108 protein-coding genes and 1 pseudogene (2 of these 109 only partly in view) are annotated in these 113,282 nt (G+C 61.5%); 50 read left to right on the forward strand and 59 right to left on the reverse strand.

The genetic code is table 11. The features are described 5' to 3' along the window. The 4 genes and pseudogenes from coaBC to argB all read left to right on the forward strand — a co-directional run. Positions 1 to 1,078 carry the 3' portion of a bifunctional phosphopantothenoylcysteine decarboxylase/phosphopantothenate--cysteine ligase CoaBC gene (coaBC, locus tag SB756_RS21520; protein ID WP_016489816.1) on the forward strand. 134 nt of this gene lie to the left of the window's left edge, so 1,078 of the gene's 1,212 nt are visible here — the last part of the coding sequence; its start codon lies beyond the left edge, outside the window; it ends in the stop codon at positions 1,076 to 1,078. Between the two features lie 5 nt (positions 1,079 to 1,083). After that, positions 1,084 to 1,539, forward strand: a complete 456-nt coding sequence (dut, locus tag SB756_RS21525; protein WP_341797135.1) for a dUTP diphosphatase — start codon at positions 1,084 to 1,086, stop codon at positions 1,537 to 1,539. 144 nt (positions 1,540 to 1,683) lie between these two features. Further along, positions 1,684 to 3,051 (forward strand): annotated as a pseudogene (locus tag SB756_RS21530) (phosphomannomutase/phosphoglucomutase); the annotation flags it as partial. 30 nt (positions 3,052 to 3,081) lie between these two features. Further along, positions 3,082 to 3,987, forward strand: coding sequence for an acetylglutamate kinase (gene argB / locus SB756_RS21535; protein WP_004575216.1), 906 nt, complete (start codon positions 3,082 to 3,084; stop codon positions 3,985 to 3,987). A gap of 91 nt (positions 3,988 to 4,078) precedes the next feature. On the opposite strand, the gene pyrE is transcribed toward argB, so the two are convergent. Continuing rightward, a complete protein-coding gene (gene pyrE / locus SB756_RS21540; RefSeq protein ID WP_410911809.1) occupies positions 4,079 to 4,720 on the reverse strand; it encodes an orotate phosphoribosyltransferase in 642 nt (213 codons plus the stop codon). Between the two features lie 80 nt (positions 4,721 to 4,800). On the opposite strand from pyrE, the gene SB756_RS21545 reads away from it, so the two are divergent. Next, complete coding sequence (locus tag SB756_RS21545; RefSeq protein ID WP_003253401.1) at positions 4,801 to 5,580, forward strand: exodeoxyribonuclease III; 780 nt, start codon at positions 4,801 to 4,803, stop codon at positions 5,578 to 5,580. A gap of 61 nt (positions 5,581 to 5,641) precedes the next feature. Here SB756_RS21545 and rph read toward each other — a convergent pair whose 3' ends face one another. Continuing rightward, positions 5,642 to 6,364, reverse strand: a complete 723-nt coding sequence (rph, locus tag SB756_RS21550; protein WP_016489819.1) for a ribonuclease PH — start codon at positions 6,362 to 6,364, stop codon at positions 5,642 to 5,644. Between the two features lie 228 nt (positions 6,365 to 6,592). Between rph and SB756_RS21555 the strand changes: the two genes are divergently transcribed. Together SB756_RS21555 and gmk are read left to right on the forward strand one after the other, a co-directional pair. Continuing rightward, positions 6,593 to 7,456 (forward strand): YicC/YloC family endoribonuclease, encoded by an 864-nt coding sequence (locus SB756_RS21555; RefSeq protein WP_410911811.1) that lies wholly within the window; start codon positions 6,593 to 6,595, stop codon positions 7,454 to 7,456. Between the two features lie 13 nt (positions 7,457 to 7,469). Further along, the gene (gene gmk, locus SB756_RS21560) at positions 7,470 to 8,090 is read left to right on the forward strand and encodes a guanylate kinase (RefSeq protein WP_243055119.1); all 621 of its coding nucleotides are present in this window, start codon (positions 7,470 to 7,472) and stop codon (positions 8,088 to 8,090) included. Between the two features lie 126 nt (positions 8,091 to 8,216). Here the strand turns inward: gmk and SB756_RS21565 are convergent, their stop codons facing one another. The 3 genes from SB756_RS21565 to SB756_RS21575 form a co-directional block, all read right to left on the reverse strand. Continuing rightward, on the reverse strand, positions 8,217 to 9,758 hold the full coding sequence (locus tag SB756_RS21565) for an APC family permease (protein ID WP_019471048.1): 1,542 nt from the start codon (positions 9,756 to 9,758) through the stop codon (positions 8,217 to 8,219). Between the two features lie 113 nt (positions 9,759 to 9,871). Then, positions 9,872 to 10,645, reverse strand: a complete 774-nt coding sequence (locus tag SB756_RS21570) for a gamma-glutamyl-gamma-aminobutyrate hydrolase family protein (RefSeq protein WP_341797137.1) — start codon at positions 10,643 to 10,645, stop codon at positions 9,872 to 9,874. A gap of 4 nt (positions 10,646 to 10,649) precedes the next feature. Beyond that, the gene (locus SB756_RS21575) at positions 10,650 to 12,032 is read right to left on the reverse strand and encodes a glutamine synthetase family protein (RefSeq protein ID WP_341797138.1); all 1,383 of its coding nucleotides are present in this window, start codon (positions 12,030 to 12,032) and stop codon (positions 10,650 to 10,652) included. A 205-nt stretch (positions 12,033 to 12,237) separates the two neighbouring features. On the opposite strand from SB756_RS21575, the gene SB756_RS21580 reads away from it, so the two are divergent. From SB756_RS21580 to SB756_RS21600, 5 genes are all read left to right on the forward strand, one after another. After that, positions 12,238 to 13,110: a LysR family transcriptional regulator gene (locus SB756_RS21580; RefSeq protein ID WP_341797139.1), complete on the forward strand. Its 873-nt coding sequence runs from the start codon at positions 12,238 to 12,240 to the stop codon at positions 13,108 to 13,110. Positions 13,111 to 13,350: 240 nt separating this feature from the next. Beyond that, a complete protein-coding gene (gene rpoZ, locus SB756_RS21585; RefSeq protein WP_003253383.1) occupies positions 13,351 to 13,614 on the forward strand; it encodes a DNA-directed RNA polymerase subunit omega in 264 nt (87 codons plus the stop codon). 59 nt (positions 13,615 to 13,673) lie between these two features. Beyond that, positions 13,674 to 15,782 carry a bifunctional GTP diphosphokinase/guanosine-3',5'-bis pyrophosphate 3'-pyrophosphohydrolase gene (gene spoT, locus SB756_RS21590; RefSeq protein WP_016502233.1) on the forward strand — a complete coding sequence of 703 codons (2,109 nt, stop codon included), beginning with the start codon at positions 13,674 to 13,676 and terminating at the stop codon, positions 15,780 to 15,782. Positions 15,783 to 15,805: 23 nt separating this feature from the next. Further along, positions 15,806 to 16,186: a RidA family protein gene (locus SB756_RS21595; RefSeq protein WP_016489827.1), complete on the forward strand. Its 381-nt coding sequence runs from the start codon at positions 15,806 to 15,808 to the stop codon at positions 16,184 to 16,186. 56 nt (positions 16,187 to 16,242) lie between these two features. After that, on the forward strand, positions 16,243 to 16,974 hold the full coding sequence (locus SB756_RS21600; RefSeq protein ID WP_341797140.1) for a hypothetical protein: 732 nt from the start codon (positions 16,243 to 16,245) through the stop codon (positions 16,972 to 16,974). A gap of 128 nt (positions 16,975 to 17,102) precedes the next feature. On the opposite strand, the gene SB756_RS21605 is transcribed toward SB756_RS21600, so the two are convergent. Continuing rightward, complete coding sequence (locus SB756_RS21605) at positions 17,103 to 17,960, reverse strand: SDR family oxidoreductase (protein WP_410911813.1); 858 nt, start codon at positions 17,958 to 17,960, stop codon at positions 17,103 to 17,105. A 191-nt stretch (positions 17,961 to 18,151) separates the two neighbouring features. On the opposite strand from SB756_RS21605, the gene exbB reads away from it, so the two are divergent. From exbB to SB756_RS21635, 6 genes are all read left to right on the forward strand, one after another. Beyond that, on the forward strand, positions 18,152 to 19,135 hold the full coding sequence (exbB, locus tag SB756_RS21610) for a tonB-system energizer ExbB (RefSeq protein WP_341797142.1): 984 nt from the start codon (positions 18,152 to 18,154) through the stop codon (positions 19,133 to 19,135). Between the two features lie 3 nt (positions 19,136 to 19,138). Then, positions 19,139 to 19,567: a TonB system transport protein ExbD gene (gene exbD, locus SB756_RS21615; protein WP_003253367.1), complete on the forward strand. Its 429-nt coding sequence runs from the start codon at positions 19,139 to 19,141 to the stop codon at positions 19,565 to 19,567. Next, the gene (locus SB756_RS21620; protein ID WP_016489831.1) at positions 19,564 to 20,295 is read left to right on the forward strand and encodes an energy transducer TonB; all 732 of its coding nucleotides are present in this window, start codon (positions 19,564 to 19,566) and stop codon (positions 20,293 to 20,295) included. Before exbD ends, SB756_RS21620 begins: the two co-directional genes overlap by 4 nt. A 94-nt stretch (positions 20,296 to 20,389) precedes the next feature. After that, entirely contained in the window at positions 20,390 to 21,316 is a 927-nt protein-coding gene (locus tag SB756_RS21625; RefSeq protein ID WP_016502238.1) for a hydrogen peroxide-inducible genes activator, read from the forward strand. 3 nt (positions 21,317 to 21,319) lie between these two features. Then, the gene (recG, locus tag SB756_RS21630) at positions 21,320 to 23,398 is read left to right on the forward strand and encodes an ATP-dependent DNA helicase RecG (RefSeq protein ID WP_410911816.1); all 2,079 of its coding nucleotides are present in this window, start codon (positions 21,320 to 21,322) and stop codon (positions 23,396 to 23,398) included. A gap of 78 nt (positions 23,399 to 23,476) precedes the next feature. Further along, positions 23,477 to 24,880, forward strand: a complete 1,404-nt coding sequence (locus tag SB756_RS21635; RefSeq protein ID WP_410911818.1) for an HDOD domain-containing protein — start codon at positions 23,477 to 23,479, stop codon at positions 24,878 to 24,880. A gap of 33 nt (positions 24,881 to 24,913) precedes the next feature. On the opposite strand, the gene SB756_RS21640 is transcribed toward SB756_RS21635, so the two are convergent. From SB756_RS21640 to SB756_RS21655, 4 genes are all read right to left on the reverse strand, one after another. Then, the gene (locus SB756_RS21640) at positions 24,914 to 25,288 is read right to left on the reverse strand and encodes an SCP2 sterol-binding domain-containing protein (protein WP_410911820.1); all 375 of its coding nucleotides are present in this window, start codon (positions 25,286 to 25,288) and stop codon (positions 24,914 to 24,916) included. A 147-nt stretch (positions 25,289 to 25,435) separates the two neighbouring features. Next, the gene (locus SB756_RS21645; RefSeq protein ID WP_016502242.1) at positions 25,436 to 25,741 is read right to left on the reverse strand and encodes an HU family DNA-binding protein; all 306 of its coding nucleotides are present in this window, start codon (positions 25,739 to 25,741) and stop codon (positions 25,436 to 25,438) included. Positions 25,742 to 25,928: 187 nt separating this feature from the next. Continuing rightward, positions 25,929 to 27,077, reverse strand: coding sequence for an NAD(P)/FAD-dependent oxidoreductase (locus tag SB756_RS21650; protein WP_341797145.1), 1,149 nt, complete (start codon positions 27,075 to 27,077; stop codon positions 25,929 to 25,931). 16 nt (positions 27,078 to 27,093) lie between these two features. Continuing rightward, complete coding sequence (locus SB756_RS21655) at positions 27,094 to 27,261, reverse strand: rubredoxin (protein ID WP_410911822.1); 168 nt, start codon at positions 27,259 to 27,261, stop codon at positions 27,094 to 27,096. 130 nt (positions 27,262 to 27,391) lie between these two features. Between SB756_RS21655 and SB756_RS21660 the strand changes: the two genes are divergently transcribed. Both SB756_RS21660 and ubiA read left to right on the forward strand, forming a co-directional pair. Continuing rightward, positions 27,392 to 27,949 carry a chorismate--pyruvate lyase family protein gene (locus tag SB756_RS21660; RefSeq protein WP_016502245.1) on the forward strand — a complete coding sequence of 186 codons (558 nt, stop codon included), beginning with the start codon at positions 27,392 to 27,394 and terminating at the stop codon, positions 27,947 to 27,949. Beyond that, positions 27,949 to 28,839: a 4-hydroxybenzoate octaprenyltransferase gene (ubiA, locus tag SB756_RS21665; RefSeq protein WP_341797146.1), complete on the forward strand. Its 891-nt coding sequence runs from the start codon at positions 27,949 to 27,951 to the stop codon at positions 28,837 to 28,839. The genes SB756_RS21660 and ubiA overlap by 1 nt, the downstream gene beginning before the upstream one ends. A 124-nt stretch (positions 28,840 to 28,963) precedes the next feature. On the opposite strand, the gene SB756_RS21670 is transcribed toward ubiA, so the two are convergent. Further along, positions 28,964 to 29,341 (reverse strand): hypothetical protein, encoded by a 378-nt coding sequence (locus tag SB756_RS21670; protein ID WP_341798938.1) that lies wholly within the window; start codon positions 29,339 to 29,341, stop codon positions 28,964 to 28,966. Positions 29,342 to 29,513: 172 nt separating this feature from the next. Between SB756_RS21670 and phoB the strand changes: the two genes are divergently transcribed. The 3 genes from phoB to SB756_RS21685 all read left to right on the forward strand — a co-directional run bounded on the left by phoB (position 29,514) and on the right by SB756_RS21685 (position 33,073). Beyond that, positions 29,514 to 30,203 carry a phosphate regulon transcriptional regulator PhoB gene (gene phoB / locus SB756_RS21675; RefSeq protein WP_003253341.1) on the forward strand — a complete coding sequence of 230 codons (690 nt, stop codon included), beginning with the start codon at positions 29,514 to 29,516 and terminating at the stop codon, positions 30,201 to 30,203. Between the two features lie 48 nt (positions 30,204 to 30,251). Then, positions 30,252 to 31,559 (forward strand): phosphate regulon sensor histidine kinase PhoR, encoded by a 1,308-nt coding sequence (gene phoR / locus SB756_RS21680; RefSeq protein WP_341797147.1) that lies wholly within the window; start codon positions 30,252 to 30,254, stop codon positions 31,557 to 31,559. 173 nt (positions 31,560 to 31,732) lie between these two features. Beyond that, on the forward strand, positions 31,733 to 33,073 hold the full coding sequence (locus tag SB756_RS21685) for a hemolysin family protein (protein ID WP_059394542.1): 1,341 nt from the start codon (positions 31,733 to 31,735) through the stop codon (positions 33,071 to 33,073). Between the two features lie 33 nt (positions 33,074 to 33,106). Here the strand turns inward: SB756_RS21685 and SB756_RS21690 are convergent, their stop codons facing one another. From SB756_RS21690 to SB756_RS21725, 8 genes are all read right to left on the reverse strand, one after another. Then, positions 33,107 to 34,003, reverse strand: coding sequence for a peptidoglycan DD-metalloendopeptidase family protein (locus SB756_RS21690; RefSeq protein WP_341797148.1), 897 nt, complete (start codon positions 34,001 to 34,003; stop codon positions 33,107 to 33,109). 143 nt (positions 34,004 to 34,146) lie between these two features. After that, a complete protein-coding gene (locus tag SB756_RS21695) occupies positions 34,147 to 35,043 on the reverse strand; it encodes a response regulator (protein WP_059394544.1) in 897 nt (298 codons plus the stop codon). A gap of 164 nt (positions 35,044 to 35,207) precedes the next feature. Then, positions 35,208 to 35,978: a phosphate signaling complex protein PhoU gene (gene phoU / locus SB756_RS21700; protein WP_016489846.1), complete on the reverse strand. Its 771-nt coding sequence runs from the start codon at positions 35,976 to 35,978 to the stop codon at positions 35,208 to 35,210. Between the two features lie 73 nt (positions 35,979 to 36,051). Beyond that, the gene (pstB, locus tag SB756_RS21705) at positions 36,052 to 36,885 is read right to left on the reverse strand and encodes a phosphate ABC transporter ATP-binding protein PstB (RefSeq protein ID WP_341797149.1); all 834 of its coding nucleotides are present in this window, start codon (positions 36,883 to 36,885) and stop codon (positions 36,052 to 36,054) included. Between the two features lie 102 nt (positions 36,886 to 36,987). Next, positions 36,988 to 38,604, reverse strand: coding sequence for a phosphate ABC transporter permease PstA (gene pstA / locus SB756_RS21710; RefSeq protein ID WP_410911929.1), 1,617 nt, complete (start codon positions 38,602 to 38,604; stop codon positions 36,988 to 36,990). Positions 38,605 to 38,675: 71 nt separating this feature from the next. Continuing rightward, a complete protein-coding gene (locus tag SB756_RS21715; RefSeq protein ID WP_410911825.1) occupies positions 38,676 to 40,964 on the reverse strand; it encodes an ABC transporter permease subunit in 2,289 nt (762 codons plus the stop codon). 139 nt (positions 40,965 to 41,103) lie between these two features. After that, positions 41,104 to 42,102: a phosphate ABC transporter substrate-binding protein PstS gene (locus tag SB756_RS21720; RefSeq protein WP_016502256.1), complete on the reverse strand. Its 999-nt coding sequence runs from the start codon at positions 42,100 to 42,102 to the stop codon at positions 41,104 to 41,106. Positions 42,103 to 42,321: 219 nt separating this feature from the next. Then, on the reverse strand, positions 42,322 to 43,611 hold the full coding sequence (locus tag SB756_RS21725; RefSeq protein WP_049277693.1) for an MFS transporter: 1,290 nt from the start codon (positions 43,609 to 43,611) through the stop codon (positions 42,322 to 42,324). A gap of 360 nt (positions 43,612 to 43,971) precedes the next feature. Between SB756_RS21725 and SB756_RS21730 the strand changes: the two genes are divergently transcribed. Together SB756_RS21730 and SB756_RS21735 are read left to right on the forward strand one after the other, a co-directional pair. Continuing rightward, on the forward strand, positions 43,972 to 44,370 hold the full coding sequence (locus SB756_RS21730; protein ID WP_016489852.1) for an acyl-CoA thioesterase: 399 nt from the start codon (positions 43,972 to 43,974) through the stop codon (positions 44,368 to 44,370). 71 nt (positions 44,371 to 44,441) lie between these two features. Next, positions 44,442 to 45,338 (forward strand): D-hexose-6-phosphate mutarotase, encoded by an 897-nt coding sequence (locus tag SB756_RS21735; protein WP_341797152.1) that lies wholly within the window; start codon positions 44,442 to 44,444, stop codon positions 45,336 to 45,338. Between the two features lie 132 nt (positions 45,339 to 45,470). Here the strand turns inward: SB756_RS21735 and SB756_RS21740 are convergent, their stop codons facing one another. From SB756_RS21740 to SB756_RS21760, 5 genes are all read right to left on the reverse strand, one after another. Next, entirely contained in the window at positions 45,471 to 46,004 is a 534-nt protein-coding gene (locus tag SB756_RS21740) for a DUF3299 domain-containing protein (protein WP_177313737.1), read from the reverse strand. A 48-nt stretch (positions 46,005 to 46,052) separates the two neighbouring features. After that, positions 46,053 to 46,298 (reverse strand): GlsB/YeaQ/YmgE family stress response membrane protein, encoded by a 246-nt coding sequence (locus SB756_RS21745; protein ID WP_012054121.1) that lies wholly within the window; start codon positions 46,296 to 46,298, stop codon positions 46,053 to 46,055. A 108-nt stretch (positions 46,299 to 46,406) separates the two neighbouring features. Beyond that, entirely contained in the window at positions 46,407 to 47,489 is a 1,083-nt protein-coding gene (locus tag SB756_RS21750) for a 5-(carboxyamino)imidazole ribonucleotide synthase (protein WP_016502259.1), read from the reverse strand. A gap of 10 nt (positions 47,490 to 47,499) precedes the next feature. Next, positions 47,500 to 47,991, reverse strand: coding sequence for a 5-(carboxyamino)imidazole ribonucleotide mutase (gene purE, locus SB756_RS21755; protein WP_016489856.1), 492 nt, complete (start codon positions 47,989 to 47,991; stop codon positions 47,500 to 47,502). Positions 47,992 to 48,163: 172 nt separating this feature from the next. Further along, on the reverse strand, positions 48,164 to 49,096 hold the full coding sequence (locus SB756_RS21760) for a LysR substrate-binding domain-containing protein (protein ID WP_341797154.1): 933 nt from the start codon (positions 49,094 to 49,096) through the stop codon (positions 48,164 to 48,166). A 182-nt stretch (positions 49,097 to 49,278) separates the two neighbouring features. Here SB756_RS21760 and aspA point away from each other — a divergent pair, with 182 nt between their 5' ends. The 4 genes from aspA to SB756_RS21780 all read left to right on the forward strand — a co-directional run bounded on the left by aspA (position 49,279) and on the right by SB756_RS21780 (position 54,233). Continuing rightward, on the forward strand, positions 49,279 to 50,703 hold the full coding sequence (gene aspA / locus SB756_RS21765) for an aspartate ammonia-lyase (RefSeq protein WP_041168153.1): 1,425 nt from the start codon (positions 49,279 to 49,281) through the stop codon (positions 50,701 to 50,703). 172 nt (positions 50,704 to 50,875) lie between these two features. Further along, the gene (locus SB756_RS21770; protein ID WP_341797155.1) at positions 50,876 to 51,868 is read left to right on the forward strand and encodes an AraC family transcriptional regulator; all 993 of its coding nucleotides are present in this window, start codon (positions 50,876 to 50,878) and stop codon (positions 51,866 to 51,868) included. A gap of 218 nt (positions 51,869 to 52,086) precedes the next feature. Next, positions 52,087 to 53,130, forward strand: a complete 1,044-nt coding sequence (locus tag SB756_RS21775; RefSeq protein ID WP_341797156.1) for a histone deacetylase family protein — start codon at positions 52,087 to 52,089, stop codon at positions 53,128 to 53,130. Then, positions 53,130 to 54,233, forward strand: a complete 1,104-nt coding sequence (locus SB756_RS21780) for a polyamine ABC transporter substrate-binding protein (RefSeq protein ID WP_016502264.1) — start codon at positions 53,130 to 53,132, stop codon at positions 54,231 to 54,233. Before SB756_RS21775 ends, SB756_RS21780 begins: the two co-directional genes overlap by 1 nt. Before the next feature lie 101 nt (positions 54,234 to 54,334). On the opposite strand, the gene SB756_RS21785 is transcribed toward SB756_RS21780, so the two are convergent. Further along, positions 54,335 to 55,864, reverse strand: coding sequence for a PLP-dependent aminotransferase family protein (locus tag SB756_RS21785; protein ID WP_410911829.1), 1,530 nt, complete (start codon positions 55,862 to 55,864; stop codon positions 54,335 to 54,337). Between the two features lie 90 nt (positions 55,865 to 55,954). On the opposite strand from SB756_RS21785, the gene SB756_RS21790 reads away from it, so the two are divergent. Genes SB756_RS21790 through SB756_RS21800 form a run of 3 tightly spaced genes read left to right on the forward strand, consistent with a single transcriptional unit; the run spans position 55,955 to position 57,722 of the window. Beyond that, the gene (locus SB756_RS21790) at positions 55,955 to 56,584 is read left to right on the forward strand and encodes an FMN-binding negative transcriptional regulator (RefSeq protein ID WP_341797158.1); all 630 of its coding nucleotides are present in this window, start codon (positions 55,955 to 55,957) and stop codon (positions 56,582 to 56,584) included. A gap of 12 nt (positions 56,585 to 56,596) precedes the next feature. After that, positions 56,597 to 57,043 carry a GNAT family N-acetyltransferase gene (locus SB756_RS21795; RefSeq protein WP_341797159.1) on the forward strand — a complete coding sequence of 149 codons (447 nt, stop codon included), beginning with the start codon at positions 56,597 to 56,599 and terminating at the stop codon, positions 57,041 to 57,043. A gap of 7 nt (positions 57,044 to 57,050) precedes the next feature. Further along, positions 57,051 to 57,722: a GNAT family N-acetyltransferase gene (locus SB756_RS21800; RefSeq protein WP_341797160.1), complete on the forward strand. Its 672-nt coding sequence runs from the start codon at positions 57,051 to 57,053 to the stop codon at positions 57,720 to 57,722. A gap of 186 nt (positions 57,723 to 57,908) precedes the next feature. Here the strand turns inward: SB756_RS21800 and oadA are convergent, their stop codons facing one another. Together oadA and SB756_RS21810 are read right to left on the reverse strand one after the other, a co-directional pair. After that, complete coding sequence (gene oadA, locus SB756_RS21805) at positions 57,909 to 59,714, reverse strand: sodium-extruding oxaloacetate decarboxylase subunit alpha (protein WP_341797161.1); 1,806 nt, start codon at positions 59,712 to 59,714, stop codon at positions 57,909 to 57,911. An 11-nt stretch (positions 59,715 to 59,725) separates the two neighbouring features. Then, the gene (locus SB756_RS21810) at positions 59,726 to 61,141 is read right to left on the reverse strand and encodes an acetyl-CoA carboxylase biotin carboxylase subunit (protein ID WP_016502270.1); all 1,416 of its coding nucleotides are present in this window, start codon (positions 61,139 to 61,141) and stop codon (positions 59,726 to 59,728) included. A 189-nt stretch (positions 61,142 to 61,330) separates the two neighbouring features. Here SB756_RS21810 and SB756_RS21815 point away from each other — a divergent pair, with 189 nt between their 5' ends. Further along, the gene (locus SB756_RS21815) at positions 61,331 to 62,293 is read left to right on the forward strand and encodes a LysR family transcriptional regulator (protein WP_063422551.1); all 963 of its coding nucleotides are present in this window, start codon (positions 61,331 to 61,333) and stop codon (positions 62,291 to 62,293) included. Here SB756_RS21815 and SB756_RS21820 read toward each other — a convergent pair. Both SB756_RS21820 and hexR read right to left on the reverse strand, forming a co-directional pair. Then, on the reverse strand, positions 62,235 to 62,453 hold the full coding sequence (locus SB756_RS21820) for a PA3496 family putative envelope integrity protein (protein WP_080889157.1): 219 nt from the start codon (positions 62,451 to 62,453) through the stop codon (positions 62,235 to 62,237). The two genes, SB756_RS21815 and SB756_RS21820, sit on opposite strands and share 59 nt — an antisense overlap. Positions 62,454 to 62,664: 211 nt before the next feature. After that, entirely contained in the window at positions 62,665 to 63,531 is an 867-nt protein-coding gene (gene hexR, locus SB756_RS21825) for a transcriptional regulator HexR (protein ID WP_016489869.1), read from the reverse strand. Positions 63,532 to 63,634: 103 nt separating this feature from the next. On the opposite strand from hexR, the gene zwf reads away from it, so the two are divergent. The 5 genes from zwf (at position 63,635) to SB756_RS21850 (ending at position 69,296) form a co-directional block, all read left to right on the forward strand. Continuing rightward, a complete protein-coding gene (zwf, locus tag SB756_RS21830) occupies positions 63,635 to 65,077 on the forward strand; it encodes a glucose-6-phosphate dehydrogenase (protein WP_234226221.1) in 1,443 nt (480 codons plus the stop codon). Between the two features lie 87 nt (positions 65,078 to 65,164). Next, a complete protein-coding gene (locus SB756_RS21835) occupies positions 65,165 to 65,482 on the forward strand; it encodes a hypothetical protein (protein ID WP_341797162.1) in 318 nt (105 codons plus the stop codon). Between the two features lie 118 nt (positions 65,483 to 65,600). Next, positions 65,601 to 67,787, forward strand: coding sequence for a DNA helicase II (gene uvrD / locus SB756_RS21840; RefSeq protein ID WP_410911833.1), 2,187 nt, complete (start codon positions 65,601 to 65,603; stop codon positions 67,785 to 67,787). A gap of 132 nt (positions 67,788 to 67,919) precedes the next feature. Continuing rightward, entirely contained in the window at positions 67,920 to 68,774 is an 855-nt protein-coding gene (locus tag SB756_RS21845) for a Tim44 domain-containing protein (protein ID WP_016502276.1), read from the forward strand. A gap of 114 nt (positions 68,775 to 68,888) precedes the next feature. Next, entirely contained in the window at positions 68,889 to 69,296 is a 408-nt protein-coding gene (locus SB756_RS21850; RefSeq protein ID WP_016502277.1) for an SMI1/KNR4 family protein, read from the forward strand. Between the two features lie 197 nt (positions 69,297 to 69,493). On the opposite strand, the gene SB756_RS21855 is transcribed toward SB756_RS21850, so the two are convergent. Beyond that, complete coding sequence (locus SB756_RS21855) at positions 69,494 to 71,254, reverse strand: cation:proton antiporter (protein ID WP_341797164.1); 1,761 nt, start codon at positions 71,252 to 71,254, stop codon at positions 69,494 to 69,496. A 343-nt stretch (positions 71,255 to 71,597) separates the two neighbouring features. Here SB756_RS21855 and SB756_RS21860 point away from each other — a divergent pair, with 343 nt between their 5' ends. Further along, positions 71,598 to 72,083: an acyl-CoA thioesterase gene (locus tag SB756_RS21860; protein WP_003253263.1), complete on the forward strand. Its 486-nt coding sequence runs from the start codon at positions 71,598 to 71,600 to the stop codon at positions 72,081 to 72,083. Here SB756_RS21860 and pdxY read toward each other — a convergent pair. Further along, entirely contained in the window at positions 72,080 to 72,952 is an 873-nt protein-coding gene (gene pdxY / locus SB756_RS21865; RefSeq protein ID WP_341797165.1) for a pyridoxal kinase PdxY, read from the reverse strand. The genes SB756_RS21860 and pdxY overlap by 4 nt on opposite strands. Positions 72,953 to 73,071: 119 nt before the next feature. On the opposite strand from pdxY, the gene SB756_RS21870 reads away from it, so the two are divergent. Further along, the gene (locus SB756_RS21870) at positions 73,072 to 73,464 is read left to right on the forward strand and encodes a DUF3301 domain-containing protein (protein ID WP_016489878.1); all 393 of its coding nucleotides are present in this window, start codon (positions 73,072 to 73,074) and stop codon (positions 73,462 to 73,464) included. Here the strand turns inward: SB756_RS21870 and SB756_RS21875 are convergent, their stop codons facing one another. From SB756_RS21875 to zigA, 3 genes are read right to left on the reverse strand one after another with little or no spacing between them, the layout of a single operon-like run. Further along, positions 73,465 to 74,436 (reverse strand): CobW family GTP-binding protein, encoded by a 972-nt coding sequence (locus tag SB756_RS21875; RefSeq protein ID WP_341797166.1) that lies wholly within the window; start codon positions 74,434 to 74,436, stop codon positions 73,465 to 73,467. 39 nt (positions 74,437 to 74,475) lie between these two features. After that, entirely contained in the window at positions 74,476 to 75,102 is a 627-nt protein-coding gene (locus SB756_RS21880; RefSeq protein ID WP_410911836.1) for a DUF1826 domain-containing protein, read from the reverse strand. After that, positions 75,099 to 76,304, reverse strand: a complete 1,206-nt coding sequence (gene zigA / locus SB756_RS21885; RefSeq protein ID WP_341797168.1) for a zinc metallochaperone GTPase ZigA — start codon at positions 76,302 to 76,304, stop codon at positions 75,099 to 75,101. The genes SB756_RS21880 and zigA overlap by 4 nt, the downstream gene beginning before the upstream one ends. Positions 76,305 to 76,418: 114 nt before the next feature. On the opposite strand from zigA, the gene SB756_RS21890 reads away from it, so the two are divergent. Continuing rightward, positions 76,419 to 76,799 (forward strand): glutamine synthetase, encoded by a 381-nt coding sequence (locus SB756_RS21890; RefSeq protein WP_341798940.1) that lies wholly within the window; start codon positions 76,419 to 76,421, stop codon positions 76,797 to 76,799. A 25-nt stretch (positions 76,800 to 76,824) separates the two neighbouring features. Beyond that, positions 76,825 to 77,730, forward strand: a complete 906-nt coding sequence (folE2, locus tag SB756_RS21895; RefSeq protein ID WP_410911838.1) for a GTP cyclohydrolase FolE2 — start codon at positions 76,825 to 76,827, stop codon at positions 77,728 to 77,730. Here folE2 and SB756_RS21900 read toward each other — a convergent pair. Next, positions 77,714 to 78,241 (reverse strand): DUF3617 domain-containing protein, encoded by a 528-nt coding sequence (locus SB756_RS21900; RefSeq protein ID WP_016502287.1) that lies wholly within the window; start codon positions 78,239 to 78,241, stop codon positions 77,714 to 77,716. The genes folE2 and SB756_RS21900 overlap by 17 nt on opposite strands. A 131-nt stretch (positions 78,242 to 78,372) precedes the next feature. Here SB756_RS21900 and cls point away from each other — a divergent pair, with 131 nt between their 5' ends. Continuing rightward, positions 78,373 to 79,812, forward strand: a complete 1,440-nt coding sequence (cls, locus tag SB756_RS21905; protein WP_016502288.1) for a cardiolipin synthase — start codon at positions 78,373 to 78,375, stop codon at positions 79,810 to 79,812. Positions 79,813 to 79,885: 73 nt separating this feature from the next. On the opposite strand, the gene cfaB is transcribed toward cls, so the two are convergent. Then, on the reverse strand, positions 79,886 to 81,070 hold the full coding sequence (gene cfaB / locus SB756_RS21910; protein ID WP_410911840.1) for a C17 cyclopropane fatty acid synthase CfaB: 1,185 nt from the start codon (positions 81,068 to 81,070) through the stop codon (positions 79,886 to 79,888). A 207-nt stretch (positions 81,071 to 81,277) separates the two neighbouring features. On the opposite strand from cfaB, the gene lpdA reads away from it, so the two are divergent. Beyond that, positions 81,278 to 82,678, forward strand: coding sequence for a dihydrolipoyl dehydrogenase (lpdA, locus tag SB756_RS21915; RefSeq protein ID WP_410911842.1), 1,401 nt, complete (start codon positions 81,278 to 81,280; stop codon positions 82,676 to 82,678). Between the two features lie 116 nt (positions 82,679 to 82,794). Here lpdA and glmS read toward each other — a convergent pair whose 3' ends face one another. From glmS to rpmH, 21 genes are all read right to left on the reverse strand, one after another. Continuing rightward, entirely contained in the window at positions 82,795 to 84,630 is a 1,836-nt protein-coding gene (gene glmS, locus SB756_RS21920; RefSeq protein WP_341797172.1) for a glutamine--fructose-6-phosphate transaminase (isomerizing), read from the reverse strand. A 3-nt stretch (positions 84,631 to 84,633) separates the two neighbouring features. Continuing rightward, the gene (locus SB756_RS21925; protein WP_410911844.1) at positions 84,634 to 85,410 is read right to left on the reverse strand and encodes a DeoR/GlpR family DNA-binding transcription regulator; all 777 of its coding nucleotides are present in this window, start codon (positions 85,408 to 85,410) and stop codon (positions 84,634 to 84,636) included. A 190-nt stretch (positions 85,411 to 85,600) separates the two neighbouring features. Then, a complete protein-coding gene (glmU, locus tag SB756_RS21930; RefSeq protein WP_043199910.1) occupies positions 85,601 to 86,968 on the reverse strand; it encodes a bifunctional UDP-N-acetylglucosamine diphosphorylase/glucosamine-1-phosphate N-acetyltransferase GlmU in 1,368 nt (455 codons plus the stop codon). Positions 86,969 to 87,089: 121 nt separating this feature from the next. Continuing rightward, positions 87,090 to 87,509 carry a F0F1 ATP synthase subunit epsilon gene (locus tag SB756_RS21935; protein WP_041167946.1) on the reverse strand — a complete coding sequence of 140 codons (420 nt, stop codon included), beginning with the start codon at positions 87,507 to 87,509 and terminating at the stop codon, positions 87,090 to 87,092. A 43-nt stretch (positions 87,510 to 87,552) separates the two neighbouring features. Beyond that, positions 87,553 to 88,929, reverse strand: coding sequence for a F0F1 ATP synthase subunit beta (gene atpD, locus SB756_RS21940; RefSeq protein WP_016502294.1), 1,377 nt, complete (start codon positions 88,927 to 88,929; stop codon positions 87,553 to 87,555). Between the two features lie 27 nt (positions 88,930 to 88,956). After that, positions 88,957 to 89,817: a F0F1 ATP synthase subunit gamma gene (gene atpG / locus SB756_RS21945; RefSeq protein WP_016502295.1), complete on the reverse strand. Its 861-nt coding sequence runs from the start codon at positions 89,815 to 89,817 to the stop codon at positions 88,957 to 88,959. Positions 89,818 to 89,865: 48 nt separating this feature from the next. Next, positions 89,866 to 91,410: a F0F1 ATP synthase subunit alpha gene (atpA, locus tag SB756_RS21950; RefSeq protein ID WP_012274911.1), complete on the reverse strand. Its 1,545-nt coding sequence runs from the start codon at positions 91,408 to 91,410 to the stop codon at positions 89,866 to 89,868. A 21-nt stretch (positions 91,411 to 91,431) separates the two neighbouring features. Further along, complete coding sequence (locus SB756_RS21955; protein ID WP_003253191.1) at positions 91,432 to 91,968, reverse strand: F0F1 ATP synthase subunit delta; 537 nt, start codon at positions 91,966 to 91,968, stop codon at positions 91,432 to 91,434. A 12-nt stretch (positions 91,969 to 91,980) separates the two neighbouring features. Beyond that, positions 91,981 to 92,451, reverse strand: coding sequence for a F0F1 ATP synthase subunit B (locus SB756_RS21960; protein ID WP_003253189.1), 471 nt, complete (start codon positions 92,449 to 92,451; stop codon positions 91,981 to 91,983). Between the two features lie 56 nt (positions 92,452 to 92,507). Next, the gene (gene atpE / locus SB756_RS21965; RefSeq protein WP_003097235.1) at positions 92,508 to 92,765 is read right to left on the reverse strand and encodes a F0F1 ATP synthase subunit C; all 258 of its coding nucleotides are present in this window, start codon (positions 92,763 to 92,765) and stop codon (positions 92,508 to 92,510) included. A 142-nt stretch (positions 92,766 to 92,907) separates the two neighbouring features. Then, a complete protein-coding gene (gene atpB / locus SB756_RS21970) occupies positions 92,908 to 93,777 on the reverse strand; it encodes a F0F1 ATP synthase subunit A (RefSeq protein WP_016489912.1) in 870 nt (289 codons plus the stop codon). A 16-nt stretch (positions 93,778 to 93,793) separates the two neighbouring features. Continuing rightward, entirely contained in the window at positions 93,794 to 94,201 is a 408-nt protein-coding gene (locus tag SB756_RS21975) for a F0F1 ATP synthase subunit I (protein WP_008092225.1), read from the reverse strand. Positions 94,202 to 94,349: 148 nt separating this feature from the next. Continuing rightward, positions 94,350 to 95,222, reverse strand: a complete 873-nt coding sequence (locus tag SB756_RS21980; RefSeq protein WP_016502296.1) for a ParB/RepB/Spo0J family partition protein — start codon at positions 95,220 to 95,222, stop codon at positions 94,350 to 94,352. Positions 95,223 to 95,231: 9 nt separating this feature from the next. Beyond that, the gene (locus tag SB756_RS21985) at positions 95,232 to 96,023 is read right to left on the reverse strand and encodes a ParA family protein (protein ID WP_016502297.1); all 792 of its coding nucleotides are present in this window, start codon (positions 96,021 to 96,023) and stop codon (positions 95,232 to 95,234) included. A gap of 18 nt (positions 96,024 to 96,041) precedes the next feature. Further along, positions 96,042 to 96,692: a 16S rRNA (guanine(527)-N(7))-methyltransferase RsmG gene (gene rsmG, locus SB756_RS21990; protein WP_016502298.1), complete on the reverse strand. Its 651-nt coding sequence runs from the start codon at positions 96,690 to 96,692 to the stop codon at positions 96,042 to 96,044. Beyond that, positions 96,689 to 98,581, reverse strand: coding sequence for a tRNA uridine-5-carboxymethylaminomethyl(34) synthesis enzyme MnmG (gene mnmG / locus SB756_RS21995; protein ID WP_041168155.1), 1,893 nt, complete (start codon positions 98,579 to 98,581; stop codon positions 96,689 to 96,691). The genes rsmG and mnmG overlap by 4 nt, the downstream gene beginning before the upstream one ends. 632 nt (positions 98,582 to 99,213) lie before the next feature. Continuing rightward, positions 99,214 to 100,584, reverse strand: a complete 1,371-nt coding sequence (mnmE, locus tag SB756_RS22000) for a tRNA uridine-5-carboxymethylaminomethyl(34) synthesis GTPase MnmE (protein WP_049275249.1) — start codon at positions 100,582 to 100,584, stop codon at positions 99,214 to 99,216. 88 nt (positions 100,585 to 100,672) lie between these two features. Next, positions 100,673 to 102,355, reverse strand: a complete 1,683-nt coding sequence (gene yidC, locus SB756_RS22005; RefSeq protein ID WP_410911848.1) for a membrane protein insertase YidC — start codon at positions 102,353 to 102,355, stop codon at positions 100,673 to 100,675. A 2-nt stretch (positions 102,356 to 102,357) separates the two neighbouring features. Continuing rightward, complete coding sequence (gene yidD / locus SB756_RS22010) at positions 102,358 to 102,603, reverse strand: membrane protein insertion efficiency factor YidD (RefSeq protein ID WP_080642832.1); 246 nt, start codon at positions 102,601 to 102,603, stop codon at positions 102,358 to 102,360. After that, positions 102,596 to 103,000, reverse strand: coding sequence for a ribonuclease P protein component (gene rnpA / locus SB756_RS22015; protein ID WP_003253166.1), 405 nt, complete (start codon positions 102,998 to 103,000; stop codon positions 102,596 to 102,598). The genes yidD and rnpA overlap by 8 nt, the downstream gene beginning before the upstream one ends. Before the next feature lie 13 nt (positions 103,001 to 103,013). After that, entirely contained in the window at positions 103,014 to 103,148 is a 135-nt protein-coding gene (rpmH, locus tag SB756_RS22020) for a 50S ribosomal protein L34 (protein WP_003253163.1), read from the reverse strand. 596 nt (positions 103,149 to 103,744) lie between these two features. Between rpmH and dnaA the strand changes: the two genes are divergently transcribed. The 4 genes from dnaA to gyrB are packed head-to-tail and all read left to right on the forward strand — an operon-like array spanning position 103,745 to position 109,977. Next, positions 103,745 to 105,289: a chromosomal replication initiator protein DnaA gene (gene dnaA / locus SB756_RS22025; protein WP_341797174.1), complete on the forward strand. Its 1,545-nt coding sequence runs from the start codon at positions 103,745 to 103,747 to the stop codon at positions 105,287 to 105,289. Positions 105,290 to 105,329: 40 nt separating this feature from the next. After that, positions 105,330 to 106,433: a DNA polymerase III subunit beta gene (dnaN, locus tag SB756_RS22030; protein WP_016497344.1), complete on the forward strand. Its 1,104-nt coding sequence runs from the start codon at positions 105,330 to 105,332 to the stop codon at positions 106,431 to 106,433. A 15-nt stretch (positions 106,434 to 106,448) separates the two neighbouring features. Then, positions 106,449 to 107,552: a DNA replication/repair protein RecF gene (gene recF / locus SB756_RS22035; protein ID WP_341797175.1), complete on the forward strand. Its 1,104-nt coding sequence runs from the start codon at positions 106,449 to 106,451 to the stop codon at positions 107,550 to 107,552. Positions 107,553 to 107,556: 4 nt separating this feature from the next. Continuing rightward, on the forward strand, positions 107,557 to 109,977 hold the full coding sequence (gyrB, locus tag SB756_RS22040; protein ID WP_016497346.1) for a DNA topoisomerase (ATP-hydrolyzing) subunit B: 2,421 nt from the start codon (positions 107,557 to 107,559) through the stop codon (positions 109,975 to 109,977). 63 nt (positions 109,978 to 110,040) lie between these two features. Here the strand turns inward: gyrB and SB756_RS22045 are convergent, their stop codons facing one another. Both SB756_RS22045 and SB756_RS22050 read right to left on the reverse strand, forming a co-directional pair. Then, complete coding sequence (locus SB756_RS22045; protein ID WP_019470311.1) at positions 110,041 to 110,448, reverse strand: RcnB family protein; 408 nt, start codon at positions 110,446 to 110,448, stop codon at positions 110,041 to 110,043. A 163-nt stretch (positions 110,449 to 110,611) separates the two neighbouring features. After that, positions 110,612 to 111,904: a sigma-54 interaction domain-containing protein gene (locus SB756_RS22050; protein ID WP_410911851.1), complete on the reverse strand. Its 1,293-nt coding sequence runs from the start codon at positions 111,902 to 111,904 to the stop codon at positions 110,612 to 110,614. Positions 111,905 to 112,124: 220 nt separating this feature from the next. Between SB756_RS22050 and SB756_RS22055 the strand changes: the two genes are divergently transcribed. Beyond that, a complete protein-coding gene (locus SB756_RS22055) occupies positions 112,125 to 113,009 on the forward strand; it encodes an MBL fold metallo-hydrolase (protein WP_353457299.1) in 885 nt (294 codons plus the stop codon). Positions 113,010 to 113,048: 39 nt separating this feature from the next. After that, positions 113,049 to 113,282, forward strand: the 5' end (the start) of a protein-coding gene (locus tag SB756_RS22060; RefSeq protein ID WP_341797177.1) for an FAD/NAD(P)-binding oxidoreductase. 1,035 nt of this gene lie beyond the right edge of the window; only the first 234 of its 1,269 coding nucleotides appear in the window; its start codon is at positions 113,049 to 113,051; its stop codon lies beyond the right edge, outside the window.

Consider the following 113,282-nt stretch of genomic DNA (forward strand, 5'->3'; position numbering starts at 1 on the left):
CGAGTTCATCACCCCGCTGACCCTGCAGGCGCTGTCGGGCCACCCGGTGCACATGGACCTGCTTGACCCTGCCGCCGAAGCGGCCATGGGCCATATCGAACTGGCCAAGTGGGCCGACCTGGTGCTGATCGCCCCGGCCACGGCCGACCTCATGGCGCGCATGGCCCAAGGCATGGCCGACGACCTGCTGACCACCCTGGTGCTGGCCACTGACGCCACCGTCGCCGTGGCCCCGGCCATGAACCAGGCCATGTGGCGCGACCCGGCTACCCAGGCCAACCTCGAACTGCTCAAGAGCCGTGGCATCCAGGTGTTCGGCCCGGCGTCCGGCAGCCAGGCCTGTGGCGACGTGGGCCTGGGCCGCATGCTCGAAGCCACCGACCTGGCCTGGTGCGCCGCAGAAAGCTTCAAGCGCCAGGCGCTGACCGGCAAGCACGTGCTGATCACCGCCGGCCCGACCCAGGAAAACATCGACCCGGTGCGCTACATCACCAATCATAGCTCCGGCAAGATGGGCTTCGCCCTGGCCGAAGCGGCTGCCGAGGCCGGGGCTCGGGTCACCCTCGTTACCGGCCCTGTGCACCTGCCAACCCCCGACCGGGTCAGCCGCATCGACGTGGTCAGCGCGCGGGACATGCTCGCGGCCTGTGAAGCGGCCATGCCGTGCGACCTGTTCATCGCCTCGGCGGCGGTTGCGGACTACCGCCCGGAGGTCGTTGCCACGCAAAAGTTGAAGAAAGATCCTACGACCGGCGACGGCATGCTGCTGCAGATGGTGCGCAATCCCGATATCCTTGCCACCATTGCTGGCCGCAGCGACCGCCCGTTCAGCGTCGGCTTCGCCGCCGAAACCGAACACCTGCTCGATTACGCCACGCGCAAGCTCAAGGACAAGAACCTCGACCTGATCGTCGCCAATGATGTGGCCAACCCCAGCATCGGCTTCAACAGCGAAGAAAACGCCTTGACCGTGATCGACCGCCAGCAGCACCAGACCCTCTTCGCGCAGACCAGCAAGGGCAAGATCGCCCGGCAACTGGTCGCCTTCATCGCCGATCGGCTCAACCAGGTTCAATAAGTTACATGCACGCTCTTCAAGCCAAGATCCTCGACCCACGCCTGGGCAGCGAATTCCCGCTGCCGACCTACGCCACCCCCGGCTCCGCCGGCCTGGACCTGCGCGCCCTGCTCAAGGAGGACACCGTCCTCGAGCCCGGCCAGACCCTGCTGATTCCTACCGGCCTGTCGATCTACATTGGCGACCCGGGCCTGGCAGCGATGATCCTGCCGCGCTCGGGCCTGGGCCATAAGCACGGCATCGTGCTGGGCAACCTGGTCGGCCTGATCGACTCGGACTACCAAGGCGAGCTGATGGTGTCGTGCTGGAACCGTGGCAACACGCCGTTCACCATCGCGGTTGGCGAACGTATCGCCCAGTTGGTGCTGGTCCCGGTGGTACAGGCCCACTTCGACATCGTCGAAGCGTTCGATGAAAGCCAGCGTGGCGCTGGCGGCTTCGGTCACTCCGGCAGCCACTGAGCCGGCAAATGACCGTTCAGGCCAAGGATGGCGAACTCTCTGGCGAAAGCACCGTCCAAGCGTTCAGTTTGCGCCTGCCCAGAAAGCCTTTGACTAATGGAGCTTCCAGAGATGAACGATATGGCCCACCTGGTCCCCGCCGCACTACCCGACAGCATTTTCCGCGCGTATGACATCCGCGGCGTGGTCGGCAAAACCCTCCACGCCGAAACCGCCTACTGGATCGGCCGCGCCATCGGCGCGCAGAGCCTGGCCCAGGGTGAACCGCAGGTTTCTGTAGGCCGCGATGGCCGCCTGTCGGGCCCGATGCTGGTCGAGCAGCTGATCAAGGGCCTGGTTGACGCCGGTTGCCAGGTCAGCGACGTCGGCCTGGTGCCCACCCCGGCGCTGTACTACGCGGCCAACGTGCTGGCCGGCAAGTCGGGCGTGATGCTGACCGGCAGCCACAACCCGTCGGACTACAACGGTTTCAAGATCGTCATCGCCGGCGACACCCTGGCCAACGAACAGATCCAGGCCCTGCTGACCCGCCTGAAAACCAACGACCTGACCTTGGCCGAAGGCCGCGTGGAAAAAGTCGAAATCCTGGAGCGTTATTTCCAGCAGATCGTCAGCGACGTGAAACTGGCCAAAAAACTCAAAGTGGTGGTGGACTGCGGCAACGGCGCTGCCGGCGTGGTCGCACCGCAGCTGATCGAAGCCCTGGGCTGCGAAGTGATCCCGCTGTTCTGCGAGGTCGACGGGAACTTCCCCAATCACCACCCGGACCCGGGCAAGCCGGAAAACCTCGAAGACCTGATCGCCAAGGTCAAGGAAACCGGTGCCGACATCGGCCTGGCCTTCGACGGTGACGGCGACCGCGTCGGCGTGGTGACCAACACCGGCAGCATCGTCTACCCCGACCGCCTGCTGATGCTGTTTGCCCAGGACGTGCTGGCACGCAACCCGGGCGCCGAGATCATCTTCGACGTCAAATGCACCCGTCGCCTGACCCCGCTGATCGAACAGCACGGCGGCCGTGCACTGATGTGGAAGACCGGCCATTCGTTGATCAAGAAGAAGATGAAACAGACCGGTTCGCTGCTGGCCGGCGAAATGAGCGGTCATATCTTCATCAAGGAACGTTGGTACGGTTTTGACGATGGCATCTACAGCGCCGCGCGCCTGCTGGAGATCCTCAGCAAGGCCGGGCAGAGCGCCGAAAACCTGTTTGCCGCCTTCCCGAACGATATTTCCACGCCGGAAATCAATATTGATGTGACCGACGAGGGTAAATTCAGCATCATTGATGCACTGCAACGCGACGCCGACTGGGGCGAAGCCAGCCTGACCACCATCGACGGTGTGCGGGTCGACTATCCCCACGGCTGGGGCCTGGTTCGCGCCTCCAACACCACGCCGGTGCTGGTGCTGCGCTTCGAGGCCGACAGCGACGCCGAATTGCAACGTATCAAGGATGTATTCCGTACCCAGTTGCTGCGGGTTGAGCCTGAGCTGCAACTGCCGTTCTGACCGACTATCTGTTCCTTACAGGAGCCCTGCATGACCCTCGATCGCGATGCCGCTTCCCATGTAGCCGAGGTTTTGTCCGAAGCACTGCCTTACATCCGCCGCTTTGTCGGCAAGACCCTGGTGATCAAGTACGGCGGCAACGCGATGGAAAGCGAGGAGCTGAAAACAGGCTTCGCCCGTGACATCGTGCTGATGAAGGCTGTGGGCATCAACCCAGTGGTGGTCCACGGTGGTGGCCCGCAGATCGGCGACCTGCTCAAGCGCCTGTCGATCGAAAGCCACTTCATCGACGGCATGCGCGTCACCGACTCGGCGACCATGGACGTGGTGGAGATGGTGCTGGGTGGCCAGGTCAACAAGGACATCGTCAACCTGATCAACCGCCACGGCGGCAGCGCCATCGGCCTGACCGGCAAGGACGCGGAGCTGATCCGCGCCCGCAAGCTGACCGTCAGCCGCCAGACGCCCGAGATGACCACCCCGGAAATCATCGACATCGGCCACGTGGGCGAAGTGGTGAGCGTGAACACCGACCTGCTGAACATGCTGGTGAAGGGTGACTTCATCCCGGTGATCGCGCCGATCGGCGTGGGCGCCAACGGTGAGTCGTACAACATCAACGCCGACCTGGTGGCAGGCAAGGTAGCCGAGGCGCTGAAGGCCGAGAAGCTGATGCTGCTGACCAACATCGCCGGCCTGATGGACAAGCAAGGCCAGGTACTGACCGGCCTGACCACCGAGCAGGTCAACGAACTGATCGCCGACGGCACCATCTACGGCGGCATGCTGCCGAAGATCAAGTGCGCACTGGATGCGGTGCAGGGTGGCGTGAACAGCTCGCACATCATCGACGGCCGCGTACCGAACGCGGTGCTGCTGGAGATCTTCACCGACAGCGGCGTGGGTACCCTGATTACCAATCGCAAGCCACGCTGATCGTTGATCTGTCCCGGCCTCATCGCCGGGACAGGCAGCACAAAAAAGGCGACCCTCATGAAGGGTCGCCTTTTTCATTTCCAAGCCAGGATCAGATCCCGTACTGCGCCCGGTAAGCCTCGACAGCCGGCAGATGCTGCTTGAGCTGCGGGTCATCGGCCAGGAACTCCAGCACCTGGGTCAGCGAAACGATGCTGACCACCGGGATACCGAAGTCGCGTTCCACTTCCTGGATCGCCGACAGTTCGCCATTGCCGCGCTCTTCGCGGTTGAGCGCGATCAGCACGCCAGCGGCCTTGGCCTGCTGGGCGTTGATGATCTGCATGACCTCGCGGATAGCGGTACCGGCGGTGATCACGTCGTCGATGATCAGCACATCACCGGCCAGCGGCGCGCCGACCAGGCTGCCGCCTTCGCCGTGGCCCTTGGCTTCCTTGCGGTTGAAGCACCATGGCACGTCGAGCTGATGTTGATCGGCAAGGGCCACGGCAGTGGTCGCCGCCAGAGGGATACCCTTGTAGGCCGGGCCGAACAGCACGTCGAACGGGATCTTGCTATCGACGATGGCTGCGGCATAGCACCGCCCCAGCTCGGCCAATGCAGAACCGGTGTTGAACAGGCCGGCATTGAAGAAATACGGGCTGGTACGCCCCGATTTCAGGGTGAATTCACCGAAACGCAGTACCCCGCGATCGATGGCAAAACGGATAAAGTCGCGCTGATACGGCTGCATGAATAGTCCCGGACACCACGGATTTAGCTAAATGGGTTGAGCTCGGGTATCATACACGCACGAGATTTTTGGGGCCATTTATGCGGATCATCAGTGTGAACGTAAATGGCATTCAGGCTGCGGCCGAGCGTGGTTTGCTCAGCTGGCTACAAGCCCAGAATGCCGACGTCATCTGCCTTCAGGATACCCGCGCCTCGGCCTTTGAACTCGATGACCCAGCTTTCCAGCTCGATGGCTATTTCCTTTATGCCTGCGACGCGGAGGTGCCTGCCCAAGGTGGTGTGGCCCTTTACTCGCGCATGCAGCCCAAGGCAGTCATCACCGGCCTGGGCTTCGAGACAGCCGACCGCTACGGGCGTTACCTGCAAGCAGATTTCGACAAAGTCAGTATTGCCAGCCTGCTGCTGCCTTCGGGCATGAACGGCGACGAAGACTTGAACCAGAAATTCAAGTTGATGGACGACTTCGCCAAGTACCTGGACAAACAGCGTCGCAAACGTCGCGAATACATCTATTGCGGCTCGTTCTACGTGGCGCAGCAGAAGCTCGATATCAAGAACTGGCGTGACAGCCAGCAGTCACCGGGCTTCCTGGCGCCGGAACGCGCCTGGATGGATGCGATCACCGGCGAGATGGGCTACGTCGATGCCCTGCGCGAAGTCAGCCGTGAAGGCGACCAGTACAGCTGGTGGCCGGACAACGAGCAGGCCGAGATGCTCAACCTGGGCTACCGGTTCGACTACCAGATCCTCACCCCGGGCCTGCGCCGCTTCGTGCGCAACGCCCGCCTGCCGCGTCAGCCGCGCTTCTCCCAGCATGCGCCGCTGATCGTGGACTATGACTGGACGTTGACCATCTGATTGCTGTTCAAACACGAAAAAGCCGACATTGATGTCGGCTTTTTCGTATCTACAGGAACAGTCAGTCAGCCAGAGCAGCCTGCTGCAGCTCGAAGATATCGTTCATGCCCTTCTGCGCCAGGGCGAGCATGGCGTTGAAGTCTTCCGGCTGGAACGGCGCGCCTTCGGCGGTGCCCTGCACTTCGATGAAGCCACCGGCGCTGGTCATCACCACGTTCAGGTCGGTTTCGGCAGCGGAGTCTTCCGGGTAGTCCAGGTCGAGGACGGCTTCGCCCTGGTACATGCCTACCGACACGGCAGCAATCATGTGCTTGAGCGGGTTGCCGCCCTTCAGGCCGCCGCGCTTCTTGATCACCGCCAAGGCGTCGCACAGGGCGACCATGGCACCGGTGATGGACGCAGTACGGGTGCCGCCATCGGCCTGGATCACGTCGCAGTCGACATACAGGGTGATGTCACCCAGCTTGCTCATGTCCAGCGCGGCGCGCAGCGAACGGCCGATCAGGCGCTGGATTTCGAGGGTGCGGCCACCCTGCTTGCCACGGCTGGCTTCGCGCTGGTTACGCTCACCGGTGGAGCGCGGCAGCATGCCGTACTCGGCCGTCAGCCAACCTTGGCCCTGGCCTTTGAGGAAGCGCGGCACACCGTTTTCCACGCTGACCGTGCAGATGACCTTGGTGTCACCGAACTCGACCAGTACCGACCCTTCGGCGTGCTTGGTGTAGTTGCGGGTGATGCGGATCGAGCGGAGCTGATCGGCGGCGCGACCACTTGGACGTTTCATCTGGGATACCTGTACTGGGACTTTGAATCTGCCGAGCATTATAGAGCCCGCAGCGCGGGGAAGACATGCCTATTGTCGCGCCCGACACAGCCCGTCGCCTTTTCCGACTGCCATGGCCACCCCTCTGTAACATAGGTGGATTGGGCGCCGAGGCCCCACTGCGCTACAATCCTGCGCCTTGCAGCCGAGAGGCTCCCACCGTTCATTCATCTACGCGAGGTACTCCCCATGGTGCACAGCATGACCGCTTTTGCTCGTGTCGAGCGCGCCGGCAGCCAAGGCACCCTGATCTGGGAGCTGCGTTCGGTCAACCACCGTTACCTGGAACCCCACCTGCGCCTGCCCGAGGCCCTGCGCGACCTCGAAGGTGCCGTGCGTGAAGGCCTGCGCCAGGGCCTTTCGCGGGGCAAGGTGGAATGTACGCTGCGCCTCAATGAAGACAGCAACGGCAAGCCGCTGAAGGTAGACCGCGAGCGCGCGGCACAGCTGGTCGCAGCCGCCGAGGAAGTGGCCGGCCTGATCAAGCAGCCGGCACCGCTGAACCCGCTGGAAGTGCTGTCGTGGCCGGGTGTGCTGGTGGCCGACACCAGTGACCCACAGGCGCTGAACGCCGAAGCCATGGCCCTGTTCGAAGAAGCACTGGCCGAACTCAAGGCCGGCCGCCAGCGCGAAGGCCAGGAACTGGCCCGGCTGATCAACGAGCGCCTGGACAACATGACCAGCGAAGTCACCACCCTGCGCGCCCTGGTGCCGCAGATGCTGGCGGCGCAGCGGCAGAAGATTCTCGACCGTTTCGGCGACATGCAGGCCGAACTCGACCCGCAGCGCCTGGAGCAGGAAATGGTGATGCTGGCCCAGAAGAGCGACGTGGCCGAGGAACTCGACCGCCTCAGCACTCACGTCACCGAAGTGCGCCGCGTGCTCAAGGGTGGCGGCGCCGCCGGCCGACGCCTGGACTTCCTGATGCAGGAACTCAACCGCGAAGCCAACACCCTCGGCTCCAAGGCCTTCGACCCACGCAGCACGCAAGCGGCGGTCAACCTGAAGGTATTGATCGAACAGATGCGTGAACAAGTACAGAACATCGAGTAAGGCCAACCCGACCATGAACCACAGCAGCGGCACCCTCTACATCGTTTCGGCCCCTTCGGGCGCCGGGAAGACCAGTCTGGTAACAGCCCTGACCAAGGACGACCAGCAAATTCGCGTCTCGGTCTCGCACACCACCCGCGCCATGCGCCCGGGCGAGGAACACGGGGTGAACTACCACTTCGTTGTCCACGAGGAGTTCAAGGCGCTGATCCAGCAAGGCGACTTCCTGGAGCATGCCGAAGTGTTCGGCAACTTCTACGGCACCTCGCGCAGTGCGCTGCAGCAGACCCTGGACCAGGGCTATGACCTGATCCTGGAGATCGACTGGCAAGGCGCCCAGCAGGTGCGCAAGCTGATGCCGCAGGCGTTGTCGGTGTTCATCCTGCCGCCAAGCCAGGAAGCGCTTCGTCAGCGCCTGGACGGCCGCGGGCAGGACAGCGAAGCAATCATCGCCGGGCGCATGAAGGAAGCGGTCAGCGAGATGGTGCACTACGACGAGTATGACTACGTGATCATCAATGATGATTTCGACGCGGCGCTGGAAGACTTGAAAGCGGTGTTCCGCTCGAATCGCCTGCTGCTGAAGAAGCAGCAACAGCGAAACAGCGGGCTGCTGAAAGAACTGCTCTCCTGAGATACCACACGGGGCTGCTTTGCAGCCCTTTCGCGGCACAAGGCCGCTCCTACATTTGACAGCGTACGCCGTGCCTTTGTAGGAGCGGCCTTGTGCCGCGAAAGGGGCGCAAAGCGCCCCGCCGCTTCATTCCTGCAAAGGCAGGGTAGCCTGCTGACGCAGGGTAGCCCCCAGGAAGTAAGCCGGCGCCCGCATGCGCGACAGCATCATCAGCCCGATGCCGAGCACCGAGATGATCGCGGCAATCACGAATACCAGCCCCAACCCGCCCACATGCGAGCCACTGCCGAAGTCCGGCGAGGCGCTGTCGATGGCGGTCCGCGCGAAGATCACCGACAGGATAACCCCACCGACCAGCGGGCACAGGCCGCGCATGATGAAGTGACGCAGGCTGTCGAACAGGCTGGCGCGGAAATACCAGACGCAGGCGAACGCAGTCAGCGAATAGTAGAAGCAGATCATCATGCCCAACGCGGTGATGGTGTCCGCCAGCACGTTCTCGCTCAGGGTACGCATGGTCACGTAGAACAGGCCTGCTGCCAGGCCAGCGCAAATGGTGGCGTAGCGCGGGGTCTGCGAGCGCGGGCAGACGCTGGCGAACTTCTGCGGCACCGCACCGTAGTAACCCATGGCCAACAGGGTGCGCGCCGGTGCCACGAAGGTGGACTGCAGCGATGCCGCGGTGCTGGCCAGCACGGCGATGGACATCAGGATTGCCAGCGGCCCCATGACCGGGCCGGCCAGGTGGGCGAAGACGTTCTCCTGGATGCGCGGGTTGTTCAGGCCCAGCCCGGTTTCGCTGATACCGGCAAACTGCAGGGTGGCGATGGCGGTGAACAAGTACAGGCCGAGGATCAACATCACGGTCCAGGTAGCGGCCTTGCCCGGCACCTCTTCGCTGCCCACCGACTCTTCGCTGACGGTCAGGCACGTGTCCCAGCCCCAGAAGATGAAGATCGACAGCGACAGCCCGGCGGCAAAGGCCGAGAACGACTCGACACCGAACGGGTTGAACCAGGCGAAATCGAACGCCAGCGGTGGCGGCGCAGTGGTGCCGCCGAAGGCGGCAAAGGCAAAGCCGATCAGCACCAGCAACTGCAGGGCCACCAGGCCGTACTGCACGGTCATGGTGGTGGCGATGCCGCGACAGCAGATCCACACGGCCAGGCCGATGAACACGCAACAGGTGCTGATGTTGATCAGCAGATTGTCGGCCAACGCTGCCAGTTCATGCTTGCCGGTGATCTGGCCAAGGAACAGGTAGAAGAAATCGACCGCCACCCCCGCCAGGTTCGACAGCACGATGGTAGTGGCGACCACCAGCCCCCAGCCGCCGATCCAGCCGATCATCGGGCCGAAGGCACGCGCCGACCAGGTAAACGAAGTACCGCTGTCCGGTTCTGCCGAGTTCAGTTCACGGTAGCCCAGGGCCACCAGCAGCATCGGCAGGAAGCCGACGATGAACACGGCGGGCAGGTGGGCACCCACCTCGCGCACGGTCGGGCCAAGGGCGCCCGTCAGGGTGTAGACCGGGGCGATGGTGGAAATGCCCAGCACCACGCTGGCCAGCAGGCCCAGGCGGCCTTTGGCCAAGCCCTTGCCGCGTTGGGTGTTGCCCGCGTCGGCCGCCACATCGGGTGGGCGGCCGGCTTCTGTATAATTGCTCATGAGTATTTGCCGTAAATTTTGGAATTGTTTTCGCAGGCCTTGCGCACAAGGCCTGCTTTCACTCATTGAAAGCTTGCTGCCGGGAACCAGTCATCCAAGACCTTCGGCTGACGTCAGAATGTCTCCTGCCGTGCGCCCTCCCGTGCCGCGTAGGCAACGCAGGCCTCGCGAAACGCCTGGAACAGGCGCAGCGAGACCGGGTTTTCGGTGAAGCGCCACTCCGGGTGCCACTGCACGCCAAGCACAAAGCCCGGCGCCGCAGGCATGGATACCGCTTCGATCAGGCCATCCGGGGCCCGTGCCTCGACACGCAAGCCCGGGGCGAGGCGGTCGATGCCCTGGCTGTGCAGCGAGTTGACCTCGAACTGCGCCGCCAGGCCCAGGCGCTCGAACAACCCGCCTGGCTCGATGCCGACAGGGTGACGAGGGCCGTATTGCACCTCCAGGGGTGCGTCCTCAGGTTCGCGGTGGTCAAGGTACCCGGGCATTTCCTGCACGCGCTGGTGCAGGCTGCCGCCAAGCGCCACATTCAGTTCCTGGTAGCCACGGCAGATGCAGAACACTGGCACGCCGGCGGCAATCGCTGCCTGCAGCAGCGGCAGGGTCAGGCGATCGCGCGCCAGATCGTGCCGGGTACCGGCTACGCTAGGGGCGCCATTGTAATGATGCGGTTCGATATTTGAAGGCGAGCCGGTAAAAACAATGCCGTGCAGCCGGGCCAACAGCGCCTGCGTGTCGCTGCCCCCGTCTCGGGCCGGCAGGATCAGCGGCAAACCGGCAAAGCCGGCCGCCTCGATATACTTGTCGCCTACCGTGTGCGACGAGTTCTTCCCCACCTGCTGGCGGCAGGCGCTGACACCGATCAAGGGGACCGCATTTGCGCTCATGGGCTTACACCGTGTGCAGGTACCAGTTGTACTCAAGGTCGGAAATCGACACTTCGAACTCGGCCAGCTCGCTTTCCTTGCAGGCCACGAAGATATCGATGTAGTCCGGGCTGATGTATTGGTTGAGCACTTCGCTGTCGTCCAGCGCGCGCAGGGCATCACGCAGGTTGTTCGGCAGGCTCTGTTCCAGCTGCTCGTATGAGTTGCCCTCGATCGGGGCATCCGGCTCGACCTTGTTGGTCAGGCCGTGATGCACGCCGGCAAGGATTGCCGCGAGCATCAGGTACGGGTTGGCATCGGCGCCGGCCACGCGGTGTTCCAGGCGCACGTTTTCGCTGCTGTCGGTAGGCACGCGCACGGCCACGGTGCGGTTGTCCAGGCCCCAGCTCGGCGCATTGGGCACGTAGAACTGCGCGCCGAAGCGGCGGTAAGAGTTGATGTTCGGGCAGAGGAAGGCCATCGACGCCGGCATGGTCTCCAGCACACCACCAATGGCGTGGCGCAGCGTGTCGCTTTGCAGCGGGTCATCGCTCGAAAAGATGTTCTTGCCGGTTTTCTTGTCCAGCAGCGAGATATGCACGTGCAGGCCGTTGCCGGCCTGGCCCGGGTAGGGCTTGGCCATGAAGGTGGTGTCCATTTCATGGTCGTAGGCAACGTTCTTGATCAGCCGCTTGAGCAGGATCGCGTAGTCGCAGGCCCTCAGCGGGTCGGCCACGTGGTGCAGGTTGACCTCGAACTGCGCCGGGGCGCTTTCCTTGACGATGGCATCGGCAGGCAGGCCCTGCTCCTTGGCCGCTTCGAGCATGTCCTGCAGGCAGTCGGCATATTCGTCGAGGTCGTCGATCAGGTACACCTGGGTCGACTGCGGACGTTTGCCGGAAATGGGCGAGCGCGGCGGCTGCGGGCGGCCGTTGAGGTTGTCCTGATCGATCAGGTAGAACTCCAGCTCGAACGCCGCGCAAATGGTGAGGCCCAGATCGTCGAACTTGCTCACCACCTGACGCAGCACTTCACGCGGGTCGGCGAAAAACGGCGCGCCTTCGATCTCGTGCATGGTCATCAGCAGCTGGGCGGTGGGGCGTTTCTGCCACGGCTCATCCGACAGCGTGCCGGGGATAGGGAAGCAGATGCGGTCGGCATCGCCAATGTCCAGGCCAAGGCCGGTGCTCTCTACCGTGGAACCGTTGATGTCCAGGGCGAACAGCGAAGCCGGCAGGTTGATGCCTTTCTCGTACACCTTGTGCAGGCTGGCCCGCTCGATGCGCTTGCCACGTACCACGCCATTCATGTCGGAGATCAGCAGGTCGACGTACTGCGTTTCCGGATGGGCCTGGAGGAAGTCATTCATCTCGCTGGAAGAACTGGCGCACGGGGTTACCGACGTCATGGTGTACATCCTTTGATGTGCTGCGGCGATGTGGGGATACGGCTGGCGCCTCACGGGCGACGATGGTTGCAGCTGTTGTTTTTTTCACTTTCCCATCGTGGGGATTGGTTACCCGACCGGACGCATTGATTCCGGGGGGCCGTTTCACTATAAAATGGCCCCGACGCAACAGACATTGGCATTTCGGCAAGCAGAGCGTGCACCAATGCAATATCAGATCACCCACGCTGACCTCTCCCTGGTCCTGGCACTGGAGCGCGGCCGCTCGCTGGCCAAAGCCGCCGAGCTCCTCAAAGTCGACGTTTCGACGGTATTCCGCTCGATCCGACGGCTGGAGTCGGCGCTGGGCACCGCCTTGTTCGTAAAGAGCCGCAAGGGCTACCTGCCGACCGACACTGCCCAGGCCCTGGCCGAGCAGGCCGAGCGCGCGGAACAGGCGCTGGAGGCGGCGCGCATTGCCATGACCAGTGGCGAGCAGGTTGTAAGCGGCACGGTGCGGGTGACCTGCACCGAGGCGGTGATGCATAGCCTGCTGCTGCCGGCGCTGGCCGAGTTCATGCCCAACTACCCGGCCTTGTCGCTGGAGATGGGCACCTCGAACACCTTCGCCAACCTCAGCCGGCGTGATGCCGACATTGCCCTGCGCCTGACCAACACACCACCGGAGCACCTGGTGGGTCGCAACCTGGGGTCCACTTCCTATGTGGTCTGCGGCCAGCCGCAGTGGCGCGAGCGCCTGGCCGAGTCGCCCGCCGGTGTGCCATGGATCGCCCCCGACGACTCGATGCAGGACCACCCCACAGTGGTCTGGCGCAACCAGCAGCACCCTGGGTTGAGCCCGCGCTATCAGTGCAGCGGCATGTCGACCATCGCCCAGCTGGTAACTGCCGGCCTGGGCGTGGCGGCGCTGCCGGACTACATGGTGCACGCCCTGCCCGGCGTGGATGCGCTGAGCGGACCGCTGCCGGGTTGCGACACCCAGCTGTGGCTGCTGACCCGGCCGGATTGCCGGGCGCTGCGCTCGGTGCAGACCCTTTTCGAAGAGCTGACGCCGCGGTTGCGTGGCGCGATGCTCTGAGGTTATCGTCGGCTCAAGTATTGCGGCTGTCTGTTCCGGCCCTTTCGCGGGAAAACCCGCTCCCACAGGGTAGGCGGTGCCTGTGGGGGCAGGTTAACCCGCGAAGAAGCAAACACAGTGCTTCAAGGTGACCGCCCGGCAAAACAGCGCTTCCCTATTGGCTGGTGAATTTTTATACTATCGAGTCCGCCTGCCCATTACTGGGCTGCACGCCCACCGCATTTGCTACTGAGGAAGACCATGGCCCGCGTAACTGTTGAAGACTGCCTGGAACACGTGGATAACCGCTTCGAGCTGGTCATGCTCTCGACCAAGCGCGCTCGCCAGCTGGCGACCGGCGGCAAAGAGCCACGCGTTGCGTGGGAAAACGACAAACCGACCGTTGTTGCCCTGCGTGAAATCGCCGAAGGCATCGTCACCAACGAGTTCATCGCCGCTGAAGAGATCGTCACCGAGGATCCGGTCTTCGCCGCCTTCGAGGACGAGAACAACGAGGCTGTCTGATTGATGCCAGGTCGACGTCGCACGGCGCAAGGCCCTCGTCCTCCGCAGGAGGTGAACCCATGCCGGGTATAGAAGCCTTGGCCGAACGGCTGTCGACCTACCTTGGCCCCGAACAGGTCAACCTGGTCCGGCGCGCCTATTTCTACGCCGAACAGGCCCACGATGGGCAGCGCCGCCGCAGTGGCGAGCCCTACGTGACCCACCCGCTGGCCGTGGCCAGCATCCTCGCCGACATGCACATGGACCATCAAAGCCTGATGGCGGCCATGCTGCACGATGTGATCGAAGACACCGGTATCGCCAAGGAAGCCCTCAGCCAGCAGTTTGGCGAGACGGTGGCCGAACTGGTCGATGGGGTCAGCAAGCTGACCCAGATGAACTTCGAGACCAAGGCCGAGGCGCAGGCCGAAAACTTCCAGAAGATGGCCATGGCCATGGCCCGCGACATTCGCGTGATCCTGGTCAAGCTGGCCGACCGCCTGCACAACATGCGCACCCTGGAAGTGCTGTCCGGCGAAAAACGCCGACGCATCGCCAAGGAAACCCTGGAAATCTACGCCCCCATCGCCAACCGCCTGGGCATGCACACCGTGCGCGTGGAGTTCGAGGACCTCGGCTTCAAGGCCATGCACCCGATGCGCTCGTCGCTGATTCACCGGGCGGTGAAAAGCGCACGCGGCAACCGCAAAGAGATCGTCGCCAAGATCGAGCATTCGCTGGCCAACTGCCTGGCTGCCGACGGCATCGAGGGCGAGGTCAGCGGCCGGCAGAAACACCTCTATGGCATCTACAAGAAGATGCGCGGCAAGCGCCGTGCCTTCAACGAGATCATGGACGTGTATGCCTTCCGCATCATCGTCGACAAGGTCGATACCTGCTACCGCGTGCTTGGCGCCGTGCACAACCTGTACAAGCCGCTGCCCGGTCGCTTCAAGGATTACATCGCGATTCCCAAGGCCAACGGCTACCAGTCGTTGCACACCACGCTGTTCGGCATGCACGGCGTGCCCATCGAAATCCAGATCCGCACCCGTGAGATGGAAGAGATGGCCAACAACGGCATTGCCGCGCACTGGCTGTACAAGTCCAACGACGATGAACAGCCCAAGGGTAGCCACGCCCGCGCGCGCCAGTGGGTCAAGGGCATCCTCGAACTGCAGCAGCGTGCCGGCAACTCGCTGGAATTCATCGAGAGCGTGAAGATCGACCTGTTCCCGGACGAGGTCTACGTGTTCACGCCCAAAGGCCGCATCATGGAGCTGCCCAAAGGCTCCACGGCGGTGGACTTCGCCTACGCGGTGCACACCGACGTCGGCAACAGCTGCATCGCCTGCCGCATCAACCGCCGCCTGGCGCCGCTGTCCGAACCGCTGCAAAGCGGCTCGACGGTGGAAATCGTCAGCGCCCCAGGCGCACGGCCGAACCCGGCCTGGCTCAACTTCGTGGTGACCGGCAAGGCGCGCACGCACATCCGCCACGCGCTCAAGCAACAGCGCCGCTCCGAGTCCATCAGCCTGGGCGAACGCCTGCTGAACAAGGTGCTCACCGGCTTCGACAGCAGCCTGGAGAAAATCCCCCAGGAGCGCATCCAGGCGATTCTCGCCGAGTACCGTCTGGAACTGATCGAAGACCTGCTCGAAGACATCGGCCTGGGCAACCGCATGGCCTACGTGGTCGCACGCCGCCTGCTGTCGGCCGACGGCGAGCAACTGCCTGCACCGGAAGGCCCGCTGGCGATCCGTGGTACCGAAGGCCTGGTGCTGAGCTACGCCAAGTGCTGCACGCCAATCCCTGGCGACCCGATCGTCGGCCACTTGTCAGCCGGCAAGGGCATGGTCGTGCACCTGGAGAATTGCCGCAACATCAGTGAAATCCGCCATAACCCGGAGAAGTGCGTACAGCTTTCCTGGGCCAAGGACATCACCGGTGAGTTCAATGTCGAACTGCGTGTCGAACTGGAGCACCAGCGCGGCCTTATCGCCCTGCTGGCCAGCAGCGTCAACGCCGCCGACGGCAACATCGAGAAGATCAGCATGGACGAACGCGACGGCCGTATCAGCGTGGTCCAACTGGTGGTCAGCGTGCACGACCGTGTGCACCTGGCGCGTGTGATCAAGAAGCTGCGTACCCTGACCGGTGTGGTCCGCATCACCCGCATGCGTACGTAGTCCGCCAACCGCAAGGAGTCATCATGAGCAAGACCGTCATCACTAGCGACAAGGCCCCAGCCGCCATCGGCACCTACTCGCAGGCGATCAAGGCCGGCAACACGGTGTACATGTCGGGCCAGATCCCGCTGGACCCTAAGACCATGGAACTGGTCGAAGGCTTCGAAGCCCAGACCGTGCAGGTGTTCGAGAACCTCAAGTCCGTGGCTGAAGCCGCTGGCGGTTCGTTCAAGGACATCGTCAAGCTGAACATCTTCCTCACCGACCTGAGCCACTTCGCCAAGGTCAACGAGGTAATGGGCCGCTACTTCGAACAGCCCTACCCGGCCCGCGCCGCCATTGGCGTTGCCGCGCTGCCGAAAGGCGCCCAGGTCGAAATGGACGCCATCCTGGTCATCGAATGATGCCCCGGTGACGGGCGCCCTGCCCGTCACCCCCTCCTTTGCAAGGTTATCCCGTCATGCGTCAAGCACTGCCCCTCGCGCTGGCAGCCCTGCTACTGGGCGGCTGCGCCAGCCACAAACCCGAAGATTTCAACGGCACCTGGATCAACCAGGAGGCCATCACTGCTGCGGTAAAAGGCGGCAGCCTGCGCCAAGCGCTGAATGAACACGGCCCCGTGTTCGAATGGAAGCTCGACGTTGCCAGCCAGCAGGCCAGCTACAGCAATGGCTTCGAGGCCGCTGACGGCCAGCTGAGCAGCAACGAAAAGCAATGGCAGGCCAGCTTCGAGGGCGGCCAGACCGAGCAGCTGTCGCTCGACGGTGACGAGCTGCAAGCCGTCGACCAGCGTGGCGCCAAGCAGACCTTCGTCCGTGCCAAGGCGCCGGCGACTGCCAATGCGCCGCTGGGCAGCAGCTTCGAGAAAGCGCTGTACCAGGCCTACCTGGGCGGCAACTGGAAGGTGGTCGAAGGCGAGGGCAAAGGTGCCAGCGTGCGCTTCAGCGACACCGGCAACGTCACCGGCCTGCCGGGGCCAGACCGTTTCGCACTGTGCCTGGCAGGCGACTGCGCGACCATGGGCGGCAGCAATGACAGCCTGTGGCTGGAGCGTAACCAGCGTGGTGCACCGTTCATCATCAAGCGTGATGGCGACACACTGGAGATTTTCCAGGCAGTGAACCGTGCGCAACCGGATGAAATGCCGGAGCTGGCGGCGGGCAAGCGCCAGTGGGTGCTGGAGCAGAACTGAATCCTGCTGCATTTGCACTGAATGTACTGGCCTCTTCGCGGGTAAACCGCTCCCACAGGGTAATCACTGTCTTCAGGCCTTGTGATATCCCTGTGGGAGCGGGTTTACCCGCGACGAGGCCGGTAAATTCAACGCCCTCCTTTCAGGATGGCTGCGTACCCTTCCTTGTAGCTTGGGTACACCGGCGCCCAGCCCAGCGCCCGGGCCCGGGCGTTGCTGCAGCGCTTGCTGCCGGTACGCCGCACCCGTTGTTCATCGGACCACTCGGTAACCCCCATGTATGCCCGCAGCCAGGCGACCACGTCAGCCAGCGGCGCCGGGTCGTCATCAACGCCAATGTAGTAGTCGTCCAGCACCTTGCCATCGGCATCGGCCTGCAGCAGGTGCGCCAACAAGCTGGCAGCATCCTCGGCATGAATACGGTTGCCATACAGCGGCGGCTCCTCGGCGACGCGGTAACCCTGGCGCACCTGGCTCAGCAGCCACTCGCGGCCTGGGCCGTAGATGCCCGTCAGGCGCACAACGCTCGCCGGGATACCACTGGCCAGCGCCAGCCGCTCAGCCTCCAGCATCACCCGCCCGGAATAACCTTCGGGCTCGGTGGCCGCGCCTTCCTCGACCCACTCGCCGTCCTTCTGCGCATACACGCTGCTGCTGGAGACGAACAACAGGCGACGGGGGCGCTGGCCTCGCTCGGCCAGCCAGGCCAGCACATGGCGCAAGCCATCCACATAGGCCGCCTGGTAACCGGCCTCGTCGTGCTGGCTGGCCGCCACGCAGTACACCAGGTAATCCAGTGGACCCTGTGGCCAGGCTTGCGGGATCGACGGTTCGGCCAGGTCCGCGGCAACCGGTTGAACGCCCGCAGGCAGCTGCCCGACAGCGCGGCGCAGGCCGCTTACCTGCCAGCCTTTGCCCAGCATTTGCAGGGCCAGACGCCCACCTACATCACCACAACCCACCACCATCACGGAAAGGTCTGACATCTCTGAACTCCCTAGACCAATTGATCAGCCCGGCCACGCTACACGATGGGCGGCTAGACCATAGGCGAAAAAAGCAACAAGATTACTTTTGTTAACAAGAATTACTTGCAATAATGGCCGCCAATTTGTTCTCGGCCTACCTCGAGGCCTTGGAGAACGCTCACTTTATTTCTTCATCAGGTCCGGCCAGCATGACACGTATTCAACCTTCCGCTTCGCCAACCCCGTCGCGCGCCTGGCGCGCCATCGCCGCGCTGACACTCAGCCTGGTGCTGGCCCCGGTGGCCATGGCCGATGAGCCAACCGCCAGCGCCGCCGCGCCTGCTGCTGCCACTGCCCCGGCCGCACCTGCTGCAGCCCCGGCTGCCGACGCGCAGGCGCCTGCTGCCAACGCCACTGCTGCCACCCCGGCCGATGCAACGCCCCCGGCAGACTCGAACGTTCAAGCCTTGGTAGAAGACACCTCGCTGGGCATGGCCCACGACCTGTCCCCATGGGGCATGTACAAGAACGCCGACATCGTGGTGAAGATCGTCATGATCGGCCTGGCCATCGCCTCCATCATCACCTGGACCATCTGGATCGCCAAAGGCTTCGAGCTGATGGGCGCCAAGCGTCGTCTGCGTGGTGAAATCGCCCAGCTGAAGAAATCCACCACCCTGAAAGACGCGAGCGAAGTCTCAAACAAGGAAGGTACCTTGGCCCACACCCTGGTCCACGATGCCCTTGAAGAGATGCGGCTGTCGGCCAATGCCCGCGAAAAAGAAGGCATCAAGGAGCGCGTCAGCTTCCGCCTGGAGCGCTTGGTTCATGCCAGCGGTCGCACCATGAGCAGCGGCACCGGCGTACTTGCCACCATCGGTTCCACCGCGCCGTTCGTCGGTCTGTTCGGTACCGTATGGGGCATCATGAACAGCTTCATCGGCATCGCCAAGACCCAGACCACCAACCTGGCCGTAGTTGCCCCAGGTATCGCCGAAGCCCTGCTGGCCACCGCCCTGGGCCTGGTCGCTGCAATCCCGGCTGTAGTCATCTACAACGTCTTCGCCCGCTCTATCGCAGGCTACAAGGCCCAGGTGTCCGACGCCTCCGCCCAGGTACTGCTGCTGGTCAGCCGTGACCTGGACCACCAGGGCAGCGAGCGCGCTGCCCCGCACATGGTGAAAGTGGGGTAAGCCATGGGCCTGCATCTCAACGAAGGTGGCGACGACCTCGCCGAAAACCACGAAATCAACGTTACGCCGTTCATCGACGTGATGTTGGTGCTGCTGATCATCTTCATGGTCGCGGCCCCCTTGGCCACGGTCGACATCAAGGTCGACCTGCCCGCTTCAACCGCCAAACCGGCGCCGAGGCCCGAGAAACCGGTGTTCGTCAGCGTCAAGGCCGACCAGAAACTGTACGTCGGCGACGATCAGGTTGCTGCGCCCGACCAGCTTGGCCCGATGCTCGACGCCAAGACCAAGGGTGACAAGGAAACCACCATCTTCTTCCAGGCTGACAAAGGCGTGGATTACGGCGACCTGATGGAAGTAATGAACAACATGCGCGCGGCCGGCTACCTCAAGGTCGGTCTGGTAGGTCTCGAGACGGCAGCCAAGAAATGACGAAAACGCGCTCAAACATGGCGCGCTACGGTGGCAGCCTGGCGATCGTGCTGGGCGTGCACGTGGTCGCCGTGCTGCTGACGCTCAACTGGTCGGTGCCCCAGGCCATCGAACTGCCCCCGGCAGCGATGATGGTCGAGCTGGCACCGTTACCGGAGCCAGCGCCACCACCGCCACCGAAAGCGGCGCCACAGCCACCGGCACCGGTCGAAGAACCGCCACTGCCCAAGCTGGCCGAAGCCCCCAAGCCCAAGATCGCCATCCCCAAGCCGCCCAAGCCGAAGGCCAAGCCCCAGCCGCCGAAACCCGAGAAAAAGCCTGAGCCGCCGAAGGAAGCGCCACCCACCGAGCAAACGGTAGACGCACCGCCAAGCAATACGCCACCGCAGAAGTCTGCGGCACCGGCGCCGAGCATTGCGTCCAACAGCAACGCCCTGCCAACCTGGCAGAGCGACCTGCTGCGCCACCTGGCGAAGTACAAGCGTTACCCGGAAGACGCGCGCCGTCGCGGCCTGCAAGGCATCAACCGCCTGCGCTTCGTGGTCGACGCCGAAGGCAAGGTGGTGTCGTACTCCATGGCAGGTGGATCGGGCAGTGCTGCACTGGACCGGGCGACCCTGGAAATGATCCGTCGGGCCGGCACGGTACCCAAGCCGCCACCCGAGTTGCTGAACAATGGCACGATCGAAGTCGTGGCACCGTTCGTCTACTCGCTGGACCGCCGCTAAGACTTTTGCTTCTGTCACAAATCGGCAACTCTGATAACGTGCGTCTATCGATTGCAGCCGCTATGCTGGGCCCGCAACTTCATGGACGCACGTTATGACCCTCACCGAATTACGCTACATCGTCACACTCGCCCAGGAACAGCACTTCGGCCATGCCGCCGAACGCTGCCACGTGAGCCAGCCGACCCTGTCGGTCGGTGTGAAGAAGCTCGAGGACGAGCTTGGCGTTCTGATCTTCGAGCGCAGCAAAAGCGCGGTACGCCTGACCCCGGTCGGCGAAAGCATCGTCGCCCAGGCGCAGAAGGTACTGGAGCAGGCCCAAGGCATTCGCGAACTGGCCCAGGCTGGCAAGAACCAGCTGACCGCCCCGCTCAAGGTCGGTGCCATCTACACCGTCGGCCCCTACCTGTTCCCGCACCTGATCCCGCAACTGCACCGCGTAGCGCCGCAGATGCCGCTGTACATCGAAGAAAACTTCACCCACGTGCTACGTGAAAAGCTGCGTAACGGCGAGCTGGATGCAGTAATCATCGCCCTGCCGTTCAACGAAGCCGATGTGCTGACCCTGCCGCTGTACGATGAGCCGTTCTGCGCCCTGATGCCCGCCGACCACCCATGGACGGCAAAAAAGACCATCGACACCGCCATGCTCAACGACAAGAGCCTGTTGCTGCTCGGTGAGGGCCACTGTTTCCGCGACCAAGTACTGGAAGCCTGCCCGACCCTGAACAAGGGCGGCGAAGGCGCCAGGCACACCACGGTCGAATCCAGCTCGCTGGAAACCATTCGCCACATGGTGGCCTCGGGCCTTGGCGTGTCGATCCTGCCGCTGTCGGCGGTGCACAGCCATCATTACGCCCCTGGCATCATCGAAGTGCGCCCACTGACTGCACCGGCACCGTTCCGTACCGTGGCCATCGCCTGGCGCGCCAGCTTCCCGCGGCCGAAGGCCATCGAGATCCTCGCCGACTCGATCCGCCTGTGCTCGGTCGCCAAAGCCCCTGCGGAACAACCGGCCTGAGTCATGAGTGAGCTGTCGAAGGTCCCGGTCACGGTACTCAAGGGTGTTGGCGAGGCCATGGCGGAAAAACTCGCCAAGGTCGGCCTGGAGAACCTGCAGGATGTGCTGTTCCACCTGCCCCTGCGCTACCAGGACCGCACCCGCGTGGTGCCGATCGGCCAACTGCGCCCCGGCCAGGATGCGGTTATCGAAGGTGTGGTCAGTGGTACCGACGTGACCATGGGCAAGCGCCGCAGCCTGGTGGTACGCCTGGGCGACGGCAGCGGCGTGCTGACGTTGCGCTTCTACCACTTCAGCAACGCGCAGAAGGAAGGCCTGAAACGTGGCACCCACCTGCGCTGCTACGGCGAAGCCCGCCCCGGCGCCTCGGGCCTGGAAATCTACCACCCGGAGTACCGCGCGCTGAACGGCGACGAGCCGCCGCCCCCGGTCGAACAGACCCTGACGCCGATCTACCCGTCCACTGAAGGCCTAACCCAGCAACGCCTGCGCCTGTTGTGCCAGCAGAGCCTGGGCCTGCTTGGCCCGCGCAGCCTGCCCGACTGGCTGCCTGACGAGCTGGCCCGGGACTACCAATTGGCGCCGCTTGACGATGCCATCCGTTACCTGCACAACCCGCCAGCCGACGCCGACCTCGACGAACTTGCCGAAGGCCAGCACTGGGCCCAGCACCGCCTGGCCTTCGAAGAACTGCTGACCCACCAGCTGTCGCAGCAACGCCTGCGCGAGAGCCTGCGCAGCCTGCGGGCGCCGGTGCTGCCCAAGGCCACGCGCCTGCAGGCGCAGTACCTGGCCAACCTGGGCTTTCAGCCGACCGGCGCACAACAGCGGGTGGCCAACGAAATTGCCTACGACCTCAGCCAGCACGAGCCGATGATGCGCCTGGTGCAGGGCGATGTCGGTGCCGGCAAGACCGTGGTCGCCGCCCTGGCAGCACTGCAAGGGCTGGAGGCCGGCTATCAGGTGGCGCTGATGGCGCCCACCGAGATCCTCGCCGAACAGCACTTCATCACGTTCAAGCGCTGGCTCGAGCCGCTGGGCATCGAAGTGGCCTGGCTGGCCGGCAAGCTCAAGGGCAAGGCCCGGGCCAGCGCCCTGAAGCAGATTGCCAACGGTGCGCCGATGGTGGTCGGCACCCACGCGCTGTTCCAGGAAGAAGTGAAGTTCAAGCACCTGGCCCTGGCGATCATTGACGAACAGCACCGTTTTGGCGTGCAGCAACGTCTGGCCCTGCGCAAGAAAGGCGTAGCCGGCCAGTTATGCCCGCACCAGCTGATCATGACCGCCACGCCTATTCCGCGCACCCTGGCCATGAGTGCTTACGCCGACCTGGACACCTCGGTGCTCGACGAATTGCCGCCTGGGCGCACCCCGGTAAACACCGTGCTGGTAGCCGACAGCCGACGCTTCGAGGTGGTCGAAAGGGTTCGCGCAGCCTGCGCCGAGGGGCGCCAGGCCTACTGGGTGTGCACCCTGATCGAAGAATCCGAAGAGCTGACCTGCCAGGCCGCCGAAAGCACGTATGAAGAACTTGGCAGCGCCCTGGGCGAACTGCGTGTGGGCCTGATCCACGGCCGTATGAAGCCGGCTGAAAAAGCCGAAATCATGGCGCAGTTCAAGGCCGGTGAATTGCAGCTGCTGGTCGCGACCACTGTCATCGAAGTAGGCGTGGACGTACCCAACGCCAGCCTGATGATCATCGAAAACCCCGAACGCCTGGGCCTGGCCCAGTTGCACCAGCTGCGCGGCCGGGTTGGCCGGGGCAGTGCCGTCAGCCATTGCGTGCTGTTGTACCACCCGCCGCTGTCGCAGATCGGCCGCGAACGCTTAGGGATCATGCGCGAGACCAACGACGGCTTCATCATTGCCGAGAAAGACCTCGAACTACGCGGCCCAGGCGAAATGCTGGGGACACGCCAGACCGGCCTGCTGCAATTCAAGGTCGCCGACCTGATGCGCGATGCCGACCTGTTACCGGCTGTGCGCGATGCCGCCCAAGCCCTGGTGGCCCGCTGGCCGGACCATGTCAGCCCGCTGCTCGACCGCTGGCTGCGCCATGGCCAGCAATATGGCCAAGTGTGACGCTAGTCCCAGAATGGATCCAGATTTGCTCGCAGGCTGGTTATACTTCGCGTTTAAAAGAATCAGTGGATACGGACCATGACTGAAGTTGCCCTGGACACCGCAACCCCACACGCCCCCACGGTAATCAGGCTGCTGCTCGACAAGATCGGCGTCGTCTACCGCGAGGTGGTCCAACACCCGCACTTGCCTGCGGCTTCGCGGGTGCAGGCGGTGCTTCTAGACGACGAGGTCGGCGCCCTCATGGTGCTGTTCCCGCAGAGCCAACTGCTGGACCTCAACCGCCTGACCGAGCTGACCGGGCGCAAGCTGACTGCCGTGTCGGTGCCGCGCCTCAAGCAAATGCTCGACAAACATCAGCTCAAGGCCCTGCCCGGCATTCCCGCGCTGACCAGCTCACCGTGCCAGTACGAAAAGAGCCTGCTCGACGCCGAGACCGTGTACATCCAGTCTGGCGAAAGCGGGCTGCTGCTGGCGATTGAGCGCGCGCACTTCAAGCGCATGCTGGTCAAGGCCAGCGCCAGCAGCTTCGGCCAGGAAGTCGAGGCCATCAGCCCCAACCTCGACCGCCCCCATGACGACACCCTGGAAATCACCAATGCCGTTCAGGCCTTCACCGCCCGGCGCATCCAGAAACGCCTGGAAGAAACCATCGAGATCCCGCCACTGGCCGATACCGCGCAGAAGATCATCAAGCTGCGGGTAGACCCCAACGCGAGCATCGATGACATCACCGGCGTGGTCGAAACCGACCCGGCGCTGGCGGCACAGGTGGTGAGCTGGGCCGCGTCGCCCTACTACGCTTCGCCGGGCAAGATCCGCTCGGTAGAAGACGCCATCGTGCGCGTGCTGGGCTTCGACCTGGTGATCAACCTGGCCCTGGGCCTGGCGCTGGGCAAGACCTTGAGCCTGCCGAAAGACCAGCCGCAGCAGGCCACACCCTACTGGCAGCAGTCGATCTACACTGCCGCGATCATCGAAGGCCTGACCCGCGCCATGCCTCGGGCAGAACGCCCCGAAGCCGGTCTGACCTACCTGGCCGGGCTGCTGCACAACTTCGGCTACCTGCTGCTGGCGCACGTGTTCCCGCCACACTTCTCGCTGATTTGCCGCCACCTGGAGGTCAACCCGCACCTGAACCACACCTATGTGGAACAGCACCTGCTGGGCATCAACCGCGAACAGATCGGTGCCTGGCTGATGAAGCTGTGGGACATGCCCGAAGAGCTGTCGACCGCGCTGCGCTTCCAGCACGACCCGGCCTACGACGGTGAGTACTCGGCGTTCCCCAACCTGGTGTGCCTGGCCACCCGCCTGTTGCGCTCGCGGGGGATTGGCTCCGGGCCGCAGGAAGAGATTCCTGACGAGTTGCTGGAGCGCCTTGGGATTACCAGGGAAAAGGCCGAGGATGCGGTGAACAAGGTGCTCGAAGCCGAGAACCTGCTGCGCGAACTGGCTTCGCAGTTTCAAGCACCGCATTAAGGCCATTGGGGCTGCTGCGCAGCCCCGGCAATTTCAGCCTTTCTTCTTCGGTATCAGGTACTTCATCAGCCCCTGGAACCACATCACCAGCGCCGGGTTGCCCTTGATCTGGATGTTCTTGTCCTGAATCCCCTGCATGAACGCCAACTGCTTGTTGCCCGCCTGCATCGTGGCGTAGCCGTAGGCAGCGTCCTTGAAGGCGATGGCGAAGGCCGGCTGCGGATGTGCGCCGCTTTTGCTGCTGATGCGCTCGTTGTTGACGACGAAGTGCCGGGCAACCTTGCCGTCCAGGGTCTGCATCTGGAACACCAGGTCCTTGCCCTTGAGCTGCTGCTGGAATGCCGGGTTGTTACGGCTGGCCCTGGCCATCAAAAGCCCCATGGCCCAGAGAAGAAAGCGGAACTTCATCGACACGCCTCGATTGAAAAGTGACTAAGTTTCGCAGTTTATCCTCTTAACGACCTTTTTATGCAAGTTCGCAGCAGTTACCGCGTGTAAAGCACAACGGGCGCCATGAAGGCGCCCGTTCGGGATCAACGAATCGTCAGCGGAAGCTTACTTTTTCTTGGCGGCCTTGGCTGGCGCGGCCGGTGGATTGACGCTGTCCTTGAGGTTCTTGCCTGGCTTGAAGGCCACGGTATTGCTGGCTTTGATCTTTACCGGCTCACCCGTTTGCGGGTTTTTTCCGGTACGCGCGCCGCGATGACGTTTTTCGAAGGTGCCGAAACCGACCAGGGTCACCGTGTCCTTGTCCAGGGCACCGGTAATGCTGTCGAGAATCGCGTTCAACACCTGATTGGCCTTTTCCTTGGTCAGATCAGCCTTATCGGCGATGACGGCGGCGAGTTCTGGTTTGCGCATAGTGAAGCCTCTTTGACGGAATTCTTGTTGTTATGCCGTGCTGCCTTTGGGAGCAGCGCTCAAGGCACCGCAGGCTCTAATCTGCGGCAGACGGAAGTGAGAATGGCACGTGCTCAGGGGCCGCGCCAGTATCAGGCCGGCCATTGTGCAGGCAACAACAGGATAAATCCGACAGAACGCCCTCTATTTACGCCATTACCGGCGGTAACTGGCGATTCAGTGCCAGCTTGTCCATCACGGCAGCCCCGGTCAGGGCATACCCCAGCAATGCGCCGTCAGCGCCGTGGCAGAGCACCTTGAGGTCACTGCCCTGCCCCTGCACCTGCCAAGTGCCCTCGTGGGCCAGGGGCGGCGGCGAAACCACCAGCGGGCAGGCCGGGGTTTTCACGGTGATCGGCATCGGCCCGTAGGCAACCGCGGTCGGTTTGCCGGCCAGGGTTTGCGCCAGCGCCCGGGCACAGCTCATCAGCGGCATCACGTAGAGCAGGTTGATGCCATCGACCTCGGCACAGTCGCCGAGGGCAAAGATGTTGGCGTGAGAGGTACGCAGTTCGCGGTCTACGCTGACGCCACGATTGGTCTGCAAGCCGGCTGCTGCAGCCAGGTCAATACGTGGGCGCAGGCCGATGGCCGAAACCACCATGTCGCAGGCGATCACGCTGCCATCCGACAGGTGCGCCTCCAGGCCCTGGGCCACCTGCTGCAGGCGGGTCAGCACCGGCCCCAGGTGGAAGCGCACACCCAGGCCCTCCAGCCCGCCCTGCACCGCTGCCGCAGCGGCGGGATGCAGCAGGGTCGGCATGATCTGTTCGCACGGCGCCACCACGTCGACCTGGAAGCCACCCAGGCTCATGTCGTTGGCGAATTCGCAGCCGATCAGGCCGGCACCGAGGATCAGCACACGTTGTTTGCCTACGGCGGCGGCACGGAAGCGTGCGTAATCTTCCAGGTCGTTGATCGGGAACACCAGATGGTTGCCATCGCCTTCGATCGGCACCTGCACGGTCTGCGCCCCCCAGGCCAGCACCAGGTCGCGGTACTGCACGGCCTCTTCGCCTATCCACAGGCGCTTGTGGCCAGGGTCGATGCCGCTGATCCGGGTATGGGTACGGATCTCGGCGTTCAGTTGCTCGGCCATGACGCCCGGTTCGGCCATGCACAGGCCGTCGGCGTCCTTCTGCTTGGCAAAGCCCATGGAGAGCATGGGCTTGGAGTAGGAGCGACCATCGTCGGCGGTGATCAGCAGCAGCGGCGTCTGCGCATCGTGCTTGCGAAATTCACGGGCCAGGTTGTAGCCCGCCAGGCCGGTACCGATGATTACCACAGGGGACGTCATGTCGTGCTTTCCTCGATTAGCCGATGGAGATCATTTCAAAGTCGCTTTTACCCACGCCACAGTCCGGGCACAGCCAGTCGTCAGGCACATCCTCCCAACGAGTGCCGGGGGCGATGCCGTCGTCGGGGCAGCCTTCGGCTTCGTCGTAGATCAGGCCACAGACAATACATTGCCACTTTTTCATCAGGTCTTTTTCCTCGGTTCAGGCTGGGGGCTTTATCTGGCGGGTCTTCGCCCTGCTTCAGGCATTATGCAAGCAGTCGGGGCAATCATGCTAAGCTCGCCGCCTCATTGGTTGTAACAAGCAGACCGACGTGTCGTACGAATCCCCGCAAGCAGCCGCTGTCGCGTGGCTGCCGTATTCACAGCTGGCGACCGACTTCGACCAGCCTACCCTTGACTGGCTATTCGACGAAGGCTCGCTGACCCGCCGCCTGACCCGCCTGTCTTCAGATCACTTCTCCGTAACCCCGCTGTTCGAGGGATGGCAAGCGCTGCGCGAGGATGAATGCCAGGCGTTGGGCATTGCTGCCGGCAGCGAAGGCTGGGTGCGCGAGGTGTACCTGCGCGGCCATGGCCAGCCGTGGGTGTTCGCCCGCAGTGTGGCCAGCCGCAGCGCCCTGGAGCGCGGCGGGCTGGACCTGGAAACCCTCGGCAGCCGCTCGCTGGGCGAGTTGCTGTTCTGCGACCAGGCGTTCATCCGCCACCCGATCGAAGTGTGCAGTTATCCACAGGCCTGGCTACCGACCGACGCAGCCCATGCAGCCCTGTGGGGCCGTCGCTCGCGCTTTGAACGAGGCGGCCTGGAGCTGCTGGTGGCAGAAGTGTTTCTGCCGGCATTGTGGCAAGCGGCCAGGGAGGAAAACCGCTGATGTACCTGCAACTGCTCAAGTCGCTGAACCGCCTGCACCCGCGGGCCTGGGACTTCGTCCAGCTCAGCCGCATGGACCGCCCGATCGGTATCTACCTGCTGCTGTGGCCAACCCTCTCGGCGGTGTGGATTGCCGGCAACGGTTCTCCCACCGTGGCCAACGTGCTGATCTTCGGCCTTGGCGTGGTGCTGATGCGGGCCGCGGGCTGCTGCATCAACGACTTTGCCGACCGTAAGGTGGACGGCCACGTCAAACGCACCGCCGACCGGCCGCTGGCCAGCGGCCGGGTCAAGCCGCGCGAGGCGCTGGCATTGTTTGCGATTCTGGTCGCGGTAAGCTTCCTGCTGGTGCTGTGCACCAACAGCCGCACGGTGTGGCTGTCGTTCGGCGCGGTGGCGCTGGCGTCATGCTACCCGTTCATGAAGCGCTACACCTATTACCCACAGGTGGTGCTGGGGGCGGCGTATTCCTGGGGCATCCCCATGGCCTTCACTGCCGCGGGCGGCGAGCTGCCGGCCAGCGCCTGGCTGCTGTACATCGCCAACCTGCTGTGGACGGTGGGTTACGACACCTATTACGCCATGGTCGACCGCGATGACGACCTGAAGATTGGCGTGAAGTCGACCGCCATTCTGTTCGGCGAGGCCGACCGCACCATCATCCTCACCTTGCAGCTGCTGTCGCTGGGCTGCCTGTTGCTGGCGGGCAGCCGCTTCGAGCTGGGGGGCTGGTTCCACCTGGGGTTGCTGGGCGCTGCGGCGTGCTTTGCCTGGGAGTACTGGTCGACGCGCAAGCTGGACCGCGAGTCGTGCTTCAAGGCGTTTTTGCACAACCACTGGGCGGGGTTGCTGGTGTTCATTGGTGTGGTGCTGGATTACGCGTTTAGCTGAATATCTTGGGGCTGCTTTGCAGCCCTTTCGCGACACAAGGCCGCTCCCACATTGATCGGTGTATGCAGGACCCTGTGGGAGCGGCCTTGTGTCGCGAAAGGGCCGCGAAGCGGCCCCGGCAATATCAAGGCTTGGCGATATGCCAGACGTCTTTCACGCCGTCACCTGTCTTGTCCCCGGCCTTCTTGTCCTTGATGAAGGTATACAGCGGCTTGCCGTCGTAGGCCCACTGCATCGAGCCGTCGTCACGCTTGATCTGCGTCCACTTGCCCTCGTTCTTATCCCCTTCTTTGGCCATCAGTGGAGGCCAGTTCTGCGCACATGCGTCATTGCACATCGACTTGCCGCCAGCATCCTTGTCAAAGGTATAAAGCGTCATGTTTGCCGGATCAGGTGTGACCAGCACGCCATTCATTTCTTTGGCCTGATGATGGGCCGACGCCACCGCCGGAAGCGCCAGCGCAGTGAAAAGGGCCATCCAGCTCAGCGTTTGTCGTGTCATTGGATTCACCATTGTTTCCGGGAAAATTGGGTTCGGGTGCCACAATTGCGGCTCTTTCAAGCCTAGTTCAGTCACGCAATGTCGCCAGAACGGCCAACGCCCTGTCACACAGCTGCAATAATTCCGTTATCTAATGCGGGCCAAGACACCGAATCCAGGAGAGGTTTTGAGCATGGTTGGCAGGAACATTCTGATCGTCGACGACGAAGCGCCCATTCGCGAGATGATCGCCGTTGCCCTGGAAATGGCCGGCTATGACTGCCTGGAAGCGGAAAACTCCCAACAGGCCCACGCGATCATCGTCGACCGCAAACCGGACCTGATCCTGCTCGACTGGATGTTGCCCGGCACCTCCGGCATTGAGCTGGCCCGCCGCCTGAAGCGTGATGAGCTGACCGGCGACATCCCGATCATCATGCTCACCGCCAAGGGTGAAGAGGACAACAAGATCCAGGGCCTGGAAGTGGGCGCTGACGACTACATCACCAAGCCGTTCTCGCCGCGTGAGCTGGTAGCGCGCCTGAAAGCCGTGCTGCGTCGTACCGGCCCGAGCGACAGCGAAGCGCCGATCGAAGTGGGCGGCCTGCTGCTCGACCCGATCAGCCACCGTGTCACCATCGACGGCAAGCCCGCCGAGATGGGCCCCACCGAATACCGCCTGTTGCAGTTCTTCATGACCCACCAGGAGCGCGCCTACACCCGTGGCCAGTTGCTGGACCAGGTGTGGGGCGGCAACGTCTATGTCGAGGAACGCACGGTCGACGTGCACATCCGTCGTCTGCGCAAGGCGCTGGGTGAAGCCTACGAAAATCTGGTACAAACCGTCCGGGGCACTGGCTACCGCTTCTCGACCAAGAGCTGATCGAGCTCCAGAGCGCCAAGCTGCACGTCGTTGTACAAGGACCGTCAATTGAACCAGAACTGGCACGCAACCCTGATTCGCCATCTGTTGTTGCTGATTACCGTCTGCCTGATCGGCGGGCTGGTCAGCGGCTACTATGGCTGGAGCCTGGCCATTGGCCTGGCGCTCTACTTGGGCTGGACCCTCAAGCAACTGCTGCGCCTGCACGACTGGCTGCGCAACCACCAGCCCGATGAAGCACCGCCCGATGGTTACGGCCTGTGGGGCGAGGTGTTCGACAGCATTTACCATCTGCAACGCCGCGACCAGCGCGTACGTGGCCGCCTGCAGGCAGTGATCGACCGGGTGCAGGAGTCCACCGCCGCGCTGCGCGACGCGGTGATCATGCTCGACAGCGACGGCAACCTGGAATGGTGGAACCGTGCCGCCGAAACCCTGCTGGGCTTCAAGACCCCACAGGACGGTGGCCAGCAGGTCACCAACCTGGTGCGCCACCCACGCTTCAAGGAATACTTCGAGGCGGAGAACTACCTCGAACCGCTGGAAATCCCCTCGCCCATCAACGACCGCATGCGCGTGCAGTTGCACATCACCCGCTACGGCAACAACGAACACCTGATGCTGGTGCGCGATGTCACTCGCATCCACCAGCTGGAACAGATGCGCAAGGACTTCGTCGCCAACGTGTCCCACGAATTGCGCACACCGCTGACGGTGATCACGGGTTACCTCGAAACCCTGCTGGACAACGTCGAGGATGTGAACCCGCGCTGGACCCGCGCCCTGCAGCAGATGAGCCAGCAAGGTTCGCGCATGCAGACGCTGCTCAACGACCTTCTGCTGCTGGCCAAGCTGGAAGCCACCGATTACCCGTCGGACAACCAGCCGGTGGCGGTCGAAGCCCTGCTCGCCGCGATCAAGAACGACGCCCAGGCCCTGTCTGGGCCACGCAACCAGCGCATCACCCTCGAAGCCGCGCCCGGCGTCAAGCTGAAGGGCAGCGAGTCGGAACTGCGCAGCGCCTTTTCCAACCTGGTGTTCAACGCGGTGAAGTACACCCAGGACGAGGGCAACATCCGCATCCGCTGGTGGGCCGATGCACAAGGTGCGCACTTGTCTGTGCAGGACTCGGGGGTGGGCATCGACGCCAAGCACTTGCCGCGCCTGACCGAACGCTTCTACCGGGTGGACTCCAGCCGTGCGTCGAATACCGGTGGCACAGGGCTGGGGCTGGCGATCGTCAAGCATGTGCTGATGCGCCATCGCGGCAAGCTGGACATCAGCAGCGTGCCGGGGCATGGCAGCACCTTTACCTGTCACTTTGCGCCAGCACAATTGGTCACCGAAAAGGCTTGAGATCGGGGCTGCTGCGCAGCCCTTCGCGGGCACGCCCGCGCCCACAGGGACCACAATAAGCCCGCCGCCCTTTGCTTTTACGGCCCTAGCCGCTACATTGGATCCCCTGTGCCAGCAAGAGCTGGCACTTTTTTTCTCTCAATCTCAAAGACGGACCCCGTTAAAACTCCATCATGGACCCTTCCCCTGGTATCAGCGTCACCTCGTTATTCGCCGATTTCGGCATGATCATCTTTGCCTTGCTGCTGGTGCTGCTCAACGGCTTTTTCGTTGCCGCCGAGTTCGCCATGGTCAAGCTCCGCGCCACCCGCGTGGAATCCATTGCCGAGCAGCATGGCTGGCGCGGCAACATCCTGCGCAAGGTACACAACCAGCTCGACGCCTACCTGTCGGCCTGCCAGCTGGGCATCACCCTCGCCTCCCTGGGCCTGGGCTGGGTCGGCGAACCGGCCTTTGCCCACTTGCTCGAGCCGCTGCTCGCATACTTCGGTGTCGACTCGCCCGAACTGATCAAGGGCGTTTCGTTCTTCGTCGCGTTCTTTGTCATTTCCTACCTGCACATCGTGGTCGGTGAGCTGGCGCCCAAGTCCTGGGCCATCCGCAAGCCCGAGCTGCTGTCGCTGTGGACGGCAGTGCCGCTGTACCTGTTCTACTGGGCGATGTACCCGGCGATCTACCTGCTCAATGCCAGCGCCAACACCATCCTGCGCATTGCCGGCCAGGGCGAACCGGGCCCGCACCACGAGCACCACTACAGCCGTGAAGAGCTGAAGCTGATCCTGCACTCCAGCCGTGGCCAGGACCCAAGCGACCAAGGCATGCGTGTGCTCGCCTCGGCCGTGGAAATGGGCGAGCTGGAAGTGGTCGACTGGGCCAACTCGCGTGAAGATATGGTCAGCATCGATGCCCATGCGCCGCTGAAGCAGATCCTGGCTTTGATACGTCGCCACAAATTCAGCCGCTACCCGGTGTATGACGCCGAGCGTGAAGAATTCACCGGCCTGCTGCACATCAAGGACCTGCTGCTGGAGCTTGCCGAGCTGGAGCACTTGCCCGAAACCATCGACCTGGACGACCTCGCCCGGCCACTGGAGCGCGTATCGCGGCACATGCCGCTGTCGCAACTGCTGGAGCAGTTCCGCAAGGGCGGCGCGCATTTCGTGCTGGTGGAGGAAGCCGACGGCAAGGTCATCGGCTACCTGACCATGGAAGACGTGCTGGAAGTACTGGTGGGCGATATCCAGGACGAACACCGCAAGACCGAGCGCGGCATTCTCGCCTACCAGCCAGGCAAGCTGCTGGTACGGGGTGATACGCCGCTGTTCAAGGTAGAGCGCCTGCTGGGCATCGACCTTGATCACATCGAGGCGGAAACCCTGGCGGGGCTGATCTACGAGACGCTCAAGCGTGTGCCTGAAGAAGAGGAAGTGCTGGAGGTCGAAGGGCTGCGCATCATCATCAAGAAGATGAAAGGGCCCAAGATCGTGCTGGCCAAGGTGCTCAAGCTGGATTGAGGGGTATGGGGCTGCTTTGCAGGCCCGGCAATCTCAAGGGTTACCCGCAGTAAAGTCGGGTAACCCGCTGATCGGCCGGTCGAACCGGTAAGGTATCGACTCCAGCGCCAACCCCACATTGCGCTGCACCACGAAATGCAGGTGCGGCCCTGTGCTGTTGCCGGTATTGCCCGACCTGGCCAGCATCTGCCCCTGGCGTACCCGTTGCCCCTCCGCCACCACCACCGAACCACGCATCAGGTGCAGGTACACGCCCATGGTGCCGTCCGGGTGCAGGATCCTGACAAAGTTACCCGAGGGGTTGGGCGCGCGACCGCTCTGGCTGTTTTCCGTCTTCACCACCACGCCCTCGCGCGCCGCGATGATGGTAGTGCCTTCGGGCATGGCGATATCCATGGCGTAGCGCCCCTTGGGCCCAAAATGGCTGACACGGCCGTTAGGGCCCTGGGTGACGCGGAATGGCCCGCCGACCCAGGGGAACGCATACCGGAAGCCCTGGGGCCGCTTGCCCGGGTCACCCATGGCCTGCAGCAGGGTCGAACGGTAGTTCAGCAGCAGCCCGGGCCGCCCCCTGAGCACGCTGAGCATTTGCGTGGTGCGCGGCGGCAGCAGCCGGCGCACGATACGCGGGGCATCGCCGCCTTGCGCGTTTACCAGGTTGTCCAGGCGCAATTCGACCTCTACCGGCACATGCAGCTCGTTGCGTGCCGAAAAGCTCACGCCGCCGTCGAAGGTTTTCGCGTTCAGCAGCACCTGGCCTTCGAGCGTTTCGACCATGGGCTCGCGCAGCACCAAGGGCTTGGCGCCCGGGCCTGGCCGGTCGGAATATGAGATGACACCGAAGTCGTCGGTGATCTTGTAGAGCGTCACACCCAGGCTCGACGCCGAGGCCATGAGCAATGCACAGAACAGCAGCAGGCGGGCGGGCATGATAGTGGCTTTTTGACAGTTATGATCTATCGAAGCCTAGCAGCGGGTTTTGAGGCAGGTATTGCAGTTGGTCGGATGGCGCTTTCTCTGTGGGAGCGGCCTTGCCGGGGCGCTCCCACAAGGGTTGACCTGCTGCCTGGTTGTCAGGCGCCGGGGGTGAAGTGCTTCTGCGCCGTCCCGCGGGCAATCAGGCGCGACAGGTAATCGAGCTTCTGGGCGTCCTGGTCGACAAACTTGAAGGTCAACTGTAGCCAGTCGCTGTCGGGCTTGGGCTCCAAGGCTGCGACGGCATGCAGGTAGCCGTTCAAACGCGCAACTTCAGCGTTCTCGCCCTGCTCCAGGTCCAGCACGGCGCCCTCCAGCACCTGCGGCAGCGCTTCGCTGCGGCGTACCACCAGCAGTGCCTCTTTCAGGCTCAGCGCCTTGATCACGCACGGTTGCATGCCGCTAGCCAGGCGCAACTGGCCTTGGCCGCGCCCCGTCGGAGCAGGGGCCGACGGCGTGGGTGCATTGACCAATGGTTTGGCAGCGCCCGGCGCTGGCGCGGGGGCCGTCACCTTGGCCGCCTCTGGCTTGCCACCTGTCAGGGCACTCAGCGAATCGTTGGCGAATGCCGAGTTGGCCCGCGCCGGGCCGATGGCCATCAGGCTGTCGAGCTTGCCGATCTTGGTCAGCGCCTTTTTCACCTTGGTCAGCAGTTGCTCGTTGGTGAACGGCTTGCCGACAAAGTCGGACACGCCCGCCTGGATCGCCTGAATGACGTTTTCCTTGTCGCCACGGCTGGTCACCATGATGAACTGCAGGTTCTTCAGCGCAGGCTGCTGACGGCACCAGGTGAGCAATTCCAGGCCGGACATTTCCGGCATTTCCCAGTCGCACAGGACCAGGTCGAAGGCTTCCTTGCCGAGCATGGCCATGGCCTTGCGACCATTGACGGCGTCGTCGATGGCCATGCCCGGGAAGGCATTGCGCAGGCACTTGCGGACCAGGTCACGGATAAACGGGGCGTCATCCACGACCAGCACATTCACTTTACTCATCAATACTCCTTCTGAATCCCGACTAGCCTACTGCCAAATAATGGCTATTTGCTACAACCTGGTCACGCCGGGACTTCTTCACATCGTTCGCGGGTGCCTGCCGGCTCCTCGACCGCAAACGAAAACGCCCGGCCGAGGCCGGGCGTCGAAGCTCGGGAGCAACCTTACTTATCGTCAGATTCGCCCGGAACATTAGCCTTTTCGCCATCGGCGACAGCGGTACCCTGCACTTCTGCCGTCATGCGCTTGAGGCCCATGTGGCGAACGTCGGTGCCGCGCACCAGGTAGATCACCAGCTCGGAAATGTTGCGCGCGTGGTCACCGATACGTTCCAGCGAACGCAGCGCCCAGATCACGCTCAGAACCCGCGAGATGGAGCGCGGGTCTTCCATCATGTAGGTCACCAGCTCGCGCAGGGCGGTCTTGTACTCGCGGTCGATGGTCTTGTCGTACTGGGCCACCGACAACGCCAGGTCGGCATCGAAGCGGGCAAAGGCGTCCAGCGCATCGCGAACCATGTTGCGCACCTGGTCGCCAATGTGGCGCACCTCGACGTAGCCGCGCGGCGACTCGCCTTCTTCGCACAGCTGGATGGCGCGGCGAGCGATCTTGGTCGCCTCGTCGCCGATGCGCTCAAGGTCGATCACCGACTTTGAAATGCTGATGATCAGCCGTAGGTCCGACGCCGCCGGCTGGCGACGGGCGAGGATGCGCACGCATTCCTCGTCGATGTTGCGCTCCATCTGGTTGATCTGCTCGTCGACTTCGCGCACTTGCTGGGCCAGGCCCGAGTCGGCCTCGATCAGCGCCGTAACGGCGTCGTTGACTTGTTTTTCCACCAGGCCACCCATGGCCAGCAGGTGGCTGCGCACTTCTTCGAGCTCGGCGTTGAACTGCTGGGAAATATGGTGGGTAAGGCTTTCTTTGTTGATCATCGTTCGCTCCGCGAAGAGGCTGCAAGCTTCATGTAGTTCGTGTCATTCCCTGTGGGAGCGGGCCGCGTGGCTGCTAGCCGTAGCGACCGGTGATGTAGTCTTCGGTCTGTTTCTTCGCCGGGTTGGTGAACAGGGTATCGGTGTCCCCGAATTCGACCAGTTTGCCCATGTACATGAACGCGGTGTAGTCCGAAACCCGGGCCGCCTGCTGCATGTTGTGGGTCACGATGACGATGGTGTACTTGGATTTCAATTCGTAGATCAGTTCTTCAACCTTCAGGGTCGAGATCGGGTCCAGTGCCGAGCAAGGTTCGTCGAGCAACAGCACTTCCGGTTCCACGGCAATGGTGCGGGCGATGACCAGACGTTGCTGCTGGCCGCCGGACAGGCCCAGCGCCGACTCGTGCAAGCGGTCCTTGACCTCGTCCCACAGGGCCGCGCCTTTCAGCGCCCACTCGACGGCTTCGTCGAGCACACGCTTCTTGTTGATGCCCTGGATACGCAGGCCGTAGACCACGTTCTCGTAGATGGTCTTGGGGAACGGGTTGGGCTTCTGGAACACCATGCCCACACGACGGCGCAGCTCGGCCACGTCTTCGCCCTTGCGGTAGATGTTGTTGCCGTAGAGGTTGATGGCGCCTTCCACACGGCAGCCGTCAACCAGGTCGTTCATGCGGTTGAAGGTGCGCAGCAGGGTCGACTTGCCGCAGCCGGACGGGCCGATGAAGGCGGTCACGCGCTGCTTGGGAATGTTCATGCTGATATCGAACAGCGCCTGCTTGTCGCCATAGAACAGGCTCAGGCCCGGCACTTCGATGGCCACGGTTTCTTCGGCCAGTTGCAGGCCCTGCTTGTTGCGGCCCAGGGCAGACATGTCGATGCCGTGGGTATGAGAATCTTGCTGCATGGTCTCACTCCGTTTGTAGCTGCGAGCTTGAAGCTGCAAGCTGCAAGTTAGGGCAAAGCGGCAATCTGCTTGGAGCTTGCCGCTTGTGACTTAAAGCTCTGATCAGCTGTCCAGCGCCTTGTACTTCTCGCGCAGGTGGTTGCGGATCCACACGGCCGAGAGGTTGAGGGAGGCGATCACCAGTACCAGCAGCAGTGCCGTGGCGTACACCAGCGGCCGCGCGGCCTCGACGTTCGGGCTCTGGAAGCCGACGTCATAGATGTGGAAGCCCAGGTGCATGATCTTCTGGTCCAGGTGCAGGTACGGGTAGTTGCCGTCCACTGGCAGCGAAGGCGCCAGCTTCACCACACCCACCAGCATCAGCGGGGCCACTTCACCGGCGGCGCGGGCCACGGCGAGGATCATGCCGGTCATCATGGCCGGGCTGGCCATGGGCAAGACAATCTTCCACAGCGTCTCGGCCTTGGTCGCGCCCAGGGCCAGCGAGCCCTCGCGTACGGTACGCGGAATACGCGCCAGGCCTTCTTCGGTGGCCACGATCACCACCGGTACGGCCAGCAGTGCCAGGGTCAATGATGCCCACAGCAGGCCCGGGGTACCCAGGGTTGGCGCCGGCAGTGCTTCAGGGAAGAACAGGCGGTCGATAGAACCACCCAGCACGTAGACGAAGAAGCCCAGGCCGAACACGCCGTAGACGATCGCCGGCACGCCAGCCAGGTTGTTCACCGCAATGCGGATCAGTCGGGTCACCGGGCCTTGCCGTGCGTATTCGCGCAGGTAGACGGCAGCCAGCACACCGAACGGGGTGACGATCACGGCCATGATCAGGGTCATCATCACGGTACCGAAAATGGCCGGGAAGATACCGCCTTCAGTGTTGGCCTCACGCGGGTCATCGCTGAGGAACTCCCAGACCTTGGCAAAGTAGGTACCCAGCTTGGTGAAGCCGGACATGCCGTTCGGCTGGATGGCGTGCACCACCTTGCTCAGGTTGATTTCCACTTCGCGGCCGTTGCCATCGCGTGCCACCAGGCTGTCGCGGGCGAAGGCCTGGTGCAGGCCGCTCAAGCGGTCTTCGATGGCCTTGTAGCGGCTGTTCAGCTCGGCCCGGTCGGCGTCCATGTCGGCCTGGGCGGCGGCGTCCAGCTTGCCGTCCAGCTCCAGCTTGCGGGCGTGCAGGCGCAGGCGCTCAAGGCCATGGTTGATGGCACCGATGTCCTTCTTCTCCAGCTGCTGCAGCTCACCGTTGAGCTGGCTGGCGCGCTTGAGGCGGGCCTGCAGTTCGTTCCAGGCAGCAGGGCCTTCGGCAACCACGCGGCCTTCTTCCTTGACGCTGACCAGGTAGCCATAGAAGTTGCCCCACTCGCGGCGCTCCAGGGCGATGAGGTCGGCCGGGCGCTGTTCATCGACCAGCCAGTCGCCGACCACCCAGGTGAAATCGCTGCCGTTGAGGTCGCGGTTACCCACCTTGATCAGCTCGCGGGTCATGAACTCCGGGCCCTGCTCCGGTACCGGCAGGCCGGCCCCCTTCAGGCGGGCACGGGGTACCTCTTCCTTTTGCACCACTTCGCCGATGACGATGTGGTCAGCCTGGCCCGGTACCTTGTAGGTGGCCTGGACAAGATCGGCCGGCCAGAAGTGGCCCAGGCCGCGCACGGCAATCACCGCCAGCAGGCCAATGGTCATGATCACCGCCATGGCCACGGCGCCGCCGCTCATCCAGACGCCTGGGGCGCCGCTCTTGAACCAGCCTTTGAGGGAATCCTTTTTCACGGATCGCTACCTTTCTATCAAAGCGACGAGTATTTCTTGCGCAGACGCTGGCGAATCAGCTCGGCCAAGGTGTTCATGACGAACGTGAACATCAGCAGCACCAGCGCGGCCAGGAACAGCACGCGGTAGTGGCTGCCACCGACTTCCGATTCCGGCATTTCCACGGCCACGTTGGCGGCCAGGGTGCGCATGCCCTCGAACAGGTTCATCTCCATCACCGGGGTGTTGCCGGTGGCCATCAGCACGATCATGGTCTCGCCCACCGCACGGCCCATGCCGATCATCAGCGCCGAGAAGATACCCGGGCTGGCGGTGAGGATGACCACGCGGGTCAGGGTCTGCCAAGGCGTCGCACCCAGCGCCAGCGAGCCCAGGGTCAGGCTGCGCGGCACGCTGAACACGGCGTCTTCGGCAATGGAATAGATGTTCGGGATGACCGCAAAGCCCATGGCGATACCCACGACCAGGGCGTTGCGCTGGTCGTAGGTGATGCCTAGGTCATTGGTGATCCACAGGCGCATGTCACCGCCGAAGAACCAGTTTTCCAGGTGCGGGCTCATGGTCAGGGCGAACCAGCCGGTGAACAGGATGACCGGTATCAGGATCGCGGCTTCCCAACCATCTGGCACACGCAGGCGGATCGACTCCGGCAGGCGGCTCCAGGTGAAGCCGGCCAGCAGGATGCCGAGCGGCATCAGCAGGAACAGGCTGAACACGCCTGGCAGGTGGCCTTCGAGGTAAGGGGCCAGGAACAGGCCGGCGAAGAAGCCGAGGATCACCGTCGGCATCGCTTCCATCAACTCGATCACCGGCTTGACCTTGCGGCGCATGCCCGGGGCCATGAAGTAGGCGGTGTAGATGGCGGCGGCAATGGCCAGCGGGGCGGCCAGGATCATCGCGTAGAACGCGGCTTTCAGCGTACCGAAGGTCAGCGGCGAAAGGCTCAGCTTGGGTTCGAAGTCGGTATTGGAAGCGGTCGATTGCCAGACGTATTTCGGTTCGTCGTAGTTCTCGTACCACACCTTGCCCCACAGCGCGCTGAAGGAAACTTCAGGGTGCGGGTTGCGCAGGCTCAGCGGCAGCAGCTTGCCGCCCTCTTCGATGATGATGCGGTTGGCACGCGGCGACAGGGCCAGGGTGCCTGGGCCGTCGGCGGCCGGCTCGACCAGCAGGGTGCGGTGCGCCGTGCTGTGGAACACGCCCAGCTTGCCGTCGGCGTCCAGGGCGATGAAGCCCTTGCGGCGCTCTTCGGCGTCAATCTGCACAACCGGGGCCTTGCCCATCTGGAAGGTACGGATCTGCTTGAAGCGCGATTCGCCGTCCGGGTCCCGTGCCATGAACCATTGGGCCAGGCCACCTTTGGAGTCACCGATGATCAGCGATATGCCGCCGACCAACTGGGCGCTGGCGGTAATTTCGGTGTCAGCGCTTTCGGCCAGCTTGTAGCGGCCGTTGAGGCTCTTGTCACGCAGGCTGAACACGTCGGCGGTGGCGCGGCCGTTGATCACGTAGAGCCACTGCTGACGCGGGTCGATGAAGATGTTCTTCACTGCTTCGGTCATCTGCGGCAGCACGATACGGTTCTGCTCGGTGGTGACCTCTTCGGTCATCATGTTTTCGGTGCGGGTCAGCTGCACCACCTGCAGGTGCGCGCCGGTAGACCCGGCCAATACCAGGGTGTCGCCATTGACGTTGACGTTGACGTGCTCCAGCGCACGGCCCTGTTCGTCGAGCACGAACGGCTGCTCACCGTAGGGGTAGTCGATGCCGGGAGTGATGGTTTTCTTGTTGTCCGGGTAGGTGATCTTGTAGGTATGGTGGAACACCAGCGCCTGACCATTGGACAAGCCCAGCACCACCAGCGGGCTGCCCGGCTGGTCGCTACTGATCGAGGTTACCTGGGTGCCTGCCGGCACTGGCAGGTCGACCCGCTGGAGCTCGTTACCGGTCTTGGTATCGAAGAACAGTGCCTGGCCCTTGTCCGAAACTCGCATCCCCACCAGGTTCTGTTCTTCAAGCGCGATCATCAGCGGCTTGCCGGCATCCTGCTGCAGCCAGGTCGGCTCAAGGGCCTTCTTGCTGGTCAGCTCGGCACCCTGGAACAGTGGCAACACCACATAGGCCAGGTAGAAGAAGATCAAGGTGATTGCCGCCAATACGGCAAGCCCGCCCACCAGCACGTACCAGCGGGTCAGGCGGTCCTTCAGCGCGCGGATGCGGCGCTTGCGTTGCAACTCGGGCGTATTGAAATCAATGCGCACGGGCTGGGAGTTTTGGGTCATGTTGGAATTGGCCAGATCATTCATGCGCACACCCTAGCGGTCCCGTGTGACAAAAACATTACAAAGTGGTGACGCACGAAAGCCCGCCGCACAGAAGATCTGGCTTCGGACTGGAAATACGTGGAAGAGGCCGGGCATCAGCACCGGCCCCTTCTTCAGTTACTTACTTCTTTGCGACGTTACCAGCGTGCGACAGGCCCAGGTCAGCCAGGGTCTTGTCGACGACTTTGGACGGCAGCGGGATGTAGCCATCCTTCACCACGACCTGCTGGCCCGCTTGCGACAGCACCAGCTTGACGAACTCGGCTTCCAGCGGGGCCAGAGGCTTGTTCGGGGCCTTGTTGACGTAGACGTACAGGAAGCGCGACAGCGGGTACTTGCCGTTCAGGGCGTTTTCTTCGTTGTCCTCGATGTACTCGGTGCTGCCCTTCTTGGCCAGCGGAACAGTCTTCACGCTGGCGGTCTTGTAGCCGATACCCGAGTAGCCGATGCCGTTCAGCGAGCTGCTGATCGACTGCACGACCGAAGCCGAGCCAGGCTGTTCGTTCACGTTAGGCTTGAAGTCGCCTTTGCACAGGGCTTCTTCCTTGAAGTAGCCGTAGGTGCCCGACACCGAGTTACGGCCGAACAGCTGCACTGGCTTGTTGGCCAGGTCGCCGGTCACACCCAGGTCGCCCCAGGTTTTCACGTCTGCTTTGCCACCGCACAGGCGGGTGGAGGAGAAGACTGCGTCGACCTGCTCCATGGTCAGGCCTTTGATCGGGTTGTCCTTGTGCACGAACACGGCCAAGGCGTCGACGGCGACCGGGATGGCGGTCGGCTTGTAGCCGTACTTCTGCTCGAAGGCCTGCAGCTCGACGTCCTTCATCTTGCGGCTCATCGGGCCGAGGTTGGCGGTGCCTTCGGTCAGCGCGGGTGGCGCAGTGGAAGAGCCGGCCGCCTGGATCTGGATGTTTACGTTCGGATATTCCTTCTTGTAGGCCTCGGCCCACAGAGTCATCAGGTTCGCGAGGGTATCGGAACCGACGCTGGAGAGGTTACCCGAAACACCGGTGGTTTTGGTGTAGGTCGGGATTGCAGGATCGACAGCGGCTACCGCGTTGGCGGTTGCAACGCCAGCGGCGGCAAAGGTGAGGGCCGCCATCAAACGCTTCAGTTTCATGCCTTGCTCCTAGCAGGAATATTGGGGTGTTGGATGGAACGGGCCCAAGTATCGGCAGGCCGCATGAACACGATATGACTTCATTGTGACAATTGGATGAAAGGCCATCACTGATAACAGGTCTGGCCTCTTCGCGGTGTACGACCGCTCCCAAAGGGGTTGTGCTGAGCCCTGTGGGAGCGGGCGTGCCCGCGAAGAGGCCAGCAGCCCCGAAACAGATCAGCGCTTGTTGGCGAGCAGGTACAGGCCCACGGCCAGACCAACGGCGCACAGCCCTGCCACATAGTAGGCAGGCGCCATCGGGCTTACTTTCAGCAGCGCGGTCACCACCATCGGCGTCAAACCGCCGAAGATCGCGTAGGCCACGTTGTACGAGAACGACAGCCCGCTGAAGCGCACCGCCGCCGGGAATGCCTTGACCATTACATAAGGCACCGCGCCGATCACACCCACGCACAGGCCGGTCAGCGCGTACAGCGGGAACAGCAGCTCGGGCCGGGTCGGCAGGCTGTGGTAGAAGGTCCAGGAGCTGGCCAGCAGCAACAGGCTGCCGATCACGAACACCCGCCCCGCGCCGAAGCGGTCGGCCAGGCTGCCGGCGCCGATGCAGCCGAAGCTGAGCAGCACGATGGCCATGCTGTTGGCCTTGAGCGAGTCGATCGGGCTGATGTGGTAGAAGCTCTGCAGCAGCGCAGGAGTCATCAGGATAACCACCACGATACCGGCCGACAGCATCCAGGTCAGCAGCATCGACAGGATGATCGGGCCGCGGTGGTCGCGCAGCACGGCGCGTAGCGGCAGCTCCTCGGCCAGCGCCTTGCGTTGCTGCATCTCGGCGAACACCGGGGTTTCGTGCAGCCAGCGGCGCAGGTACACCGAGAACAGGCCGAACACACCGCCGAGCAGGAACGGAATACGCCAGGCGTAATCGGCCACTTCTTCAGCGCTGTACACGCTGTTGATCAGGGTTGCCACCAGCGAGCCCAGCAGAATGCCCGCCGTCAGGCCTGCGGTGAGGGTGCCGCAGGCATAGCCGGTGTTGCGCGCCGGTACGTGCTCGGAGACGAACACCCAGGCGCCCGGCACCTCGCCCCCAATCGCAGCGCCCTGGATCACCCGCATCAGCAGCAGCAGGATCGGCGCCCACATGCCGATTTGTGCATAGGTTGGCAGCAGGCCCATGATCAGGGTCGGCAGGGCCATCATGAAGATGCTCAGGGTGAACATCTTCTTGCGCCCGAGCAGGTCACCGAAGTGGGCCATGATGATGCCGCCCAGCGGCCGCGCCAGGTAGCCGGCGGCGAAGATGCCGAACGTTTGCATCAGGCGCAGCCACTCGGGCATGTCGGCCGGGAAGAACAGCTTGCCAACCACCGTGGCGAAGAACACGAAGATGATGAAGTCGTAGAACTCCAGTGCGCCACCCAGGGCGGACAGTGAGAGTGTCTTGTAATCACTGCGGGTCAGCGGCCGCGGGGGCTGCTCGATACTGCTCGGCACGGAAGTCATCGCTCGTTGTTCTCTTGTAGGGCATGCAGGCCGCTTGGCACGCGGCTTCTGGATTGGGAGACAGGCGAAGATAGCAAATTGCCGAGGCGCGCCGAAAGCGATACAAAATCCATACAGATATTCATGAATGCGCGGTCGTCGCTGGCGGTTATGCTCTATATACTGGCGATTCGTAGGAAAAGGTTGCTGCCAGCGTGGGATGTTGTGCGAAAACGCCGGTCTTTATGTCAGACGGTTTCGCAGAGTTTCCCTACGGCCGTCCAGTGAAACGAAATCGGCGTAGTATGTTTCAAGCTGAATCGTTTACCCGGCCTTTGCGCCACATCAACGGAAAGCGTCACGGGTCAGAGGCCCCATCGCATGATTGAGCTCGAACAAGAAGATCCAATCCCGCAAGGCGACCTGGCCTTGCAGATCACCGCACTCCCGCGCGAGACCAACGGATTTGGCGACATCTTCGGCGGCTGGCTGGTTGCCCAGATGGACCTGGCCGGCACCGCCATGGCCAGCCGCGTCGCCGGTGGCCGCGTGGCGACCGTGGCCATCGAACGCATGGCGTTCCTGGTACCCGTCGCGGTGGGCGCACAGCTGTCGTTCTATACCCAGACCCTGGAAATCGGCCGCAGCTCGATCCAGATGATGGTCGAAGTGTGGAGCGACGACCCGTTGTCCAGTGAATGGCGCAAGGTTACCGAAGCAGCATTCGTCTTCGTTGCCATCGACGGCAGTGGCCGCACCCGTTCCGTGCCTCGTCGCTGAGCCACGCGGGCGGTAAACTCATTGCATGTGCCCGGGTCCAAGGCCCACTGGCAATCAATGAGACGAACGCAATGGCTACCTACCAGGTCGTAACCGAGCAACATGGCGAACTCAACTGCTGGCGTATCAGCAGCGACCGCGCCGAACTCCTGATCGCCCAGCAGGGGGCACAGATCCTCAGCTACCAGCGGGTCGGCGAGCCGCCGCTGCTGTGGCTGAGCGACCAAGCCATCTTCCGCCAGGGCAAGTCGGTCCGCGCCGGTGTGCCGGTGTGCTGGCCGTGGTTCGGCAACCTGCAGCGCAACCCCCAAGCCGTTCAGGCCATGTACCACGGCGAGCAGGCGCCTGCTCACGGGCTGGCGCGCTCGCGTGACTGGCAGCTGCTGGGTATCGAGGCAGCGGGCACCGGCCTGCGCATCGAATTCCAGTTGCCTGAAGCGCAGGGCGATCTACCCGACTGGCCTCATGATGTCGAACTGAAACTGGTGATAGAGCTGGATGAAGCGCTGAAGCTGAACCTGACCAGCCGCAACATGGGCAATACCCCCGTTACCATCAGCCAGGCACTGCACAGCTACTTCGCGGTTAGTGATGTGCGCCGGGCGCGGGTCGAAGGCGTCGAGGGCCTGGGCTATATCGAAACGCTGGCGGACTGGGAACAGCGTGAGCAGCAGGGGGCACTGGCGTTTGCCGGGGAGACTGACCGGATCTACCTCGACACCCCTCAGACCCTGAGCATTGTCGACCCGCACTGGAACCGGCGGATAAACCTGACCAGCAGCGGCTCGCGGTCGGCGGTGATCTGGAACCCATGGACTGATCGGGCGCGGGAGCTGGCGGACATGGCTGACGACGGCTGGCAGCGGATGCTGTGCATCGAGACGGCGAATGTGTGGGATGACCTTGTGGAATTGAAGCCTGGCGCGAGTCACTCACTGAGCGTGGTAGTTGCCAGCGAAGCGCTTTGATCTGAAGCCCCCGGGACCGCTGCGCGGTCCTTTCGCGACACAAGGTCGCTCCTACAAGGGACCGCGCAACGCCTGAGGCTCGTGGTGACCCTGTGGGAGCGGGTTTACCCGCGAATACGCCGGTGCAGGCAATCAGAGGTCTGCGTCTTCCACCACCCTCACCTTCCCCGCATCCAGCGCATAGGCCGCATCGGCCAGGTCATTACTGACCTTCTCTACCTTCAGCTTGCCGCTGACCCACAGCGGTGTGTAGATGTCATCGATCTTCAACCCTTTCGGGTAGCGCACCAGCACCAGCTGGTTCGGCGGCGGAGGCGGCACATGGATGCACGCGCCTGGGTAAGGCACCAGGAAGAACAGCGTGCTGTTGCCCTTGGCGTCGCTTTCCAGTGGCACCGGGTAGCCGCCCAGGCGAATGTCCTTGCCGTTCATGGTCGCCACGGTCTTGGTCGAATACATCACCGCTGGCAGGCCCTTGCTCTGCTTCAGCCCGCCCTTGTCGGTAAAGGTGCCCATGGCTTCCGGCGAGTTATGGTCGATTTCGGGCATTTGCTCGAGCGCTTTCTGGTCCGACTTGGGCATCAGCTCCAGCCAGTCGGTTTCAGGCAGTTCGGCATGGGCCAGGGTACTGGCCAACAGGAGGGGGACGAGGAAAAAGGCTCGCATGGCAATGCTCGGCAACCCGGATGAATTGCCGGGCATTCTAACCAGTATTCAGCGTTTCTTGATAAATCCGTAGATCACCAGAAGGACCACGGCACCGATCAGCGCGCCAAGGAAGCCCGCCGCCTGCCCGGCCTGATAGATGCCCAGTGCCTGGCCGCCATAGGTAGCCAGCAAGGAGCCGGCAATACCCAGCAGGATGGTCATGATCCAGCCCATGCTGTCGTCGCCCGGCTTGATGAAGCGGGCCAGCAGGCCAACGATGAGGCCGATGAAGATGGTTCCAATGATGCCCATGGCAATCCCTCTGCAGTGAATATGGAGCAAGCCAAAGCCTAGACGGGCTTTGGCTTGTTGCCATGTTCAGAGGGCAAGCCGCTTGCAGAAGTTCGATCTGTAGCCCGATCAGTTGCTGATCAGAGCCTCTACTTCGGCAATCTTGCGCTCGAGGGTGGCCATGTCATGGCAGCGCAGGGTGGCGTGGCCAACCTTGCGGCCGACCTTGAAGGCCTTGCCGTAGTGGTGCAGATGGCAGTCGCCGATGGCGACAACCTTGTCCACGGCCGGCACTTCACCGATGAAGTTGAGCATCGCGCTCTCGCCCACCTTGGCGGTCGAGCCCAGCGGCAGGCCGGCAACGGCGCGCAGGTGGTTCTCGAACTGGCTGCACTCGGCGCCTTCGATGGTCCAGTGCCCGGAGTTGTGCACACGCGGGGCGATTTCGTTGGCCTTCAGGCCACCGTCAACCTCGAAGAACTCGAAGGCCATGACGCCGACGTAGTCCAGCTTCTGCAGCACACGGCCCACGTAGTCTTCGGCCAGGGCCTGCAGCGGGTGCGCCTGGCTGGCTACCGACAGGCGCAGGATGCCGCTTTCGTGGGTGTTGTGCACCAGCGGGTAGAAGCGGGTTTCGCCATCACGGGCACGCACCGCCACCAGCGACACTTCGCCAGTGAACGGCACGAAGCCTTCCAGCAGGCACGGCACGCTGCCCAGCTCGGCGAAGGTGCCTACCACGTCTTCTGGCGTGCGCAGCACCTTCTGACCCTTGCCGTCGTAGCCCAGGGTGCGGGTTTTCAGCACGGCCGGCAGGCCGATGCTGGCCACCGCAGCGTCCAGGTCTGCCTGGGAAAGGATGTCGGCGAAGGCCGGGGTCGGGATACCCAGGTCGCGGAACATGCTCTTTTCAAACAGGCGGTCACGGGCGATGCGCAGCGCTTCGGCGCTGGGGTAGACCGGCACGAACTGCGAGAGAAACGCCACGGTCTCGGCCGGAACGCTTTCGAACTCGAAGGTGACCAGGTCGACTTCGTCGGCCAGCTGGCGCAGGTGGTCCTGGTCGCCGTAGTCGGCACGCAGGTGCTCGCCCAACGGCGCGGCACAAGCGTCCGGTGCCGGGTCGAGGAAAGCGAAGTTCATGCCCAGCGGGGTGCCCGCCAGGGCCAGCATGCGGCCCAGCTGGCCGCCACCGATTACACCGATCTTCATGGGTTGAGCCTCAAGCCTGGCGGGGGTCTGGGTTGTCCAGCACAGTGTCGGTCTGTTCGGTGCGGAACTGCTTGAGCGCCGCGTGGTACTGCGGGTATTTGGCGCCCAGGATGCTGGCCGACAGCAGCGCAGCGTTGATCGCACCGGCACGGCCGATGGCCAGCGTGGCAACCGGCACGCCGGCTGGCATCTGCACGATCGACAGCAGCGAATCGACGCCCGACAGCATCGACGACTGCACCGGCACACCCAGCACCGGCAGGTGGGTCTTGGCGGCGCACATGCCTGGCAGGTGGGCTGCGCCACCGGCACCGGCGATGATCACCTCGATGCCGCGGCCTTCGGCCTCCTCGGCATACTGGAACAGCAGATCCGGGGTGCGGTGGGCAGAAACCACCTTCACTTCGTAGGGAATGCCGAGTTTTTCCAGCATATCGGCGGTGTGGCTAAGGGTGGACCAATCGGACTTGGAGCCCATGATCACGCCAACCAGTGCACTCATCGTCGAGCCTCTTCGCTTGTGCGCCCGTGGGCGCGTCAAAAAACAACAAGCCACGCGGGACGACCGGCGTGGCTTGTTTGCTGATCTGGACCGGACGCATCCGGTCGAAAGGCCGCGCAGTATACCGTAAGGTGGTGCGTTTAAGGCACCCCGGCGACCAAACTGTCGGGCCTTATTTTTCGGGGCTTTGGCTGACTTTCGGGTCAACCGCCGCCGCACCCTCCAGCTTGCGCCACAACAGCCTGACGTTGGCCTTGCGCACCAGGGCGCAGCGGTACAGGCGAATTTCCAGTGGCACATGCCACTGGCTGCCGCCACACACGGCCAGCTCGCCTCGTTCCAGCTCGCCACGCATCGACAGGCGCGGTACCCAGGCAATACCCATGCCCTCCAGCGCCATGCTCTTGAGGCTGTCGGCCATGGCGGTCTCATACACGGTGGTATAGCGCAGGTTGCGCTGGCGCAGCAGCAAATTGACCGAGCGGCCCAGGAAGGCGCCAGCGGTATAGGCCAACAACGGCACGCTGCCCTCACCTTCCAGGTCGAACAACGGCTTGCCCTCGGCATCCACGGCGCACACCGGCAACATTTCGGTGTTGCCCATGTGCAACGACGGGAAGATCTCGGCATCCATCTGCAGGGCCGCGTCCGGGTCATAGAAGGCCAGCATCAGGTCGCAGCCACCTTCGCGTAATGCATGCACGGCATCTCCGACGTTAGTCGCAACCAGGCGGGTGGCGATGTTCAAACCGTCGTTGCGCAACTGGGCCACCCACCGGGGGAAAAAGCCCGACGCCAGGGAGTGCGCCGCAGCCACCTGCACAACCTCGCCCTGCCCGCCCTCAAGATGATGCAAATGGCGGAGAATTTCGCTTAACTGGTCGACAACAGTGCGCGCCGTGACGAGAAAAAGCTGGCCGGCCTCTGTCAGTTCAATGGGCGTGCGGGAACGATTCACCAGCTGCAACCCCAACGCCGCTTCAAGGCTGCGAATACGCCGGCTGAAGGCCGGTTGGGTGACGAAACGCCGCTCTGCGGCCTGAGAAAAACTGCGGGTAGAAGCCAGCGCACTGAAATCTTCCAGCCATTTGCTTTCAAGGTTCACGAAGCACATCTCCCGGCGTGCACCAAAATGGAACACGCTCGAATGTCAATTGGCGTCACATGAAACACTATGCCGTTTGTGCATAGGTTAGCGTGCAACAGCATTGGCCGCAAAATCACCTTCAGGCCTAGGATTGGCGCCATTCCGGCATGTGCCGGGTCAATATCGAGATGATATACATCATGTCCTCCGCTGCATCGTTCCGCGTCGAAAAAGATCTGTTGGGTACCCTTGAAGTTCCTGCTGATGCCTACTACGGCATCCAGACCCTGCGCGCTGCCAACAACTTCCACCTCTCCGGCGTTCCGCTGTCGCACTACCCGAAACTGGTAGTGGGCCTGGCGATGGTCAAGCAGGCAGCTGCTGACGCCAACCGTGAGCTGGGGCACTTGAGCGATGCCAAGCACGCCGCGATCAGCGCAGCCTGCGCACGACTGATCAAGGGCGACTACCACGAGCAGTTCGTGGTGGACATGATTCAAGGCGGTGCTGGTACTTCTACCAACATGAACGCCAACGAAGTCATCGCCAACATCGCGCTGGAGGCCATGGGCCATCAGAAGGGTGAGTACCAGTACCTGCACCCGAACAACGATGTGAACATGGCGCAGTCGACCAACGACGCCTACCCGACCGCTATCCGCCTGGGCCTGCTGCTGGGTCACGATGCGCTGCTGGCCAGCCTCGACAGCCTGATCCAGGCCTTCGCTGCCAAAGGTAAAGAGTTCGACCACGTACTGAAGATGGGCCGTACCCAGCTGCAGGACGCCGTGCCGATGACCCTGGGCCAGGAATTCCGCGCCTTCGCCACCACCATGACCGAAGACCTCAACCGTCTGCGTTCGCTGGCGCCTGAGCTGCTGACAGAAATCAACCTGGGTGGTACTGCCATCGGTACCGGCATCAACGCCGACCCGGGCTACCAGATGCTCGCCGTACAGCGCCTGGCAACCATCAGCGGCCAGCCGCTGGTACCGGCTGCCGACCTGATCGAAGCCACCTCCGACATGGGCGCCTTCGTGCTGTTCTCCGGCATGCTCAAGCGTACCGCGGTCAAGCTGTCGAAGATCTGCAACGACCTGCGCCTGCTGTCCAGCGGCCCACGCACCGGCATCAACGAGATCAACCTGCCAGCGCGTCAGCCAGGCAGCTCGATCATGCCAGGCAAGGTCAACCCGGTTATCCCGGAAGCCGTCAACCAAGTCGCCTTCGCCATCATGGGCAACGACCTGGCCCTGACCGTCGCCGCCGAAGGTGGCCAGCTGCAGCTGAACGTGATGGAACCGCTGATCGCCTACAAGATCTTCGACTCGATCCGCCTGCTGCAACGCGCCATGGACATGCTGCGCGAGCACTGCATCGTCGGCATCACTGCCAACGAACAGCGCTGCCGTGAACTGGTCGAGCACTCGATCGGCCTGGTCACTGCCCTGAACCCGTACATCGGCTACGAAAACGCCACCCGTATCGCCCGCGTTGCCTTGGAAACCGGCCGCGGCGTACTGGAACTGGTGCGCGAAGAGAAGCTGCTGGACGAAGAGATGCTCAACGACATCCTGCGTCCGGAAAACATGATCGCTCCACGTCTGGTTCCGCTGAAGGCGTAACCCGGCTGCTGCAAACAGTCTCACCAGGTTAAGGGACTAGACACCTCTCAACCTTTCAAGGCCCGAGCGATTGCTTCGGGCCTTTTTTTGCCTGATGGATTTTGCCTGAACGCCCGGATATCGGCACACAACTTGCTCCATAATGCGTCCCAGCCCCACGGGATTACCCAGCATGCTGCACAGTCACCTGACCACCCTCAACGCAGTTTCGCTGATCCTCAACGTGTTCCAGGCGGACGGTTGCGAGGCTTCGGCGCTGCTGGCCGGCAGCGGCATTGGCCCGGCCGACCTGGGGCACGCCGATGCGCGCATCACCACCCAGCAGGAACTGCAGGTGTGCGCCAACGCCGTGGCCCGGCGCGAGGACATCGGCCTGGAACTGGGCCGCCGCATGCACGTGTCGTGCTACGGCATGCTCGGTTACGCCCTGCTCTCCAGTGCCACTTTGGGTGACGCCTTGCGCCTGGCGCTGCAATATCCGGCACTGCTGGGAACAGTCTTCAAGCTGCGCTTGCTCGACGATGGCCAGCGGGTCTGGTTCAGCGCCAGCGATTACCACGACAGCCCGGCGCTGAGCGCTTTCAACGCAGAGTTCTGCCTGGTGTCGCTGAAAGTCATCTGCGATGACCTGCTTGGCCGCCCGCTACCATTGCTGGGCGCCCGCTTCGAGCACCCACGGCCCGGTTACCACACGCACTATGCCAATGCATTCCAGTGCCCGGTCGGTTTTGCCGCCGAGGACAATGCCTTCGCCTTCGAACGGCGCTGGCTGGATACGCCGCTGCCGCTGGCCGACCCGATTACCCACAAGGCCATGAGCGAGCGCTGCCGGCGCCTGAACCTTGAGTTCACCGGCCGTCAGGCCTGGCTGGGGCGGATTCGTCAGTTGCTGACGCAGCAACTGGATGCCGCGCCGGGGCTGGAAGGCCTGGCACGGCAGATGAACTGCTCATCCCGCACCTTGCGTCGGCATCTACAGGCGCTGGGCAGCAGTTATCAACAGCTGCTGGACGAGCTCAGGTTCGAGCGGGCCAAGCAGTTGCTGGCCGATGAGCAGATGCCCATCTACCGTATTGCCGAAACGTTGGGGTTCAGCGAGACGGCCAGTTTCCGCCATGCCTTCCAGCGCTGGAGTGGTGTGGCACCCAGCCACTTCCGCGGTTGACCTGTTCCGGCCCTATCGCCGGCAAGCCGGCTCCCACAGGTCATCCGCTGCATTCAAGGCCTGTGCAGTACTTGTGGGAGCTGGCTTGCCGGCGATAGGGCCAGCACAGGCCAATCAACCTTGGCCACATCGATCCCCTTTTGGCCACTTGCGTCGTTCTCCGCTACTGACCTGCCCATGACAATGGACCCACGCCAGTACCCACCCGGAGAACAACAATGCTGACGATCTATTCCGATGACCACCGCCTGCACCACGGCCGCTGTGAGCTGATCGACGGCAAGCTGATGCCCTGTTTCGAAATGCCTTCGCGTGCCGACCATGTGCTCGACCAGGTGAAAAAGCGCAACCTCGGTGATATCCAGGCCCCTACCGACTTTGGCCGGGCGCCATTGCTGCGTATCCACAGCGCCGATTACCTGAATTTCTTCGAAGGCGCCTGGGCCCGCTGGGCTGCACTGGGCCAGGAAGGCGACCTGCTGCCGTTCACCTGGCCTGCTCGCACCCTGCGCCAGGTAAAACCCACTGGCCTGCACGGTGAGCTGGGCTATTACAGCTTCGATGCCGGTGCGCCGATTACCGCGGGCACCTGGCAAGCGGCGTACAGCGCAGCCCAAGTTGCCCTTACCGCCCAGGCAGCGATCCAGCAAGGCGCCCATTCGGCCTTCGCGCTGTGCCGCCCGCCAGGGCATCACGCCGCAGGTGAAGTGATGGGCGGCTACTGCTACCTGAACAACGCTGCCATCGCCGCCCAGGCGTTCCTCGACCAGGGCAAGCGCAAAGTCGCCATCCTCGACGTCGACTACCACCACGGTAATGGCACCCAGGACATCTTCTACAGCCGCGACGACGTGTTCTTCGCTTCGATCCACGGCGATCCGCAGGACGAGTTCCCGTTCTTCCTCGGCTATGCCGACGAAACCGGCGAAGGTGCCGGCGAGGGCTGCAACATCAATTACCCATTGCCGGCCGGTAGCGATTGGGCCGCCTGGAACGCCGCCCTGGAAGACGCCTGCCAGCGCATCGCCAGCTATGACGCCGACGTGCTGGTCGTCTCGTTGGGTGTGGACACCTTCAAGGACGACCCCATTTCGCAGTTCAAGCTGGACAGCCCGGACTACCTGGAAATGGGCAAGCGCATCGGCCAGCTCGGCAAGCCGACCCTGTTCGTGATGGAAGGCGGCTACGCTGTGGAAGAAATCGGTATCAACGCGGTCAATGTGCTGGAAGGCTTCCAGCGCGCCCAGCCAGGAGCCCGGTAATGGTCCGACTCAAGCGTCTGCTCGCCCCGTTCATCGCTGCCACCCTGTTCACCGGTGCCCTGCAAGCCCAGGCCGAGCAGCGCACCTTGCGTGTGTATAACTGGTTCGATTACATCACCCCGCAGACCTTGACCGACTTCCAGAAGGACAGCGGCGTCAAACTGATCTACGACATCTTCGACACCAACGAAGCGCTGGAGGCCAAGCTGCTCACCGGCAACTCCGGCTATGACGTGGTGGTGCCGTCCAACGTGTTCCTCGCCAAGCAGATCGAGGCCGGGGTATTCCAGCCGCTGGACCGCAGCAAGCTGCCGAACTGGCAACACCTGGACCCGGCGCTGATGAAGCTGATCGAGGCCAACGACCCGGGCAACAAGTTTGCCGTGCCGTACATGTACGGCACCGTGCTGATCGGCTTCAACCCGGCCAAGGTCAAGGCGGCACTCGGCGACAATGCGCCGGTAGACAGCTGGGACCTGATCTTCAAGGAAGAGAACATCGCCAAGCTCAAGCAGTGCGGGGTGGCCCTGCTGGACTCCCCTTCGGAAATTCTGCCCCTGGCCCTGCAGTACCTGGGCTTGCCACCGAACAGTGACAAACCGGCCGACTACAAGAAGGCTGAGGCACTGATGCTGAAGATTCGCCCGTACATCACCTACTTCCACTCCTCGAAGTACATGGCAGACATCGCCAATGGCGATATCTGCGTGGCGGTGGGCTACAGCGGCAGCTTCTCGCAGGCCGCCAACCGCGCCCGCGAAGCCAAGAACGACGTGGTGGTGGACATGCGCCTGCCCAAGGAAGGCGCGCCGATCTGGTTCGACATGCTGGCGATTCCAAAGAATGCGGCCAACCCGGAAGATGCCCACACGTTCATCAATTACCTGCTGCGGCCGGAGGTGATTGCGCCGATCAGCGACTTTGTCGGGTACCCCAACCCGAACAAGGATGCGACCGACAAGGTGAACCCGGCGATTCGCAACAACCCCAACCTGTACCCGACGGCGGAGGCGATGGCCAAGCTGTATACCCTCAAGCCATTGGCGAGGGATGCAGAGCGGGCCAGGACCCGGGCCTGGACGCGGATCAAATCCGGCACCTGAGTCGCCTGCTTCGCGGGCATGCCCGCTCCCACATTGATCGCATGCCACGCGGGCTCTGTGGGAGCTGGCTTGCCGGCGATTGGGCCGCATAGCGGCCCCATTCACCTTCTCCAGGCCTTTCGCAGTTTCATCAGTGCCTCGGCAATCTCTCCCTCCGACACCGCCGCAAAGCCCAGCACCAGCCCCGCTCGCTTATCCACAGGCACCTCGCTGTCCGCCAACCAGAAATTACTCAGCGGCGTAACCTCCACACCCACCGCTTCAGCCTTGGCCACCAGTGCCTGCTCCCGCGCAAAGTTATCCACATCGACCTTCACATGCAGCCCGGCCGCCACTGCCGGCATGGCGCCCAAACCTGGAATATCCACAGGCCAGCCTGCCTTGAGCACATTGCGTCGGCTCAACGCTGCCTTGCGCATGCGCCGGATGTGCCGCTGAAAGTGCCCGCGGGCGATGAACTCGGCCATCACGCATTGGCTGCTGACCTCAGAATGGCGCACCGCAAGCGCCTTGCCCTGGCTGAACGCCTGCGCCAACTGCGGTGGGAGTACCAGATAGCCCAGGCGCAGCGCCGGGAAGGCAATCTTGCCGAAGGTGCCGACGTACAGTACCCGCCCGTGCCGGTCGAGCGCCGCCAACGGAGCCAAAGGCGCGCCGCTGTACCGGTACTCGCCGTCGTAGTCGTCCTCGATGATCCAGCCATCGTTGCGGTCAGCCCAGGCCAGCAGCTCCAGGCGACGCGCCAGGCTCATGGTTACCCCGGTCGGGTACTGGTGAGCAGGCGTTACATAAGCCAGCCGGCAGTCTTCCAACTGCCCGAGCCGGGCGCAGTCCATCCCCTCTTCATCCACCGGTACGCCGTACAACTGGCCACCCGCCACTGCGAAGGTGTGACCGGCCGCCCGATACCCCGGGTTTTCCACAGCCACACCGTCGCCCGGCTGCAACAGCAACTGTGCACAAAGGCTTATGGCCTGCTGTGCACCACTGGTGATCACAATTTGTTCAGCCATGCAACTCAGCCCACGCGAGCGACGCAAGTAGGCAGCGATCAGTTCGCGCAGCATCGGCTCGCCCGCCGGGTCGCCATAACCCAGTTGTGCGGGGCTCGGATTACGCCAGAAACCCGCCTGCAGCTTGGCCCAGACGTCAAACGGGAACAGGTCGAATGCGGGAATACCGACGCGAAAAGCACGCGGCTGGCCGCTTCTTGGCGGCGGCAAGTGGTTGGTTTTCAGCCGCTGCAAAGCTGCACTGGAACGTCGGTTGCTGGATAAATCCTCAGTGTCTTTTAATGAAATTGTGGATAAGCCTGTTGATAACCCATGGGATAACCCTGTGGATACTTGTGTGGATAGTTTTGGTAGCCGGCTTACATAGGTGCCATCGCCCACCCGGCTTTCGATGTAGCCCTCGGCGTACAACTGATCATAGGCCCGGACCACGCTGTTGCGTGACAGCACCAGCATGGTGGCCAACTCGCGGGTGGCCGGCAGCCGGGTACCGCTGCTCAAGCGGCCGTCCAGCACTCGCGCGCGCAGGGCCTGGTACAGCTGCTGGCTGAGCCCGCGGCGGCGATCCAGGGCGATCCCGGAAGGGTCGAAAGGCAAAACAAGGGGGCTATCACTCATGGCATTGGACCTATGAAAACAGGCAGTAATGGCTCTTACCCAGAACCAATAGCCTGCCTAGGATGGCACCATTGCACAAGGAAACCGAGCATGTACAACAGCAAACCCCACCAGGAACACGACCTCGGCCGCCTGCACCAGCACATGCTCGACACCCGCCTGGCCGTGCTGGTCAGCCAAGGCGAACAAGGCCTGTTGGCCACACACCTGCCGGTACTGGTCGACACGGGCGAAGGCGAGTTCGGCACCGTCTATGCACACCTGGCACGGGCCAACCGCCAATGGCAGGACCTGGCACAAGGTGGCGAAGCCCTGCTGGTCTTCCCCGGCGCCGATGCCTATGTAAGCCCCGGCTACTACCCAAGCAAAGCCGATAACCCCAAGGTCGTGCCGACCTGGAACTACCTGGCCGTACACGCCTATGGCCCGGCCGAAGTCATCCATGAAGCCGAGCCTCTGCTCGCTATCGTCAGCCGCCTGACCGAGCGCCACGAACAAGGCCGCAACGAACCGTGGAGCGTCACCGACGCCCCGGCTGACTACATCGAGGGCATGCTCCGCGCCATCGTCGGTATCCGCCTGCCCATCGCCCGCCTGCAAGGCGCGCGCAAGCTCAGCCAGAACCGCTCCGAGCAAGACATCTCCGGCGTGCGTGAAGGCCTGAGCGCCAGCCCTGATCAACTGGACAACCAACTCGCGGCGCACATGCGCCAACTGTGAAGGAATAGCCCCATGCCCAGCGTTACCCTGCGCCCCGTCAACGCCCAAGACCATGCCGCCTGGCTCGCCCTGTGGCAGGCCTACCTGCACTTCTATGAAACCGAGTTGGCCGATGAAGTCAGCCTCAGCACCTGGCAGCGCCTGCTCGACCCAAGTGAGCCGACCCATTCGGCACTGGCCTGGGTCGATGGCAAGGCGGTGGGGATGGTCAACTTCATCTACCATCGTTCCAACTGGAGCATCGAAAACTCCTGCTACCTGCAGGACCTGTACGTGGACAGCTCGCAACGTGGCCTGGGCATTGGTCGCCAGCTGATCGAGCACGTCTACACCACAGCCAAGGCCGACAACTGCATCAAGGTGCACTGGCTGACCCACGAAACCAATGCCACCGCCATCAGCCTGTATCAGCAGGTTGCCGAGCGCTCGGGCTTCATCCAATTCCGCAAAGGCTTGTAGGCCGAACATGACAGACGCATTGAACTGGAAACCCGCCGCAACGCCCGAGGCCGAGCCCATTGACGGCCGCTTCATCCGCCTGGAAAAGCTCGACCCGGCGCGCCATGGCGACGACCTCTGGGAAGTGCTGCAAGGCCCAACCGCCGACCCGGTGCTGTGGGACTACCTGCCCTATGGCCCGTTCGCCGAACGTGTCGCCTTCGACCGTTGGCTGGAGGGTAACGCCGCAGGACGCGACCCGCTGTTCTACACCGTCATCGACCGCCCCAGCGGCCAGGCCCAGGGCATTCTCAGCCTGATGTCGATCGTGCCCGACCACGGCCGCATCGAAATCGGCCACATCGCCTTCGGCGCCGCCATGCAGCGCACACCCAAGGGCACCGAGGCGGTGTACCTGCTGGGCAAGCTGGGCTTCGGACTGGGCAACCGCCGGCTGGAGTGGAAGTGCAACAATGCCAATGCCCGCTCCAAGCGCGCGGCTGAACGGTTCGGCTTCGTCTACGAAGGGGTGTTCCGCAAGCACCTGGTGGTTAAGGACCACAACCGCGATACGGCGTGGTATTCGATTACCGATGATGAATGGCCAGCAGTGGCTGCGGGGTTCGAGCGGTGGTTGGGCGAGGAGAATCAGCGGCCCGAGGGGCAGGTGAATACACTTGAAGCATGCCGCAACGGCTGATAGCTGTACGGGTCTCACTGGCCTCTTCTCGGGACAAGCCCGCTCCCACAGGTTTACCACTGCTTTTGAGGGCAGTGTCGTACCTGTAGGAGCGGGCTTGTCCCGTGAAGAGGCCGGCAAATACAGCACAAAAAAAGGGGAGCATCCGCCCCCCAGAGGTTAATCGCTTGTAGATGAAGGCTTATCTCAGCCTTCGATCTCGATCAGGATCTCACCCGGCGTCACGCGATCGCCCTTGGCCACATGGATGGCCACGACCTTGCCGGCGATGGCTGCCTGCACTTCGGTTTCCATCTTCATGGCTTCGGTGATCAGCACGGCCTGGCCAGCCTTGACCACGTCACCTTCCTTGACCAGTACATCGACGATGTTGCCTGGCATGTTGGTACTGACGTGGCCCGGGTCGGTGGCTTGCTTGCGCTTGCTGCCGCCGCCGACAAACTCGTTGAGCGGCTCGAACACCACTTCTTCCGGCATGCCGTCGATCGACAGGTAGAAGTGGCGCTTGCCTTCGGCCTTCACGCCAACGCCAGTGATGTCGACACGGTAGGTTTCGCCGTGCACGTCGATGACAAACTCGGTCGGGACGCCTTCACCGCCTGGCGCAGAAACGGCGCCAGCCTCTGGAATTGGCAACAACGCTTCCGGGGTAAGGGTGCCGGCTTCGCGCTCTTCGAGGAACTTGCGGCCAATGTCCGGGAACATGGCAAAAGTCAGCACGTCTTCTTCACTGCGGGCCAGGGCGCCGATGTCGGCACGCAGCTTGGTCATCTCTGGCTTCAGCAGGTCGGCCGGGCGCACGTCGATCACTTCTTCGCTGCCGATGGCCTGGCGGCGCAGCTGCTCGTTGACCACACCCGGGGCCTTGCCGTAACCGCCTTGCAGGTACAGCTTCACTTCGTTGGTGATGGTCTTGTAGCGCTCGCCGGCCAGCACGTTGAAGAACGCCTGGGTGCCGACGATCTGCGAGGTCGGCGTCACCAGCGGCGGGAAGCCGAGGTCTTCACGCACACGCGGGATCTCTGCCAGCACTTCGTTCATGCGGTTGAGCGCGCCCTGCTCTTTCAGCTGGTTGGCCAGGTTGGAAATCATGCCGCCCGGCACCTGGTTGACCTGCACGCGGGTGTCCACGGCGGTGAACTCGCTTTCGAACTGGTGGTACTTCTTGCGCACGGCGTAGAAGTACAAGCCGATTTCCTGCAGCAGCTCCAAGTCCAGGCCGGTGTCGAACTCGCTGCCCTTGAGCGCAGCAACCATCGACTCGGTACCCGGGTGGCTGGTGCCCCAGGCGAAGCTGGAGATCGCGGTGTCGATGTGGTCGGCGCCGTTTTCCACCGCTTTCAGCTGGCACATGGCGGCCAGGCCGGCAGTGTCGTGGGAGTGGATGAACACCGGCAGCGACTGCTCGGCCTTCAGCGCCTTGACCAGTTCACCAGCGGCGAATGGGGTCAGCAGGCCGGCCATGTCCTTGATTGCCACCGAGTCGCAACCCATGGATTCCATCTGCTTGGCCTGGGCAACAAAGGCGTCGATGGTGTGCACAGGGCTGACCGTGTAGGCGATGGTGCCTTGGGCGTGCTTGCCGGCGGCCTTGACCGCTTCGATGGCCACGCGCAGGTTACGCACGTCGTTCATGGCGTCGAAGATGCGGAACACATCGATGCCGTTTACCGCAGCCTTGGCGACAAAGGCCTTGACCACGTCGTCGCTGTAGTGGCGGTAGCCCAGCAGGTTCTGGCCCCGCAGCAGCATTTGCAGGCGGGTGTTGGGCAAGGCTGCACGCAGCTTGCGCAGGCGCTCCCATGGGTCTTCCTTGAGGAAGCGCACGCAGGCGTCGAAGGTGGCGCCGCCCCAGACTTCCAGCGACCAGTAGCCGACTTTGTCGAGCTTGTCGCAGATCGGCAGCATGTCTTCGGTACGCATGCGGGTGGCCAGCAGGGACTGGTGGGCGTCGCGCAGGATCGTGTCGGTTACGTGAATTTTCTTGGACATTATAGGTTTCCTCACAGGCCTGCGTGGGCGGCGATAGCGGCGGCGATGGCCAGGGCCAGCTCTTCGGGTTTGCGCTTGATCGAGTAGTTGGTCAGCTCAGGGTGGCTTTCGACGAAGCTGGTATTGAACTGCCCGCTACGGAATTCCGGGTTGCGCAGGATTTCCTGGTAGTACGCGGCGGTGGTCTTCACCCCTTGCACGCGCATGTCGTCCAAGGCTCGCAGGCCGCGGTCCATGGCCTCTTCCCAGGTCAACGCCCACACCACCAGTTTCAGACACATGGAGTCGTAGAATGGCGGAATGGTGTAGCCGGTGTAGATCGCTGTATCGGTACGCACACCCGGGCCGCCGGGGGCGTAGTAACGGGTGATCTTGCCGAAGCTGGGCAGGAAGTTGTTCTTCGGGTCTTCCGCGTTGATGCGGAACTGCAACGCGTAACCGCGGTGCTGGATGTCTTCCTGCTTCACCGACAGCGGCAGGCCCGAGGCGATGCGAATCTGCTCACGGACAATGTCGATACCGGTGATTTCTTCGGTGATGGTGTGCTCCACCTGCACCCGGGTGTTCATTTCCATGAAGTACACCTCGCCATCGGCGAGCAGGAACTCCACGGTGCCGGCGTTCTCGTAGTTCACCGCCTTGGCCGCACGTACCGCCAGGTCGCCGATGTAGGCGCGCTGCTCGGGCGTGAGCTGGGGGCTTGGAGCAATTTCGATGAGCTTCTGGTTACGGCGCTGGATCGAGCAGTCGCGCTCGAACAGGTGCACCACGTTGCCGAAGCTGTCACCGAGGATCTGTGCCTCGATATGCTTGGGGTTGACGATGCACTTTTCCAGGAACACTTCTGCCGAACCAAAGGCCTTGGTAGCCTCGGAAATCACCCGTGGGAAGTTCTGTTCCAGCTCTTCGCGGCTGTTGCAACGGCGAATACCGCGGCCACCGCCACCGGAGGTGGCCTTGAGCATCACCGGGTAACCGATGCGCTCACCTTCGCTCAGGGCTTCATGAATATCGGCAACGTTGCCTTCGGTGCCCGGAGTTACCGGCACACCGGCGGCAATCATGGTGCGGCGCGCTTCGGTCTTGTCGCCCATGCCGCGAATGACGTTTGCGGCGGGGCCGATGAACTTGATCCCGCGCTCGGCGCAGATCTCTGCCAGTTCAGCGTTTTCCGACAGGAAGCCATAGCCCGGGTGCAGGGCATCACAGCCGGTTTCCACAGCCAGGTTCACCAGCTTGCGCGGGTTCAGGTAACCGGCCAGCGGCTCGGCACCAATGCTGTGGGCTTCGTCGGCGCGCTTGACGTGCAATGCGTGCCGATCGGCGTCGGAATAGATCGCTACCGAGCGTATGCCCATCTCGGCGCAAGCACGCACGATCCGAACTGCGATTTCACCTCGGTTGGCGATCAGGATTTTTTTTATCACTGGAGTCTTCCCAAAGCCGTAGGAACAGTCGAGCCGGTTCTACCGGTCGGCGCGTGGCCAGGCGTTGCTAGCCAGTCGCGTATTCACCCTAGCGCTGTGGTTCGATAAACAAAAATCAATATTTGTTAGAGGCAACATTAGTAAAAGCTTATAGTGCAGTTACAAGGTGTTGCCGAAGGGCGGGTAAAAATGCGTAAGTCATTGATGCGTATGACTTTGCGTCAATTGCAGATCTTCAATGAGGTGTGCGATTTGCGCTCGTACAGCCGTGCGGCGGAGGAGATGTCGCTGACGCAACCCGCCGTTAGTCTACAGATCCGCCAGCTCGAAGAGCTGATCGGCCAGCCGCTGTTCGAGTACGTGGGCAAGAAGCTCTACCTGACCGAAGCGGCCGAAGCCCTGCAACGCGCCAGCCGCGACATCTTCGGGCGCCTCGAGAGCCTGGACATGCAGCTGTCGGACATGCAGGGCTCATTGCAGGGGCAGCTCAAACTGGCGATCGAGTCCAGCGCCAAGTACTTCGTGCCACACCTGTTCGCCGCCTTCAAGCAGCGTCACCCGGAGGTCAACCTGACCCTTACGGTGGTCAATCGCGCCCAGGCCATCCGCCGCCTTTCGGATAACCGCGACGACATCATCATCATGTCGATGGTGCCGCAGGACATGGGCCTGGAATTTCTGCCGTTCCTCAACAACCCGATCATCGCGGTGGCACCGCCCGAGCACCCGCTTTGCAAGCTGGACCAGCTGCGCCTTCAGGACCTGGAGCCTCATACCCTGCTGGTACGCGAACAAGGCTCAGGTACGCGCAAGGCCTGCGAGGAGTATTTCAAGGACAAGCGCGTGCATTTCACCCAGACCCTGGAGGTGGCCTCGGCCGATGCCCAGCGCGAGTGCGTCATCGCCGGCCTGGGGATTGCCCTGCTGACCCGCCATGCGGTCAACCTGGAACTGGCCACCGGTGCGCTGAAGGAGCTACCGGTGGAAGAGCTGCCGCTGTACCGCAGCTGGTGCGTGGTGCAGTCCAAGGCCAAGCGGCAGTCGCCGGTGGCCTTGGCGTTTCTGGCGTTCATCCGCAGCGAACGTGCGCTGATCAGCGCGCTTGTTGAGCGTTTTTCGGGGAAGTTGCCGCTGAAGACTGCCACACTGTGAGTGCTTGCAACTCGGGATAGTCCACCAGGTCGCGCAGCAGTTGACGTTGGTCGCAATACACCTCGATCGCGCGGCGGTATTCCATGCGGCGCTGATCTTTTTCCTGCTGCTTGCGAGCTTTGGCGTTGGGTTGGTAGATGCCGTCGTGGTCACGTGCCATTGCCTGTCTCCCAGATAGGATGCGGGAGTTTCAGACTGGCCATGAAGGTTTACGGTTTGGCTGTGGGATGGTGACAAAATCGTGAATTTTTACTGCCTGTAGCGGCCTCTTCGCGGATCGCCCACTCCCACAGGTACTGTGCACCTTTTTGAATCGGTGCAATTGCTGTGGGAGCGGGCAAGCCCGCGAAGAGGCCGCTACAGGTTTGAATTCAGTCGTCTGTAGCCTTGATCGACTTGGGCGACAAACGCAGGCTGCGCAAGCTGCGCTTCACGCTTTTCAGGTGGTTGACCAGGCTCGGGCCGCGCGCCATGGCCACGCCCATGGCCAGGACGTCGATTACCACCAGGTGAGCGATACGCGAGGTCAGCGGGGTGTAGATTTCGGTGTCTTCATGCACGTCTATCGCCAGGTTCACGGTCGACAGCTCGGCCAGCGGCGTCTGGCTTGGGCAAAGGGTAATCAGGTTGGCACCGCTCTCACGCACCAGGTTGGCGGTGATCAGCAGGTCCTTGGAACGGCCCGACTGGGAAATGCACACCGCCACATCGCCAGGCCTCAAGGTTACTGCCGACATCGCCTGCATGTGCGGGTCGGAATACGCGGCCGCACTGAGCAGCAGTCGAAAGAACTTGTGCTGAGCGTCCGCCGCAACCGCGCCGGATGCACCAAAGCCATAGAACTCCACACGCTGCGCCTGGGCCATGGCGCTCACGGCCTGTTGCAGCGCATGCGGGTCGAGGTGCTCGCGCACTTCCATCAACGTGTGCAGGGTGGTGTCGAAAATCTTCAGGCTGTAGTCGGCAACCGAGTCGTCTTCATGAATGGCGAACTGACCAAAACTGGCCCCGGCGGCCAGGCTCTGCGCCAGCTTCAATTTCAGGTCCTGGAAGCCCGAACAACCGATCGCACGGCAGAAACGCACGATCGTCGGTTCACTGATACCCACGCTGTGCGCCAGGTCGGCCATCGAGCTGTGCATGACCGCAGCCGGGTCGAGCAGCACGTGGTCGGCCACTTTGAGTTCCGATTTGCGCAGCAGGTGGCGCGATTGGGCGATATGTTGCAACAGATTCACGGGCTGGACTCGGTTATGATCGACTGGCCGGGTTGTAGCTTTCTTGTAGTTATACTACATGGACGCCAACCCGCCCAGTTAAACGAACGTGGAGAGTGGCGGTTTGACTATTCCTTGCGACATTCTGGTGTTCGGTGGCACCGGCGATCTGGCCCTGCACAAACTCCTCCCGGCGCTCTATCACTTGTATCGCGAGGCGCGCCTGAACAACGCGGTACGCATCATCGCCCTCGCCCGCCGCAACATAAGCCGTAACGAATACCTCAAGCTCGCAGAACGCCATTGCCGAGCGCAGATTGCCCGCAATGACTTCGACGAAGACGTATGGCAACGGTTTGCCGCGCGCCTCGACTACTTCCCCATGGATGCATCGCAAAGCGCAGACTTCGGTCGCCTGGCGCGCTACCTGGGCGAACCTGGCGGGCTGACGCGCATTTTCTACCTGGCCACCGCTCCCAACCTGTTCGTGCCGATTGCCAACCACCTGCGTAACGCAGGCCTGGCCGACCCCGAAGCACGCATCGTGCTGGAGAAGCCGATTGGTCACTCGCTGGCCTCGGCCACCGCCATCAACGAAGCGATTGGCGCAGTGTTCGACGAAAACCAGGTATTTCGCATCGACCACTACCTGGGCAAGGAAACCGTGCAGAACCTCATGGCCCTGCGCTTCGCCAACGCCCTGTTGGAGCCGGTGTGGCGCAACAATCAGGTCGACCACGTACAGATCAGCGTTTGCGAAACCCTGGGGGTAGAGAACCGCGGCGCCTACTACGACCGCGCCGGAGCAACCCGCGACATGCTGCAAAACCACCTGTTGCAGCTGCTGTGCCTGGTGGCCATGGAGCCACCTGCGCAGTTCGAGGCTGAAGCGGTGCGCGACGAAAAGGTGAAGATCCTGCGGGCCCTCAAGCCCATCACCGGCCAGGACGTGCAGGACAAGACCGTGCGCGGTCAGTACGGTGCCGGGCACATCGGCGGCCAGGAGGTGCCGGCCTATTACTTCGAAAAGGACGTCGACAACGACAGCGATACCGAAACCTTCGTGGCCATCGAAGCGCACATCGACAACTGGCGCTGGGCAGGTGTGCCTTTCTACTTGCGCACCGGCAAGCGCATGGCGCGCCGCTCGTCGCAGATCGTCATCCAGTTCAAGCCGGTACCCCACGAGCTGTTCAGCGGTGGCCAGGTCAACCAGCTGTTGATCCAGCTGCAACCGGATGAGCGCATCAGCCTGCGCATGATGACCAAGAGCCCAGGCAAGGGCATGCGGCTGGAACCGGTCGAGCTGGACCTGAACCTGGCTCAGGTATTCAGCCAGACCCGCCGCTGGGAAGCTTACGAACGCCTGCTGCTGGACATCGTGGAGGGTGATTCGACACTGTTCATGCGCCGCGATGAGGTGGAGGCGGCCTGGCACTGGATTGATCCGTTAATAAAGGGTTGGCAGGAACACTTTCAGGCGCCACGCCACTATGCCGCCGGGAGCAATGGCCCGGAACAGGCCGGTAGCCTGCTGGCCAGGCATGGCAGGCATTGGTACAGCTGAAGCGCTTCGCTCTGCTGTGCGGGCAGGTGCTGCAAGCACTCTGTCCTGGGAAGGTCATACCGCTCTTCCCAAGACAGGAGTATGGAAATGATCATCGAATGCAAAGACTGGAAAGCCCATCACGACAAGATGCCACCAGGCACTCGCCTGCGGGTGCAGGGCACAATCACCGTGAGTCATGCAGGCATAGTCCCGGTACTGGTCAAACGCAGAATGCAGGACAAATCCATGGCCATTGCCTTGGAGCTTGAGCTGCACCAACAGGACGGTAACTTCATGCAGGTTGCCTGCGACAAGGAAGTGATGTTCGAAACGCAAGACGAGCACGGCCAGATCCCGAAGGTGGACATTATCCACGACGGTAAACTGATCGCCTGCATCACCGACATCGTGGAAACCCATTGATGTAGACGCGGTGGCCACTGCAAGCGCATCGCCTGTAGTGGCCGCTTTGTATGTTTGCCAGGGTGAATATTTATACAGTGCCATTTACCCTTCCCCTGCTGCGCCCTAGAATGGCCCGATGCACACAGATGACCTCTCCCTCCTGCTGAACTCCCTCAACGATGCTCAACGCCAGGCCGTCGCGGCCAAGCTCGGGCGTCAACTGGTGCTTGCTGGCGCCGGCTCCGGTAAAACCCGCGTGCTGGTGCACCGCATCGCCTGGCTGATCCAGGTTGAGCATGCATCGCCGCATTCGATCCTGTCGGTGACCTTCACCAACAAGGCGGCGGCAGAAATGCGCCACCGGATCGAGCAACTGCTGGGGATCAACCCGGCAGGCATGTGGGTCGGCACCTTCCACGGCCTGGCCCATCGCCTGCTGCGGGCCCACTGGCAGGAAGCGCGGCTGGTGCAGAACTTCCAGATCCTCGACAGCGATGACCAGCAGCGCCTGATCAAGCGGGTCATGCGCGAGCTGGGCCTGGACGAGCAGAAGTGGCCGGCACGCCAGGCCCAGTGGTTCATCAACGGGCAGAAGGACGAAGGCCTGCGCCCGCAGCATATACAGGCTGGGGGCGACCTGTTCCTGGCGACCATGCGCGAGGTGTATACCGCCTACGAACAGGCCTGTGAGCGCGCCGGGGTCATCGACTTCTCCGAACTGTTGCTGCGCGCCCTGGACCTGTGGCGCGACCACCCGGGCCTGCTTGAGCACTACCAGCGGCGCTTCCAGCATGTGCTGGTAGACGAATTCCAGGATACCAACGCCGTGCAGTACGCCTGGCTGCGCCTGCTGGCGCGCGGTGGTGCCAGCCTGATGGCGGTGGGCGACGACGACCAGTCGATCTACGGCTGGCGCGGTGCCAAGATCGAGAACATCCACCAGTACACCGCCGACTTCCCCGACGCCGAAATGATCCGCCTGGAGCAGAACTACCGCTCCACAGGCGGCATCCTCAAGGCCGCCAACGCGCTGATCGTCAACAACACCGGGCGCCTGGGCAAAGAACTGTGGACCGACATGGGCGAAGGCGAACCGCTGACCCTGTACGCGGCCTACAACGAGCACGACGAAGCGCGCTACGTGGTGGAAACCATCGAAAGCCTCGTCAAGCAGGGCAATGCGCGTAACGAAATCGCCATCCTGTACCGTTCCAACGCCCAGTCGCGGGTGCTGGAAGAGGCCCTGCTGCGCGAGCGTATCCCCTACCGCATCTATGGTGGCCAGCGCTTCTTCGAACGCGCCGAAATCAAGAACGCCATGGCTTACCTGCGGCTGATCGAAGGGCGTGGCAACGACGCGGCCCTGGAGCGGGTGATCAACGTGCCGCCACGCGGCATTGGCGAGAAAACCGTCGAAGCCATCCGTGAGCATGCCCGCCATAGCCAGCTGTCGATGTGGGAAGCCATGTGCCAGCTGCTGGCGGCCAAGGCCATGAAGGGCCGCGCCGCCAGCGCCCTGGGTGCCTTCATCGAGCTGATCGAGGGGTTGGCTGCCAAGGTCACGGACATGCCGCTGCATACCATGACCCAGACCACCATCGAACAGTCCGGGCTGATCACCTATCACCAGGAAGAAAAGGGTGAAAAGGGCCAGGCACGGGTAGAAAACCTTGAGGAACTGGTGAGCGCGGCGCGCAACTTCGAGTCCACCGACGAAGACGCCGATCTCTCGCCGCTCTCGGCCTTCCTCGGCCATGCCTCGCTCGAAGCCGGCGATACCCAGGCCGACGAGCATGAGGACAGCGTCCAGCTGATGACCTTGCACAGCGCCAAGGGCCTGGAGTTCCCGTATGTGTTCCTGGTGGGCATGGAAGAAGGCCTGTTCCCGCACAAGATGAGCCTGGAAGAGCCCGGCCGCCTGGAAGAGGAACGCCGTCTGGCCTATGTCGGGATTACCCGCGCCATGCGCCAACTGGTCATGACGTACGCCGAAACACGTCGCTTGTATGGCAGCGAGACCTACAACAAGGTGTCGCGTTTCGTACGTGAAATTCCGGCCGGCCTGATTCAGGAAGTGCGCCTGTCCAACAGCGTCAGCCGCCCGTTCAGTGGGGCCAAGACGGCCACTAACAGCAACCTGTTCGCCAATGCCAACATTCCGCAGACAGCGTTCAACCTCGGTCAGCGTGTGCAACATGCGGTGTTTGGCGAAGGCGTGATCCTCAACTTCGAGGGTTCGGGCGCCCAGGCACGGGTGCAGGTGAACTTTGCCGAAGGCAGCAAGTGGCTGATGCTGGGGTACGCCAAGCTCGAAGCCATCTGAAGACCAAGGCCGCCCTGCCGGGGGGCCTTGTAACATTCAGGCAAAAGCTCGAAACACTATGTCGCTGGTCATGTGCCTTGGAACCTGTGCACCATGACGCGCGTGCAATCCACAACAGGGGATATCCCACTTATGCAACGTTTTCTTAGCATCGCACTGGCGCTCTGCGTCGGCCTGACGCTGAGCCTGGACGCCAACGCCAAGCGTTTCGGCGGCGGCAAGAGCTCGGGCTCCGCGCCTATCCACCAGACCCGCCAGGCTACGCCAACCACGCCTGCCGCCGCACCGGCTGCCGCACCTGGTCGTGCAGCTCCGGCCGCCAGCGGTGCTTCGCGCTGGCTGGGCCCACTGGCCGGCCTGGCCGCCGGTGGCCTGCTGGCGTCCATGTTCATGGGCGACGGTTTCGAGGGCTTCCAGATCATGGACTTCCTGATCGTGGCGCTCATCGCCTTCCTGGTGTTCCGCTTCATTGCCGCACGCCGCCGCCAGCAGCAGCCGCAAATGGCCATGCCAGGCCATGCGCCGATGCAGCGTGAAGCTCACAACCAGCCGGCACAGCAATCTGTGTTTGGTGGTTCGGCTGCACCTGCCGCCGCTGCCCCGGTGATCAACGCCCCGGCCTGGTTCAACGAGCAAAGCTTCCTGGCTGCTGCCCGTAACCACTTCCAGTCGCTGCAGCAGCACTGGGATGCCAACGAAATGGACAAGATCACCGAGTTCGTCACCCCGCAAATGCTCGAGTTCCTCAAGCGTGAGCGTGCTGAACTGGGTGACGGCTTCCAGTCCACCTACATCGACAACCTCGAAGTACAGCTGGACGGTATCGACGACCGTGCCGACCGTACCGACGCCACCCTGACCTTCCGTGGCGTGTCGAAGAACTCGCGCTTCGACCAGGGCGAAGTGTTCAGCGAAAGCTGGCACATGGTTCGCGCCCCAGGCGAGAACCAGCCTTGGCTGGTCGCCGGTATCCGTCAAAACGGCTAACCGCAGCGTGCTGTACAAAAAACCCCGGGCCTGTCCCGGGGTTTTTGCTTTTGCCAGAGTGGCCTACTAGGGTATAACGCGCAGCGTTGTCATCTAGGTCAGAGGAAGTGAACCGTGGAAGAAGTGATCGAACAACTCCGTGAAGCCAATCAGCCAGTGCCGGTGCCCCTGGAGCTTCCCGACGAGGACCAGTTGGTCGAAATCGAAGAAGAGCTGTTCATCAACATACCGTTCGTGTTCAAAGAGTTTCTACTGACCGTCAGCGACGTGGTGTATGGCTCGCTGGAGCCGGTGACTGTCACCGACCCACAGTCGCACACCTACCTGCCCGACGTCGCCGCCAACGCCTGGGATGCCGGCGTGCCGCGCGACCTGATTCCGCTGTGCCAGGACGGCGACAACTACTACTGCGTCGAAGAAGACGGCACCGTGGTGCTTTGGGATGCGGAAGAGGAAATCGCCGGTGAAGAGAGCTGGGAGTCGGTGTGGCACTGGGCGCGGGATGTGTGGCTGGAGAGCTGATCTCAATCTCTGCAGCGCCTGTGCGATACCTGTGGGAGCGGCCAAGCCCGCGAAGAGGCGGGTACAAGCACAGGAAAATTTATGGCCCAGTGCCATCAATGTAGCTAGAATCGCCAGGCTTTCTGCGCCTGGCGACATTGCTACCGCTCCATCCCCTCGGACGACGATGAAATCTTGCGCAGGGAGCATTGCTCCCTTCAGTGCGTATTCTCGCGACTGTTTTCCAGCGTCTCCAGCAAGGCAATCTGCATGCGCGTGTGCACGCGGATGAACCAGCGCCACAACAAGGCCACCACCACTGCGGCCACCACGGCAATGACCAACAGCAACTCGCTGGTGGGCAGAATGCTCGCCGACAAAGCCGACAGCAGCACGAAAATCACCAGCAGTGACAACAGCGGAATAACTTCGGCGATCACGCGGCGTACACGCTGGGTATGCCGCCCGGCCATTTCCGGCTTCACGCCCATTTCTGCCAGCAGCATCGACAGCGCCTTGAGCTTACGATAGGCAGCGATCAGGAATGGCAGCGACAGCAACAACGCCGCCCCCCAGATCATCGCCTTCTGCTGGCTGACATCGCTGACCCACTCACTGAGCCAGTTGCCGATACGCCCTGCAAAGTAACCACCACTGAAGAAGATGGCGATCACCAGCGCCAGGTTCACCCCCACCTGCAACAGGATGCGCCGGATCATTGCGGCCAGCATGGCGCTCTCGCCCTGCGGCTGGATGTTGCGCAACCACTCGCCATACAACGAAAGCACCCGCGCCAGGCGGCTGGGCACCACATTGCCAAGCTTTTGCGACAGCGGGTCGGCCGCACGGATCAGGTAAGGCGTCAACAGCGTGGTGATGGCCGATACTGCGACCGCCACCGGGTATAGGAAGTCGCTGGTCACCTGCAGCGTCATGCCCAGCGCGGCGATGATGAAGGAAAACTCGCCAATCTGCGAAAGGCCCATGCCCACCCGCAGCGACGTGCGCCCGTCATTACCGGCAATGAACGCCCCCATGCCACAGGAGAGCATCTTGCCCAGTACCACCGCCAAGGTAATGACCACGATCGGCCAGGCGTAATCGACGAGTACCTGAGGGTCGATCATCAGGCCGATGGCGACGAAGAAGATGGCGCTGAACAGGTCGCGTACCGGCTCGATCAGGCGTTCGATCTTCAGCAACTGACGCGATTCGGCCATGATCGCGCCAATCAGGAAGGCGCCCAGCACCATGCTGTATTCCAGCTTCACCACCAACAGGCAGAAGCCGAAGCACAGGCCAAGCACGGTAATCAGCAGCATTTCGTTGCTTTCGAACTTGGCCACATAGGCCAGCAGCCGCGGCACCAGCAGAATGCCGATGACCAATGCAACGATCATGAACAGCGACAATTTTCCTACGGTGGAGAACACTTCCCCCGAGCTGACCGAGCCGCTGACAGCGATGCCGGACAGCAGGGCGATAATGCCGATACCGAGGATGTCCTCCACGATCAGTACGCCGAAGATCAGCTGGGCGAAGCGCTCGTTCTTCATCTTCAGGTCGTTCAGTGCCTTGACGATGATGGTGGTCGAGGAAATAGCCAGGATCGCGCCGAGGAACAGTGAGTCCATGGTGCTCCAGCCGAACCAGCGTCCGATCTCGAAACCGATCCAGATCATCAGCACGATTTCCAGGAACGCCGCGATGAACGCCGTGGCGCCAACCTTGAACAGCTTGCGCAGGCTGAATTCGAGCCCCAGGCAGAACATCAGGAAGATCACCCCTAGTTCGGCAAGGATCTTGATGGTCTCTTCGTCATGGATCAGGCCGAATGGCGGGGTGTGCGGGCCGATGATGAAGCCTGCGACAATGTAGCCCAGCACCACCGGCTGCTTGAGGCGGTGAAAAACAATGGTGACCACGCCAGCGACCATCATGATGACTGCCAGGTCCTGGATGAAGCTGATGGCATGCATGGCGTGATACTCCTTTTCTCGTCTTTTTTATGGATGCCTGGGCAGACCGCTCCTCTGCCAAGGCAAACCTGAGCGAGCAGCAAGTACATACTGTATTGAATGCAGGAAAGCCCATGGTGCATGGGCGTACTCAGGTTAACATCGCACCTCGCCGCAAATAGCCGGTGCAATATGCAGAAACAGATCGGCTGGAAAAGCGCCGCTGATGGCATGATCAGCGTGACGATGGCGCGTCAGGCAACGTCCCGTATTCGTACGGCAAATTCAAAAGAGGGGAACAGAAGTGTCAGCAGATAACGCCCTCCATTCGCCCGATTCAGCGCAACCTCACCGTGAGCACACTATGGAACCTGGAAACGCCCAGCTGAGCATGACCGTCCTGATGACCCCGGACATGGCCAACTTTTCTGGCAACGTACATGGCGGCACCCTGCTCAAGTACCTCGACGAAGTGGCCTACGCGTGCGCCAGCCGCTATGCCGGCAGCTATGTGGTTACCCTGTCGGTCGACCAGGTGATCTTCCGCGAGCCCGTGCACGTGGGTGAACTGGTGACCTTCCTGGCGTCGGTCAACTACACCGGCAACACCTCGATGGAAGTCGGCATCAAAGTGGTGACCGAGAACATTCGCGAGCGCTCGGTGCGCCATTCCAACAGCTGTTTCTTCACCATGGTCGCAGTCGACGACAATCGGCGCCCGGTGCCGGTGCCGCCGCGCCAGCCGCACAGCAGCGAAGAAAAACGCCGCTTCCTGCAAGGCCAGCAGCGCCGCCAGATCCGCCAAGAGCTGGAGAAGCGCTACCAGGACCTGAAAACCGACGCGATCTAAAACGCCAGCAACTGCGCCTCGAAGCGCACCCGCGGGTGGGCGATGCGGTCCTGGGCCCGTACCAGCTGCAGTTCGTAGCTGGCGCAGGCCTGGGTTTCCAGCAGCACCTCATGCACGGCTGCAGCGGTGAATTCGAACGCCTGCACCCAGCTGTCGCCGAGCAGCACGCGGGCCAGGAACAAGCCTGAGGTCAGATCACCCACCCCCACCGGCTGACGCGGGAACGCCAGCAGCGGGCGGCGCAGGTGCCAGCTGTGCTCGGCGGTCACCAGCAGCATTTCGAACTGGTCTTCGGCCCGCCCGGGGTAAACCAGGTGTTTGACCAGTACCACCTTCGGCCCACGCTGCAACAGCCTGCGCGCCATGCTCACGCAATCCTCCAGCGACTGCGCGCGGCGCCCACAGAAGCTGTCCAGCTCCAGCTGGTTGGGGCACAGGATGTCGGCCCGCGCCGCCGCCTCGTCGAGCAGGAACTCGCTGACTTCCTGTGGCACGATGCAGCCTTTCTCCGGGTGCCCCATGACCGGGTCACACAGGTACAGAGCCTTCGGGTTTACCGCCCTGATCCGCTCGACACCCGCCAGGATAGCCCGCCCCTGCTCGGCACTGCCCAGGTAGCCAGAAAGCACCGCATCGCAGTGACCCAGTTCGCCAATGTTGGAAATACCTTCCACCAATGCAGGAATTTGCGCCGGGGCAAGCACTTCACCCGCCCACTGGCCATACTGTGTGTGATTGGAGAACTGCACGGTATTGAGTGGCCAGACATTGACCCCGATACGCTGCATGGGAAACACCGCGGCGCTGTTGCCGGCGTGGCCGAACACCACATGGGACTGGATGGCGAGCAGGTGCGGGGTACGTTTCATGCGGGGGTTTCCAAAGCTGTTTCAAGGATTGTGCGCAGCGCAGTATGAACTCGATTGCCACCTGTACGACAGGCCAGGGACGCAGTTAAGCTGGATCTACCTGTTTGGAGCATATGCAAATGTTGACCCTGGAGAATGTCTTCGTCCTGATGCTGTTAGCCACGGCAGGCGGCTGGTTGTGGCACAACCATGGGTTGCGCGAAAAAGCCCTTGAACGGGTCAAACAGCACTGCGCCAAGCTCGACCTGGAGCTGCTCGACGATGCCGTCGCACTCAAGCGCATCGCCTTTGTCCGTGATGCCAATGGCCGCAAGCGCCTGGCACGCATCTATGCCTTCGAATTCACCGTTACCGGCGAGCAACGCCACCCCGGTACCGTGACCCAGTTTGGCGCGCACAGCGTGCAGATCGAGCTGGCGCCCTACCCGTTCGAAATCAAGACCCCGCCACGCACCGACAATGTCATCGAGATGCAGCAGTGGCGCCAGGAGCACAATCGCTGGCGCAATTGATCACCTGACGCGGCATTCGCTCAACCCCGCTTGCAGCGTGGGTTGCGATTGCGGCTGATCAAAAATCAGCTCGATACGGCTATCCCTTCGCCATTCACTGGGCTGCCACATCGGCATGTCACCCTTGAGCCCATTGAATGACTGCCAACCTTCCAGGCTGTGGATAACCCCTTTCGCACGCCGCCATGGCAAGGTCCTCAAGAACGCCAGTAGGCGCTGTGGATAAAACTGCTGTGCGGGATGCCAGCGCCAGCCAATGCTCCAACCTCCCTCCCCCTCTTGGGCAAGACAGATCGGCTGGCTGGGGTCTGTCCACAATATTGTTGGGGCTCCCCCAAGATTGTCGACAATCTGGTTTTCCTCAAATTGGCTGTCGACAATCTGTACCAGGGCACCAGGAAGGCTTGATAGCGGCACCTGGCCCTGTACCGACCACATCACATTCTTATCGTTAAATTTATTAGTTATCAACAACTTAGATTTTTCATCCACAGCCTCTGACTTGTTGAAAACCACGTATTCAGACGCGTTGAAAGCCTGCTGTTGGGCCTCCGGAAGCGGCTCGTTTCGCGCCATGGATTGCGCATCGACAACCATCAACAACGGCTGGATTGTCAGCACTCCAGCCCACGGAGCCTGTTTCAGCTGAGCAAGCAGCTGCAGCGGGTGGCCCAGGCCAGACGGCTCGATAAAAAGCCGGTCAGGCCGGGATTTGCGCAATAACCGGCCCAGGCCCACCTGAAACGGCATGCCGTTGACACAACACAGGCAGCCGCCTGCAACCTCGCCGATGGCGATGCCATCTTCGTCACGGCTGAGCAAGGCCGCATCCAGGCCAACCAGGCCGAATTCGTTGATCAATACCGCCCAGCGTTCGTTGCCCGGGCGCTGGGCAAGCAGATGGCGGATCAGGGTGGTCTTGCCGGCCCCCAGTGGGCCAGCAATCACATGGGTGGGAATGTTCTGCAGCATGGGATGGCTTCAGGCGGGGTGATGGCTCACTATGCGCCGTCAGGCTAGCCAGTCAAGGCTGAGCAGCAGGCGCCCTTGCTGGCCCGAGGGCGAGCGGTGCACCAGCCCTGCACCTTCGTTGCCCTGCCACTTCTCGCCCTTGAGTACAGCCACTTCACCGACGTGCAATTTCTGAATATTATCCACAGGCACTTGAGCTGTGTGTAACTCCCCGCGTGGGCTCTCCTGCTCACGCAACCACTCGCTACCCGGGCCCGCGTAGGTGGTGAGCAATCGCAACGGCACGTTATCCACATGAAAGCGTGGGCACATGGGCCCGGTCAGCACCCGCAGGCGCAAACCGACCCGCCGCGCGCCAACCAGGCAGGTATATGCCGCCACCAGCCAGGCTACATCGGCCACGAATGCTTCGTAACCGTGGAAGTCCGCCGCTTCGCGTAGCAAATCCGACAAAACCGGCATCTGCTGCTCGTCCACCTCGATTACCCACTGATCTGCCAGGGGTTGCTTAAGGCTGACTACCAGCTCGGCAAAATCCTCCAGCTGTGGCGGCAAGCGCCGGCGCCAGACCGCCAGGTTCACGCCGTCCTGCAGCACGTCGGTCAACACCAGCGGCGTTTCGCCAAACACCTGGAAGATATCCACAGGTTTGAGCGCCTGGTTCATGCTGCCTCCTCGTGCCAAGGGCCAAATGGATCAGGCAGACGCAACCAGCCCATAGGTCCCAACTCCATTTCTTCATCCGTCAACAAGCAGGCCTCAAGCTCTGTGGATAACTTTTTGAAGTCAATATTCTGGCCAATGAACACCAATTCCTGCCGGCAGTCACCGGTTTCGGCGTGCCAGTGTTTCAAGATATCGGCAGTGTTATCCACATCCTGCGGCCACTGCTCGCGCGGCACGAAACGCCACCAACGGCCCGCCAGGCCGTGACGCATCATGCCACCTGCCTGGGACCAGCTACCGGCTTCCTGGTACTTGCTGGCCAACCAGAAAAAACCCTTCGAACGCAGCAGCCGACCATTGCTCCAGGGCTTGTGGATAAAATCGAAAAAGCGCTGTGGATGAAGTGGCCGCCGCCCCTGCCAGGTTGTGGCCGCGATGCCGTACTCTTCGGTCTCCGGCATATGCTCGCCGCGCAATTCTTGCAACCAGCCAGGCGCTTGAGCTGCCTGGTCGAAGTCGAAAAGGCCAGTGTCCAGGATGCGCGCCAGCGGCACCTGGCCCATGACCATGGGCACGATCTGCGCCCGGGCGTTGAGGCTACGCAAAATGGCCATAAGTTCTTCACGCTCGTGCTGACTGATCAGGTCGATCTTGCTCAACAACAGCACATCGGCGAACTCCACCTGCTCAATCAGCAGATCACTGATCGACCGCTCGTCCTCTTCGCCCAAGGTTTCACCACGGCTGGCCAGGCTGTCTGCTGCCTGGTAATCGCGTAAAAAATTCAGGCCATCGACCACAGTGACCATGGTGTCCAACCGCGCCATGTCGGAAAGGCTGCGGCCCTGCTCGTCGCGAAACGTGAACGTCTCGGCAACCGGCAGCGGCTCCGAGATACCCGTGGACTCGATGAGCAAATAATCGAAGCGGCCTTCCTCGGCCAGCCGCGCAACCTCTTCGAGCAGGTCTTCACGCAGTGTGCAGCAGATGCAGCCGTTGCTCATCTCGACCAGTTTCTCTTCAGCGCGGTTGAGGCTGACGTTGCGCTGCACCTCGCTGGCGTCGATGTTGATTTCACTCATGTCGTTGACGATGACCGCGACCCGCAGGTTGTCGCGGTTACGCAGCACATGGTTGAGCAGAGTGCTCTTGCCGGCGCCAAGGAAGCCAGACAGCACGGTGACAGGGAGACGATTGGACATGGCGAAACCTCTTCAGGCGAGCGCATTCGAAACGATGCATTGCACAATGTTATAAAGTAACAATACAATTTCGCCAAGCCGTTCTCGACGGACAAGTATTCACCGGGGATGAAAATGAATCTGCTGCGCGCCATGGTGTTGCTGTTGCTCGCCATGCCTACTTCGCTGATCGCCATGCCAAAGAACAGCCCGTTGGCGATGTGTACACGCAGCGCGACACTGCTTGCCTGCCAGGACGGCAAAGGCAGCTATTACAGCATGCGCAGCGAAGGCAATACGTTCTACCTGCGCGGCTACGACTTCACCAGCCGGCGCCTATGGGCACAAACCAACAGCCTCTATGGCACGTTGACCTTTTTTACCGGCCTGGCCAGCGATGGCGAAGCCTGGGTGGGTTACAGCCGTCGCGTTGGCTGGACCACCCTGAACCGCGTATCCAGCTCCAGTGGGCAGCGCTTCAAGCTGCATTGCAGCCTGATCGCCGGTTGCCACTGATGCCTCTTTTTGTTTGGAAAGCCAGATGACCCAGCTCAAGCTCCCCGACATCGCAGCACAAACCCTGGAGTACACCTTGCCTTTGGACTGGGTGGGCATGTGCGGGATCGCCTCGCCTGTGCAATTCGAAGGGCGCACCGCAGCCGCCAAAATCGATGCAGGGGTAAGCCTGGTAGACTGCAGTTCACGCGGTATCCATATGTCGCGACTTTACCTTGCCCTTGAGACATTGGAGCGCCAGCCCCTCACTCCACTCGCAATCAGACAGCTACTGGCTGATTTCCTGAGCAGCCATGAAGGCCTTTCTTCGGCAGCCTACCTGCGCCTGCGGTTTGAGCATCTGCTGAAAAGGCCGGCCTTGATCAGCCCCTTGGCAGGCTGGAAAAACTACGCCGTTTCGGTCGATGCACGGCTAGAAAACGAAATGTTCCACGTGGAACTATCTGTTTCCGTACCCTACTCCTCTACCTGTCCATGCTCAGCTGCGCTAGCACGCCAGCTGATCCAACAGCAGTTCCTGGACGACTTCAGCGAAGACCAAGTCGAAAAGTCCGCAGTAATGCAGTGGCTTGGCAGCGCCGAAGGTATTGTGGCGACGCCGCACAGCCAACGAAGTACCGCACACATTCAAGTAAGGCTGCGCAGCAATGAGCACGTATTACCCATCACCGAAATGATCGATTGTATTGAGGCAAGCTTGGGGACCGCTGTGCAGACCGCGGTGAAGCGTGCGGACGAGCAAGCCTTCGCCTTGGCCAACGGGCAGAACCTGATGTTCTGTGAGGACGCCGCACGACGCCTGCACAAGGCGCTACGGCAGTTGGAATGGAGCACGGCGTTCAAGCTGCGCGTGGAGCATGCAGAAAGCCTACATGCCCACGACGCGGTCGCCATCAGCCAATGGCAATGGGACGTCAGCTGCGCGGTTTGACAGTGCCACAGTCATTGCCCAGCCACACCGCACGGGTGTTCATGCTGCCTTGCTGCTGCACACCCGAAGCGTTGAAGGTACCACTGACCTGCGTGGTGAATTCCCGGTCACTGAGGAAGGTGGCCTGGCCAGTGCCCTGTGCCTTGGGGCAGCTGAACTGAAACTTCCACACATTGCCGGTACGGTCGGTGATCTTCTGCGTGCAGCCCGACTTCGGGTCCTGCAGTGGGATGTCGTTGGTTGCCACCTGCTCTGGCGTCAGGCACGAACGCACGCCGTTGCCACCGACCGTCACCCCTTGTTTGGCCAACACCCCTTCCATCATCGCGCGCTGCTCTGGCGGCAGGTTTTTCAACTGACCGAGCATGAACTGCATGTCGGGTAGCGGCTTGCCATCGACCTGCATGTTGCTGGTGGTCAGCTCCCACAAACCTGGTTGCAGCACCTGCGCATGCACCAGCGGGCTGCTCGCAGCCAGGGCCAACGCCAACAGTGGCAGACGAATCTTCATGGACGATCGCTCCTGAAAAAACCGGCCAATCGGGCCGGGCTGAACCTTGGACGCCAAATCCACCTTCAGGTTGCAAGGCGGACCGGGAACGTGTTCTGTTAGCTCAAGTGTACTCGGCAAGCAGGATGCATATGGACTACCACAGCCCCTACTTTTTTGGTTACCTACTCGGACTGATTCACCTACTGGGTATCGTCGCCGCACTGCACGCAATCTTCACCGTGCGTACCGCCCAAGGTGCAATCGCCTGGGCCATGCCCTTGTTCTTCATCCCCTACCTTACCTTGATCCCCTACCTGGTCTTCGGCGCCCGCTCGTTCTATGCCTACATCAAGGCCAGGCGCCAGGCCAACCAGGAAATGCACGTGGCCATGGCCAATCTCAACTGGCGGCCCTGGGTGGAAGAAGCCCTGACCGCCCGTGAATCAGAAAGCTATGCAGCCCTGCGCGCAATGCCAAAACTGGGGCGCATGCCCTGCCTGGCGAACAACCAGGTGAAGTTGCTGATCGATGGCAAAGCCACGTTCGATGCCATCTTCGCCGCCATCGACAAAGCCCGCGACGTGGTACTGGTGCAGTTCTTCATCATCCATGACGACACCCTCGGCAAGGCATTACAGCAGCTGCTGTTACGCAAGGCTGCCGAAGGAGTGCAGGTGTTCGTGCTGTATGACCGCGTTGGCAGCCATGCCTTGCCAGCCAGATACAGCCAGCAGCTGCGCGACGGCGGCGTACAGATTCATGCCTTCGCCACTCGCCGCGGATGGTTCAACCGCTTCCAGGTGAACTTCCGCAACCATCGCAAGATCGTGGTAGTGGACGGCCTGCTGGGTTTCATTGGTGGGCACAACGTAGGTGACGAATACCTCGGTGAGCACCCGAAACTTTCCCCCTGGCGCGACACCCATGTACAGATCGGCGGGCCGGTGCTGGCCTGTCTGCAGGAGTCGTTCGCCGAGGATTGGTACTGGGCCACGCGCCAGCTGCCGCCGCTGATCCTGCCGGATACCTACCCAGATAACGGGGTGCTATGCCAGGCCTTGGCCAGCGGCCCGGCCGACCCGCAGGAAACCTGCTCGCTGTTCTTCCTCGAAGCAATTCATTCAGCTACCCGACGGGTGTGGATCACCAGCCCTTACTTCATCCCTGACGAGGCAGTGTTCGCCGCCTTGCGCCTGGCGGTCCTGCGTGGGGTCGATGTGCGAGTGCTGATCCCGTCGCGGCCAGACCACCGGGTGGTCTATGCCGCCTCCAGCCTGTTCGCCTTCGAAGCGGTGCGCGCAGGTGTACGCATGTTCCGCTATCAGCCGGGCTTCCTGCATCAGAAGGTGGTGCTGGTGGATGATGATGTCAGCGCGATCGGCAGCGCCAACCTGGACAACCGCTCGTTCCGTCTGAATTTCGAGATCACCCTGCTGACCGTCGACCGCAGCTTCGCAGACCAGGTCGAGCACATGCTGATCAACGACTTTGAACAATCGCGGGAAATTACTGCGGAGGACAGCCTCGACACTCATCGACTGCAGCAATTGGGGATGCGGATTGCACGGCTGATTTCGCCAATTCTTTAAGCTAAGCAGTCTGGGTATGGGAGCGGCCCTTTCGCGACACAAGGCCGCTCCCACAAAATCCGCATCTACATGCTTAGCGATACAGGTCTTCGCGCGTCCAAGGCAGATCGTGGTGGCCATCCGCATAAGGCTTCACTGCCAAGATCTGGTGCAGGTTGATCCAGCCCTTCTCAAAGGCATATGCACAACCTGCAAGGTACAGACGCCAGATGCGCAGAGTCTTTTCCGGCACCAGCGCCGCCGCCTTATGCAACTGGTTCTCAAGGTTGGCGCTCCAGTGGTGCAGGGTCTTGGCGTAGTGCAGGCGCAGGCTTTCCACGTCTACCACCTCCAGCCCCGCTTCACAGATGTTGGCGCTGATCATCGACAGGTGAGGTAGCTCGCCATGGGGGAACACGTAGCGGTCGATGAACTCACCTGCACCACGCCCGACCGGGCGTCCATCGATGTGCTTGGCGGTGATGCCGTGGTTCATCACCAGCCCCCCTTCCCTCACGGCGCCGAACAGTTTCTGGCAATACAGCGCCAGGTTCGCATGCCCGACATGCTCGAACATGCCAACGCTGACAACCTTGTCGAAGCGGCCATCCTGAGGCAGGTCTCGGTAGTCGAGAATCTGCAGGTCGACCTTGTCGGCCAAGCCTTCGGCCTTGACCCTCTGCCGACCGAGCTTGAGCTGCTCCTTGCTCAAGGTGATGCCGAATACCTTAGCGTCATATTCACGTGCAGCGAAGCGCGCAAGGCCACCCCAACCACAGCCAACGTCCAGCAGGTAGTCGCCGGCATTCAGGCGCAACTTGCGACACAGGTGGTCGAACTTGTCCTGCTGTGCCTGATCGAGCGTGTTATCAGGCTCGCGAAAGTAAGCGCACGAATACACCATGTCCTGATCCAGCCACAGCCGGTAGAACGCGTTGGAAACATCATAGTGATAGGAGATGGCTTCAGCGTCAGTGCTTTTGTCATGGGCAAGCCGCGCCGGCGGAGCTTCTTCGAAATCAGGTAACAGCGCCTCGCTCAGTTCATCGCATACCCGGATGGCTTCACCGATGTCGCCTTCCAGCTCCAGCTTGCCTTCGACGAACGCGGTGCCCAACTGCTCCAGGCTCGGGTGCGTCAACTGGCTGATCAACTGGGGCTCTTTGACCAGGATGGTGACCTGCGGGCTAGGCCCCAGATCGAACTGGTTACCGTCCCACAATTTCAGCCGCAGCGGCAGATGCAGGCTCTGCAGTGCAGGTGGAAGTTGCGCGAGCATGAACAACCCTCCTATCCGTGTTTGACTACGACGCCTTAAATTTCGAACGTCGCCGGATCAGAGTAGTTCATTGGTGAGATGTTTCCTCTAAACGAGACCAAGGTCTAGAACCAACGGGTCTTATACGCGCAGCAGATTGTATACAATTCTTGCATCTCAGCTTAACCTTGTGCCCCTCTCGCGCTTCTACATCCTGGAGTTGAACCCATGAAATCCTATGACGTGGTGATCATCGGCGGTGGCCCTGGCGGCTACAACGCAGCCATCCGCGCTGGCCAGCTGGGCCTGAGCGTTGCCTGCGTGGAAGGCCGCTCGACCTTGGGCGGCACATGCCTGAACGTCGGCTGCATGCCATCCAAAGCACTGTTGCATGCTTCCGAGCTGTACGAAGCCGCCAGCGGGGACGAGTTCGCCCACCTCGGTATCGAAGTAAAGCCCACCCTCAACCTCGCCCAGATGATGAAACAGAAGGACGAGAGCGTGACCGGCCTGACCAAAGGCATCGAATACCTGTTCCGCAAGAACAAGGTCGACTGGATCAAAGGTTGGGGCCGCCTGGACGGCATCGGCAAGGTTGTGGTCAAGGCTGAAGATGGCAGCGAAACTGCGCTGCAAGCCAAGGATGTGGTCATCGCCACCGGCTCCGAGCCTACCCCTCTGCCAGGGGTGACCATCGATAACCAGCGCATCATCGACTCGACCGGTGCGCTGTCCTTGCCGCAAGTGCCCAAGCACCTGGTGGTCATCGGTGCCGGGGTGATCGGCCTTGAGCTGGGTTCGGTATGGCGTCGCCTGGGTAGCCAGGTGACCGTTATCGAATACCTTGATCGCATCTGCCCAGGTACCGACACGGAAACCGCCAAAACCCTAGAAAAGGCACTCGCCAAGCAAGGCATGGGGTTCAAGCTGGGCAGCAAAGTGACCCAAGCCACTGCAAGTGCCGATGGCGTGAGCCTGACGCTGGAGCCTGCTGCCGGCGGCACCGCAGAATCGCTGCAGGCCGATTACGTGCTGGTGGCTATCGGCCGCCGCCCTTATACCAAGGGGCTGAACCTTGAAAGCGTGGGCCTGGAAACCGACAAGCGCGGCATGCTCGGCAACGAACACCACCGCACTTCAGTGCCCGGTGTGTGGGTGATTGGTGACGTCACTTCCGGCCCAATGCTGGCGCACAAGGCCGAAGACGAAGCGGTAGCCTGCATCGAGCGCATTGCTGGCAAGCCCCACGAGGTCAACTACAACCTCATCCCTGGCGTGATCTACACCCGCCCGGAGCTGGCCACCGTGGGCAAGACCGAAGAGCAGCTCAAAGCCGAAGGGCGTGCTTATAAAGTAGGCAAGTTCCCCTTCACCGCCAACAGCCGCGCCAAGATCAACCACGAGACCGAAGGCTTCGCCAAAGTCATCGCCGATGCCCAAACCGATGAAGTGCTGGGTGTGCACCTGGTGGGCCCAAGCGTCAGCGAGATGATCGGTGAGTTCTGCGTGGCTATGGAGTTCTCGGCCTCGGCAGAAGACATTGCCCTGACCTGCCACCCCCACCCGACCCGCTCCGAGGCCTTGCGCCAGGCAGCGATGAATATGGACGGCATGGCGATGCAGATCTGAGCGGAGCCGCCAGGTTGATGCTGCCGAATCGTATGTCTGGGCGCGCTGTTTACTAGGCATCAGAAAGAAAAAAGCCCTCCTTGTGGAGGGCTTTCGAACCGGACAATCAGCGTCGGTTATTCGACAGTAACCGACTTGGCCAGGTTACGCGGCTGGTCCACGTCGGTGCCTTTGAGCACGGCCACATAGTACGACAGCAGCTGCAGTGGAATGGTGTACAGGATCGGCGCCAGCGCATCGGCGATGTGCGGAACCTTGATCACGTGAGTGCCTTCACCATTGGTCATGCCAGCGTGCTCGTCGGCGAACACTACCAACTCGCCACCACGGGCACGCACTTCCTGCAGGTTGGATTTCAGCTTTTCCAGCAGTTCGTTGTTCGGGGCAACGGTAACCACCGGCATGTCGTTATCCACCAGTGCCAGCGGGCCGTGCTTCAGCTCGCCGGCCGGGTAGGCTTCGGCGTGGATGTAGGAGATTTCCTTGAGCTTGAGCGCACCTTCCATCGCCACCGGGTACTGTGCACCACGGCCGAGGAACAGGGTGTGGTGCTTGTCGGCGAACAGCTCGGCGATTTTCTCGACAGTAGCGTCCATGGCCAGGGCTTCACCCAGGCGGGTCGGCAGGCGACGCAGCTCTTCAACCAGCTCGGCTTCGACGCCCTCTTCCAGGGTACCGCGGACTTGGCCCAGGGCCAGGGTCAGCAGCATCAGCGACACCAGCTGAGTGGTGAAGGCTTTGGTCGAGGCCACACCGATTTCCGGGCCGGCCAAGGTCAGCAGGGTCAGGTCCGACTCACGCACCAGCGAGCTGATGCCCACGTTGCAGATTGCCAGGCTGCCGAGGAAGCCCAGCTCCTTGGCGTTACGCAGCGCGGCCAGGGTGTCGGCGGTTTCGCCAGACTGCGAGATGGAGACGAACAGGGTATCCGGCTGCACCACCACCTTGCGGTAACGGAATTCGCTGGCCACTTCCACCTGGCACGGGATACCAGCCAGGCTTTCGAGCCAGTAACGGGCGACCATACCGGCGTGGTAGCTGGTACCACAGGCAACGATCTGCACGTTGCGCACTTTAGCGAACAGGTCGGCAGCCTTCGGGCCGAAAGCCTGGACCAGCACGTTATCCTTGCCAAGGCGGCCTTCCAGGGTGCGCTGAACAACGCTTGGCTGCTCGTGGATTTCCTTGAGCATGAAGTGGCGATAGTTGCCCTTGTCGGCAGCTTCGGCACCTTCATGGTACTGCACGGTTTCGCGCTGGACCTTGTTGCCTTCCTGGTCCCAGATGGTGACCTGGTCACGGCGGATTTCAGCGATGTCGCCTTCTTCCAGGTACATGAAGCGGTCGGTGACCTGGCGCAGGGCCAACTGGTCGGACGCCAGGAAGTTTTCACCCAGGCCCAGGCCGATGACCAGCGGGCTGCCACTGCGTGCAGCCACCAGGCGGTCAGGCTGCTTGGCACTGATCAGTGCCAGGCCGTAGGCGCCATGCAGGCGCTTCACAGCGGCTTTCAGGGCATCGGCCAGGTCCGGGATGCTCTTCAGGGTGTGGTGGATCAGGTGGACGATGACTTCGGTGTCGGTCTGCGAATTGAAGACGTAGCCCAGGCCTTTGAGCTCTTCACGAAGCTCTTCGTGGTTTTCGATGATGCCGTTGTGCACCACAGCCACTTCATCGCCCGAGAAGTGCGGGTGGGCGTTGCCTTCGGTTGGCGCACCGTGGGTAGCCCAACGGGTGTGGGCGATGCCCAGCTGGCCGGCCAGTGGGTCGGCTGCTACAGCAGCGTCCAGCTCGCTGACCTTGCCGATGCGGCGGCGGCGCTGCAGTTCACCGCTCTGGGTGAGCACGGCAAGACCGGCGCTGTCGTACCCGCGGTACTCAAGACGCTTGAGACCTTCGATCAGGATGGCTGTGATATTGCGCTCGGCGACGGCACCAACGATTCCACACATGTTTTATTGCTCCTGGCTGATCGCGGCGCAGATCAGGTTGATGCCGCGAGCTTGAATTTGTTCGCGTGCCTCTGCGGGCAGGCGTTCGTCTGTAATAAGGGTGTGCACGCTGCCCCAGGGCAGCTCAAGGTTGGGGATCTTGCGCCCCACCTTGTCCGACTCGACCATCACGATCACTTCACGGGCGACTTCGGCCATGACGCGGCTAAGCCCGAGCAGCTCGTTGAAGGTGGTGGTACCCCGGCCCAGGTCGATGCCGTCGGCGCCGATGAACAGCTGATCAAAATCGTAAGAGCGTAATACCTGCTCGGCCACCTGGCCCTGGAACGACTCGGAATGGGGGTCCCAGGTGCCACCGGTCATCAGCAGCACCGGCTCGTGTTCGAGGTCGCAGATGGCTCGGGCCACGTTCAGCGAATTGGTCATCACCACCAGGCCGGGCTGGCGCCCCAGTTCGGGGATCATGGCTGCCGTGGTGCTGCCGCTGTCGATGATGATGCGCGCATGTTCGCGGATACGCCCGACGGCGGCACGCGCAATGGCCTTCTTGTAGGAAGACACAGGCTGGGCCGGCTCACCGAGCAGTTCTTGCGGCACCGGTACCGCACCGCCATAGCGCCGCAGCAACAGGCCGTTGGTTTCGAGGGCAGCGAGGTCTTTGCGAATGGTCACTTCCGAAGTTTCGAAACGCTTGGCCAAGGCGTCCACGCTCACCTCACCCTGCTCGCTGAGCAAAGCCAGGATATTGTGCCGCCGCTGGGGTGTATTTCGTTTCGACATTCGCGCTTAAGTTTCGTTTCGAAAGATAATGGTTGCAATCAAAACCTAAGACGCTCGTTTCGTCAAGCAGTTGCTGCCCTGTGGATAGTTTCGTCAGATTTGGCGCGGTCCTACACCTGTCACCGATCGGCCAATAAAAAAGCCGACTTATTCACATAAGTCGGCTTTTGATCGAACAGCTGTGAATAACTCAGCTCTTCTTGATTTTCTCCGGCCGCTTCCAGCCAGAGATATTGCGCTGGCGCGCACGACCCACAGCCAGGTCGGCGGCTTCGACGGTCTGGGTGATGGTCGAACCGGCTGCGGTGGTCGCGCCGGCCTTGATTTCCACAGGCGCCACCAGCGAGTTGTTCGAGCCGATGAACACGTCCTCGCCCATCACTGTCTTGAACTTGTTGGCGCCATCGTAGTTGCAGGTGATGGTGCCAGCGCCAATATTGGTGCGTGCACCGATTTCAGCATCGCCCAGGTAAGTCAGGTGACCGGCCTTGGCGCCTTCACCCAGGTGGGCGTTTTTCAGTTCGACGAAGTTACCCACATGGGCCTTGGCGTCCAGCACGCTGCCAGGGCGCAAGCGGGCGAACGGGCCGGCATCGCTGCCCTCGCCCATCACGGCGCCTTCAAGGTGGCTGTTGGCCTTGACCACCGCGCCTTTGCGCAGGGTGGTGTTCTTGATGACGCAGTTAGGGCCGATTTGCACATCGTCCTCGATGACCACTTTGCCTTCGAGAATCACGTTGATGTCGATCAGCACATCACGACCAACGGTCACTTCCCCCCGTACATCGAAGCGCGCCGGGTCCCGCAGGGTCACACCCTGGGCCATCAGGCGGCGGCCTTCACGCAGCTGGTAGTGACGCTCCAGCTCGGACAGCTGACGACGATCGTTGGCGCCCTGCACTTCCATCGGGTCATGTGGCTGTTCAGTGGCTACCACCAGGCCGTCGGCCACTGCCATGGCGATGACGTCGGTCAGGTAGTACTCGCCTTGGGCGTTGTTGTTCGACAGGCGGCCCATCCAGTCGGCCAGGCGCGCGGCTGGCAGGGCCAGAATACCGGTGTTGCCTTCCTTGATCGCTTTCTGCGCGTCGTTGGCGTCCTTGTGCTCAACGATGGCAGTCACCTGGCCTTGCTCGTCACGCACGATGCGGCCATAGCCGGTCGGGTCGTCAAGCGTGACCGTAAGCAGGCCCAGCTGCTGGTCATTGGCCTTGGCCAACAGACGTTGCAGGGTCTCCACTTCGATCAACGGTACATCACCGTACAGCACCAGCACGGTGTCGGCGGTCACGGCCGGCAGTGCCTGGGCTACCGCATGGCCGGTACCCAACTGTTTTTCCTGCATGACGAAGTTCAGGTCGTCAGCGGCCAGGCGCTCGCGAACCAGCTCGGCACCATGACCAATGACCACGTGAATACCTTGCGGCTGCAGCTGGCGCGCGCTGTGGATAACATGGCCGAGCATGGAGTTGCCGGCTACCGGGTGCAGCACCTTGGGCAGCGCCGAACGCATACGGGTGCCTTGGCCGGCGGCGAGAATAACGATATCGAGTGACATTACTGGCTACCAATCCTGGGCGGTCAGTGAAAGACCGGGGGGAGAAAAATCAGAAAAAGAAAAAGGGTAGCCGAGGCTACCCTTTTACTCAATCGCAACAGAAGTTATCAGCCGAGGCCGATTACTTGCCTTTGCGCATTTGCTGGACGGTACGCAGCTGGGCTGCGGCCTCGGCCAGACGTGCGGCGGCGGCACTGTAGTCGAAGTCCGCGCCTTTCAGATTCAGGGCGTTCTCGGCAGCCTTGAGGGCTTCCTGAGCTTGCGCTTCATCCAGGTCTGCAGCACGTTGCACGGTATCGGCAAGCACCTTGACCATGTTCGGCTGAACCTCGAGGAAACCACCAGAGATGTAGAACACCTCTTGGGCGCCACCCTGCTTGGTCAGCGTAATCGGACCTGGCTTCAGATTGGTGATCAGCGGCGCGTGGCCTGGAGCGATACCAAGATCACCCAGGTTACCGTGCGCAACCACCATCTCGACCAGACCGGAGAAAATTTCTCCTTCCGCGCTGACGATATCGCAATGGACTGTCATAGCCATCTGCTTGCCTCAACCTGATAGCGCCCCTTGCGGGGCGCAGGAATTACAGTTTCTTGGCTTTCTCGATCGCTTCGTCGATGCTGCCGACCATGTAGAACGCTTGTTCTGGCAGGTGGTCGTAGTCACCTTTGAGGATGCCGCTGAAGCCAGCGATGGTGTCTTTCAGGGAAACGTACTTGCCTGGCGAACCGGTGAAGACTTCGGCCACGAAGAACGGCTGCGACAGGAAGCGCTGGATCTTACGAGCGCGGGCTACCAGTTGCTTGTCGGTCTCGGACAGTTCGTCCATACCCAGGATCGCAATGATGTCCTTCAGCTCTTTGTAGCGCTGCAGAACATACTGAACGCCACGAGCGGTGTCGTAGTGCTCGTTGCCGATCACGTTCGGGTCCAGCTGGCGCGAAGTCGAGTCCAGTGGATCGACCGCTGGGTAGATACCCAGGGAGGCGATGTCACGGGACAGAACGACGGTGGCGTCCAAGTGGGCGAAGGTGGTCGCTGGCGACGGGTCGGTCAAGTCGTCCGCAGGTACGTATACAGCCTGAACGGAGGTGATCGAACCTTCCTTGGTGGAGGTGATGCGCTCTTGCAGAACGCCCATCTCTTCAGCCAGGGTCGGCTGGTAACCTACTGCCGAAGGCATACGGCCCAGCAGTGCGGATACTTCGGTACCGGCCAGGGTGTAACGATAGATGTTGTCGACGAACAGCAGAACGTCGTTACCTTCGTCACGGAACTTCTCAGCCATGGTCAGGCCGGTCAGCGCTACGCGCAGACGGTTTCCTGGTGGCTCGTTCATCTGACCGTAGACCAGTGCTACTTTGTCGAGAACGTTGGAGTCCTTCATCTCGTGGTAGAAGTCGTTACCCTCACGAGTACGCTCACCCACACCAGCGAACACGGAGTAACCGCTGTGTTCCATGGCGATGTTACGGATCAGTTCCATCATGTTTACGGTCTTGCCGACACCAGCACCACCGAACAGACCAACTTTACCACCCTTGGCGAACGGGCAAACCAGGTCGATAACCTTGATGCCGGTTTCCAGCAGGTCGTTGCCGCCTGCCTGGTCAGCGAACGAAGGCGCTGGCTGGTGGATACCGCGACGCTCTTCTTCACCGATCGGGCCGGCTTCGTCGATCGGGTTGCCCAGTACGTCCATGATACGGCCCAGGGTGGCCTTACCAACAGGAACGGAAATGGCAGCGCCGGAGTCAACGACTTCCAGACCGCGCTTCAGGCCTTCGGTGGAGCCCATCGCAATGGTACGAACCACGCCGTCGCCCAGCTGCTGCTGAACTTCCAGGGTGGTTTCCGCGCCTTGTACTTTCAGCGCGTTGTATACACTCGGCACGACATCACGTGGGAATTCCACGTCGATGACGGCGCCGATGATTTGAACGATACGTCCGCTACTCATAGCTGGATCCTCTGAATTTTTGAACCGTTAAACCGCGGCAGCGCCGCCGACGATTTCCGAGATCTCCTGGGTGATCGCAGCCTGACGCGCCTTGTTGTAGATCAACTGAAGCTCTTTGATCAAATCACCGGCGTTGTCTGTGGCGTTCTTCATGGCGATCATCCGGGCCGCTTGTTCAGCAGCGTTGTTCTCGACCACCGCCTGGTATACCTGCGACTCCACGTAACGCACCATCAAGCCGTCCAGCAGCTCTTTTGCGTCGGGTTCGTACAGGTAATCCCAGTGATGCTTGAGATCCTGATCCGGGGTTGCCACCAACGGTACCAATTGCTCGACCGTTGGCTTCTGGGTCATGGTGTTGATGAACTTGTTCGAAACCACGGAGAGGCGATCGATACGGCCGTCCAGGTAGGCGTCCAGCATCACTTTGACGGAGCCGATCAGATCGTTGATCGATGGCTCTTCGCCCAAGTGGCTGATCGCTGCTACGACGTTGCCGCCAAAGATGCGGAAGAAAGTCGCACCCTTGCTGCCGATCACGCACAGGTCGATTTCCACGCCCTGTTCGCGGTTTGCGCTCATGTCCTTGACCAAGGCCTTGAACAGGTTGGTATTCAAGCCACCGCACAGACCACGGTCACTGCTCACCACGATATAACCGGCGCGCTTTACAGGGCGCTCGATCATGAACGGGTGGCGGTATTCCGGGTTGGCGTTGGCCAGATGACCGATCACCTGGCGGATACGCTCCGCGTAAGGACGGCTAGCAGCCATGCGCATTTGTGCCCTGCGCATCTTGCTGACCGCCACTTTCTCCATGGCGCTGGTAATTTTTTGCGTGCTTTTGATGCTCGCAATCTTACTGCGAATCTCTTTTGCGCCTGCCATGTATCACCTATCAGGTTAGCAAGCGGGGGCCAGGGCCCCCGCTGCGGCTTACCAGGTCTGGGTGGCCTTGAACTTCTCGATACCGGCTTTCAGGCCTGCGTCGATTTCGTCGTTGAAGTCACCCTTCACGTTGATCTTCGCCATCAGTTCAGCGTGATCACGGTTGAAGAAGGCGATCAGTGCTTGCTCGAAGCTGCCGATCTTGGAGACTTCTACGTCGGTCAGGAAGCCACGCTCAGCGGCGTACAGCGACAGTGCCATGTCCGCGATGGACATTGGCGCGTACTGTTTCTGCTTCATCAGCTCGGTAACGCGCTGACCATGCTCCAGCTGCTTGCGGGTCGCTTCGTCCAGATCGGACGCGAACTGGGCGAATGCAGCCAGTTCACGGTACTGAGCCAGCGCGGTACGAATACCACCGGACAGCTTCTTGATGATCTTGGTCTGAGCGGCACCACCTACGCGGGATACCGAAACACCGGCGTTCACTGCAGGGCGGATGCCCGAGTTGAACATGGCCGATTCCAGGAAGATCTGACCGTCGGTGATGGAAATCACGTTGGTCGGAACGAACGCGGAAACGTCGCCAGCCTGGGTTTCGATGATCGGCAGAGCGGTCAGGGAACCGGTTTTGCCAGTGACAGCACCGTTGGTGAACTTCTCGACGTACTCTTCCGAAACGCGCGATGCACGCTCCAGCAGACGGGAGTGGAGATAGAACACGTCGCCTGGGTACGCTTCACGTCCTGGTGGACGGCGCAGCAGCAGGGAGATCTGACGGTAGGCAACGGCCTGCTTGGACAGGTCATCGTAAACGATCAGAGCGTCTTCACCGCGGTCACGGAAGAACTCGCCCATGGTGCAACCGGCGTATGGCGCCAGGAATTGCAGTGCGGCGGATTCCGAAGCACTGGCAACAACCACGATGGTGTTGGCCAGGGCGCCGTTTTCTTCCAGCTTGCGAACGATGTTGGCAACGGTGGAACGCTTCTGGCCGACAGCTACATAAACACAGAAAATACCGGAGTCTTTCTGGTTGATGATGGCGTCGATGGCCATGGCGGTCTTGCCGATCTGACGGTCGCCAATGATCAGCTCACGCTGGCCACGGCCGACAGGGATCATGGCGTCGACGGATTTGTAGCCAGTCTGTACAGGCTGGTCTACCGACTTACGCCAGATCACGCCTGGAGCTACTTTCTCGACCGCGTCGGTCTGGGTGTTGCCCAGAGGACCTTTGCCGTCGATCGGGTTGCCCAGTGCGTCGACGACGCGACCCAGCAGTTCCTTACCAACCGGAACTTCCAGGATGCGGCCGGTGCACTTGGCGCTCATGCCTTCGGCGAGGGTGTCGTAGGCACCCAGGATCACTGCACCTACGGAGTCTTGCTCCAGGTTCAGTGCCATGCCGTAGACGCCGCCCGGGAACTCGATCATTTCGCCGTACATGACGTCGGCCAGACCGTGGATCCGCACGATACCGTCGGAAACCGAAACAACGGTACCTTCGTTACGGGCTTGGGAGCTCACATCGAGGTTGTCGATGCGGCCCTTGATGATTTCACTAATTTCGGAAGGATTGAGTTGCTGCATTGCTCTGCTGCCCCTTCAAACTCAAGATTTCAATGCTTCGGCCAGTTTCGCGATTTTGCCGCGAACAGAGCCATCGATTACCAGGTCACCAGCGCGGATGACGACGCCGCCAATCAGGCTGGCATCCTCCGACGCGTGCAGGCGCACTTCCTGGCCTAACCGTGCACTGAGAACCTTGGCGAGTTTGTCTTGCTGTTCTTGGTTCAACGCGAAGGCACTGGTGACTTCCACGTCCACGGATTTCTCTTGCTCGGCCTTGTACAGGTCAAACAGAGCGGCAATCTCCGGCAGAAGCAGGAGACGGTCGTTTTCCGCGGCAACATGAATGAAATTCTGTGCCTGTGCATTGAACTTGTCACCGCACACGTCAATGAACGTGGCGGCCTTTTCTGCGCTCGTCAGTCGCGGGGCCTTGAGCAGGCGCTGCATGGTGTCGTCTTGCGACACCGCAGCAGCCAGGCCGAGCATGGCTGACCAATTGGCCAGTTGCTGATGGGCCTGGGCATGCTCAAAGGCAGCCTTAGCGTAAGGTCGGGCCAACGTGGTCAGTTCTGCCATGATCGCCCTCGCTTAAATTTCAGCGGCCAGTTTGTTAACCAGCTCCGCATGCGCGTTTTGATCGATTGTGGCGCCAAGGATCTTTTCAGCACCGCCAACGGCCAGAGCACCCACTTGGGCACGCAGGGCGTCTTTAGCGCTGTTCAGTTCCTGTTCGATCTCGGCCAGAGCCTGAGCCTTCACACGGTCAGCTTCGACGCGGGCCTGTTCACGGGCTTCCTCGACAAGCTGAGCAGCGCGTTTCTTGCTTTGCTCAATGATTTCGGCTGCCTGTGCTTTAGCTTCACGCAGTTGCTGACCCGCTTTCTCTTGGGCCAGCTCCAGGTCGCGAGCTGCGCGGTTGGCAGCGTCCAAACCGTCGGCAATCTTCTTTTGGCGCTCTTGCAGAGCAGTGATGACCGGAGGCCATACGTACTTCATGCAGAAGAGTACAAAAATCAGGAAAGCAACGGATTGGCCAATCAGGGTTGCATTAATGTTCACGCCAACACCTCGCTCGGTCTTAATTCATACAGCCATCAACTCGTGGTGACGAGTGATTAGCCGGCGATCTGACCAACGAACGGATTCGCGAAGGTGAAGAACAGAGCGATACCAACACCGATCATGGTTACGGCGTCGAGCAGACCGGCAACGATGAACATTTTGACCTGCAGCATCGGAACCATTTCTGGTTGACGAGCAGCGCCTTCCAGGAATTTGCCGCCCAGCAGGCCGAAACCAATGGCGGTACCCAGAGCACCCAGGCCGATCAGCAGAGCAACAGCGATAGCGGTCAGACCAACTACAGTTTCCATCTTTCCTCCCGACTTTTACGTCGTATTGGTTAGGTTTTTAGTTTGAAGCGGTAAAACAAATCGTGAGTACAGCTGCCCTTGCGGACTTTTTAAGCCCTCCCCCCGAACAGGCGGGGAAGGCTATCAGACACGCCAGGCGGTCTTAATGGTTATCTTCGTGCGCCATCGACAGGTAGACGATGGTCAGCATCATGAAGATGAAAGCTTGCAGGGTGATGATCAGGATGTGGAACACAGCCCACGCCCATTGCAGCACCACACCCAGGCCGCTGAGCCACAGCAGGCCGGAGCCGAACATGACCGCGATCAGGATGAACACCAGTTCGCCGGCATACATGTTGCCGAACAGACGCAGTGCCAGCGAGATCGGTTTGGCGATCAGGGTGACGAATTCGAGCAGGAAGTTGACCGGAATCAGCAGGATCTGCACGAAGATGTTCTTGCTGCCGAACGGGTGCAGGGTCAGTTCACCGATGAAGCCGCCCAGGCCCTTGACCTTGATGCTGTAGAAGATGATCAGGGCGAACACGCTGAAGGCCATGGCCAGGGTCGCGTTCGGGTCGGTGGTCGACACGGCGCGGAACGGAATGTGCGGATCACCGGAAATCAGGATGGCCAGCTGAGGAATCCAGTCGACCGGTACCAGGTCGACGGCGTTCATCAGGAATACCCAGACGAAGATGGTCAGTGCCAGCGGTGCGATTACCGGGCTACGGCCGTGGAAGGAGTCCTTCACGCTGCCGTTGACGAAATCGACCATCACTTCCACGAAGTTCTGCAGACCGCCAGGCTGGCCGGAAGTCGCCTTCTTTGCCGCCATGCGGAAAATGAACAGGAAGATCAGACCCAGCGCGACGGACCAACCCAGGGTGTCCAGGTGGAACGCCCAGAAGCCCATTGCCTTGGCTTCTGCAGCCGAATGGGCAAAGCCCCAGCTGCCGTCTGGTAGTTGACCGTAGGTCAGGTTCTGCAAGTGGTGCTGGATATAGCCCGAAGCGGTTTCTGCTGCCATGGTTGCCTCAAACGCCCTAAGGTCTCGAAAGTCTTTTATTCATCAGCAGGGGCGCGAACCAGCTGACCAAAAGGGTCAACACGAAGACGCCGAATACTGCTAACGGCGCCAGTGGCTTCACTCCTGCGAAGGTCAGTGCAAAAAGCACTGCCGTCAAAATCATCTTGCCTGCCTCGCCAGCGTAGAACGACTTGACGATGGCTTGTGCTGCCCGAGCTCCGCTGAAGCGAAAAGCCTTCCAGGCGAAATACACATTGGGCAGCCACGCAATCAAACCTCCGCAAAGGCCTGAATATCCACTGACCGCCCCTTTCCACTGCCACAACACCAGGGTTGCCAGCAGCAGTACGACGAATTGAGCCAGCAGTACCGGAAAAACCGCCCAGCGATGGAAAGGCAGGCGGTTTGGCGTGCGGATTTCCATCACAACTGCTCCTCGTAAGTCGACCAACAAGTCAGCTATGACTTGGCATAATTTGTGCCGACAAAATGCGCGCAGAGTATAGGGGTGGATTAACCCCTATTCAACTCTTCGTAGTGATTTCCGACTGCGCGCTACAACAGGAATTGTTTCAGCGGATGTGAGCAAGCACGCCTTGCAACTCGTCAAGCGAGTTGTAACGAATAACCAACTGGCCCTTGCCCTTGTTGCCATGACGGATCTGGACGGCCGACCCCAGCCGCTCTGCGAGCCGCTGTTCAAGGCGTGCGATATCCGGATCAGGTTTGCTTGGTTCGACCGGATCAGGCTTGTCACTGAGCCACTGACGAACCAGTGCCTCGGTTTGGCGCACGGTGAGACCACGTGCGACAACATGACGCGCCCCCTCCTCCTGACGGTTTTCGTCCAGGCCGAGCAATGCGCGTGCGTGGCCCATCTCCAGGTCACCGTGGGCGAGCATGGTCTTGATCGCCTCCGGCAAGGTGATCAGGCGCAGCAGGTTGGCCACGGTGACCCGCGACTTGCCCACGGCGTCGGCCACCTGTTGCTGGGTGAGCTCGAATTCCTGCTGCAGACGCTGCAGGGCCATGGCCTCTTCCAGCGGGTTGAGGTCTTCGCGCTGGATGTTCTCGATCAGCGCCATGGCAATGGCGGCTTCATCGGGCACTTCGCGGACCATGGCCGGGATCGTGTCCAGGCCGGCCTGCTGGGTCGCGCGCCAGCGGCGCTCACCGGCGATGATCTCGAAGCGGTTGTCGCCAATCGGGCGGACCACGATCGGTTGCATGACGCCATGGCTGCGAATCGAATGCGCGAGCTCTTCCAGCGCCTCCGGGTCCATGTCCCGACGCGGCTGGTACTTGCCACGCTGGATCAGCTCGACCGGCAGGTGTTGCAGTTCTTTCTGGTCGATCTTCACAGCCTGCTCTTCGAGCGCGCTGACGGAAGGACCACTGAGCAGTGCATCCAACCCACGTCCGAGACCCCGTTTCTTGACGGCCATACGGATTCCTTAAGTTGTTTGTGCAGTGCGTGATGGACGGCGCTGACGGCGAACCAGTTCCCCGGCCAGGGCCAGATAAGCCAGCGCGCCGCGCGATTGCTTGTCGTAGGCCAAGGCCGGCATGCCGAAGCTGGGGGCCTCGGCCAGGCGAATATTGCGCGGAATGACCGTGTCGTACAGCTGCGGGCCAAAGTGTTCCTTCAGCTGCGCCGAAACATCGTTGTTCAGGCTCAGGCGAGGATCGTACATGGTCCGCAGCAAGCCCTCGATCTTCAGCTCCGGGTTCAACCGGGCGGCGATGCGCTTGATGTTATCCACAAGGTCGCTGAGACCTTCCAGTGCGTAGTACTCGCACTGCATGGGGATGATCACGCCATCGGAAGCCACCAGGGCGTTAAGCGTGAGCATCGACAGCGACGGCGGGCAGTCGATGAGGATGTAGTCGTAGTTCTCACGGATGGGCGCCAGTGCGTTGCGCAGACGGCTCTCCTTGACCTGCATTTCCAGCAGCACCACCTCGGCGGCGGTCAGGTCGCGGTTGGCCGGCAGCAACTGGAACCCACCGTGCTCGGAGTAATGCATGGCCTGGGCCAGGTCGCATTCCCCGATCAGCAGGTCGTAGACCGAGTGCTCGAGCTCGTGCTTGTCCACACCGCTGCCCATGGTGGCGTTGCCCTGCGGATCGAGGTCGATCAGCAGCACACGACGCTTGGTCGCGGCCAGCGAGGCGGCGAGATTGATACAGGTGGTGGTCTTGCCTACACCACCTTTCTGGTTCGCGATTGCGAATACCTTAGCCATTGATGCGCGTGTTCCCAGTCATGCCTTGCGGCGCAGTATCAGCAGATGGCGCTGGCCCTGGCAACCTGGAACGGTCAGGGCCTGTTCGCTTTCCACTGTGAAGTCTGCGGGCAATGCTACCAGTTCATCGGCAGGATGCAGCCCCTTCATTGCAAGCCATTGCGTCCCGGTGTCGCCCAGATGGCGGGTCCAGTTGGTGAAGTTCTCCATGCTGCTGAAAGCGCGGGAGATGATTCCGTCGAACGGCTGCGCCGGCTGGAAGGCTTCGACCCGGCTGTGGATAACCGTGAGGTTGTCCAGTTTGAGCTCCATTTTCACCTGGGTCAGGAAGCGGGTCTTCTTGCCGTTGGAGTCCAGCACCGTCACGCGCTTGTGCGGATGCAGGATAGCCAACGGAATACCCGGCATGCCACCGCCACTGCCGACATCCAGCCAGTTGTCACGCTCGCTGTGGATAAACGCCATGACGCTCAGGCTGTCGAGCAGATGGCGCGACACCATCTCGTCCGGGTCGCGCACGGCCGTGAGGTTGTAGGCTTTGTTCCATTTGATCAACAGGGCCAGGTAGCCAAGCAGTTTCTCGTGCTGCTCGGCGCTCAGCTCGACACCGAGCTGGCGCGCGCCTGTGGACAACTCTTCAGCGTGTTGCGGGGTGACCAGGGAACTCAAGCGCTTTGCTCCAATTCGCGGCCAGCGCCGCGTTTTTTCAAGTAAATCAGCAACAGGGAAATCGCCGCCGGGGTCACGCCTGGGATGCGCGAAGCCTGGCCCAGGGTTTCCGGGCGGGTCTGGCCAAGCTTGCCCTGGATCTCCTTGGAAAGGCCGGAAATCGTCGTGTAGTCGATATCCACAGGCAGGCGGGTGTCTTCGCTGGCGCGCAGGCGAGCGATTTCATCCTGCTGGCGGTCGATGTAGCCCGCGTACTTGGTGCGGATCTCGACCTGCTCGGCGACCTGTGGATCGATCGCGTCACCGCCGGTCGCCTCGATCAGCCCGGCGTAGTCGATTTCCGGGCGCGCCAACAGGTTCAGCAGGCTGTATTCGTGGCTGAGCGGCGTGCCGAACTTATCCACAATGGCTTGGCCTTGTTCGGTGTTCGGCCGCACCCAGGTCGACTTCAGGCGCTGTTCCTCACGCTCGATGCCGTCACGCTTGGCGCAGAAGGCGGCCCAACGCTGATCGTCGATAAGGCCCAGTTCACGGCCTTTCTCGGTCAGGCGCAGGTCGGCGTTGTCTTCGCGCAGGATCAGGCGGTACTCGGCACGTGAGGTGAACATGCGGTACGGCTCCTGGGTACCCAGGGTGATCAGGTCGTCGACCAGTACGCCGATGTAGGCTTCGTCGCGGCGCGGGCACCAGCTTTCGCGGCCCTGTGCGCGCAGTGCGGCGTTGGTCCCGGCCAGCAGGCCCTGGGCACCGGCTTCTTCGTAACCGGTGGTGCCGTTGATCTGCCCGGCGAAGAACAGGCCACCGATGACTTTGGTCTCGAGGCTGTACTTGAGGTCACGCGGGTCGAAGTAGTCGTACTCGATGGCGTACCCCGGGCGGACGATGTGGGCGTTTTCCATGCCGCGGATCGAACGCACCAGCTCCAGCTGCACGTCGAACGGCAGCGAAGTGGAAATACCGTTGGGGTACAGCTCATGGGTGTTCAGGCCTTCCGGCTCGATGAACACCTGGTGGCTTTCCTTGTCGGCGAACCGGTGGATCTTGTCTTCGATCGATGGGCAGTAGCGCGGACCGACGCCTTCGATCACACCCGAGTACATCGGCGAACGATCGAGGTTCGAGGCGATGATCTCGTGGGTACGCGCATTGGTATGGGTAATCCAGCAGCTCACCTGCCGTGGGTGCATTTCGGCATTGCCCATGAAGGACATGACCGGGATCGGCGTATCACCTGGCTGCTCGGTCATCACCGAGAAATCCACAGAGCGCCCATCGATGCGTGGCGGAGTCCCGGTTTTCAGGCGGCCGACGCGCAGCGGCAGTTCACGCATGCGGTGGGCCAGGGCGATCGAGGGTGGATCACCGGCACGGCCACCGGAATGGTTTTGCAGACCAATGTGGATAAGCCCGCCGAGGAAAGTACCAGTGGTCAGTACCACCGATTCGGCGAAGAAACGCAAACCCATCTGGGTAACTACGCCCTTGACCTGGTCCTGCTCGACGATCAGGTCGTCGCAGGACTGCTGGAATATCCACAGGTTCGGCTGGTTTTCCAGGATTTCACGCACCACCGCCTTGTAGATGGCGCGGTCGGCCTGCGCACGGGTGGCGCGTACCGCCGGGCCCTTGCGGTTGTTCAGAACGCGGAACTGGATGCCGCTCTTGTCGGTGGCCAGCGCCATGGCGCCGCCGAGGGCATCGATCTCTTTGACCAGATGGCTTTTGCCAATACCGCCAATGGCGGGGTTGCAGCTCATGTGACCGAGGGTTTCCACGTTATGGGTCAGCAGCAGGGTTTTCACACCCATGCGTGCAGACGCAAGCGCAGCCTCGGTACCGGCATGGCCGCCGCCGATGACGATCACTTCAAAACGGGAAGGGAAATCCACCACGCACCTCGTGCCTGTTTTTGCGAATAGAGAAGGTAAGCCGACAAGTATAGGGACTTCACCCCCTTTAAAGAAACCGTCTGAGCAAATTTTGACCAGTCTGTGGATGAGTGGCAGACAACAGAAATCAACAAGAAGAAATTTATAAAAGCTTTGTTTTTATGTTTATTCTTATGCACAACCATATCTGTGGATAAAGCTCTGTAGGCCTTGAATGGCGCTGTGTAGAAAGAAATTAAACCCTGTGTCTGGAGTGCCATGAGGGCTATGGATAACGTCATTTAGCCTGTGGATGAAATGGCTATTTACCCACAGGCGGATTTCTCCTCAGGAAAAAAGCCTGCTTATCAACTGAGCTGAAGATGGGTTTTCCACAGGGCTCCTGAGCGCAGTTTTCAGGTTGTGGATGAAAAAATACTCAAGTTCGGGACAGATGCGGACAAGGCGACAGCTGGTTTTCCGCAAAAGCGTTGGCCCAGCCTTAGAGATCTAGCGGTTGTACTGGCGTCTTCGCGGGCATGCCCGCGCCCACAGGTGCGCTGTTGACCTCACTGTGGTCATCTCCTGCAATGAATTTGAGGCAAAAAAAAGCCGCTCCCGAAGGAGCGGCCTTGGCCTAGCGTGGCTGTGGATTACTTGCCGATGCAGAAGCTGGAGAAAATGCGCCCCAGCAGGTCATCCGAGCTGAACGCCCCGGTAATTTCCCCCAGGGCATGCTGTGCCTGGCGCAAGTCTTCTGCCAGCAGCTCTCCCGCGCCCGCCAAGGTCAACTGTGCACGGCCGTGCTCCAGGTGCTCGCTGGCCTGGCGCAAGGCATCCAGGTGCCGCCGGCGGGCACTGAAACCACTCTCCGCCGTCTGTTCGTAACCCATGCATGCCTTCAGATGGTCGCGCAGCAGTTGCAGCCCAGTGTCGTCGCCCTTGGCACTGAGGGTGATGGTCACATGGCCGTCATCGCACTGTTCCAGCGCCACCCGCTCGCCACTCAGGTCGGCCTTGTTGCGAATCAGCGTGACCTTGGCAGGGTCGGGCCGCTGATCGAGAAACTCGGGCCACAAGGCAAACGGGTCGCTGGCCTCGGGCGCGGTGGAGTCGACCACCAGCAACACACGATCGGCCTCGCCAATGGCCTTCAGGGCCCGTTCTACGCCGATCTTTTCCACATGGTCATCGGTATCACGCAAACCGGCGGTATCGACCACGTGCAGCGGCATACCGTCGATGTGAATATGTTCGCGCAGGATGTCCCGTGTGGTGCCGGCGATGTCGGTGACAATGGCGGCTTCCCGACCAGCCAGCTGGTTAAGCAGGCTCGACTTGCCGGCATTCGGCCGCCCGGCGATGACCACCGTCATCCCGTCACGCAGCAGGGCACCCTGCCCGGCCTCACGTTGTACGGTGGATAACTCGCCGCGCACTGCATCGAGCATCGACAGGACGTGGCCATCGGCGAGGAAGTCGATCTCCTCTTCGGGGAAGTCGATTGCTGCCTCGACGTAGATGCGCAGGGCGATCAGCGCCTCGGTCAGGCTGTGCACACGCTTGGAGAATTCCCCCTGCAGCGAGCGCAGGGCGTTACGTGCCGCCTGGCTGGAGCTGGCCTCGATCAGGTCGGCAATGGCTTCGGCCTGGGCCAGGTCGAGCTTGTCGTTGAGGAACGCGCGTTCGCTGAATTCACCCGGGCGGGCCAGGCGACAGCCAACTTGTACACAGCGCTGCAGCAGCATGTCCAGGACCACCGGGCCACCGTGGCCCTGGAGTTCGAGCACATCTTCGCCGGTGAACGAGTTCGGCCCAGGGAAGAACAACGCAATCCCCTCGTCAAGCACCAGCCCTTCATCGTCGCGGAACGGGCCGTAATGGGCATGGCGAGGGGTCAGCGTACGACCGGTGATCAACTGCCCGGCCTTGCTGGCCAATGGGCCGGACAACCTGACAATACCCACACCACCGCGGCCTTGGGCGGTAGCGATGGCGGCGATGGTTTCACGCACAGTGTTCATGCTCGAAAGCCTCTACGACAAAAACGACAGATAGCAAAAACGCCCCACGAGGGGGCGTTTTTTATTCACAGGCTAGCGTACTAGCCCGTCAAGCAGCAGCTTTTTTGGTGGCTGCTTCGATACGGCGAGTGATGTACCACTGCTGCGAAATCGACAGGCAGTTGTTCACAACCCAGTACAGCACCAGACCAGCCGGGAACCACAGGAAGAAGAAGGTGAAGATGATCGGCATCATTTTCATCACCTTGGCCTGCATCGGATCTGGCGGCGTCGGGTTCAGGCGCTGCTGGATGAACATGGTGGCGCCCATGATGATCGGCAGGATGAAGAACGGATCCTTGATCGACAGGTCGGTAATCCACAGCATCCATGGGGCCTGGCGCATTTCTACGCTTTCCAGCAGTACCCAGTACAGGGCCAGGAATACCGGCATCTGCACCAGGATCGGCAGGCAGCCGCCCAGCGGGTTGATCTTCTCTTTCTTGTACAGCTCCATCATCGCCTGGGACATCTTCTGGCGATCGTCACCGAAGCGTTCTTTCAGCGCGGCGAGCTTGGGCGCAACAGCACGCATACGTGCCATGGAGCGGTAGCTGGCAGCCGACAGCGGGAAGAACAGGCCTTTGATCAGCATGGTCAGCACGATGATCGACCAGCCCCAGTTACCCAGCAGGCTGTGGATATGTTGCAGCAGCCAGAAGATTGGCTGGGCGATGAACCACAGGAAGCCGTAGTCGACGGTCAGTTCCAGGCCTGGGGACAACTCTTTCAGCTTGGACTGGATCTTCGGGCCGGCGTACAGCATGGCGCTGGTTTCGACCTTGCCACCAGCAGGGACGCTGAGGGCTGGGCCGGTGTAGCCGATGATGTAGTTGCCCTGGCTGTCCTTGCGAGTCTGGACAACGTTGTTGTCCGACTTGGCCGGAATCCAGGCGGTTACGAAGTAGTGCTGCAGCCATGCAACCCAGCCGCCGGACACATTTTCTTTCAAACTACCTTTGTCGATGTCCTTCATCGAGACCTTTTTGTAAGGCTCGGAAGCTGTCCACAGGGCTGCGCCCAGGTAGGTGGCGGTGCCAGTGGCAGTGCTCGAGGACGGATCGCCGCTGGCGTCGCGCTTGAGCTGGGCAAACATGTTGCCGCTCCAGGCCTGGTCGCTCTGGTTGTCGATCAGGTAGCTGACATTCAGGTCGTACTCACCGCGCTTGAAGCTGAAGCGCTTGATGTAGTTGATTCCGTTGTCGCTGAACTTCAGGTCGACCACCAGTTGTTCCTGGCCATCGGCCAGCTGGTAGCTCTTCTGCTCGGCGGCATACAGCGGGCGGCCGCTGGCGCGGGCATCCGGGCCGTTGGCACCGGTCAGACCGCTTTGGGCCAGGTAAACACGCTCACCACCGTTGTCGAACAACTGGAACGGAATGTTCGGGTGGTCTTGACGGCGTGGGTACTTCGGCAGGTTCAACTGGACGATGTCACCACCGACCGGATCGATAGCCAGTTCCAGAACGTCGGTCTTGACTCGGATCAGGTCCTTGCTGAGTGCGACCGGTGCCAGTTCGGCAGGGCTCGATTCGGCGTTGGCGCTCGGCACATCGGCGCTGGCGCCGTTGTTACCGGCCGGCACGCCATCGGGCAAGCCCGGCGCAACAGTGCTGGCAGCAGTATTCTGAGTCGGCAGGGCAGCCTGGCCGTAGTCATCGTTCCACTTCAGGACCATGACGTAGGACACGACTGCCAGCGCGGCGATCAGGATCGTGCGTTTAATATCCATGATTACTCGGCTATCGAAGAAGTTCGGGAGGAAGGAGCGGGTGGAACGGGGTCGAAACCGCCGTCATTCCACGGATGACAACGCCCCAGGCGACGAACGGCCAGCCACCCACCACGCCAGACGCCATGGTTTTCGATGGCTTCATAAGCGTAACAGGAGCAACTGGGGAAAAAACGACAGTGGTTGGCCATCAGAGGACTAATGGCGTAACGGTAAAACTGGATCGGAACGAGTGCCAGTTTACGCATCTTGACTGTCTACCCCTGCGGAATTGGCGGTGACTGCTGGAGTTGGCCGGCTGCGCGCCAGACGTTTCCAGAGTTTGCCAAAGTGTTGGTGCAATTCCGGGTTTTCTATCTCACCCAATCCCTTGCGCGCGACGATCACGATGTCCAACCCGGCAAGCAACTGCTGGTTCAGGCGAAAGGAATCGCGCATCAAGCGCTTGAGGCGGTTGCGTTGAACGGCGAGCTTGACGCTCTTCTTGCCGATCACCAGGCCGAGACGAGGGTGATCGAGACCGTTCTCGCGAGCAAGGATCAGCAGGTTTTTCCCTGGAACCTTGCCGGTTGGGGAGTCGAAGACCGCTTTGAAGTGTCGGGGTGTAAGCAGTCGCTTTTCCCGACTGAAGTCCTGACTCACCACCTGTGCCGAAAAATCAAATGGCCAGACGCTTACGGCCTTTGGCACGACGACGCGACAGAACGGCGCGGCCGTTTTTGGTAGCCATACGGGCACGGAAACCGTGGGTGCGGGCGCGCTTGATGGTGCTTGGTTGGAAAGTACGTTTCATGGCGTGTTACCTGGTTTGTCGACGACGGGCCGGGATGGCCCCCTTTTTAAGAGACCGGCGATTCTAGAGAAAGCAAGCCCATAGGTCAATTTCCAACCAGCCTTTCCCTATAGGGCGTGTGATGGACGGTGCTTGCTCGTCCATCCTCGACGGGATGCTTGATCGGACAGACGAATCGGGGACAACATGAAAAAAAAGAAGAGACATATAAAAAGCTTTTCTGAAGAACTTATAGATATTAGGTGGATAACCTTCTGTGGATAACCTTCTGTAGGCCACAAAATTCGCCATGTACAGAGTTTTAAAACTTTGTTCTCAACCGGTGCTGCGCTTGTTTTCATCGTGGTCGAAAGCTGTGGATTAAAATGGTACTTACCCACAGCAGAGTTATCAACAGACTACGACCTAGGGTTGTGCATAGCCCTCATGGTCGCTTATCCACAGGTCTTATGCACAGTGCGGAGAAGTCGTTTTGGTCGATAAATGGCTGTTTTGTCATGGTTCCTAACGTGTCCACATGTGGATAACTGAACGCTCGACCGGTACAATGTCGGATTGTTTTTGCCTCATCCGGCTTTCAAACTCAGGGGATATCCGTGTCAGTGGAACTTTGGCAGCAGTGCGTGGAGCTTCTGCGCGATGAACTGCCTGCCCAGCAATTCAACACCTGGATCCGTCCGCTACAGGTCGAAGCCGAAGGCGACGAGTTGCGCGTCTATGCGCCTAACCGTTTCGTTCTCGATTGGGTCAATGAAAAGTACCTGGGCCGCTTGCTCGAGCTGTTGGGTGAAAACGGCAGCGGAATTGCGCCTGCCCTTTCCTTATTAATAGGCAGCCGTCGCAGCTCGGCTCCGCGGGCTGCGCCCAACGCGCCAGTCAGCGCTGCCGTGGCCGCTTCGCTGGCGCAGACTCGGGCGCAGACCCAACCTCAGAGGCCTTTGCCGGTAGCGGCCGCAGTCGAGCCTGCGGCTGTAACAGCGGCAGAGCCTGTGCTGGTCAATGAAATGGCCGAGCCGTCGTCGCGTGACAGCTTCGATGCCATGGCCGAGCCCGTCTCGCCGCCAGCCAGCAATACCCGGACCGAACAGCGCACTGTGCAGGTGGAAGGTGCGCTCAAGCACACCAGCTACCTGAACCGCACCTTCACTTTCGACACCTTTGTTGAAGGTAAGTCGAACCAGTTGGCGCGCGCGGCTGCCTGGCAGGTGGCCGATAACCCCAAGCATGGCTACAACCCGCTGTTCCTGTATGGCGGCGTGGGCCTGGGTAAAACCCACCTTATGCATGCTGTGGGTAACCACCTGCTGAAGAAGAACCCGAACGCCAAGGTCGTGTACCTGCACTCGGAGCGCTTCGTCGCAGACATGGTCAAGGCGCTGCAGCTCAACGCCATCAACGAATTCAAGCGCTTCTACCGTTCGGTGGATGCGTTGCTGATCGACGATATCCAGTTCTTTGCTCGCAAAGAGCGCTCGCAGGAAGAGTTTTTCCACACCTTCAACGCCCTGCTTGAGGGCGGCCAGCAGGTAATTCTTACCTCTGACCGTTACCCCAAGGAGATCGAAGGCCTGGAAGAGCGCCTGAAGTCGCGCTTTGGTTGGGGGCTGACGGTGGCTGTAGAGCCACCAGAGCTGGAAACCCGCGTAGCGATCCTGATGAAGAAGGCCGATCAGGCCAAGGTCGAGCTGCCACATGATGCGGCCTTCTTCATTGCCCAGCGCATTCGCTCCAACGTACGTGAGCTAGAAGGTGCACTGAAGCGGGTGATTGCCCACTCGCACTTCATGGGCCGCGACATCACCATCGAGCTGATCCGTGAGTCGCTGAAAGACTTGCTGGCGCTGCAAGATAAACTGGTGAGTGTGGATAACATTCAGCGAACCGTCGCCGAGTACTACAAGATCAAGATCTCTGATCTGTTGTCCAAGCGTCGTTCGCGTTCTGTCGCGCGTCCACGTCAGGTGGCCATGGCCCTGTCCAAGGAGCTGACCAACCACAGTCTGCCGGAAATCGGCGACATGTTCGGTGGTCGCGACCACACGACCGTGCTGCACGCCTGCCGCAAGATCAACGAATTGAAGGAATCCGACGCGGACATCCGCGAGGACTACAAGAACCTGCTGCGGACGCTGACGACCTGATGGCCGTCTGCGCAGCTAATTGAAGGCAAGGGACTAGACCATGCATTTCACCATTCAACGCGAAGCCCTGTTGAAACCCCTGCAACTGGTCGCCGGTGTCGTAGAGCGCCGTCAGACCTTGCCGGTCCTGTCCAACGTATTGCTGGTCGTACAAGGCCAGCAACTGTCGTTGACCGGTACCGACCTGGAAGTCGAACTGGTAGGCCGCGTACAACTGGAAGAGCCGGCCGAGCCTGGCGAAATCACTGTGCCGGCGCGCAAGCTGATGGACATTTGTAAAAGCCTGCCGAACGACGCCCTGATCGATATCAAGGTCGACGAGCAGAAACTGTTGGTGAAGGCCGGCCGCAGCCGCTTCACCCTGTCTACCCTGCCAGCCAATGACTTCCCGACTGTGGAAGAAGGCCCGGGTTCGCTGACCTGCAACCTGGAACAGAGCAAGCTGCGCCGTCTGATCGAGCGCACCAGCTTCGCCATGGCCCAGCAGGATGTGCGCTATTACCTCAACGGCATGCTGCTGGAGGTTTCCCGTAACACCCTGCGCGCAGTTTCCACTGACGGCCACCGCCTGGCGCTGTGCTCCATGACCGCGCCGATCGAGCAGGAAGATCGCCACCAGGTCATCGTGCCACGCAAAGGTATCCTGGAACTGGCTCGCCTGCTGACCGACCCGGAAGGCATGGTCAGCATCGTCCTGGGCCAGCACCACATTCGCGCCACAACCGGTGAATTCACCTTCACTTCCAAGCTGGTGGATGGCAAGTTCCCGGACTACGAGCGTGTACTGCCCAAGGGCGGCGACAAGCTGGTGGTTGGTGACCGCCAGGCGCTGCGTGAAGCCTTCAGCCGAACTGCGATTCTTTCCAACGAAAAGTACCGCGGTATTCGCTTGCAACTGGCTGCTGGCCAACTGAAGATCCAGGCCAACAACCCTGAGCAGGAAGAAGCTGAAGAAGAGATCAGCGTGGACTACGAAGGTAGCTCGCTGGAAATCGGCTTTAACGTCAGCTACCTGCTGGACGTGCTGGGCGTGATGACTACCGAGCAAGTTCGTCTGATCCTGTCCGACTCCAACAGCAGTGCGCTGCTGCAGGAAGCTGGCAATGACGATTCTTCCTACGTTGTCATGCCGATGCGCCTGTAACCTGTAGCAGGCGCAATGTCCCTTCGACGGATCATGGTCACCGCGGTGCGCAACTTGCACCCGGTGACCCTCTCGCCCTCCCCCCGCATCAATATCCTTTTCGGCGCCAATGGCAGTGGCAAGACCAGTGTGCTTGAAGCTGTGCACTTGCTCGGGCTTGCGCGGTCATTTCGCAGCACCCGCCTGAACCCGGTCATCCAGTATGAGCAGTCTGCCTGTACCGTATTTGGTGAAGTGCAGCTGGCTGAAGGTGGCACCAGTAACCTGGGTGTCTCTCGAGAGCGGCAGGGAGAATTCACCATACGCATCGATGGGCAGAATGCACGTAGCGCCGCCCAACTGGCGGAACTGTTACCGCTGCAGCTCATCAACCCAGACAGTTTCCGGCTGTTGGAAGGTGCCCCGAAAATACGCCGCCAGTTCCTGGATTGGGGTGTGTTCCACGTGGAACCTCGTTTTTTGCCAGCCTGGCAACGGCTGCAGAAGGCGCTGCGGCAGCGGAACTCATGGTTGCGTCATGGTACACTTGACGCAGCTTCGCAAGCCGCCTGGGACCGGGAATTGTGCCTGGCCAGCGCGGAAATAGATGAATACCGTCGCAACTACATCAAGGCCTTGAAGCCTGTCTTCGAGCGAACCCTGAGCGAACTGGTCGAGCTGGACGGGTTGACCCTGAGCTACTACCGAGGCTGGGACAAGGACCGGGAACTGCAAGAAGTACTCGCATCCTCTCTCCTTCGCGATCAGCAGATGGGCCATACCCAGGCCGGTCCGCAGCGTGCTGATCTGCGTCTTCGTCTGGCTGCCAATAACGCGGCCGACATCCTGTCGCGTGGTCAGCAAAAGCTGGTGGTGTGCGCATTGCGCATTGCCCAAGGCCACCTCGTCAGCCAGGCTCGTCGCGGTAACTGTATTTATCTCGTGGATGACTTGCCGTCCGAACTGGACGACAAGCATCGCCGCGCGCTGTGCCGCTTGCTTGAAGAATTACGCTGCCAGGTTTTCATCACCTGTGTAGATCACGAATTACTGAGGGAAGGCTGGCAGACGGAAACGCCAGTTGCTTTGTTCCACGTGGAACAAGGCCGTATCACCCAGACCCACGACCATCGGGAGTGAAGGCATGAGCGAAAATCAAACGTACGACTCCTCTAGCATCAAGGTGCTGAAAGGTTTGGATGCCGTACGCAAGCGTCCCGGCATGTACATTGGCGACACCGATGATGGTAGCGGCCTGCACCACATGGTCTTCGAGGTGGTCGACAACTCGATCGACGAAGCCCTCGCCGGTCACTGCGATGACATCACCGTCATCATCCACACGGACGAATCCATCAGTGTGCGCGACAACGGTCGCGGCATTCCGGTCGACGTGCATAAAGAAGAAGGCGTTTCCGCAGCCGAGGTCATCATGACCGTACTGCACGCCGGCGGTAAGTTCGATGATAACTCCTACAAAGTATCTGGCGGCTTGCACGGTGTAGGTGTTTCTGTTGTGAACGCCCTGTCCGAGAAGCTCGTGCTGACCGTTCGCCGTAGCGGCAAGATCTGGGAGCAGACCTACGTTCACGGCGTACCACAAGCGCCGATGGCTGTTGTCGGTGAAAGCGAAACCACCGGTACGCACATCCACTTCAAGCCGTCGGCTGAGACCTTCAAGAATATTCACTTCAGCTGGGACATCCTGGCCAAGCGTATTCGCGAGTTGTCGTTCCTCAACTCGGGCGTTGGCATTCTGCTGAAGGACGAGCGCAGCGGTAAGGAAGAGTTCTTCAAGTACGAAGGCGGCCTGCGTGCGTTCGTCGAGTACCTGAACACCAACAAGACGCCAGTCAACTCCCAGGTGTTCCACTTCAGCGTTCAGCGTGAAGACGGCGTGGGCGTGGAAGTTGCTCTGCAGTGGAACGACAGCTTCAACGAAAACCTGCTGTGCTTCACCAACAACATTCCACAGCGCGACGGTGGCACCCACTTGGTGGGCTTCCGTTCTTCGCTGACCCGTAGCCTGAACAGCTACATCGAACAGGAAGGCCTGGCCAAGAAGAACAAGGTGGCGACCACGGGTGACGACGCCCGTGAAGGCCTGACCGCGATCATCTCGGTGAAGGTACCGGACCCCAAGTTCAGCTCGCAGACCAAAGACAAGCTGGTTTCCTCGGAGGTGAAAACCGCCGTGGAACAGGAGATGAACAAGTACTTCTCTGACTTCCTGCTGGAAAACCCGAACGAGGCCAAGGCCGTCGTTGGCAAGATGATCGACGCTGCTCGTGCGCGTGAAGCGGCACGTAAAGCCCGCGAGATGACTCGCCGCAAAGGTGCGCTGGATATCGCCGGCCTGCCAGGCAAGTTGGCGGACTGCCAGGAGAAGGACCCTGCCCTTTCCGAACTGTACCTGGTGGAGGGTGACTCCGCAGGTGGCTCGGCCAAGCAAGGTCGTAACCGTCGTACCCAGGCGATCTTGCCGCTGAAGGGTAAGATCCTCAACGTCGAGAAAGCACGCTTCGACAAGATGATCTCGTCCCAGGAAGTGGGCACGCTGATCACTGCGCTTGGCTGTGGTATCGGCCGCGAAGAGTACAACATCGACAAGTTGCGTTATCACAACATCATCATCATGACCGATGCTGACGTTGACGGTTCGCACATCCGTACCCTGCTGCTGACCTTCTTCTTCCGTCAGTTGCCGGAACTGGTCGAGCGTGGCTACATCTACATTGCCCAGCCGCCACTGTACAAGGTGAAAAAAGGTAAGCAGGAGCAGTACATCAAGGACGACGAGGCCATGGAGGAATACATGACCCAGTCGGCCCTTGAAGACGCTAGCCTGCACCTGGACGAGTCGGCCCCAGCGGTTTCTGGCGTGCAGCTGGAAAGCCTGGTGAACGAATTCCGTAGTGTCATGAAGACCCTCAAGCGCCTGTCGCGTTTGTACCCGGAAGAGCTGACCGAGCACTTCGTCTACCTGCCTGAGGTGACCCTGGAGCAGTTGGGTGACCACGCGGTGATGCAAGCCTGGCTGGCCAAGCTGCAGGAGCGTCTGAACTCCAGCCAGAAGTCTGGCCTGGCTTACAACGCCAGCCTGCGTGAAGACAAAGAACGCAACGTATGGCTGCCGGAAGTGGAAATCACCTCCCACGGCCTGGCCAGCTACATCACGTTCAACCGTGACTTCTTTGGCAGCAATGACTACCGGACCGTCGTCAATATCGGTGCCAAGCTTTCCAGCCTGTTGGGTGAAGGTGCTTACGTACAACGTGGTGAACGCCGTAAGGCAATTGTCGAGTTCAAGGAAGGCCTGGACTGGCTGATGAACGAGACCACCAAGCGCCACACCATTCAGCGATACAAAGGGCTGGGTGAGATGAACCCGGACCAGCTGTGGGAAACCACCATGGACCCGACCGTTCGCCGTATGCTCAAGGTCACCATCGAGGATGCGATCGCTGCTGACCAGATCTTCAACACCCTGATGGGTGATGCAGTCGAGCCGCGTCGTGAGTTCATCGAAAGCAACGCGTTGTCGGTGTCCAACCTGGACTTCTGATCAGGTGTAAAACGACAGACACTAAAAAGCCCGCTGATGCGGGCTTTTTAGTGTCTGCAAAAATCAGTAGCCGGTAAGAATGTTCACGATCCTGCCACTGGCGATCGACATCAATACATAGTCGCCGTTCACATACAACCAACGGTGATCGCGTGGTGGTGCATACAGGTGGCGCGCTTTCCAGTCGGTTACCCAGTAACGGTCACCACGGTAATGCGGGTCAACGGCATGACCACGCTGCCATTGCTGATGAGGTACCGGCATGCCTTGTTGTGGACGGAAGTTCGGATCACGGTAAGCAGGACCGCGGCCATTGTCATGTCGGCCCTGTTGCTGGGGCTGACCATGAGGCGAGTTGCCTTGGTGCGATGGGCCGCCATCATGTCGGTCTGGTGGGCCCGGCTGCGCGAAGCTGGCCAACGGTGCGCTGAACATGAGCGCGGCGCAGATCACGGTTAGGGTTTTCTTCATTTGTTGCGGTCCTCTGCCTGTTAACGCCCGGTTGTCACTGTCTGGGTACCGGGTGTGGTTAACCAATCAGACCACGGTTCTAGCCGTTTAATGTAAGGGCAGAGGTAAAGGTCGGGTAAAGGTGCAGGTGGGGCGAACACCGTGGGAGCGTTGCCGATACTCGTTAATTCAGCCCCAGGGCCTTCAAGCGGCGATAGAGCGTGCGTTCACTCATGCCAAGATGGCTGGCAAGTTCGCTACGCGAGCCCTTGAACTGGTCCAGCGCCTGCGCCAGCTCACCCAAGTCATTACGACGGCCGCTTCCTTTCAGCGCCCCCACCGGCCCGATATCTTCCGGTAAGTGCTCAGGTCGAATCAGCCCGTCATCGGCAAACAGACGCGCCCTTTCCAGGATGTTGCGCAGCTCGCGGATATTGCCCGGAAACGCATGCAACCTAAGTTGCTGCAAGGCATCGTCACTCAGCCTGGGCGTCGGCTTGCCAGACATGCGCTGGAGCAGGCTCTGCGCAAGCAGCGGCAGATCTTCCACCCGCTCTCGCAATGCAGGCAAGCGGATCGGGAAACCGCTGATACGGTAATACAGGTCTTCACGGAAGGTGCCATCCGCAACCATCTGTTTGAGCGGCTTGTGGGTGGCCGATACCAGGCGAAAATCCGAATGCACCGTGCGCAGGCTGCCCACCGGGCGGAAGCTGCCAGACTCGATCAGACGCAGCAGCTTCACCTGCATCGCCGGCGGTACTTCGCCAATTTCGTCGAGGAACAGGGTGCCGCCATGGGCCGCCTCAGCCAAGCCGATCTTGCGTTGGTTGGCACCGGTGAACGCGCCTTTCTCATAGCCGAACAACTCGCTTTCGAACAACGACTCCGTCAGGCCAGTGCAGTCGACCACCACCAGCGGGCCGTTTGCTCTGGGGCTGCCCATGTGCACCGCACGGGCGAACAGTTCTTTACCACTACCCGACTCGCCTTGCAGCAGCACCGGGATCTGCGCTGGCGCCGCACGTTGCAGGCTGGCCAAGGCAGCCTTGAAAGCTGGGGCCCGGCCGACCAGGCCTTGCTCCTGAGGTTGCGCTGACGCGAGGGTGATGGTGGTCAGGCGTTCGACAAAGGCCACCACCCTGCCCTGTTCATCCAGAATCGGGCGCAGCTCGACGTCGACATGCTCGGGGCCGCGTGGTGTGTGATGAACATGCAGCACTCGCTCGGGCACCTTGCTGTCCCAGGCCTTGCGCATGGGGCAATGCTCGCCGGCCTGGTCGCACGGTACGGCGTAATGGTGCGACACCTTGTGGCACTTCTCCCCCAGCGGGGCTTGGTCATGGTGGCCGAACTGGCGGCGATAGGCGGCGTTGGCGGCCAGGATGTTGTAGTCGGTGTCCAGCACGATGGCCGGCAGGGCATCGTGCTCAAGGTAGGAAACCAGAGCTAGGATGAGGGGATGGGCTTCAGGCATGACGGCACCGTTTGGATGACTGAGCAGCGTAACAAGGACTGCCAAACACTGCCATTGGCTGACAGTCGACTGCCACCTGCTCTGCCACTGCTGCTGCCAGTTGTCTGCAACGGGCCGGTTTCCTTGGCCCAAGCGCGCTGAAAAGGCTGGCATGCATCTTGATAAACCTCCTGTCACTGCCTACGCCTTGCAAGGCGGGGCGGATAAATTGGAGAACGTGATGATCATCGGCAACAACCTGCACGTGGACGCCTTTTACGATGAGGCGACCTCGACCATCAGCTACCTGGTCATGGACCGTGAAACCCGGCAATGCGCGTTGATCGACAGCGTGCTGGATTACGACCCCAAGTCCGGGCGCACCTGCAGCGCTTCGGCCGACCGCCTGATCGAACGCGTGACCGAACTGAATGCCAGCGTGCGGTGGGTACTGGAAACCCATGTACACGCCGACCATCTTTCAGCAGCCGCCTACCTGAAGGAAAAGCTGGGCGGCCATACCGCTATCGGCGCGCACATCACCCAGGTGCAGAAAGTATTCGGGGCCTTGTTCAATGCAGAACCTGGCTTCGCCCGTGATGGCAGCCAGTTCGATGTGCTGCTCGAAGACGAGGAAGGGTTCCGTATCGGCAACCTGCACGCCCGGGCACTGCACACGCCCGGGCATACGCCCGCATGCATGAGCTTCATGATCGAAGACGCCGGCGAGATCGCGGTGTTTGTGGGTGACACCCTGTTCATGCCCGACTACGGCACTGCCCGCTGCGACTTCCCTGGGGCCGATGCCCGTACCCTGTATCGCTCTATCCGTCGTCTGCTGGCTTTCCCCGACCAGACCCGGCTGTTCATGTGCCACGACTACCTGCCAGGTGGCCGCGACATGCAGTACGTCACCACCGTGGCCGAGCAGCGCGCCAGCAACATTCATATTCACCAGGGCATCGATGAGGACAGTTTCGTCGCCATGCGCGAAGCCCGTGACAAGACCCTCGACATGCCGGTGCTGATCCTGCCTTCGGTGCAGGTGAACATGCGCAGCGGCCAGCTCCCCGCGCCGGAAGAGAACGGCGTGAGCTATCTGAAAATCCCGCTGAACAAGCTGTAACCGCCCTGCCCCATAATCAGATTTCCAGGATTTACCGCCATGCCTGCCTTGTTGTCCCCTGCCAATACCGACCACCACAAAGTCGTCATCGTCGGTGCCGGTGCCTCGGGTATCGCCACCGCTTCCAGCCTGGTCAGCCGTGACCCGTCGCTGGACGTTGCCTTGATCGACCCTGCCGACGTGCATTACTACCAACCCGGCTGGACCATGGTCGGTGCCGGTGTGTTCACGGCACCGAGTACCGCCCGCACCATGGCCTCGACCATCCCGCGC

The sequence above is a fragment of the Pseudomonas sp. SIMBA_068 genome, assembly GCF_046534705.1.
Taxonomy (GTDB): domain Bacteria; phylum Pseudomonadota; class Gammaproteobacteria; order Pseudomonadales; family Pseudomonadaceae; genus Aquipseudomonas; species Aquipseudomonas putida.

Excerpts from the sequence above, each read along its gene's own strand:
- dut (WP_341797135.1), top strand. The coding sequence starts at position 1,084 with ATGCACGCTCTTCAAGCCAAGATCCTCGACCCACGCCTGGGCAGCGAA.
- argB (WP_004575216.1), top strand. The coding sequence starts at position 3,082 with ATGACCCTCGATCGCGATGCCGCTTCCCATGTAGCCGAGGTTTTGTCC.
- pyrE (WP_410911809.1), bottom strand. The coding sequence starts at position 4,720 with ATGCAGCCGTATCAGCGCGACTTTATCCGTTTTGCCATCGATCGCGGG.
- SB756_RS21545 (WP_003253401.1), top strand. The coding sequence starts at position 4,801 with ATGCGGATCATCAGTGTGAACGTAAATGGCATTCAGGCTGCGGCCGAG.
- rph (WP_016489819.1), bottom strand. The coding sequence starts at position 6,364 with ATGAAACGTCCAAGTGGTCGCGCCGCCGATCAGCTCCGCTCGATCCGC.
- SB756_RS21555 (WP_410911811.1), top strand. The coding sequence starts at position 6,593 with ATGGTGCACAGCATGACCGCTTTTGCTCGTGTCGAGCGCGCCGGCAGC.
- gmk (WP_243055119.1), top strand. The coding sequence starts at position 7,470 with ATGAACCACAGCAGCGGCACCCTCTACATCGTTTCGGCCCCTTCGGGC.
- SB756_RS21565 (WP_019471048.1), bottom strand. The coding sequence starts at position 9,758 with ATGAGCAATTATACAGAAGCCGGCCGCCCACCCGATGTGGCGGCCGAC.
- SB756_RS21570 (WP_341797137.1), bottom strand. The coding sequence starts at position 10,645 with ATGAGCGCAAATGCGGTCCCCTTGATCGGTGTCAGCGCCTGCCGCCAG.
- SB756_RS21575 (WP_341797138.1), bottom strand. The coding sequence starts at position 12,032 with ATGACGTCGGTAACCCCGTGCGCCAGTTCTTCCAGCGAGATGAATGAC.
- SB756_RS21580 (WP_341797139.1), top strand. The coding sequence starts at position 12,238 with ATGCAATATCAGATCACCCACGCTGACCTCTCCCTGGTCCTGGCACTG.
- rpoZ (WP_003253383.1), top strand. The coding sequence starts at position 13,351 with ATGGCCCGCGTAACTGTTGAAGACTGCCTGGAACACGTGGATAACCGC.
- spoT (WP_016502233.1), top strand. The coding sequence starts at position 13,674 with ATGCCGGGTATAGAAGCCTTGGCCGAACGGCTGTCGACCTACCTTGGC.
- SB756_RS21595 (WP_016489827.1), top strand. The coding sequence starts at position 15,806 with ATGAGCAAGACCGTCATCACTAGCGACAAGGCCCCAGCCGCCATCGGC.
- SB756_RS21600 (WP_341797140.1), top strand. The coding sequence starts at position 16,243 with ATGCGTCAAGCACTGCCCCTCGCGCTGGCAGCCCTGCTACTGGGCGGC.
- SB756_RS21605 (WP_410911813.1), bottom strand. The coding sequence starts at position 17,960 with ATGTCAGACCTTTCCGTGATGGTGGTGGGTTGTGGTGATGTAGGTGGG.
- exbB (WP_341797142.1), top strand. The coding sequence starts at position 18,152 with ATGACACGTATTCAACCTTCCGCTTCGCCAACCCCGTCGCGCGCCTGG.
- exbD (WP_003253367.1), top strand. The coding sequence starts at position 19,139 with ATGGGCCTGCATCTCAACGAAGGTGGCGACGACCTCGCCGAAAACCAC.
- SB756_RS21620 (WP_016489831.1), top strand. The coding sequence starts at position 19,564 with ATGACGAAAACGCGCTCAAACATGGCGCGCTACGGTGGCAGCCTGGCG.
- SB756_RS21625 (WP_016502238.1), top strand. The coding sequence starts at position 20,390 with ATGACCCTCACCGAATTACGCTACATCGTCACACTCGCCCAGGAACAG.
- recG (WP_410911816.1), top strand. The coding sequence starts at position 21,320 with ATGAGTGAGCTGTCGAAGGTCCCGGTCACGGTACTCAAGGGTGTTGGC.
- SB756_RS21635 (WP_410911818.1), top strand. The coding sequence starts at position 23,477 with ATGACTGAAGTTGCCCTGGACACCGCAACCCCACACGCCCCCACGGTA.
- SB756_RS21640 (WP_410911820.1), bottom strand. The coding sequence starts at position 25,288 with ATGAAGTTCCGCTTTCTTCTCTGGGCCATGGGGCTTTTGATGGCCAGG.
- SB756_RS21645 (WP_016502242.1), bottom strand. The coding sequence starts at position 25,741 with ATGCGCAAACCAGAACTCGCCGCCGTCATCGCCGATAAGGCTGATCTG.
- SB756_RS21650 (WP_341797145.1), bottom strand. The coding sequence starts at position 27,077 with ATGACGTCCCCTGTGGTAATCATCGGTACCGGCCTGGCGGGCTACAAC.
- SB756_RS21655 (WP_410911822.1), bottom strand. The coding sequence starts at position 27,261 with ATGAAAAAGTGGCAATGTATTGTCTGTGGCCTGATCTACGACGAAGCC.
- ubiA (WP_341797146.1), top strand. The coding sequence starts at position 27,949 with ATGTACCTGCAACTGCTCAAGTCGCTGAACCGCCTGCACCCGCGGGCC.
- SB756_RS21670 (WP_341798938.1), bottom strand. The coding sequence starts at position 29,341 with ATGACACGACAAACGCTGAGCTGGATGGCCCTTTTCACTGCGCTGGCG.
- phoB (WP_003253341.1), top strand. The coding sequence starts at position 29,514 with ATGGTTGGCAGGAACATTCTGATCGTCGACGACGAAGCGCCCATTCGC.
- SB756_RS21685 (WP_059394542.1), top strand. The coding sequence starts at position 31,733 with ATGGACCCTTCCCCTGGTATCAGCGTCACCTCGTTATTCGCCGATTTC.
- SB756_RS21690 (WP_341797148.1), bottom strand. The coding sequence starts at position 34,003 with ATGCCCGCCCGCCTGCTGCTGTTCTGTGCATTGCTCATGGCCTCGGCG.
- SB756_RS21695 (WP_059394544.1), bottom strand. The coding sequence starts at position 35,043 with ATGAGTAAAGTGAATGTGCTGGTCGTGGATGACGCCCCGTTTATCCGT.
- phoU (WP_016489846.1), bottom strand. The coding sequence starts at position 35,978 with ATGATCAACAAAGAAAGCCTTACCCACCATATTTCCCAGCAGTTCAAC.
- pstB (WP_341797149.1), bottom strand. The coding sequence starts at position 36,885 with ATGCAGCAAGATTCTCATACCCACGGCATCGACATGTCTGCCCTGGGC.
- pstA (WP_410911929.1), bottom strand. The coding sequence starts at position 38,604 with ATGAGCGGCGGCGCCGTGGCCATGGCGGTGATCATGACCATTGGCCTG.
- SB756_RS21715 (WP_410911825.1), bottom strand. The coding sequence starts at position 40,964 with ATGAATGATCTGGCCAATTCCAACATGACCCAAAACTCCCAGCCCGTG.
- SB756_RS21720 (WP_016502256.1), bottom strand. The coding sequence starts at position 42,102 with ATGAAACTGAAGCGTTTGATGGCGGCCCTCACCTTTGCCGCCGCTGGC.
- SB756_RS21725 (WP_049277693.1), bottom strand. The coding sequence starts at position 43,611 with ATGACTTCCGTGCCGAGCAGTATCGAGCAGCCCCCGCGGCCGCTGACC.
- SB756_RS21730 (WP_016489852.1), top strand. The coding sequence starts at position 43,972 with ATGATTGAGCTCGAACAAGAAGATCCAATCCCGCAAGGCGACCTGGCC.
- SB756_RS21735 (WP_341797152.1), top strand. The coding sequence starts at position 44,442 with ATGGCTACCTACCAGGTCGTAACCGAGCAACATGGCGAACTCAACTGC.
- SB756_RS21740 (WP_177313737.1), bottom strand. The coding sequence starts at position 46,004 with ATGCGAGCCTTTTTCCTCGTCCCCCTCCTGTTGGCCAGTACCCTGGCC.
- SB756_RS21745 (WP_012054121.1), bottom strand. The coding sequence starts at position 46,298 with ATGGGCATCATTGGAACCATCTTCATCGGCCTCATCGTTGGCCTGCTG.
- SB756_RS21750 (WP_016502259.1), bottom strand. The coding sequence starts at position 47,489 with ATGAAGATCGGTGTAATCGGTGGCGGCCAGCTGGGCCGCATGCTGGCC.
- purE (WP_016489856.1), bottom strand. The coding sequence starts at position 47,991 with ATGAGTGCACTGGTTGGCGTGATCATGGGCTCCAAGTCCGATTGGTCC.
- aspA (WP_041168153.1), top strand. The coding sequence starts at position 49,279 with ATGTCCTCCGCTGCATCGTTCCGCGTCGAAAAAGATCTGTTGGGTACC.
- SB756_RS21770 (WP_341797155.1), top strand. The coding sequence starts at position 50,876 with ATGCTGCACAGTCACCTGACCACCCTCAACGCAGTTTCGCTGATCCTC.
- SB756_RS21775 (WP_341797156.1), top strand. The coding sequence starts at position 52,087 with ATGCTGACGATCTATTCCGATGACCACCGCCTGCACCACGGCCGCTGT.
- SB756_RS21780 (WP_016502264.1), top strand. The coding sequence starts at position 53,130 with ATGGTCCGACTCAAGCGTCTGCTCGCCCCGTTCATCGCTGCCACCCTG.
- SB756_RS21785 (WP_410911829.1), bottom strand. The coding sequence starts at position 55,864 with ATGAGTGATAGCCCCCTTGTTTTGCCTTTCGACCCTTCCGGGATCGCC.
- SB756_RS21790 (WP_341797158.1), top strand. The coding sequence starts at position 55,955 with ATGTACAACAGCAAACCCCACCAGGAACACGACCTCGGCCGCCTGCAC.
- SB756_RS21795 (WP_341797159.1), top strand. The coding sequence starts at position 56,597 with ATGCCCAGCGTTACCCTGCGCCCCGTCAACGCCCAAGACCATGCCGCC.
- SB756_RS21800 (WP_341797160.1), top strand. The coding sequence starts at position 57,051 with ATGACAGACGCATTGAACTGGAAACCCGCCGCAACGCCCGAGGCCGAG.
- oadA (WP_341797161.1), bottom strand. The coding sequence starts at position 59,714 with ATGTCCAAGAAAATTCACGTAACCGACACGATCCTGCGCGACGCCCAC.
- SB756_RS21815 (WP_063422551.1), top strand. The coding sequence starts at position 61,331 with ATGCGTAAGTCATTGATGCGTATGACTTTGCGTCAATTGCAGATCTTC.
- SB756_RS21820 (WP_080889157.1), bottom strand. The coding sequence starts at position 62,453 with ATGGCACGTGACCACGACGGCATCTACCAACCCAACGCCAAAGCTCGC.
- SB756_RS21835 (WP_341797162.1), top strand. The coding sequence starts at position 65,165 with ATGATCATCGAATGCAAAGACTGGAAAGCCCATCACGACAAGATGCCA.
- uvrD (WP_410911833.1), top strand. The coding sequence starts at position 65,601 with ATGCACACAGATGACCTCTCCCTCCTGCTGAACTCCCTCAACGATGCT.
- SB756_RS21845 (WP_016502276.1), top strand. The coding sequence starts at position 67,920 with ATGCAACGTTTTCTTAGCATCGCACTGGCGCTCTGCGTCGGCCTGACG.
- SB756_RS21855 (WP_341797164.1), bottom strand. The coding sequence starts at position 71,254 with ATGCATGCCATCAGCTTCATCCAGGACCTGGCAGTCATCATGATGGTC.
- SB756_RS21860 (WP_003253263.1), top strand. The coding sequence starts at position 71,598 with ATGGAACCTGGAAACGCCCAGCTGAGCATGACCGTCCTGATGACCCCG.
- pdxY (WP_341797165.1), bottom strand. The coding sequence starts at position 72,952 with ATGAAACGTACCCCGCACCTGCTCGCCATCCAGTCCCATGTGGTGTTC.
- SB756_RS21870 (WP_016489878.1), top strand. The coding sequence starts at position 73,072 with ATGTTGACCCTGGAGAATGTCTTCGTCCTGATGCTGTTAGCCACGGCA.
- SB756_RS21875 (WP_341797166.1), bottom strand. The coding sequence starts at position 74,436 with ATGCTGCAGAACATTCCCACCCATGTGATTGCTGGCCCACTGGGGGCC.
- SB756_RS21880 (WP_410911836.1), bottom strand. The coding sequence starts at position 75,102 with ATGAACCAGGCGCTCAAACCTGTGGATATCTTCCAGGTGTTTGGCGAA.
- zigA (WP_341797168.1), bottom strand. The coding sequence starts at position 76,304 with ATGTCCAATCGTCTCCCTGTCACCGTGCTGTCTGGCTTCCTTGGCGCC.
- SB756_RS21890 (WP_341798940.1), top strand. The coding sequence starts at position 76,419 with ATGAATCTGCTGCGCGCCATGGTGTTGCTGTTGCTCGCCATGCCTACT.
- folE2 (WP_410911838.1), top strand. The coding sequence starts at position 76,825 with ATGACCCAGCTCAAGCTCCCCGACATCGCAGCACAAACCCTGGAGTAC.
- SB756_RS21900 (WP_016502287.1), bottom strand. The coding sequence starts at position 78,241 with ATGAAGATTCGTCTGCCACTGTTGGCGTTGGCCCTGGCTGCGAGCAGC.
- cls (WP_016502288.1), top strand. The coding sequence starts at position 78,373 with ATGGACTACCACAGCCCCTACTTTTTTGGTTACCTACTCGGACTGATT.
- cfaB (WP_410911840.1), bottom strand. The coding sequence starts at position 81,070 with ATGCTCGCGCAACTTCCACCTGCACTGCAGAGCCTGCATCTGCCGCTG.
- lpdA (WP_410911842.1), top strand. The coding sequence starts at position 81,278 with ATGAAATCCTATGACGTGGTGATCATCGGCGGTGGCCCTGGCGGCTAC.
- glmS (WP_341797172.1), bottom strand. The coding sequence starts at position 84,630 with ATGTGTGGAATCGTTGGTGCCGTCGCCGAGCGCAATATCACAGCCATC.
- SB756_RS21925 (WP_410911844.1), bottom strand. The coding sequence starts at position 85,410 with ATGTCGAAACGAAATACACCCCAGCGGCGGCACAATATCCTGGCTTTG.
- glmU (WP_043199910.1), bottom strand. The coding sequence starts at position 86,968 with ATGTCACTCGATATCGTTATTCTCGCCGCCGGCCAAGGCACCCGTATG.
- SB756_RS21935 (WP_041167946.1), bottom strand. The coding sequence starts at position 87,509 with ATGGCTATGACAGTCCATTGCGATATCGTCAGCGCGGAAGGAGAAATT.
- atpD (WP_016502294.1), bottom strand. The coding sequence starts at position 88,929 with ATGAGTAGCGGACGTATCGTTCAAATCATCGGCGCCGTCATCGACGTG.
- atpG (WP_016502295.1), bottom strand. The coding sequence starts at position 89,817 with ATGGCAGGCGCAAAAGAGATTCGCAGTAAGATTGCGAGCATCAAAAGC.
- atpA (WP_012274911.1), bottom strand. The coding sequence starts at position 91,410 with ATGCAGCAACTCAATCCTTCCGAAATTAGTGAAATCATCAAGGGCCGC.
- SB756_RS21955 (WP_003253191.1), bottom strand. The coding sequence starts at position 91,968 with ATGGCAGAACTGACCACGTTGGCCCGACCTTACGCTAAGGCTGCCTTT.
- atpE (WP_003097235.1), bottom strand. The coding sequence starts at position 92,765 with ATGGAAACTGTAGTTGGTCTGACCGCTATCGCTGTTGCTCTGCTGATC.
- atpB (WP_016489912.1), bottom strand. The coding sequence starts at position 93,777 with ATGGCAGCAGAAACCGCTTCGGGCTATATCCAGCACCACTTGCAGAAC.
- SB756_RS21975 (WP_008092225.1), bottom strand. The coding sequence starts at position 94,201 with ATGGAAATCCGCACGCCAAACCGCCTGCCTTTCCATCGCTGGGCGGTT.
- SB756_RS21980 (WP_016502296.1), bottom strand. The coding sequence starts at position 95,222 with ATGGCCGTCAAGAAACGGGGTCTCGGACGTGGGTTGGATGCACTGCTC.
- SB756_RS21985 (WP_016502297.1), bottom strand. The coding sequence starts at position 96,023 with ATGGCTAAGGTATTCGCAATCGCGAACCAGAAAGGTGGTGTAGGCAAG.
- mnmE (WP_049275249.1), bottom strand. The coding sequence starts at position 100,584 with ATGAACACTGTGCGTGAAACCATCGCCGCCATCGCTACCGCCCAAGGC.
- yidC (WP_410911848.1), bottom strand. The coding sequence starts at position 102,355 with ATGGATATTAAACGCACGATCCTGATCGCCGCGCTGGCAGTCGTGTCC.
- yidD (WP_080642832.1), bottom strand. The coding sequence starts at position 102,603 with ATGCGTAAACTGGCACTCGTTCCGATCCAGTTTTACCGTTACGCCATT.
- rpmH (WP_003253163.1), bottom strand. The coding sequence starts at position 103,148 with ATGAAACGTACTTTCCAACCAAGCACCATCAAGCGCGCCCGCACCCAC.
- dnaN (WP_016497344.1), top strand. The coding sequence starts at position 105,330 with ATGCATTTCACCATTCAACGCGAAGCCCTGTTGAAACCCCTGCAACTG.
- recF (WP_341797175.1), top strand. The coding sequence starts at position 106,449 with ATGTCCCTTCGACGGATCATGGTCACCGCGGTGCGCAACTTGCACCCG.
- gyrB (WP_016497346.1), top strand. The coding sequence starts at position 107,557 with ATGAGCGAAAATCAAACGTACGACTCCTCTAGCATCAAGGTGCTGAAA.
- SB756_RS22045 (WP_019470311.1), bottom strand. The coding sequence starts at position 110,448 with ATGAAGAAAACCCTAACCGTGATCTGCGCCGCGCTCATGTTCAGCGCA.
- SB756_RS22050 (WP_410911851.1), bottom strand. The coding sequence starts at position 111,904 with ATGCCTGAAGCCCATCCCCTCATCCTAGCTCTGGTTTCCTACCTTGAG.
- SB756_RS22055 (WP_353457299.1), top strand. The coding sequence starts at position 112,125 with ATGATCATCGGCAACAACCTGCACGTGGACGCCTTTTACGATGAGGCG.